At 61.0% G+C, this 114,097-nt stretch carries 104 protein-coding genes, 1 pseudogene and 1 riboswitch (2 of these 106 cut by a window edge); of the genes and pseudogenes, 43 read left to right on the forward strand and 62 right to left on the reverse strand.

Annotation, left to right across the window (positions count from 1 at the left end):
- A protein-coding gene (locus tag VFW72_RS05165; RefSeq protein WP_329673201.1) for a lysophospholipid acyltransferase family protein crosses the window boundary here: on the reverse strand, positions 1–662 show its 5' portion. 250 nt of this gene lie to the left of the window's left edge; only the first 662 of its 912 coding nucleotides appear in the window; the start codon lies at positions 660–662; the stop codon falls past the left edge of the window.
- Positions 663–915: 253 nt separating this feature from the next.
- Here VFW72_RS05165 and metK point away from each other — a divergent pair, with 253 nt between their 5' ends.
- A complete protein-coding gene (gene metK / locus VFW72_RS05170) occupies positions 916–2,100 on the forward strand; it encodes a methionine adenosyltransferase (protein WP_329673202.1) in 1,185 nt (394 codons plus the stop codon).
- A 149-nt stretch (positions 2,101–2,249) separates the two neighbouring features.
- Entirely contained in the window at positions 2,250–3,509 is a 1,260-nt protein-coding gene (locus VFW72_RS05175; RefSeq protein WP_329673203.1) for an HD-GYP domain-containing protein, read from the forward strand.
- A gap of 47 nt (positions 3,510–3,556) precedes the next feature.
- On the opposite strand, the gene VFW72_RS05180 is transcribed toward VFW72_RS05175, so the two are convergent.
- The 6 genes from VFW72_RS05180 to VFW72_RS05205 form a co-directional block, all read right to left on the reverse strand.
- Entirely contained in the window at positions 3,557–4,291 is a 735-nt protein-coding gene (locus VFW72_RS05180; RefSeq protein ID WP_329673204.1) for a YdcF family protein, read from the reverse strand.
- A gap of 111 nt (positions 4,292–4,402) precedes the next feature.
- Positions 4,403–6,463, reverse strand: coding sequence for an InlB B-repeat-containing protein (locus VFW72_RS05185; protein WP_329673205.1), 2,061 nt, complete (start codon positions 6,461–6,463; stop codon positions 4,403–4,405).
- A 428-nt stretch (positions 6,464–6,891) separates the two neighbouring features.
- Positions 6,892–8,001, reverse strand: a complete 1,110-nt coding sequence (locus VFW72_RS05190) for a glycosyltransferase family 4 protein (protein ID WP_329673206.1) — start codon at positions 7,999–8,001, stop codon at positions 6,892–6,894.
- Entirely contained in the window at positions 7,998–9,485 is a 1,488-nt protein-coding gene (locus VFW72_RS05195) for a lipopolysaccharide biosynthesis protein (protein WP_329673207.1), read from the reverse strand. Before VFW72_RS05195 ends, VFW72_RS05190 begins: the two co-directional genes overlap by 4 nt.
- Positions 9,482–10,711: a glycosyltransferase family 4 protein gene (locus VFW72_RS05200; protein WP_329673208.1), complete on the reverse strand. Its 1,230-nt coding sequence runs from the start codon at positions 10,709–10,711 to the stop codon at positions 9,482–9,484. The genes VFW72_RS05195 and VFW72_RS05200 overlap by 4 nt, the downstream gene beginning before the upstream one ends.
- Before the next feature lie 102 nt (positions 10,712–10,813).
- A complete protein-coding gene (locus VFW72_RS05205; protein WP_329673209.1) occupies positions 10,814–11,956 on the reverse strand; it encodes an acyltransferase in 1,143 nt (380 codons plus the stop codon).
- 70 nt (positions 11,957–12,026) lie between these two features.
- Here VFW72_RS05205 and VFW72_RS05210 point away from each other — a divergent pair, with 70 nt between their 5' ends.
- Entirely contained in the window at positions 12,027–12,575 is a 549-nt protein-coding gene (locus VFW72_RS05210) for a serine acetyltransferase (RefSeq protein ID WP_329673210.1), read from the forward strand.
- A 13-nt stretch (positions 12,576–12,588) separates the two neighbouring features.
- Here the strand turns inward: VFW72_RS05210 and VFW72_RS05215 are convergent, their stop codons facing one another.
- The 12 genes from VFW72_RS05215 to VFW72_RS05270 form a co-directional block, all read right to left on the reverse strand.
- On the reverse strand, positions 12,589–13,563 hold the full coding sequence (locus tag VFW72_RS05215; RefSeq protein ID WP_329673211.1) for a polysaccharide deacetylase family protein: 975 nt from the start codon (positions 13,561–13,563) through the stop codon (positions 12,589–12,591).
- Positions 13,564–13,588: 25 nt separating this feature from the next.
- Positions 13,589–14,719 carry a glycosyltransferase gene (locus tag VFW72_RS05220; protein ID WP_329673212.1) on the reverse strand — a complete coding sequence of 377 codons (1,131 nt, stop codon included), beginning with the start codon at positions 14,717–14,719 and terminating at the stop codon, positions 13,589–13,591.
- A 1-nt stretch (position 14,720) separates the two neighbouring features.
- A complete protein-coding gene (locus tag VFW72_RS05225) occupies positions 14,721–15,896 on the reverse strand; it encodes a glycosyltransferase family 2 protein (RefSeq protein ID WP_329673213.1) in 1,176 nt (391 codons plus the stop codon).
- The gene (locus VFW72_RS05230; protein WP_329673214.1) at positions 15,896–16,660 is read right to left on the reverse strand and encodes a polysaccharide deacetylase family protein; all 765 of its coding nucleotides are present in this window, start codon (positions 16,658–16,660) and stop codon (positions 15,896–15,898) included. Before VFW72_RS05230 ends, VFW72_RS05225 begins: the two co-directional genes overlap by 1 nt.
- A 27-nt stretch (positions 16,661–16,687) precedes the next feature.
- A complete protein-coding gene (locus tag VFW72_RS05235; RefSeq protein WP_329673215.1) occupies positions 16,688–18,631 on the reverse strand; it encodes an acyltransferase family protein in 1,944 nt (647 codons plus the stop codon).
- On the reverse strand, positions 18,628–19,968 hold the full coding sequence (locus VFW72_RS05240) for an O-antigen ligase family protein (RefSeq protein WP_329673216.1): 1,341 nt from the start codon (positions 19,966–19,968) through the stop codon (positions 18,628–18,630). Before VFW72_RS05240 ends, VFW72_RS05235 begins: the two co-directional genes overlap by 4 nt.
- A gap of 119 nt (positions 19,969–20,087) precedes the next feature.
- Complete coding sequence (locus tag VFW72_RS05245) at positions 20,088–21,134, reverse strand: SDR family oxidoreductase (protein WP_329673324.1); 1,047 nt, start codon at positions 21,132–21,134, stop codon at positions 20,088–20,090.
- Entirely contained in the window at positions 21,131–22,411 is a 1,281-nt protein-coding gene (locus VFW72_RS05250) for a nucleotide sugar dehydrogenase (protein WP_329673217.1), read from the reverse strand. The genes VFW72_RS05245 and VFW72_RS05250 overlap by 4 nt, the downstream gene beginning before the upstream one ends.
- 27 nt (positions 22,412–22,438) lie before the next feature.
- The gene (locus VFW72_RS05255) at positions 22,439–23,410 is read right to left on the reverse strand and encodes an XrtA-associated tyrosine autokinase (protein ID WP_329673218.1); all 972 of its coding nucleotides are present in this window, start codon (positions 23,408–23,410) and stop codon (positions 22,439–22,441) included.
- Positions 23,411–23,419: 9 nt separating this feature from the next.
- A complete protein-coding gene (locus VFW72_RS05260; protein WP_329673219.1) occupies positions 23,420–24,949 on the reverse strand; it encodes an XrtA system polysaccharide chain length determinant in 1,530 nt (509 codons plus the stop codon).
- Positions 24,950–24,991: 42 nt separating this feature from the next.
- On the reverse strand, positions 24,992–25,633 hold the full coding sequence (locus VFW72_RS05265) for an XrtA/PEP-CTERM system exopolysaccharide export protein (protein WP_329673220.1): 642 nt from the start codon (positions 25,631–25,633) through the stop codon (positions 24,992–24,994).
- Between the two features lie 215 nt (positions 25,634–25,848).
- Positions 25,849–27,474: a peptide chain release factor 3 gene (locus VFW72_RS05270; RefSeq protein ID WP_329673221.1), complete on the reverse strand. Its 1,626-nt coding sequence runs from the start codon at positions 27,472–27,474 to the stop codon at positions 25,849–25,851.
- A 144-nt stretch (positions 27,475–27,618) separates the two neighbouring features.
- On the opposite strand from VFW72_RS05270, the gene VFW72_RS05275 reads away from it, so the two are divergent.
- The 5 genes from VFW72_RS05275 to metF all read left to right on the forward strand — a co-directional run bounded on the left by VFW72_RS05275 (position 27,619) and on the right by metF (position 33,728).
- On the forward strand, positions 27,619–29,109 hold the full coding sequence (locus tag VFW72_RS05275) for a tetratricopeptide repeat-containing glycosyltransferase family protein (protein ID WP_329673222.1): 1,491 nt from the start codon (positions 27,619–27,621) through the stop codon (positions 29,107–29,109).
- Positions 29,110–29,187: 78 nt separating this feature from the next.
- Complete coding sequence (locus VFW72_RS05280) at positions 29,188–30,276, forward strand: GGDEF domain-containing protein (protein WP_329673325.1); 1,089 nt, start codon at positions 29,188–29,190, stop codon at positions 30,274–30,276.
- A gap of 57 nt (positions 30,277–30,333) precedes the next feature.
- Positions 30,334–30,419: riboswitch (S-adenosyl-L-homocysteine riboswitch) on the forward strand.
- Between the two features lie 98 nt (positions 30,420–30,517).
- Positions 30,518–31,957 carry an adenosylhomocysteinase gene (gene ahcY, locus VFW72_RS05285; RefSeq protein WP_329673223.1) on the forward strand — a complete coding sequence of 480 codons (1,440 nt, stop codon included), beginning with the start codon at positions 30,518–30,520 and terminating at the stop codon, positions 31,955–31,957.
- Between the two features lie 112 nt (positions 31,958–32,069).
- Complete coding sequence (locus VFW72_RS05290) at positions 32,070–32,843, forward strand: TlyA family RNA methyltransferase (protein ID WP_329673224.1); 774 nt, start codon at positions 32,070–32,072, stop codon at positions 32,841–32,843.
- Between the two features lie 36 nt (positions 32,844–32,879).
- Positions 32,880–33,728: a methylenetetrahydrofolate reductase [NAD(P)H] gene (gene metF / locus VFW72_RS05295; protein ID WP_329673225.1), complete on the forward strand. Its 849-nt coding sequence runs from the start codon at positions 32,880–32,882 to the stop codon at positions 33,726–33,728.
- Positions 33,729–33,818: 90 nt separating this feature from the next.
- Here the strand turns inward: metF and VFW72_RS05300 are convergent, their stop codons facing one another.
- Positions 33,819–35,162 carry a lipase family protein gene (locus VFW72_RS05300; protein ID WP_329673226.1) on the reverse strand — a complete coding sequence of 448 codons (1,344 nt, stop codon included), beginning with the start codon at positions 35,160–35,162 and terminating at the stop codon, positions 33,819–33,821.
- Between the two features lie 133 nt (positions 35,163–35,295).
- Entirely contained in the window at positions 35,296–36,063 is a 768-nt protein-coding gene (locus tag VFW72_RS05305; RefSeq protein WP_329673227.1) for a Crp/Fnr family transcriptional regulator, read from the reverse strand.
- A 367-nt stretch (positions 36,064–36,430) separates the two neighbouring features.
- Between VFW72_RS05305 and VFW72_RS05310 the strand changes: the two genes are divergently transcribed.
- Together VFW72_RS05310 and VFW72_RS05315 are read left to right on the forward strand one after the other, a co-directional pair.
- Positions 36,431–37,042: an OmpW/AlkL family protein gene (locus VFW72_RS05310; protein WP_329673228.1), complete on the forward strand. Its 612-nt coding sequence runs from the start codon at positions 36,431–36,433 to the stop codon at positions 37,040–37,042.
- 248 nt (positions 37,043–37,290) lie between these two features.
- Positions 37,291–38,220 (forward strand): hypothetical protein, encoded by a 930-nt coding sequence (locus VFW72_RS05315; protein ID WP_329673229.1) that lies wholly within the window; start codon positions 37,291–37,293, stop codon positions 38,218–38,220.
- Here VFW72_RS05315 and VFW72_RS05320 read toward each other — a convergent pair.
- Together VFW72_RS05320 and VFW72_RS05325 are read right to left on the reverse strand one after the other, a co-directional pair.
- A complete protein-coding gene (locus VFW72_RS05320; RefSeq protein WP_329673230.1) occupies positions 38,204–39,139 on the reverse strand; it encodes an SGNH/GDSL hydrolase family protein in 936 nt (311 codons plus the stop codon). The two genes, VFW72_RS05315 and VFW72_RS05320, sit on opposite strands and share 17 nt — an antisense overlap.
- Positions 39,140–39,297: 158 nt before the next feature.
- Positions 39,298–39,873 (reverse strand): 5-formyltetrahydrofolate cyclo-ligase, encoded by a 576-nt coding sequence (locus VFW72_RS05325; protein ID WP_329673231.1) that lies wholly within the window; start codon positions 39,871–39,873, stop codon positions 39,298–39,300.
- 76 nt (positions 39,874–39,949) lie between these two features.
- Here VFW72_RS05325 and VFW72_RS05330 point away from each other — a divergent pair, with 76 nt between their 5' ends.
- Entirely contained in the window at positions 39,950–42,166 is a 2,217-nt protein-coding gene (locus VFW72_RS05330) for a lytic transglycosylase domain-containing protein (protein WP_329673232.1), read from the forward strand.
- Between the two features lie 237 nt (positions 42,167–42,403).
- Here VFW72_RS05330 and VFW72_RS05335 read toward each other — a convergent pair.
- The 6 genes and pseudogenes from VFW72_RS05335 to VFW72_RS05360 form a co-directional block, all read right to left on the reverse strand.
- Positions 42,404–42,790, reverse strand: a pseudogene (locus VFW72_RS05335) (barstar family protein); the annotation flags it as partial.
- Between the two features lie 103 nt (positions 42,791–42,893).
- The gene (locus tag VFW72_RS05340) at positions 42,894–43,358 is read right to left on the reverse strand and encodes a ribonuclease domain-containing protein (protein WP_414638776.1); all 465 of its coding nucleotides are present in this window, start codon (positions 43,356–43,358) and stop codon (positions 42,894–42,896) included.
- Between the two features lie 165 nt (positions 43,359–43,523).
- Entirely contained in the window at positions 43,524–45,818 is a 2,295-nt protein-coding gene (locus VFW72_RS05345; protein WP_329673233.1) for an NADP-dependent malic enzyme, read from the reverse strand.
- Between the two features lie 125 nt (positions 45,819–45,943).
- A complete protein-coding gene (gene traF / locus VFW72_RS05350) occupies positions 45,944–47,269 on the reverse strand; it encodes a conjugal transfer protein TraF (RefSeq protein WP_329673234.1) in 1,326 nt (441 codons plus the stop codon).
- Positions 47,270–47,390: 121 nt separating this feature from the next.
- The gene (locus tag VFW72_RS05355) at positions 47,391–49,109 is read right to left on the reverse strand and encodes a hybrid sensor histidine kinase/response regulator (protein WP_329673235.1); all 1,719 of its coding nucleotides are present in this window, start codon (positions 49,107–49,109) and stop codon (positions 47,391–47,393) included.
- Between the two features lie 61 nt (positions 49,110–49,170).
- Positions 49,171–49,827 carry a response regulator transcription factor gene (locus tag VFW72_RS05360; protein ID WP_329673236.1) on the reverse strand — a complete coding sequence of 219 codons (657 nt, stop codon included), beginning with the start codon at positions 49,825–49,827 and terminating at the stop codon, positions 49,171–49,173.
- A gap of 161 nt (positions 49,828–49,988) precedes the next feature.
- On the opposite strand from VFW72_RS05360, the gene thiL reads away from it, so the two are divergent.
- The 4 genes from thiL to VFW72_RS05380 all read left to right on the forward strand — a co-directional run bounded on the left by thiL (position 49,989) and on the right by VFW72_RS05380 (position 53,123).
- Positions 49,989–50,993 carry a thiamine-phosphate kinase gene (thiL, locus tag VFW72_RS05365; RefSeq protein WP_414638777.1) on the forward strand — a complete coding sequence of 335 codons (1,005 nt, stop codon included), beginning with the start codon at positions 49,989–49,991 and terminating at the stop codon, positions 50,991–50,993.
- Entirely contained in the window at positions 50,990–51,595 is a 606-nt protein-coding gene (locus VFW72_RS05370) for a phosphatidylglycerophosphatase A (protein WP_329673238.1), read from the forward strand. Before thiL ends, VFW72_RS05370 begins: the two co-directional genes overlap by 4 nt.
- 76 nt (positions 51,596–51,671) lie before the next feature.
- A complete protein-coding gene (locus VFW72_RS05375) occupies positions 51,672–52,094 on the forward strand; it encodes a CinA family protein (protein ID WP_329673239.1) in 423 nt (140 codons plus the stop codon).
- Between the two features lie 96 nt (positions 52,095–52,190).
- Entirely contained in the window at positions 52,191–53,123 is a 933-nt protein-coding gene (locus VFW72_RS05380) for a CysB family HTH-type transcriptional regulator (protein ID WP_329673240.1), read from the forward strand.
- A 27-nt stretch (positions 53,124–53,150) separates the two neighbouring features.
- Here the strand turns inward: VFW72_RS05380 and VFW72_RS05385 are convergent, their stop codons facing one another.
- Both VFW72_RS05385 and VFW72_RS05390 read right to left on the reverse strand, forming a co-directional pair.
- Positions 53,151–53,843, reverse strand: coding sequence for a PEP-CTERM sorting domain-containing protein (locus VFW72_RS05385; protein ID WP_329673241.1), 693 nt, complete (start codon positions 53,841–53,843; stop codon positions 53,151–53,153).
- Between the two features lie 117 nt (positions 53,844–53,960).
- Positions 53,961–54,335, reverse strand: a complete 375-nt coding sequence (locus tag VFW72_RS05390; RefSeq protein WP_329673242.1) for a phage holin family protein — start codon at positions 54,333–54,335, stop codon at positions 53,961–53,963.
- A gap of 47 nt (positions 54,336–54,382) precedes the next feature.
- Between VFW72_RS05390 and VFW72_RS05395 the strand changes: the two genes are divergently transcribed.
- The 5 genes from VFW72_RS05395 (at position 54,383) to VFW72_RS05415 (ending at position 58,425) form a co-directional block, all read left to right on the forward strand.
- Positions 54,383–55,072 carry a glutathione S-transferase family protein gene (locus VFW72_RS05395; RefSeq protein WP_329673243.1) on the forward strand — a complete coding sequence of 230 codons (690 nt, stop codon included), beginning with the start codon at positions 54,383–54,385 and terminating at the stop codon, positions 55,070–55,072.
- Between the two features lie 104 nt (positions 55,073–55,176).
- Entirely contained in the window at positions 55,177–55,602 is a 426-nt protein-coding gene (locus VFW72_RS05400) for an Hsp20/alpha crystallin family protein (RefSeq protein WP_329673244.1), read from the forward strand.
- Between the two features lie 123 nt (positions 55,603–55,725).
- On the forward strand, positions 55,726–56,757 hold the full coding sequence (locus VFW72_RS05405; protein WP_329673245.1) for an ionic transporter y4hA: 1,032 nt from the start codon (positions 55,726–55,728) through the stop codon (positions 56,755–56,757).
- A gap of 142 nt (positions 56,758–56,899) precedes the next feature.
- Positions 56,900–57,121, forward strand: coding sequence for a hypothetical protein (locus VFW72_RS05410; protein ID WP_329673246.1), 222 nt, complete (start codon positions 56,900–56,902; stop codon positions 57,119–57,121).
- Between the two features lie 137 nt (positions 57,122–57,258).
- Positions 57,259–58,425, forward strand: a complete 1,167-nt coding sequence (locus VFW72_RS05415) for a hypothetical protein (RefSeq protein WP_329673247.1) — start codon at positions 57,259–57,261, stop codon at positions 58,423–58,425.
- 11 nt (positions 58,426–58,436) lie between these two features.
- Here the strand turns inward: VFW72_RS05415 and VFW72_RS05420 are convergent, their stop codons facing one another.
- The 6 genes from VFW72_RS05420 to VFW72_RS05445 form a co-directional block, all read right to left on the reverse strand.
- Positions 58,437–59,168, reverse strand: a complete 732-nt coding sequence (locus tag VFW72_RS05420) for a hypothetical protein (protein ID WP_329673248.1) — start codon at positions 59,166–59,168, stop codon at positions 58,437–58,439.
- A 1,075-nt stretch (positions 59,169–60,243) separates the two neighbouring features.
- Complete coding sequence (locus VFW72_RS05425) at positions 60,244–60,711, reverse strand: hypothetical protein (RefSeq protein WP_329673249.1); 468 nt, start codon at positions 60,709–60,711, stop codon at positions 60,244–60,246.
- Between the two features lie 84 nt (positions 60,712–60,795).
- On the reverse strand, positions 60,796–61,308 hold the full coding sequence (locus VFW72_RS05430; protein ID WP_329673250.1) for a hypothetical protein: 513 nt from the start codon (positions 61,306–61,308) through the stop codon (positions 60,796–60,798).
- Positions 61,305–62,798 (reverse strand): hypothetical protein, encoded by a 1,494-nt coding sequence (locus VFW72_RS05435; RefSeq protein WP_329673251.1) that lies wholly within the window; start codon positions 62,796–62,798, stop codon positions 61,305–61,307. Before VFW72_RS05435 ends, VFW72_RS05430 begins: the two co-directional genes overlap by 4 nt.
- Positions 62,791–63,351, reverse strand: a complete 561-nt coding sequence (locus VFW72_RS05440) for a hypothetical protein (protein WP_329673252.1) — start codon at positions 63,349–63,351, stop codon at positions 62,791–62,793. The genes VFW72_RS05435 and VFW72_RS05440 overlap by 8 nt, the downstream gene beginning before the upstream one ends.
- 5 nt (positions 63,352–63,356) lie before the next feature.
- On the reverse strand, positions 63,357–66,347 hold the full coding sequence (locus VFW72_RS05445; protein ID WP_329673253.1) for a type VI secretion system Vgr family protein: 2,991 nt from the start codon (positions 66,345–66,347) through the stop codon (positions 63,357–63,359).
- A gap of 221 nt (positions 66,348–66,568) precedes the next feature.
- Between VFW72_RS05445 and VFW72_RS05450 the strand changes: the two genes are divergently transcribed.
- The gene (locus tag VFW72_RS05450; RefSeq protein WP_329673254.1) at positions 66,569–67,384 is read left to right on the forward strand and encodes a gamma-glutamyl-gamma-aminobutyrate hydrolase family protein; all 816 of its coding nucleotides are present in this window, start codon (positions 66,569–66,571) and stop codon (positions 67,382–67,384) included.
- Here VFW72_RS05450 and VFW72_RS05455 read toward each other — a convergent pair.
- Both VFW72_RS05455 and VFW72_RS05460 read right to left on the reverse strand, forming a co-directional pair.
- Entirely contained in the window at positions 67,378–69,051 is a 1,674-nt protein-coding gene (locus VFW72_RS05455; protein WP_329673255.1) for a hypothetical protein, read from the reverse strand. The genes VFW72_RS05450 and VFW72_RS05455 overlap by 7 nt on opposite strands.
- A gap of 113 nt (positions 69,052–69,164) precedes the next feature.
- The gene (locus VFW72_RS05460) at positions 69,165–69,779 is read right to left on the reverse strand and encodes a ParA family protein (protein WP_329673256.1); all 615 of its coding nucleotides are present in this window, start codon (positions 69,777–69,779) and stop codon (positions 69,165–69,167) included.
- 194 nt (positions 69,780–69,973) lie between these two features.
- On the opposite strand from VFW72_RS05460, the gene VFW72_RS05465 reads away from it, so the two are divergent.
- Positions 69,974–70,333 (forward strand): thioredoxin family protein, encoded by a 360-nt coding sequence (locus tag VFW72_RS05465; RefSeq protein WP_329673257.1) that lies wholly within the window; start codon positions 69,974–69,976, stop codon positions 70,331–70,333.
- A gap of 3 nt (positions 70,334–70,336) precedes the next feature.
- Here VFW72_RS05465 and VFW72_RS05470 read toward each other — a convergent pair whose 3' ends face one another.
- The 12 genes from VFW72_RS05470 to VFW72_RS05525 form a co-directional block, all read right to left on the reverse strand.
- Positions 70,337–72,748 (reverse strand): putative bifunctional diguanylate cyclase/phosphodiesterase, encoded by a 2,412-nt coding sequence (locus tag VFW72_RS05470; protein ID WP_329673258.1) that lies wholly within the window; start codon positions 72,746–72,748, stop codon positions 70,337–70,339.
- Between the two features lie 34 nt (positions 72,749–72,782).
- Positions 72,783–72,986, reverse strand: a complete 204-nt coding sequence (locus VFW72_RS05475; RefSeq protein ID WP_329673259.1) for a hypothetical protein — start codon at positions 72,984–72,986, stop codon at positions 72,783–72,785.
- Positions 72,987–73,107: 121 nt separating this feature from the next.
- Positions 73,108–74,184, reverse strand: coding sequence for a DNA polymerase III subunit delta (holA, locus tag VFW72_RS05480; protein WP_329673260.1), 1,077 nt, complete (start codon positions 74,182–74,184; stop codon positions 73,108–73,110).
- Positions 74,185–74,190: 6 nt separating this feature from the next.
- Positions 74,191–74,844, reverse strand: coding sequence for an LPS assembly lipoprotein LptE (gene lptE / locus VFW72_RS05485; protein WP_329673261.1), 654 nt, complete (start codon positions 74,842–74,844; stop codon positions 74,191–74,193).
- Positions 74,844–77,534 (reverse strand): leucine--tRNA ligase, encoded by a 2,691-nt coding sequence (gene leuS, locus VFW72_RS05490; protein WP_329673262.1) that lies wholly within the window; start codon positions 77,532–77,534, stop codon positions 74,844–74,846. The genes lptE and leuS overlap by 1 nt, the downstream gene beginning before the upstream one ends.
- Positions 77,535–77,644: 110 nt before the next feature.
- Positions 77,645–77,872: a hypothetical protein gene (locus VFW72_RS05495; RefSeq protein WP_329673263.1), complete on the reverse strand. Its 228-nt coding sequence runs from the start codon at positions 77,870–77,872 to the stop codon at positions 77,645–77,647.
- A gap of 330 nt (positions 77,873–78,202) precedes the next feature.
- Positions 78,203–78,805, reverse strand: a complete 603-nt coding sequence (gene gstA / locus VFW72_RS05500) for a glutathione transferase GstA (protein ID WP_329673264.1) — start codon at positions 78,803–78,805, stop codon at positions 78,203–78,205.
- Between the two features lie 78 nt (positions 78,806–78,883).
- A complete protein-coding gene (locus tag VFW72_RS05505; protein WP_329673265.1) occupies positions 78,884–79,633 on the reverse strand; it encodes a hypothetical protein in 750 nt (249 codons plus the stop codon).
- Positions 79,634–79,754: 121 nt separating this feature from the next.
- A complete protein-coding gene (locus VFW72_RS05510) occupies positions 79,755–80,417 on the reverse strand; it encodes a hypothetical protein (RefSeq protein WP_329673266.1) in 663 nt (220 codons plus the stop codon).
- 211 nt (positions 80,418–80,628) lie between these two features.
- The gene (locus VFW72_RS05515) at positions 80,629–81,297 is read right to left on the reverse strand and encodes a hypothetical protein (protein WP_329673267.1); all 669 of its coding nucleotides are present in this window, start codon (positions 81,295–81,297) and stop codon (positions 80,629–80,631) included.
- Positions 81,298–81,530: 233 nt separating this feature from the next.
- Entirely contained in the window at positions 81,531–83,054 is a 1,524-nt protein-coding gene (gene glpK / locus VFW72_RS05520) for a glycerol kinase GlpK (RefSeq protein ID WP_329673268.1), read from the reverse strand.
- Positions 83,055–83,060: 6 nt separating this feature from the next.
- Positions 83,061–83,846: a DeoR/GlpR family DNA-binding transcription regulator gene (locus VFW72_RS05525; protein ID WP_329673269.1), complete on the reverse strand. Its 786-nt coding sequence runs from the start codon at positions 83,844–83,846 to the stop codon at positions 83,061–83,063.
- Between the two features lie 155 nt (positions 83,847–84,001).
- On the opposite strand from VFW72_RS05525, the gene glpD reads away from it, so the two are divergent.
- Entirely contained in the window at positions 84,002–85,627 is a 1,626-nt protein-coding gene (glpD, locus tag VFW72_RS05530; protein ID WP_329673270.1) for a glycerol-3-phosphate dehydrogenase, read from the forward strand.
- Here the strand turns inward: glpD and VFW72_RS05535 are convergent.
- Entirely contained in the window at positions 85,609–86,649 is a 1,041-nt protein-coding gene (locus VFW72_RS05535) for an AraC family transcriptional regulator (protein ID WP_329673271.1), read from the reverse strand. The two genes, glpD and VFW72_RS05535, sit on opposite strands and share 19 nt — an antisense overlap.
- Before the next feature lie 96 nt (positions 86,650–86,745).
- Here VFW72_RS05535 and VFW72_RS05540 point away from each other — a divergent pair, with 96 nt between their 5' ends.
- Together VFW72_RS05540 and VFW72_RS05545 are read left to right on the forward strand one after the other, a co-directional pair.
- Positions 86,746–87,555, forward strand: a complete 810-nt coding sequence (locus VFW72_RS05540; protein ID WP_329673272.1) for an SDR family oxidoreductase — start codon at positions 86,746–86,748, stop codon at positions 87,553–87,555.
- Between the two features lie 41 nt (positions 87,556–87,596).
- Complete coding sequence (locus VFW72_RS05545; protein ID WP_329673273.1) at positions 87,597–88,679, forward strand: hypothetical protein; 1,083 nt, start codon at positions 87,597–87,599, stop codon at positions 88,677–88,679.
- A gap of 11 nt (positions 88,680–88,690) precedes the next feature.
- Here the strand turns inward: VFW72_RS05545 and VFW72_RS05550 are convergent, their stop codons facing one another.
- The 5 genes from VFW72_RS05550 to VFW72_RS05570 are packed head-to-tail and all read right to left on the reverse strand — an operon-like array spanning position 88,691 to position 92,394.
- On the reverse strand, positions 88,691–89,665 hold the full coding sequence (locus VFW72_RS05550) for a PaaI family thioesterase (protein WP_329673274.1): 975 nt from the start codon (positions 89,663–89,665) through the stop codon (positions 88,691–88,693).
- Between the two features lie 19 nt (positions 89,666–89,684).
- Positions 89,685–90,254, reverse strand: a complete 570-nt coding sequence (locus tag VFW72_RS05555) for a hypothetical protein (protein WP_329673275.1) — start codon at positions 90,252–90,254, stop codon at positions 89,685–89,687.
- A gap of 24 nt (positions 90,255–90,278) precedes the next feature.
- Positions 90,279–90,707, reverse strand: coding sequence for a PIN domain-containing protein (locus VFW72_RS05560; protein WP_329673276.1), 429 nt, complete (start codon positions 90,705–90,707; stop codon positions 90,279–90,281).
- Positions 90,704–91,837 (reverse strand): tRNA 2-thiouridine(34) synthase MnmA, encoded by a 1,134-nt coding sequence (gene mnmA / locus VFW72_RS05565; protein WP_329673277.1) that lies wholly within the window; start codon positions 91,835–91,837, stop codon positions 90,704–90,706. The genes VFW72_RS05560 and mnmA overlap by 4 nt, the downstream gene beginning before the upstream one ends.
- Positions 91,837–92,394, reverse strand: a complete 558-nt coding sequence (locus VFW72_RS05570) for an NUDIX hydrolase (protein WP_329673278.1) — start codon at positions 92,392–92,394, stop codon at positions 91,837–91,839. Before VFW72_RS05570 ends, mnmA begins: the two co-directional genes overlap by 1 nt.
- Positions 92,395–92,638: 244 nt before the next feature.
- Here VFW72_RS05570 and VFW72_RS05575 point away from each other — a divergent pair, with 244 nt between their 5' ends.
- The 8 genes from VFW72_RS05575 (at position 92,639) to VFW72_RS05610 (ending at position 102,195) form a co-directional block, all read left to right on the forward strand.
- Entirely contained in the window at positions 92,639–93,754 is a 1,116-nt protein-coding gene (locus VFW72_RS05575; protein WP_329673279.1) for a Re/Si-specific NAD(P)(+) transhydrogenase subunit alpha, read from the forward strand.
- A gap of 34 nt (positions 93,755–93,788) precedes the next feature.
- On the forward strand, positions 93,789–94,154 hold the full coding sequence (panD, locus tag VFW72_RS05580; protein ID WP_329673280.1) for an aspartate 1-decarboxylase: 366 nt from the start codon (positions 93,789–93,791) through the stop codon (positions 94,152–94,154).
- A 49-nt stretch (positions 94,155–94,203) separates the two neighbouring features.
- Positions 94,204–94,512, forward strand: coding sequence for an NAD(P) transhydrogenase subunit alpha (locus VFW72_RS05585; protein ID WP_329673281.1), 309 nt, complete (start codon positions 94,204–94,206; stop codon positions 94,510–94,512).
- Positions 94,513–95,967, forward strand: a complete 1,455-nt coding sequence (locus tag VFW72_RS05590; protein WP_329673282.1) for an NAD(P)(+) transhydrogenase (Re/Si-specific) subunit beta — start codon at positions 94,513–94,515, stop codon at positions 95,965–95,967. It begins immediately after the preceding gene.
- Between the two features lie 75 nt (positions 95,968–96,042).
- Positions 96,043–98,013 (forward strand): tetratricopeptide repeat protein, encoded by a 1,971-nt coding sequence (locus tag VFW72_RS05595; RefSeq protein ID WP_329673283.1) that lies wholly within the window; start codon positions 96,043–96,045, stop codon positions 98,011–98,013.
- 185 nt (positions 98,014–98,198) lie between these two features.
- Entirely contained in the window at positions 98,199–99,113 is a 915-nt protein-coding gene (locus tag VFW72_RS05600; RefSeq protein WP_329673284.1) for an SMP-30/gluconolactonase/LRE family protein, read from the forward strand.
- 41 nt (positions 99,114–99,154) lie between these two features.
- Complete coding sequence (locus VFW72_RS05605; protein WP_329673285.1) at positions 99,155–100,438, forward strand: DEAD/DEAH box helicase; 1,284 nt, start codon at positions 99,155–99,157, stop codon at positions 100,436–100,438.
- A 137-nt stretch (positions 100,439–100,575) separates the two neighbouring features.
- On the forward strand, positions 100,576–102,195 hold the full coding sequence (locus tag VFW72_RS05610; protein WP_329673286.1) for a diguanylate cyclase: 1,620 nt from the start codon (positions 100,576–100,578) through the stop codon (positions 102,193–102,195).
- Positions 102,196–102,213: 18 nt separating this feature from the next.
- Here the strand turns inward: VFW72_RS05610 and VFW72_RS05615 are convergent, their stop codons facing one another.
- Positions 102,214–102,852 (reverse strand): TetR/AcrR family transcriptional regulator, encoded by a 639-nt coding sequence (locus tag VFW72_RS05615; RefSeq protein WP_329673287.1) that lies wholly within the window; start codon positions 102,850–102,852, stop codon positions 102,214–102,216.
- A gap of 274 nt (positions 102,853–103,126) precedes the next feature.
- Here VFW72_RS05615 and VFW72_RS05620 point away from each other — a divergent pair, with 274 nt between their 5' ends.
- The 5 genes from VFW72_RS05620 to VFW72_RS05640 are packed head-to-tail and all read left to right on the forward strand — an operon-like array spanning position 103,127 to position 109,894.
- Entirely contained in the window at positions 103,127–104,287 is a 1,161-nt protein-coding gene (locus tag VFW72_RS05620) for an acyl-CoA dehydrogenase family protein (protein WP_329673288.1), read from the forward strand.
- Between the two features lie 37 nt (positions 104,288–104,324).
- Entirely contained in the window at positions 104,325–105,530 is a 1,206-nt protein-coding gene (locus VFW72_RS05625) for an acetyl-CoA C-acetyltransferase (RefSeq protein ID WP_329673289.1), read from the forward strand.
- Positions 105,531–105,543: 13 nt separating this feature from the next.
- Positions 105,544–107,679 (forward strand): 3-hydroxyacyl-CoA dehydrogenase NAD-binding domain-containing protein, encoded by a 2,136-nt coding sequence (locus tag VFW72_RS05630; RefSeq protein WP_329673290.1) that lies wholly within the window; start codon positions 105,544–105,546, stop codon positions 107,677–107,679.
- A complete protein-coding gene (locus tag VFW72_RS05635) occupies positions 107,672–108,838 on the forward strand; it encodes an acyl-CoA dehydrogenase family protein (protein ID WP_329673291.1) in 1,167 nt (388 codons plus the stop codon). The genes VFW72_RS05630 and VFW72_RS05635 overlap by 8 nt, the downstream gene beginning before the upstream one ends.
- Positions 108,839–108,853: 15 nt before the next feature.
- Entirely contained in the window at positions 108,854–109,894 is a 1,041-nt protein-coding gene (locus VFW72_RS05640) for a CoA transferase (protein WP_329673292.1), read from the forward strand.
- 124 nt (positions 109,895–110,018) lie between these two features.
- Here the strand turns inward: VFW72_RS05640 and VFW72_RS05645 are convergent, their stop codons facing one another.
- The gene (locus VFW72_RS05645; RefSeq protein ID WP_329673293.1) at positions 110,019–110,276 is read right to left on the reverse strand and encodes a hypothetical protein; all 258 of its coding nucleotides are present in this window, start codon (positions 110,274–110,276) and stop codon (positions 110,019–110,021) included.
- 41 nt (positions 110,277–110,317) lie between these two features.
- Here VFW72_RS05645 and VFW72_RS05650 point away from each other — a divergent pair, with 41 nt between their 5' ends.
- Genes VFW72_RS05650 through VFW72_RS05670 form a run of 5 tightly spaced genes read left to right on the forward strand, consistent with a single transcriptional unit; the run spans position 110,318 to position 112,610 of the window.
- Positions 110,318–111,097 carry a DUF692 domain-containing protein gene (locus tag VFW72_RS05650; RefSeq protein ID WP_329673294.1) on the forward strand — a complete coding sequence of 260 codons (780 nt, stop codon included), beginning with the start codon at positions 110,318–110,320 and terminating at the stop codon, positions 111,095–111,097.
- The gene (locus VFW72_RS05655) at positions 111,073–111,342 is read left to right on the forward strand and encodes a putative DNA-binding domain-containing protein (protein WP_329673295.1); all 270 of its coding nucleotides are present in this window, start codon (positions 111,073–111,075) and stop codon (positions 111,340–111,342) included. Before VFW72_RS05650 ends, VFW72_RS05655 begins: the two co-directional genes overlap by 25 nt.
- On the forward strand, positions 111,305–111,802 hold the full coding sequence (locus tag VFW72_RS05660) for a DoxX family protein (RefSeq protein ID WP_329673296.1): 498 nt from the start codon (positions 111,305–111,307) through the stop codon (positions 111,800–111,802). Before VFW72_RS05655 ends, VFW72_RS05660 begins: the two co-directional genes overlap by 38 nt.
- On the forward strand, positions 111,799–112,371 hold the full coding sequence (locus VFW72_RS05665) for a sigma-70 family RNA polymerase sigma factor (RefSeq protein WP_329673297.1): 573 nt from the start codon (positions 111,799–111,801) through the stop codon (positions 112,369–112,371). Before VFW72_RS05660 ends, VFW72_RS05665 begins: the two co-directional genes overlap by 4 nt.
- The gene (locus VFW72_RS05670) at positions 112,368–112,610 is read left to right on the forward strand and encodes a hypothetical protein (protein WP_329673298.1); all 243 of its coding nucleotides are present in this window, start codon (positions 112,368–112,370) and stop codon (positions 112,608–112,610) included. Before VFW72_RS05665 ends, VFW72_RS05670 begins: the two co-directional genes overlap by 4 nt.
- On the opposite strand, the gene VFW72_RS05675 is transcribed toward VFW72_RS05670, so the two are convergent.
- The 3 genes in view from VFW72_RS05675 to VFW72_RS05685 are tightly spaced (each overlapping or abutting the next) and all read right to left on the reverse strand, a layout consistent with a single transcriptional unit that may run on beyond the window.
- Entirely contained in the window at positions 112,586–113,320 is a 735-nt protein-coding gene (locus VFW72_RS05675; RefSeq protein WP_329673299.1) for a methyltransferase, read from the reverse strand. The genes VFW72_RS05670 and VFW72_RS05675 overlap by 25 nt on opposite strands.
- Complete coding sequence (locus VFW72_RS05680; RefSeq protein ID WP_329673300.1) at positions 113,313–114,005, reverse strand: hypothetical protein; 693 nt, start codon at positions 114,003–114,005, stop codon at positions 113,313–113,315. Before VFW72_RS05680 ends, VFW72_RS05675 begins: the two co-directional genes overlap by 8 nt.
- Positions 114,002–114,097 carry the 3' end of an aminotransferase class I/II-fold pyridoxal phosphate-dependent enzyme gene (locus VFW72_RS05685; RefSeq protein ID WP_329673301.1) on the reverse strand. It continues 1,062 nt past the right edge of the window, so 96 of the gene's 1,158 nt are visible here — the last part of the coding sequence; its start codon lies beyond the right edge, outside the window — the gene reads right to left on this strand; its stop codon occupies positions 114,002–114,004. Before VFW72_RS05685 ends, VFW72_RS05680 begins: the two co-directional genes overlap by 4 nt.

The following is a 114,097-nucleotide window of genomic DNA, read 5'->3' on the forward strand; positions in this document are numbered from 1 at the left end:
TCGCCACGCAGCAGGACCACGGCGCAGCGGGTTTGCGCCACCAGTTTGGCGGCCATGGTCATGGTGTAGGCCTGGCGCCCGAAAAAGGGCGCCCACACCCCCATGCCCTCGGGCGGCACCTGGTCGGGCAGCAGGCCCACCGTCTCGCCGCCCTTCAGGGCCCGTAGCATTTGCCGCACGCCGCTCAAGGTGGCGGGGCTGGTCAGCATGCCGGGTCGGTTGCGTGAGTCGCGCATCATGTCAGCCAGCCAGGCCTGTTTGGCCGGCCGGTACAGCGCTGTGATGGGTTTGTGTTGGCCAAAACGCTCGGCGTAGGCCTGGGCCGTGACTTCGAAGCAACCCAGGTGGGGGGTGAGCAGCAGGAGGCCGCGCCCTTCGCTCAGGGCTTGTTCAACCGCTTCGGGGTGGCGCCATTGCACGCTGGAGCCCAGTGCCTGCTCGCGCGGGCGGCCCCACAGTCGCGGCAATTCGCCCACCATCTTGCCGGCGTGGGCCACGGCCTGCCAGCGCTGCCAGGTGCTCAGGCCCGCCGCTGTCGTGTGGGCGATCATGCGCCGCCGATACGAGGGCGACAGCCAGTAAGTCAGCCACCCCAGCAGGCTGCCTAGCGGGTGCAGCACAGCCAGAGGCCAGCGAGACAACAAGAAAAACAGTCGAGCCATGAACGATCAAGGTGTCGCAATTTGGCCACCGGCCTGCGTTGCGTCAAGGGATGCCACCGAATTACCCCCGATCTTCGCAGATTGCCCCGAAGGGATTTCGGTAGATTCGCTACACTGTACCCAGTCGCCGAGTTAACAGGACAACTTGCGGGGCGACTCAAAACAATGCCGCTAAAGCGTTCGCCGCTGATCGAGAGACTCCCCTCAGCCCTGGCGACGCAGCCGGTAACTGACTTGAACCAAGGAGCACTCTGTGGCGAACGATTACCTCTTCACTTCTGAATCCGTCTCTGAAGGCCATCCCGACAAGGTCGCCGACCAGATCTCGGATGCCATCCTCGACGCGATCTTCCAGCAAGACCCCAAGTCGCGCGTGGCGGCGGAAACCCTGTGCAACACGGGTCTGGTCGTGTTGGCGGGTGAAATCACCACCAACGCCCACGTCGACTACATCCAGGTCGCGCGTGACACCATCAAGCGCATTGGCTACGACAACACCGAGTACGGCATCGATTACAAGGGCTGTGCCGTGCTGGTGGCCTACGACAAGCAGTCCAACGACATCGCCCAAGGCGTGGACCACGCGTCGGACGACTACTTGAACATCGGCGCCGGTGACCAGGGCCTGATGTTCGGCTACGCCTGCGACGAAACGCCCGAGCTGATGCCCGCGCCCATCTATTACGCTCACCGTCTGGTCGAGCGCCAGGCCCAGCTGCGCAAGGATGGTCGTCTGCCCTTCCTGCGTCCCGATGCCAAGAGCCAGGTGACCATGCGCTATGTGGATGGCAAGCCCCACAGCATCGACACCGTGGTGCTGTCGACCCAGCACAGCCCCGAGTGGAGCCTGGGCGACAAGATGAAGCCCGAGTTCAACGAGGCCATCATCGAAGAGATCATCAAGCCCGTGTTGCCCAAGGAATGGCTGCAAAACACCCGCTACCTGATCAACCCCACTGGTCGCTTCGTGATCGGGGGCCCGCAAGGTGACTGTGGTCTGACCGGCCGCAAGATCATCGTCGACACCTACGGTGGCGCCTGCCCCCACGGCGGTGGTGCCTTCTCGGGTAAAGACCCATCCAAGGTCGATCGCTCGGCTGCTTATGCCGCTCGTTATGTGGCCAAGAACATCGTGGCCGCCGGTCTGGCCAAGCAGTGCCAGGTGCAAGTGGCCTATGCCATTGGCGTGGCCCAGCCCATGAACATCACGGTCTACACCGAAGGCACAGGCGTCATTCCTGACGAGAAGCTGTCGCAAATCGTGGCCGAAGCCGGCATCTTCGATCTGCGCCCGAAGGGCATCATCCAGATGCTGGACCTGTTGCGCCCGATCTACTCCAAGACCGCCGCCTATGGTCACTTCGGTCGCGAAGAGCCCGAGTTCACCTGGGAGCGCACCGACAAGGCTGCCGCCCTGCGCGCGGCTGCGGGTTTGTGACCGATTTGCCCCGGTTTTCCGGGGCCTGACGGGCTTGCGTGACTTTTGTCACTTCGCTGCCATCAGGATTTGCCGATAAGTCATTGGGGGTAAGTACTATCGTCAGATAGGCCTGCCCCCAAGGCATCATGGGTCCAATTGTTGTCGCCATGCGAAAGAAAATCTCGGTCAGTCAGTTGCGTATTGGAATGTTCCTCGACGAGCTCTGCGGCTCGTGGTTGGACCATCCCTTTTGGAAGTCGGCATTCCTGCTGACCGACCCCAAGCAACTGCAGCAGATTCAGGAAAGCCGTGTCAAAGAGGTCTGGATCGACATTCGCAAGGGGCTGGACGTGCTGGAAGCCGAACCGGCCCCCCATCACACCGAGCGATTTGATGACGTCGAGGTAGAAGAGACCGACCGGCCGCAACCTGACGTGCCCATGCCCCCCGAGGTTGTTGCCAAGCCTCAGCCCAAACCCTGTTCGGTCAACGAGGAACTGGAGCGTGCTTCCAAAGTGCTGGCCGGAGCCATGCCTGCCATGCGCAGCATGTTCCAGGATGTGCGCCTGGGCAAGGCCATCGACACCGAGCATTGCTTGCCCATGGTGCAAGACATCGCTGACTCGGTGCAGCGCAACCCAGGTGCCATTGTCAGTCTGGCGCGTCTGAAAACCAGCGACGACTACACCTACATGCACTCGGTGGCCGTGTGCGCCCTGATGGTGGCCTTGGCCAAGCAATTGGGTTTGAACGAGGTCGATACCCGCGAAGCAGGCATGGCCGGCTTGGTGCACGACCTGGGCAAGGCGCTCATGCCCCTCGATGTGCTCAACAAACCCGGTGCGTTGACGAACGAAGAGTTCGCCATCATGAAAAAGCACCCTGAGGAAGGCCATCGCCTGCTGGTCGAGGGTCGAGGGGTCGGGCCAGTGCCGCTGGACGTCTGTCTGCACCATCACGAGAAGGTCAACGGCACAGGCTACCCGCACAAGCTCAAGGGTGACGAAATCAGCCAGTTCTCCAAGATGGGTGCGGTGTGTGACGTCTATGACGCCATCACCTCGAACCGCCCCTACAAGGCGGGTTGGGATCCGGCCGAGTCCATTCAGAAAATGGCTCAATGGACCAAGGATGGCCACTTTGACGAGCGCATCTTCCAGGCTTTCGTCAAGAGCATTGGCATCTACCCCATCGGGTCGCTGGTCAAGCTCAAATCGGGCCGCCTGGCGATCGTGATGGAACCCGGCACCACCTCCTTGGTGTGCCCGATCGTCAAGGTGTTCTTCTCGACCAAGTCGAATGAGCCCATTCCGCACGCGATCGTCAACCTGGGTGATCCCAAGGCCAATGATCAGATCATTGCGCGAGAAAACCCGGCGACCTGGGGTTTTCCGAATCTGGAAACCCTGTGGTCCAAGCCCGCTTGAGTGGGACAGTCAGCCCCCCCAGCGCCGGCCCTCTCCGGCCTGAATCCTCAGCGTAAGCGATAACTCAGCCAGCCCAGCCATTCATGCAGGGCGGCTTCGCTTTTGCGCAGAGATGAGGTCTGCGGCAGTGCGTATCCCAGTCCGCCAGGGGGCACATACACAGAGTCCACCGGTGCGGCGCACACCTTGAAGCCTTGGCGCTCGAACGCCAGCACCGCGCGCGGCATGTGCATGGCCGACGTCACCAGGGTGACCGCTGATGCTTGGGCCCCCAGTAGTCGGCGAGTCTCCACCGCGTTGTCCCAGGTGGAGTCGGACCGGGTGTCCAGGATCATCTGCTCCTCGCGAACGCCGAGTCGCTGTGCCATCCGGGCAACCAACTGGCTCTCGTGAGCGCCCCCGGTGTTGCCGCCTCCGGCAATGACCAGGCGCCGTTCTGGGGTCATCAGCTGTCGGTCGTACAACTCAAACAGCCGGCGCAGGCTGGCCGGGCTCAAGGCGGCGAAATCCTGGTCGTCACGGGCGGGGCGGTCCAGGCCCCCGGTCAGCAGTACCAGCGGTTGCGAGCCATCGCTGGCGCACAGAGGGGGTTGATACGGCTGTGGCCCTTCCAGGCTTCTTACGAGCAGATTCGCACCCGCTGGCGTCATCAGCAGCACGCACAGCAACAACGGGGGCCAGGTGAGCCGCGCAGCCCGAGTTCCCCGCAGTCGTCGCAGCAGGGCATTGGCACCCAGCAGGATCAAACCCAGGCCCAGAGGCGACAGGAACACATGAAGCACGATGGAACTCGCTGATGCAAAAGTGGAGGGCCCAAAAGCGCCGCAGCGCTCCCTCGACGAGGTGAGCGCTGCGGCGGGTGGGTTTCAGTTTAGATCAGGTGCCGAAGGCTGTCACTTGATCAGGCTGAACCAGTTGGTGGGCAGTTGGATGCGGAAGGCATCACCGCGACCATCCTTGAAGCCCCAGTTGGCGGTGGCGAAGATGCGGTCACCGGAGAAGTCCAGGGCACCAGAGCCTTCGCTGCGATAGTCGTAGTAGGCGTTATAGGAGGTGCCCAGACGAACCACCTTGGAGGGGCGAGTGGCGTAGTTGTTGATCTCGATGAACAGGTTTTGGTTCTTACCCCAGTAGGCCGAGCTGGTGTCGTAGGTGTTCATGAACACCCAGCCCTTCTTGGCCTTGTTGTAGACCTTGCCGAAGTGCATGCCCAGGCCCCAGCTACCGCCGTCCAAGCTGCTGTAAGGCATGATCTTGGTGCCGCAGGTGTAGGAGTTGCCCGAGATCAAGGTGCACTTGGCCGTGGTGGCGTTGGCAATGTTGACAGCCTCGATCCAGTCGTTGCGGTTGTTCTGCGAGACATACATCTCTTCACCGTTGGGGCCCCATGCCCAGCCAGAGTGAGTGGCGTCGGCACCGATGCGGATTGGATCAGAGAAGTTGGGCAGGAAGGCCTTGGGACCATCCGCCACGGTACCGATGTTGGCGTCAAACCAGCCGGCGTAGGCACGTTCGAAGTGAACCACCACGCGGGTACCAGCTGGCGACATTTCCACCATGTTGGGGCGGGTGATGTACGGTGCAGCGGTGGCCGGCGTGTTGATCACAGTGCAAGGTACCACGGCACCAGTGCAGGAGCGCTGAATACTGCCCATCACGGCATTCGACTGCTTGTCATAGCTGAAGATGGCGTAAGGCAGATAACCTGCACCACGGGCGGTGTCCATGACTTGCCAAGCCCAGTAGCGAGAATCGTTGGACGAGTCGCCTTCGACGTCGTTCATGATTTCACCGTTGGCGGCAAACGAGGGGAAGTCCTTGCTGAAGTCACGGATGACCACGGGGGTGGACTGGGCACCGGTCGAGGGGTCGATGTCGGTGTAGTAGAAGGTCATGCCGGGCTTCTCGCCAGCCACTGCTTGGGAAGCAGGAATCGAGCGACCGACGAAGTACAGGCGGTAGGGGTTGGCACCCGAGTAGTCCCAACGCAGTTCGTTGACTTCACCCAGCGAACGCACCGAGGTCAGCGGTGTTACCTTGGGTTTGATCTTCAGCACTGTCATCAGCTTGTTGTCTGCCACACGGTAGACCCAGGCGCTGGTGCTGTTGTCGCCGTGAACCAGGACGAATTCACCGGTGGTGTTGGCGGCGGTGTAGCGCGAGTACACGATGCTCGACAGCGCGCTCTTGTAGCCGCCGTAGTCGTTGATCAGCTCAGCCTTGTCGGCGAACCGGGTCACCTTGAAGCCGGTCACAGGATCGGTCTGTGTGGCGCCCTTGGCTGGGTAGGTGCCAGCGTTGGGGATGCTGATCAGGCGGGTGTCTTGAATCAGCGAAATGTTGGCCGCAAATGTGGCGGTGACAGACGAAGCGGCCGAGAGGGTGACCGTACAGGTGTTGGTGCCGGTGCACGCGCCGCTCCAGCCGGCAAAGGTGTAGCCGGAGGCTGGGGTCGCAGTCAGGGTGACTGCGGTGTTGGCTGTGTAGTTGGTGGTGCACACCGTGTTGGCCGCGCAGTTGATGCCTGCAGGAGACGATACCACGGTGCCATTGCCGCTGGTAGTCACCGACAGCGAGTAGCTGGCAGGTGCTGGAGCGGGTGCTGGAGCAGGTGCCGGAGCAGGTGCCGGAGCAGGTGCCGGAGCAGGTGCCGGAGCAGGTGCCGGAGCAGGTGCCGGAGCAGGTGCCGGAGCAGGTGCCGGAGCAGGTGCCGGAGCAGGTGCCGGAGCAGGTGCTGGAGCAGGTGCTGGAGCAGTCATGGTGCTGCTGCTCGATGTGGTTGTTGTTTTCAGCAGGTAAGCCGATGCTTGGGCAGCGCTGCCGTCGTTGCTGGCAGAAGCTGTGGCGTCTCCAGCACCGCCACCGCCGCCACCGCATCCGGCCAGGACCGAGGCGGAAACAGACGCGGCAGCCAGTGCCAAGCGAGTTTTCAGAAGGGTTTCGATGCGAGACATATGGAATCCTTGGGCGTTCCTAAAAACGCAAACTGTCAAAAGGCACCGGCTGGTGCATGGCTCGTATGGTGCATGGGGCCGGCCAATGACATGTTTCGAGTTATTACTTCCCAGGTTGTGACGTCCTTCACGAATCCGGGCGCCGCTGATGCTGTTTTCCTAGGGGGCACTTACTGGAGCACCCCCCCTGTTTCAGGGGTGTTGCAATTGTTTGGTTACAAACTCCGGGGATCACCTCGGAATTCGTGAAATGGGCCACGACTGCTGCTGTGAATTAGTTGGCAAATACCATTTGTCGCCCCAGAAATATTCGGGCGCTAAAAATCCGTCTTCGATCAAAAGGCGTGATTTTTGCCCAGTTTTCCGGGTGCTTTTCCGGCGCAGGGCCAAAAGAGGGTGACGGTTCGTAACAGGTGGGGGAAATTCGGTCACCCCAGGCAGTCCTGATACACCTGCAGATACTGACGAGCCATCGACGTGGCTGAAAATCGTTTCTGTGCCTCTTGGCTTGCCGTTTGCCCCATCCGGTCTGCGCGATCGGGTGCGGTCAGCAGGTTGACCAGGGCCTGGCCGAGGGCCGCCGCGTCTTGCGGAGGCACGATCAGTCCGGTCACGCCAGGTTGAACAATGCGGTGTACTTCCCCCACATCGGTGGCAATGACCGGGCAGCCGCAGCTCATGGCTTCCAGCAGCACCATGGGAAAGGCTTCGATCAGTGACGGCAGCACAAAGGCATCGAGTGCCGAATAGATGAGCGGCGTGTCACGACGGTTGCCCAGGAGTTGGACACGGTCCTGCAGGCCAGCCTGTTTGATCTGGGCTTCGAGGGCGTGCTGTTCCTCTCCCGCGCCGACGATGAGAGTTTGGACGCCGCCCAGTTCGTGTGAGCGCTGTTGCAGGGCCTGGATCAGGAATCCCAGGCCCTTCTCGGGCGACAGCCTGCCCACGAAGCCGAGGACCGGGCGATTGGGGTCCAGGCCCAGTTGTGCCTTGGCTTCCTGTCTGGACATCTGGCGGGCATAGCGCTGAATGTCGATGCCGTTGTCGATTTGATGAACTCGACGGCTGGGCATATGGCGCCGAAGTTCTTCGGCTACGGGGGTGGAGACCGCCACGGCGGCATCGTTGAAGCGGGCCAGTTGCTTGTCCAGCGCAGCGTAGAACTTCAGCGCAGGGGTATGGGTCAGCCAGTTGTGATACGTGGTGACCAGCTTGAAACGCCTCAGCCAGCGGCCCGGCATGGCGTAGAAGGTGGTCTTGTATTTGTGGCTGTGCACCAAGTCGATGCGGTGCTCCCGTAGGTAGGCGTTGAGCTGCTGAAAAGCATGGCGGTCGAGTGGCCCGTTGCAGGGAATGCGGGCTACGCCTTGAGCATGCCCGTTCACGGCTTGCAGGATGTCAGTGTTGCCGCCATCGCCCGCATCGAACGCCGCAACGTGAATGTCAACGCCCAGCGCGTGCAGCTGGCGTACCAATTCGGCGGTCATGGACTCGGCGCCATGAAAGCCCGTGCTGCTGAGCAGATGCAAAACTTTCATGCAGCTCTTTTCTTGTCCAGTTTGTGCCAGAGGGTTGCCGCTGCCGATCGCATCTGTGGGTCGGTTAGCATGGCCAGGCTGAAGAACATCCCGACCAGTACGGCGGTGGCCCCCAGGCGGGCAAAGTGGTTGACCAGGCCAAACAGGGCGGTTTCATGTGCCAACAACAGACACAAGGCCGCTGCGGCACCTGCTTTTGCAATCACGCTGAGCTGAGGCCAGGCTCGCAACTCTTTGGGGCAGAACGCGAAGAAGAGCAGTTGCAAGCCCAGCAGCGAGATGCCGGTGGCATACACCGCCCCCATCATGCCGAAGTGGGGAATGAGAATCAGGTTGGCCAGGGCATTGACCAAGGCTGACACGATGGTCAGGACGAACACGGTCTTGGAGCGCTTGTGCAGAAGCAAGCCCTCCGCCGCGGCCCAGATGATGGCTTTCATCAGCATGACCACGCCGGCGAAGATGAACACCGGTGCGGCATCCGCCTTGTCTTTGCTGGCCAGCAGGGTGAGGAAGTCTGCGCCGCCGATGACCAAGCCGGTAGACAAGGCAAAGCAGATGAAGACCAAAGGGCGCAGCACCCGCTGCTTCACGGCGCGCACCGCAGCGGGGCCCTCGGTGGCAAACACGCGGGTGGCGACCGGGGTGAGGGCCTGGCTGAGGGCGGTGTTGATGAGCTGATCAATGTAGGAGGCCAGCGCAAACCCGACGCTGTAGATGCCGATGACCGCAAAGTCGTCGATCAGCCACTTCAGCATGAAGCGGTCGACGTACCACAGGGCGATGTTGGACAGTTCCATCAGGGCCAGCGGCAAGCCGTAGTGCAGGCCTTCCTGGATGTGCTTCCAGTCCCAGGCCTGGCGAGAAAACGGCAAAGAGGGCAGAACCCACACCAGCAGCCCGCCGATCACCAGGATGTGAATGAGCAATTTGCCCGCCAGGACGCCAAAGGCGGTCTGGGTGACCCAGATCAGCACCCCCAGGGTGGAGGCCAGTGTCAACCAACGCCAGACCACCGACAAGGTGGCATTGACGGCAGCCAGTTCCCGCGCCTGCAGGACGCGAAAGGCTAAGGCACCCCAAGCCAGTGGCAGCACCTGAGCCAGCGCCAGGAAGACCACGCCGGGGTGCTCAAGCCAACTCACCGCCCACAGAACCAGTGCGCTCAAGAGCGCGACGGCCCATCCGGCCAGGCCGAACAAGGCTGGCGCAAACAGGATGTTGGTGGCGTAGCGCTGCATGTCGCGCGCATCGCCTCGGTGTGGGTAAAAACGCATGGCGCCATCGCTGGCCCCCAGCTTCAAGATGGCCACCAGCACCAGCAGCCCAGATTCCCAGAAGCTCAGCAAACCGAATTCGGTGTTGCTCAGCAGGCGGGTGGTGATCGGGAAAGAAATGAACCCCGCAGCCAGGACCAGTACGTTGGACAAGGCATAGAACGCGAAGTTCTTGGCAACAGCCTGGTTGGACGATGCGGCAGTCATGCTGGTTGGGAAGAGGGGCGCGCACGGGCCGCCACGGTGTCGGCATACACCTTCATCAGGCCCTTGGCCACGGCAGCCCAGTCGTATCGCTGCTCAACCAGTTGGCGGCCACGTTGACCGATGGCGGTCGCCAGTTCAGGTGACTGCAGCAGTTGCACGATGGCTTGGGCAAACGCATCAGGGGTGTCCGCGGTGATGATGGTCTGTCCATTTTCGACCTCCAGCCCCTCGCAGCCGACCGACGTGGAGATGATGGCCTTCGACATGGACAAGGCATCCAGGATTTTCAGGCGTGTGCCGCCCCCGATGCGCAGCGGCACGATGTAGGCGGCGGCTTCGTCCACAAAGGGGCGAATGTCGTCGACCTGCCCCGCCAGATGCACATTGGGGTGCCGCGCGATCTCATGCACGACCGGGGTGTCGGGCTGCTTGCCGATCACGGTCAGATGAACATCAGGCACGACTTTGACCAATTTGGGAAGGATGTCTTCGCAAAAATAGCGGATCGCGTCGAGGTTGGGGAACCATGTGAAGCCACCGACGAACACGAGACTGGCAGGTTTGCGGGGGCGACCGGCCGTGGCGAAGTAGTCGGTATCGACCCCATTCGGAACCGAGGTGACCTGGGCGCCCGGGGCCAGTTGCCGCAACTGCTCGGCATCCAGTTCTGAAACGGCGACGACATGATCGGCCCGCCGACAGGCTTGCGCTTCGAAGGCCTTGAGCTTGGCGGCTTGATAGCGGAGGTAGGCGCGATGCAGGGGGCGCGTTTCTGTGTCGGCTCGGCGGTCGAGGATCACGTGTTCAACGTTGTGCTCGATGAGGGCCACGGGCGTGTTGCCGCACAGGTCGATGTAATCGGCCAGGTGCAACATGTCGAGGTGAACCAGATCGTAGTGATGCGTGGCCATCAGCCGCCGCATGCGTTCGCGCATGGCGGCCGTGCGGTATTTGACCACCGGCAGGGGGGCGCGGCTGAAGAGCTCGCAGATGGCGTCTTTGAGAATCTGGGTGCGCGCGCCTTCGAAGTAAAGCTTTTCGTACTCGACCACGGGGCAGATCGTGCGCATGTGCTCAATGCCGTCGAGGTCTTCCTGGGTCTGAACAAACGACAGCAGGTGGATTTCGTGCTCGCGAGCGGCTTGCTTGATCAGGTTGTAAGTTCGCAGCGCGCGTCCTTCAAACAGCGGGTAAGGGCTCTTCGTGGTGACGATCAGGATTTTCATGGGCGCGCCAAACGAGGTTTCTGCCAGGCAAACCTCGATTGTGCGGGAATCGGTGCGGCGGCACTACCGCTGAAGCGAGGGCTTTTTGCGACGAATGGCTGCTCAATCCCATTGGGATTTCAAACGCAGGAAATATTGCTCATACGCATGGTAAGTCAGGGCGCCTGCGGCCATGGAAGCGCACATCGCCATCACCAGATAGGTGCATTGCGTCGCAAAACTGGGGTGATGGGCCCATCCCCACTTCCTGGCCAAAGGCTGTAGCCACAGGCTGCCCAGGGGGCTGTGCACCATGTACATGCCATAGCTGTACTGGGCAATGGTGCGCAAAGGTTTGCCACGCAGGTGTGCCAGCCTTAGAGGCACCCAGCCAAAATCCGCCGCGACCAGATACAGAATCAATGCGGCAAATCCAGTGGCAAGCAAGCTATAACCCGCAATTTGTGGCCATGCACCAAACTGGCTGTAGCCGCGGGAGGCGAGTGCGCCAGCCCCTAGAAAGGCCCAGGGACTCATCCAGAGCAGGCGAGGGCGCTGCTTCAACCACTGCACGGCCTGAGGCCACTCCAGGAGGGCCGCGACGGCCCCACCCAGGGCCAAGGCGTCCATGCGGCATGGGGTCCACACGTAAGCGGCTTGTTCCGGCCAGCCATGAGCCAGCATGCCCCAACGCACACCCATGCTCGTCAGGGCCAATCCCAAGCAGATGTGAACGATGCGGCGCGGACTGGCCCCTCGGATCAACAGCGGCCACAGCAGATAGAACTGTTCCTCGACGGCCAGTGACCAAAGATGCGGCAGTCCGATGCCTTCGTGCGCAAACGGCTGCGTCAGGTTGATCAGAAAGGTCCAGGCGAAAATGTCTTGTGGATTGTGATGGGGGGGCAGCCACCCCAGGCTGGGTAGCACAATCAGCAGCAGAAATAGCGTGGCGTAATACAGTGGCCAGATGCGCAGACCACGGCGCCAGTAAAAGCCTCTGAGTGAATGCGGCCGGTTTTGTGCGCGTATCAGAATGCGTGTGATCAGAAAGCCGCTCAGTACAAAAAAGAGCTGGACGCCGATCCAGCCTCGATCCAGAACCTGATTGAGCAATTTCGATCCGAGGTCTTCAGGGGCTACCACCAGACGGAGGTTGTGGGGCATGACCAGCAGGATGGCCAATGCGCGCAACCCGTCCAGTGCGGCGATGTGGCCTGAATCAAGCGTGGGGGCTTCGGGAACTGCGCGACGAACTTCGTTCATCCCAAGATTGTCGGGTGTATTGGGGGGGCTATGAAATAATCTGCCGGCAAACGATCAGGTCGCCCCACTTATGTCAATGTCTCATCTGCGCGCAGATTTCCGCCGCTATTACGTGGTCAACAGCGGGTCATCCAAACCGGTTGCCGTGGTGAGGTCTTTGCTCGAGTACGGATTCCTGGCCACCGCGGTTTATCGCTATGGGCGATGGACTCGGACGATTCAACCAAAGCTGCTTTCCTACCCGTTCAAGCTGGTTTATGCGGTGTTGAACACCTTGGTCGAAATGCTCTTTGGCATCTACATCTCGACCAACATCGAAATCGGCCCCGGTCTGTACATCGGGCACTTCGGGGGTATTTTCCTGGCTGGCGACTTGGGTGCCAATTGCAGTGTGGGGCAAGGCGTCACCATCGGATTCAAGGGCGGCGGCAAGTCAACCCGCAGCCCTCGCGTTGGCAACAATGTCTACATTGGCACGTCGGCTGTGGTGATCGGCGACATCACGGTTGGCGATGGTGCGGTGATCGGCGCCAACACCACGGTGGTCAAGGACGTTCCACCGGGCTATACCGTGGTCAGTGCCGCCCCGCGCATGATTGCACCAAGGGATCAGGCCTGAGCGGGGCGTGTCGTCACCGTTCCAGCGCGTTCACCATGAACTTGTTCAGGGTGTCGTAGCGACCGACGGAAATCCGCGGGATGCGGAAGAGGCCATGTTGGGGGCGCCAGATGCCAGAGTCGGTTGACATGGCTGATGCAAAACCCATCTTGCAGATGAGTTCTTGTAAGGCTTCATTGTGATAGCCCGCGGGATAGGCAAAGTGCTTGGGTGCCGTTCCTGTCCATTTTTGCAGCTTGATCACGGACTGGCGGATGCTTTCCTCGGCAACCGAGAGGTCGACGTTGGTCAGTACTTCGTGGCCATCGGTGTGCGCGCCAATCGTGATGCCGGAGATCTTCGATAGGGCGCCGACTTCTTCTGGGGTGAGGGGCACCATGGCCTGTTTCCCCTTCTGCGGCAGCCTCTTCACGATCTGCTCCGTGACCGGGTCACAACGATCGGCCGGCAGGCGTTTGATGGCCATGAGCAACTTTTGCATACGCGCCCAGTTTGCGGCGCCACGGGTTTCGTTGAAGCGGTAGTGTTCCAAACCGACGTCGCGCAAGTCGAGGTCGATGGCCTGATTCGATTGCAGGTGGTTGACGATGCGATCGAACCAATAGGGCTTGCCGGTATCCACGTGACCGGTCGCGATGTAGAGTGTGACGGGCAACTGTTCTTGCTGCACGATGGGTAGCAGGTGTTCAATGTTGCCCCTGTGTCCATCGTCGAAGGTGAGCACGGCGTATGGCTTGTCTGATCGTGGCGAATGGATCTCCCGCAGTGCCTGTTCGAGATCGATGAGGGTGTAGTGCTTGCGCAAATAGTCGACCTGGCGCAGGAAGTCGGTGCGCCGAACGATCTGCCATACATCGATGTCCGTGCGGTCATCGCCGATGTCGTGGTACATGAACACCGTGATGCCGCTGCGCGCCAGCCGCCGCCGCAGTGGCAGGACCGGCCATGAGGCCAATACGCCGTACGCCAGGTTACTGATCAATCCCATCCCATCCCCTTTGGCATGGCCCGTCTCAACGCAGGCCTGCTGCTGATTTGTAGTGTCGCTCAAAGCGATCGAGCATGACCGGCAGGGCCATCTCGCGACGCACTTTGTTTTGTCCGGCCAGAGCGTATTGCTTCCGGATTTCCTCGTTGGACAACAAGAGATCCAGTTTTTCGGCCAGCGCCTGGTGATCTCCGACGGGGAAGACCAGCCCATCAATGCCGTCGAGAACCAGGTCCGGGTTGCCGCCGCCGTTGGACACGATGGCGGGGATGCCCGCTGCCATGTATTCAATGACGGCGTTCGACAGACCTTCGCTTTCCGAGCAATTACAACCAATGTGCATGATGGACAGATAGTCGGCAATGTCACCCTTGGCATGCCCGCGATGAACCCGGTCTTGCAGGCCCAGAGACTGGGCCAGTGCGAGTACCTCGTCCATGCATGGGTCGGCAGCATTGTTGGCGCCCACGAACAACAGGCTGATGTCGGGGTGCTTGTCGATCAGGGCGCGCGTGGCATGCAGCAGGGTGTCATGGCGCTTGATGGGGCGGTAGTTTGCAACCAGCGCAATGACTCGATGATGACGAGGGATGCCCAACTTGTCCTTCAGTGCCAGATTGGGGCCATCGCGGTGCAAGGCTTCCAGATCGACGCCGTTGTAGATCACCTCCAATCGATCGGCGGGGACGCCCTCGATTCGTTCGGTGAAGGCGCGCACTTGCGGCGAGTTGGCGACGATGCTGTCAACAAAGCGATTGGCAAAGCGCGTGGCTTTCAGATAGCCGGGCGTGATCCAGTAGCCGTAGTCCCGGCGGCTGGCCAGCACGCCTTTGACGCCTGCCAGACGGGCCATCAGCACGCCTACCACATTGGCAATGGGAAAGAATGTGTGGACCACATCGGGTTGGCGTTGCTTGAGCAGTCGCCACAACTTCCACAAGCCACGGTAGAACGCGGGTTTGGTGACGCCGCCGAGTTCAATGATGTGAACCCGACAGGGCAGCCACGCGGTGGCTTGAACCAGCCAGTCGCTGCGTTGGAACACGATCAGGTCGATTTCGTGTCGTGTGCTCAAGCCTTTGAGCAACTTCACGATCTGGCCTTCCGTGCCACCCAGATCATTGGCAATCTGGTCGATGATGATGGTGAGCTTCATGTCACTTCCCTGTGGGGTTCTGACCGTGGGGGCTGTTCGCCACGGTCGAGCTTCCCCATAAATGAGACTGCTTCTGGGTGACGAAGGAAATGAACCCCAGGACGACAAAGATATTCAAGTGAGCGAAGGTGACGGCCAGCCGCAGTATCTTGAAACGTTGCAGCGCAGGCACCAGCATGGCCAGCACCATGAGGAGGTAGCCACCGAGGTGCAGTGCCCAGGTGGCTCGAAAAAAGCCAGGTGCCTCGAAGGCCAGCACGCTGTGGCTGACGAAAGCCAGCAGCAGCGCCAGCGGGCACAGCACGCGCAGCATCTTGTGCGCCATGAAGCGTCCCCACAAGGGGTTGTGCCAGGGCGACAGCAGGGCCGGGTAAAGGCTGACCAGCTGGAAGTTGCCCGCCAGGGTGCGTACCTTGCGGATTTTTTCCTTGGCGGCGTCGGTGGAGGGCAGGTCGTACGCCAGGGCGCCGCCTTCGAACGACACGCGCCACCCCTTCATCGCCGCCTGCATCGGGATGGCGACATCGTCGAGGATGGTCTCCGCTGGAATGGGCGCAAAACACTCGCGCCGCAAGGCATACAGTGCACCGGTGACGCCAACGACCGAGCCGGTGCGAGCCTCGCTGTTGCGGATGAACTTTTCGTAAAGCCAATAGGCGCCAATGCCATCGGCAAAGGGCGAGCCATCGGCCTGCTCGAACACCAGTTCGCCACTGACAGCCCCAATGCTGGGGTCGGCAAAATTGGCCACCAGTTGAGACACGGCCTGGGGGTTGAGGCGCTGGCGCGCGTCGGTGAAGACGATGAGGGGGGCGGTGGTGTGGGCTACGCCGTCATTGAGGCAGGCCGCCTTGCCACGCCGGGCAGGGCATTCGAGTACCTCGACTCGCGGGTCATTCAGGGCACGGACCACGTCGGCCGTCCGATCGGTGGAGCCGTCGGACACGATCAGCACGCGCAGTTTGTCGGCTGGGTAATCCTGATTCAAGCAGGTCTGTACTTTGGCGATGATGCGATGGGCCTCATTGAAGCCCACCACGATCATGACCACCTCAGGAGTGTCAGATCCACGCAGCACGGGCTGAGGCCGCAAGCGCGTCATCAGCCAGAGTTGAAGCGGGTAGCCGGCGTAGGTGTAGAACACCAGGGCCAGAGAAAGCCAGAACAGCAAGCTCATCAGTAGTCCTTCGGGGCGCCCAGCAGCGCGCTTCGCAGTCGTTCATAGCCCCCGTTGCCGAGCAGTTTCTTGAAGCTGCGCAGGGCGCGATAGCGAAGCACTTGCTTGCCAATCTCAAGAGGGGCTTGGTCGATCCATTGGCACAGTTGACTCAAGGGGGTGGTGGCCAGCACCGCAAAGCGAGGCACGTCCCAGATTGGGTCTTGACCCACATGCCAGACGCCGACTCGCGAGGTGCTGACCAGGGCATAACCGGCCTGCTGTGCCAAGGCCGGTGTGTGGGGGCTGGTGCGACCACCTGGCGGGGCGTAGACCGTCACCACCTGATGCAGGTGTGCTTCGATCTCACCCTTTGAGCGGCGAAGTTCCTCGAGTTGTTCGGCTGGCGTGAGCTCATCCTGATAGCGGTGGTGGTGTGCATGCGACTGAATCGACATGCCCATGTCGAGCATGGCTTGCAGCTCCGGCCAGCTCAGGAAGTCCGGGGAGCCCACGGTGGCGGTGTTCACAAAGAAGGTGGCGCACCAGCCGCGCCGCGCCAAGGCCTGTGCCGCTTGTAGATTGGTGCGGTGGCCGTCATCAAAGGTGATGCCAACCGGGCGCTCGCCTCGGGTCAGTGAGCTTGGAATGCGTTCGACCGCACGAGCCGTGTGTCCGCGTTGGGCGATCGCGTCAAGGTGCTGTTCGAACACGTCCAGGCTCACCGCATAGTGCGGATCGGCGCCACTCAACTCGGTCGGTGACCGATGGGTGGCGTGATACATGAGGACGGTGCAGCGACTAGGCATGACTCAGTACAGAAAAAAGTAGGGGTCCAGCACATGGATGTGGTGATGCGCAAAGCTGGCCCGAATGTGCGAGTCGTCCATGAAGATGGGCGCACCATCAACGGTCGTTACCGAACAGGCGCCTTCATGGCAGAAGTCTTGGAACGGGTCCACGATTTCCGCTCCAGCTTCTTGAGCGGCTTTGGCGATGCGTGCATCGACGTCTTTGACAACTTGCTTGAGTTCGCTGTAATTTCTGACGCCAGATGCTGAGCTATCCCAGAACCACAGATGGCGATCGATGAGGTGCTTGGGTTCAACCAGAGGGCCGCGTGGGCTGCTTAGCACCACGACGACATGCTTGCCAGCCAGCACGAGGCTGCGCAGGCGATCACGCCAGGCGTCAAGCACCCACTGCGAATCGTCTGTCAATGGTGCGATGGTGCGGTGAGTGGGGTCGTCGACACGGTAGTAGTCGGGACGAACAGAGAATCCCTTCCACGACGCTGCCAGTACGACGGTGACCACTTCTGGGGCTTGCATGGCCTCGAAAGCCTCGTCGGCAAAGTGCGCGCAGTCGAGCGACAACCGATTGATCCCGGGTACCGGAGCGCAGCCCGACAAGGCCATCAAGCGAACCGTGTGAGCCTCGGATCGTCGAGTTTTCATGATCTCACTGATGCGGGGTGCATAGTGTTGCATGTGGCTGTCACCCACGAAAAGAACCGTGCCAGCTTTACCGCCCGGCCAGGTCTGGTCCCCAATGCTTTCCCAATCCGATTCGGCGGAGTCAATTTTCTGCACGACGGCAGCCTGTTGTGAATGCGATGGCAGGTGCCCCTTCCATGCGCCGAGGCCGAGTGCACCGAACGCAAGCAGGGCGAGCCAGAGATTTCGGGCATCTTTAGCCGCTCGGGTGGCTCGCGTGCTGTCGCGAAGCGGTGATTCAACATACCGGTAGGTAAGCCAAGCCAACAGCATCGCCGCCAACAGCAGCGTGGCAAGCGTGGCGGGAGACTCAGGCTTGCCGTCCGACCACAATCGATTCATGACCAGAATGGGCCAGTGCCACAGATACAGGGGGTAGCTGATCAGGCCGATGCCCACAATCCACCGCTGCGACAAAACCCATTTGTTGATGACGGCATCTTTGCCCGCGGCGATCAAGAGTGCCGAACCCACCACGGGGATGGCTGCGATGTACCCAGGAAACCCCATTCCCGAGGAAAACAAGGCGATGGATCCGATCAAAGCGGCAATCCCAGCCAGGCTCATCACGTGGCGTGATGGGGCGCGCAATGCGGTCCACATAGCCGGTTTGCGCATTTGCATGATCGCCAATGCGCTGCCGGTCAACAACTCCCAGAATCGTGTGACGGGTGCGTAGAAGGCTGCCGTGGCATTGTGTGTGGTAAGCCAGCTGCTGACTGCCAGACTGAGCGCGAGGAGTGCGATGGTGCTCCAACCCAACGCTTGAATGCTGCGTCTTCCGACTAGAAACACAAGCATTGGCCAAAGCAGATAAAACTGCTCTTCAACCGCCAGTGACCACAGGTGAAGCAGCGGCTTCAGATCAGAGCTGCTGTCAAAATAGCCAGATTCCTGCCACAGAGCCAAGTTGGAGACAAAGGCAGCCCCGGCGGCCGTGTGTTTTCCCAAGGCGCGCCATTCCCCGGGGAACATGATCAGCCACCCTGCAATGAGGGTCGCCAGCAAAACAGTCAACAAGGCGGGGAAGAGTCGGCGTGCTCGGCGAATGTAAAACTGGACGATAGAAAACCGGCCTTGCTGGGTTTCCTTGATCAAGATCGAGCTGATCAGGTAACCCGAGATCACAAAGAAAATATCGACGCCGACAAATCCGCCCGGCAGGGCATCGGGAAACGCGTGAAACAGCAGCACGGCGCCCACCGCGATGGCGCGCAGTCCATCGATGTCAGGGCGGTAATGGGCGATGTGGATGCTCATGTGCCTGCTCGCGCAACGGTCGGGTTACCGGATGGGATGGGCAATTCGGCGGTGTTGGCCGGCTGTTGGCTCATGATCCATGCCCGGTCCACCATGCCAAAGAACAGCCACAAATAGCTGCCTACAGCCAGTTGTGAGAAGCGATCGCCAAAGAGATTGGTGATCAAAGCGGCACTGAGGGCGGCTATCAGGCCCAAGCCCATACCTTGAAACAGCGGCGTGGAACCGATTCGGTAAAGGCGCCAGCCACTCCACCCTGCTTTGATGAAGAACATCGCCAACAGAATGCAACCGAAGATGCCTTGTTCCGCGGCCGTCTGCAAAAAATAGTTGTGGACATTGCGCAGCGGCAGGCCGGCGCTCGCGTAGTAGAACCCCTGGAAGCCGATGCCAAAAAATGGGTTCTCGTGGAACAGGCGATCGGCCAGTTGCCACACCACCAGACGCAAGGCGGCCGATTCCTCCATCTGCCCATCCGCCCCTTCGGTCATCTGGATCCGGTCCACCACGGATGACGGAAGCAACGAATCCCAAAACAGCAAGAACAAGCCGATCAGGGGCAACAAGGAGCGATAGCGGATCACGCCCACCACCATCAGGGCAAACAGAACGGCCACATAGGCTCCGCGCGAATACGAGAAGAACAGCGGATACAGCGAGGCGATGAATGTGACGAGATAGAGTCTGCGACGCCACTTATGCGTGTCGACGGCGAAAAGGCCAATTGCGATGGCCGAGAAGTGCGCGATGAACGCGGCGAAGTGGTTGGCGCCCAGCCCCACGATATAGAAGGAGCCGACGCAGCGGCGGTTGTAGGAAAAGGAGTCGCCTGAGGCGAAGTTGGCCAGTTCGCGCTGCGCCATGATGAGCAGCACCCAGCAGTACAGCAAGACCACGCGCCGGATGTCTGTTTCGGTACGAAACGCTGCATAGCCAACGTAATAGAGGGCCAGCATCATTGCGTAGTTGCGCCATTCGGGGAACAGGTCGTTCGATGATGTGAATGGCAGGGCCAGGTCATAGCGGATCGATGAAATCCACAATGCAAAGTAACTGCTGAGAATGAAAAAGAGTACGAACCCGTGGTTGGGGGCGCGTGGATCATTCTTGGGGCGCTGACGGTAGCCTCCAATCAATGCCGCTGCAGTCAGGATCGTCAGGGACATCGACCCGAGCGGCAGCTCGTGAGTGGGGTACCACAGTTGGGGAAACTGCACGAGCACCAGAAACATGAATGCCGCGGTCGAGGCCTTTTTGAAAAGGCCTTGACCTGCCGCCCAGAACACACCCAGATAAACCAGGTAGGGCATCACATAGAGTTTGAATGCGGCAAGCATGGGCGAGCTCGTGAAGGGGTCAGAGTTCGGAGCATGGAGGCCGCACACTGGGCGGACCGGCCTTCGTGAAGCCGGCCCACCCGACGCGCTGCCGGGTCAGTTCAACACGCAAGAAGGCCTTAGCCCTCCTGTGCCTTGCGGGCGCTGGCGACGTACCAGTCAGCGGCTTCGATCATGCCGGCTCGCACATCATGCGTGGGCTCAAAGCCCAGTTGGGTGCGCGCCTTGTCGATGTTGGCCAGTGAGTGGCGAACATCGCCCGCACGGAACGGGGCGAAATTGGGCTGCGGCGCAGCCGCAATGGCCTTCTTTTCGACCAGCATCTGGGCGATCAGGTCATGCAGCTGAACCAGCGAGGTGCGGTCACCCACGGCCACGTTGTAGACCTGGGGCACGTCTGGCGCCAGTGCGGCATAGGCTGCACGCAAATTGGCCTGAACGGCGTTGGCCACAAAGCAGAAGTCACGCGAGGTTTCGCCGTCGCCGTTGATGGTGCAGGCTTCACCGCGCAACATGGCGGCGATCCAGCGGGGGATCACCGCGGCATAGGCGCCGTTCGGGTCTTGGCGCGGGCCGAACACATTGAAGTAGCGCAGCCCCACGGTTTCGAAGCCATAGCAGCGCTGAAACACCTGCGCATACAGCTCGTTGAGGTACTTGGTGACCGCGTAGGGCGACAAGGGGTTGCCAATGACGTCTTCCACCTTGGGCAATGTGGGTGAGTCCCCATAGGTGGAGCTGGACGCGGCATACACAAAACGCTTGGCGCCGGCATCGCGTGCCGCCACCAGCATGTTCAAAAAACCCGTTGCGTTGGCTCGGTGGCTGTTGAGCGGGTCTGCAATCGAGCGCGGCACCGAGCCCAGCGCGGCTTGATGCAGAACCACGTCCACGCCTTCGCAGGCGGACTTGCAGGTGTCCACATCGGCAATGTCGCCCTGAATGAATCGGTGGTTCTGCCAGGCCGCTTCGCCGACCAGTTCGCGCACTTCATCGAGGTTGCGCTGGTGGCCGGTGGCAAAGTTGTCCAGTGTGGTGACCTTCTGGCCGTGGCGCAGCAAGGTTTCCAGCAAATGTGAGCCGATGAAACCAGCGGCGCCGGTGACCAGCCAGTGGCGGGGTTCGGTGGCCAGCTTCTGGGCCAGGTCGTTGTGCAGGGTAATCACAGGCGCCACACTCCGAAACCACGGGCCTTCAGCGCTGCGGCGTCGGCCGAGCACTTCACGTCCACATAGATGCCGCCGGCTTGCAGCTTGCTGGCGATGTCGTCCACGCTGCGTTTGACGAGGGGCTCATGGGCCACGGCCGACACAATCGCGGCTGCCTTGGGCAGGGCGTCCCAGCTGACCAGATCGACACCGTACTCGTGCTGGGCTTCGGCGGGCAAGGCCACGGGGTCGTGCACATGCACGTTCACGCCATAGCTCTTGAGTTCATTGATGACGTCAATGACCTTGGAGTTACGCAAGTCAGGGCAGTTTTCCTTGAACGTCAGGCCCAGCACGATCACGTCAGCGCCCTTGACGGCGGCGCCGCTTTGAATCATTTGCTTGACGGTTTGTTCGGCGATGTACTTGCCCATGCCGTCGTTGATGCGGCGACCCGCCAGAATGACCTGTGGGTGGTAACCCAGCATTTCGGCCTTGTGGGTGAGGTAGTAAGGGTCCACGCCAATGCAGTGACCCCCGACCAGGCCCGGACGGAAGGGCAGGAAATTCCACTTGGTGCCGGCGGCTTGCAGCACTTCCAGGGTGTCGATGCCGATGCGATGGAAGATCAGCGACAACTCGTTGACCAGCGCGATGTTCAGGTCGCGCTGGGTGTTCTCGATCACCTTGGCCGCTTCGGCCACCTTGATGCTGGAGGCCTTGTACACGCCCGCCTTGATGATGCTGCCGTAAGTTTGCGCCACGGTTTCCAGGGTCTCAGGCGTGTCACCCGAGACGACCTTGACGATGGTGGTCAGGGTGTGTTGCTTGTCGCCGGGGTTGATGCGCTCGGGCGAATAGCCCACGAAGAAGTCTTTCTTCCACTTCAGGCCGGAATGCTTTTCGATGAGGGGGATGCAGACCTCTTCGGTGGCGCCGGGGTAGACGGTGGATTCGAACACCACGATGGCGCCGGGTTTGAGGTTCTTGCCAACGGCAATGCTGGCGCCGACCAGGGGCGAGAAGTCGGGAATGTGGGCTTCATCGACCGGCGTGGGCACGGCCACCACCACGAAGTCGGCTTCTTTCAGTGCCGAGGCATCGGTGGTGGGCTTGAGGTGAACGGAGGCCTTCAGTTCTTCTGTGCTGATTTCGCCGGTGGGGTCCACAAAGCGGCAGTAAGCGGCCACCTTTTCTTCGTGCAGGTCCACGCCGATGGTCGGGTAGACCTTGCCGAATTCGACTGCCAGCGGCAGCCCCACGTATCCCAAACCGACAACACCTACTGTAGGCATAGTTCCTCCGACGATTTCAAGCAAATTTCAGACTGCGTAGTAGCCATAGGCCGAGTTGACCTTCTTGCTACTGCATTTATTGAGTACCGACATCACCACCGGGCACGTTTCCAGGGTGGCAAAGGCCTGCGCGACCGATGTCTTGGGGGTGCGGTCGGCCTCGACCACCACCACGATCTGACCCATGTGGATGGCCAGCACGCGCGACTCGGTCGAGGGCAGCAGGGGGGGCGCATCGAACACGATGATGCGGTCGGAATAGGTTTGTGCCAGCTCGTTGAGCAGCGATTCCATCGCACCGCTGGCCAGCAGTTCGGTCGTGTTGGCCACGCCGGAGGCCGAGCCCGCTGGCAGCAGGGTCAGCTTGGGCACATTGGTTTTCAGCATGACATCGGCCAGGTCGAGACCGGGCTGCGTCAGCACATCGAGCAAGCCTGGCGAGGGGGGGAGCCCGAGTCGGTCCAGTATCGCTGGGCGCACCACATCGGCATCGACCAACAGCACGGTGTGGTCCAGTTCCATGGCCAGGCTGATGGCCAGATTGATCGAGGTGTAGGTTTTGCCCTCGCCAGGCAGGGCGCTGGTCACCATGATCAGATTGGCGCGATCGACTGGTGCGGCGCCTTCGCCCGTGGCATTTTTCAGCAAGGGGCGCTTGATGATTCGGTACTCTTCCTCGAGCTGGCTGCGTTCGCGCCCGGGGACCAGAAACCCTCGCTCGCCCAGCCTGAACAGGTTGAGCTCCACCTGTTTGGAGCGGCGCTCGCTGCGATCTTCAGCAGAGGGCGCTTGCCCTGCGGAGGGCTCTGTGGCGGATGCCATCGGCGCGACGCTCAATTCGGGTTCGGGGGCTTGGGCGGCACCGGGGCTGCTGGTCGGGGTGGCCGGTGTCGTCGCGCCTGCGGGGCCATCCTCAACGCCAGCCGCACCCCAAGGCACGTCTATGCCGGAGCGGCGCAACTGCTCAATACGCTTGGCGGCCTGTTCAATGGTGTTCATCTGACGTCCTCAAAAACCGGAGTGCGTGATGATCCAAGCGACCCAGCACAGATGGGTGAACGCCATCGCACCGAAGATCGAGAAGAACTTGATGTTCTGGCTGCGTTGGGCCAGTTTGTCCGCTGGCGAGACAAACATCGACACCGAGCCCAAAACGGGGCGGCCGGATATTTCTCGCAACTCTGTGGCGGTGTGGAAGCTGGGAAAGAGTTGGCTCAACCCAAATGCCACGCCAATGCCGGCCACGATGGCTACGAACAAGGACGCCAGCGACAGAATCTGCCGGTTTGGCATGACGGCGCGCGGGTCGACGCGAGTGGGTTCCACCATCTTGAAGTCGGCCAGCTGAGCAGCCTGGTCGAGACGAACCCCGAGGAAGGCGGACTCCCGACGGGATACGAGCTGTTCGTAGTTCTTGCGCAGCACTTCGTAGTCGCGGTTCATTTGCGCCAGCTCGGCTTCGGTCTCAGGAACCTTGCCGGCCGTGGCCTTGATCTGGTCGAGGCGCGACTGCTGCACCGACAGCTGGGTGCGCAAGGAGGCCACCTGTGCTTCGGCTTCAGCCAGCGAGATGCGGATCTTCTGGTAGACGGGGCTGGTGGCGGCGCCACGTCCGCCGGTGCGCGAGGCGCTCAGTTCGGCCTGACGTTGGCGCTCCAGTTGCGCGATGGAGCGGCGCGTGGCGATCACGTCGGGGTGCTCGTCGGTGAAGCGACGCAGCAGGTCATCCAGTTGGCGCTTCTGGGCGTCCAGGCGCAAGGCCGTTTCCGAGGGGGCGGCACTGGGCGCGCCTGGGTCAGCTGGCAATTGCGGGTCTTCGTTGGACAGTTCGCGCTTGAGCGCGTCGCGGCTGTGCTCGGCGGCGCTCAGGTCCACCCGCAGTTTGGCGATCTCGTCGGACAAGGCGGAGGCGCGCGAGAAGTAGTCCTGGTTGGTGCCGCTGACCACTCCAAAGTTGCGCATCTTGAAGTCTTTGAGGCGATTCTCGGCTTCAGTCAGCTTGGTTTCGTAGGTGCGGATCTGGTCGTCGATGAAGCGACGGGCCTCCTCCGAGTCACGGCGCTTGCCGCCCACGCCAGAGTCCACAAACAGATCGACCAGGCCTTGGACGACGTGGTTGGCACGTTGGGGATTGGTGTCGCGATACGACAGGGTGTAGAGATTGTTGGTGGCCGGCGCGATCTTGATGTCCTTCATCAGGCGTTCAATTTCGCGGTCGCGCGAGTAGGCGTCTTTCTTTTTGTAGCCGATATTGGGCTGGTCTACCAGCCGCTCGATATTCGGGCGCGAAATCAGCGTTTTGGCCAGCATTTGCACTTGCTGGTCAATATCGGGCTGAAAGGCCAGGCCCGACATCAGCGGTTTCAGAACCGTCTGGGTGTCGACAAACACTTTGGCGCTGGCCTCATAGCGGTCGGACATGAGCGTGATGCCAATGGCCGCCAACACGGCCACCGGCCAGGCTACCGCCAGGGCAATCCAACGCCGCAGCCAGATTGCGAGGGCAATTTGGCTGATTTTCTGGACGATTTCGTTCATGCTTGAAAGACTACTCGGGCCAACGCAGGGGGATCTAGTATCTTAGAACCAGCTTTGCGGGATGATGACGATATCGCCAGGCATCATTTCGACGTTGGCAGAAATATCACCGCGCTTGAGCAAATCCTTCAGGCGCACGCTGTATTGCTTCCCGCCTTCGGCACCGCGAACCAGTACGGCGCCATTGCCGTCAGCAAAATCGGTCAGGCCTCCGGCTTGCAGCATCACGTCGAGAATGGTTTGCCCTTTTCGGAATGGCACCGACTGAGGTTTTCCTGCCTCACCCACAATTCGAATCTGCTCGGTCGAAACCCCTTGGAAATTGTTCACCACCACGGTGACCACGGGTTCGCGGATGAATTTGCTCAGGGCTTTTTCAATATCGCGCGACAGGTCGGCTGGATTGCGGCCAGCCGCCTGCAAATCTTCGACCAGCGGCAGAGAGATGCGGCCGTCTGGGCGCACGGTGATGTTGGCCGACAACTCGGGGTTGCGCCACACCACGATGTTGAGCACGTCCATGGCGCCGATCTTGTAGAGCTGCTCGGCGTTCTGCACCTTGGCCGGCGCTTCGGGATAGCGGCTGAGGCTGCCGCAGGCGGTCAAGGACACGGCGCCAGCCAGAGCCAGGCTCAAGGCGATGGCCGAGGGGCGAATGTATGAGGGCATGAAACGCAACGACATGGGGGGGTCTCCAGGAACACATCTGTTACCGCGATGCGATAAGTATCAGCGAAAGGCGCGGTGAAAATGGCAAAGGCTGCGCTTGCGGCCAAGAATCATTTTGCTTGGCGCAGGGGTGCTCTGAAAATCCCACGATTCAGGGCTGAATCGCCCTGTTGTCGCGTTGGTGTGTGGAATCGGTCACGGAATCGTGACCGATTTAAGGCGCACGCCAATTATTGGGTCGACAAACTCAGGCCGGCATGCTCGCGCAGCGGGTGGAAATGAATTTGTGGGTGGCGCTCGGCGGTCAGTCGCAGGTCGTAGGCCGAGGTCATCATGTAGGCCAGGGTGTCGGCCGCGTCCAGCGCCAGTTTGCTGGCGTTTTCGTCGGTGAACTTCTTCATGGCTTCAGGCGTGTCGGCTGTGATCCAGCGCGCGCCCGTGAAGCGGCACGGCATCAGGCGGATGTCGACCCCGTATTCGGCCTTCAAGCGGTGTTGCACCACTTCGAACTGCAATTGGCCCACGGCGCCCAGCAACATCGAGCCGCCCACCTCGGGTCGGAAGACCTGAATGGCGCCTTCTTCTCCCAACTGCAGCAAACCAGCTTGCAACTGCTTCGATTTCATGGGGTTGGCCAGTTCTACGGTCTGGAACAGTTCAGGCGCGAAGAAGGGCAGGCCGGTGTATTGCAGGTTGATGCCATCGGTGATGGTGTCGCCCAACTGCACGCCGCCGTGCGTGGTGAAGCCGATGATGTCGCCGGCATACGCCTCGTCCACTGCTTCACGGCGTTGCGACAGGAAGGTCACCACCGAAGTGGGGCGCAACTCCTTGCCGCTGCGTTGCACCTTCAGCTTCATGCCGGGCGTGTATTTGCCCGAGCAAACGCGCACAAAGGCGATGCGGTCGCGGTGAGAGGGGTCCATATTGGCCTGCACCTTGAACACCACGCCCGAGAAGTTTTCCATCTCGGGGGCGATTTCCTTGTGCGAGCCGTCTTTTTCGGTGCTGAAGCGGGGGCGGGGCGACGGCGCCAGGTCCACCAGCGCGTCCAGCACCTCTTGCACGCCAAAGTTGTTCACGGCGGAGCCGAAGAACACGGGGGTTTGCTTGGCAGCCAGGAATTGTTCGATGTCGAAGGCGGGCGCTGCTTCGGCCATCAGTTCCATGTTTTGCTCAGCCAGCTCCCACTCGTGGCCGAATCGAGCGGCCAGCTTGTCGCGGTCGCTCAGAGGGACCACTTCGTCGTCTTCTCCGCGCTTGTCGGCACCGGCGTCAAACAGGCGCATCGACTGTGTGCGCAGGTTGACGATGCCGCCGAATTGTTTGCCTTGGCCCACCGGCCAGGTCATGGGCACGCAGGGCATGCCCAGCTCGGCTTCGACTTCGTCAAGCAATTCCAACGGATCGCGGCCTTCGCGGTCCATCTTGTTCACAAAGGTGATGATGGGTGTGTCACGCTGGCGGCACACCTCGATCAGGCGCTTGGTCTGGGCTTCCACACCGTTGGCCGCGTCGATCACCATCAGGGCCGAGTCCACCGCGGTCAGCACGCGGTAGGTGTCTTCCGAGAAGTCCTTGTGGCCCGGGGTGTCGAGCAGGTTGACCACATGGTCGCGGTACAGCATCTGCATGACGGACGAGGCCACCGAGATGCCGCGCTGCTTTTCGATTTCCATCCAGTCCGAGGTCGCGTGGCGCGAGGCCTTGCGCGCTTTCACCGATCCGGCAATGTGAATCGCGCCGGAGAACAGCAACAGCTTTTCCGTCAGCGTGGTTTTACCCGCGTCAGGGTGGGAAATGATGGCAAAAGTGCGGCGGCGGCCGGTTTCAGGGGCGTAGGGGGACGAGGACACAGCAGGGCTCCAGCAGGCGCGGAGAGGACCAGACTGGGTCGTGCGCCCGCGCGAAGGCGCCAATGCTAGTCGATTAATGCAGGTGTGGGGCGATGAGTTGATGCCGGCCGGCTAAACTGGGCAACCCAGCGCTTAACGCACCCCATGAAATCCAGTTCATTTTCGTTTGGCCCGCCTCCGGCCCAGCTCGCCCAGGCGAAGTTCCATCAAGCGCTGACCTTCCATCAGGCCGGGCAGTTGGCTGAAGCGTTGGCAGCCTACCTTCAGGTCATCCAGGTGCAGTCCAAGCATTTCGATGCGTTGAACCTGGCGGGGGCGATTTCATTGCAGCTGGGCCAGGCTCAGCAGTCAGTGGACTTGCTGACCAGGGCGCTGAAGATCGACCGCCAGCATGCGGGTGCGCATAACAACCGGGGGGCGGCGTATCAGCAGTTGGGCGAGTGGGATCTGGCCATGCTGAACTTCAACAAAGCCCTGGCTCTCGACCCCGAGTCGGAGAAGGCCTATAACAACCGGGGCAATCTGTGGCTGCGGTTAAAACAGCCGGAACAGGCTTTGCACGACTTTGACCGAGCTCTGGCGGTCAAGCCCGACTACTTTTCTCCGCACAACAACCGGGGCACGGCTTTGGGCGATCTTCAGCGGTACGCGGAGTCGCGCGCCAGCTTCGATCAGGCCATTCAGCTCGCGCCTGGCTCCGTGGAGGCTCACTGGAATCTGGGCATGTCGTGCCTGCGTCAGGGGGAGTTTGAAACCGGTTGGCGGGAAACTGAGTGGCGTCTCCAGCGCCCGGCCCTGGTGGGGCTGCAGGAGAGCTACCCGGCGCCCATGTGGACGGGTGTCGAGCCTCTGGCCGGCAAAACCATTTTGCTTTGCCATGAGCAAGGATTGGGCGACACCATTCAGTTCTGTCGCTATGCGGGTCTGGTGCGAGAGCTGGGCGCGCGCGTTGTGCTGCTCGTTCAGCCTGCGTTGGCGGCGCTGCTCAAAGATTTGCCCGGCATCGACGTGCTGGCGCAGGGCGATGAGGTGCCCGCGTACGACTTCTACTGTCCTTTGCTGAGTTTGCCCATGTTGTTCAAAACGGATCTGAGCAACATTCCCCGGCCGCCCGATGTCATCCATCCGAGCCCGGCGCGGGTCGCGCAATGGCGTGCCCGGTTGGGTGAGTCCGGCAAGCCGCGTGTCGGGTTGGCGTGGAGTGGCAACCCTTCGCATGTGGATGACTTCAAGCGCAGCATTCCCCTGCAAGAGTTCGTTGCCTGGCTCTCGGACGACATTCAATGGGTGAGTCTGCACAAAGAGGTGCGTGACGCCGACATGGTGACGCTCAAGGCGCATCCTCAGATCTTGCACTTTGGCGATGAGTTGCATGACTTTTCCGACACCGCGGCCTTGTGCGAACTGATGGATGCGGTGGTGTCGGTCGACACCAGCCTGGCGCATCTGGCCGCCACCATGGGGTGCCCCACCTCGGTGCTGGTTGCCTGCAACCCCGACTGGCGCTGGCTGCTGGAGCGTTCTGACAGCCCCTGGTACCCGAGTGTCACGTTGTACAGGCAGCCCGAGTCGGGCGATTGGGCTGGGGTGTTGCAATCTGTCCGATCTGACCTCGGGCGACTGGTGACGCACTGATCAGGCGCCCACCAAGGCGCGGGTCCGTGTTAAAAACAGGCCTCGCACTGGATCTCGGAGACATCTGGCTTGAACGAAATGCTGTGTCGCGTGTTTGGATGGACTCCCGGACAAGCGGCGTCTCAAACAGAAATCTACATTCGCTCCATGATGGCGGTCGCCGTGATCGGGGCGGCCGTGCACGTCATTTTCCTGTGTCTCTTTGCGGCTTTGGGTGTGCACCCACTGGCCGTGCTCAACGTGTTCAGCGTCGCGGCCTATGTCGCCGTCTTTTTCCTGGTGCGCAAGCGGCCTCTCCTGATGGAGTGGGTCATGGGTGCCGAGATCTGCTTGCACGGTATCGCCGCGGTCTACCTGATCGGATGGGAGAGCGGCTTTCACTTCTACATCATGCTCATCGTTCCCATCGCGTTTGTCAGCGGGGGGGTAAGTGAGCGCGGTGCCATGTGGGCGCGTTGGGTCTGGGGTGTCGGCAGCGGTGTGCTGTACATCGCGCTGGACGCCTCCGTGCGCCATGCCATGCCAGCTTACCCATTGGCTTCGGCGGTGGTCGGTGGTTTGCGTGCCTTCAATCTGGTGTCGACCTTCGCGATCCTGGGTGGGTTGGCGGCGGTCTACCGTGTGCTGTTGCTGCAAGCTGAATCGGTGCTGCGTTTCCAGGCTTGCACCGACCCACTGACGCAATTGCAGAACCGGCGTTCGGTGCTGGATGTGGTCCAGCACGAGGCGGCTGCCCTGAGTCGAATGGGGCGGCCCTTGACCGTCATTCTGGCCGATGTCGATCACTTCAAATTGGTCAACGACCGGCATGGTCATCAGGCCGGAGATGCCGTGCTGCAAGCGGTGGCGGCCGTGTGCACGACCACCGTTCGCCAAATGGACCATGTGGCGCGCTGGGGCGGTGAAGAGTTTCTGGTGGTGCTGCCGGCGACTGATTTGCCTGAAGCCCTGCTGGTGGCCGAGCGACTGCGTGCCCAAGTGGCTGCGCAGGTGTGCCAGTCGGCCAAGGGCCCGATTCCTGTGACCTTGACCTTGGGCGTGGCGCAGATGCGCCAGGGCGAATCGGTCGACCAGCTCATTTCTCGGGCCGATCAGGCCTTGTATCAAGGCAAGCAGGCGGGGCGTAACCGGGTGGTGTCGTCCGGCGGCGAGGCGAATTCCCCTTGATTTCCTGGGCATTTCTTGTCTTGTGAGGCCAAGGGGCGCCCGCTATAATGAGTTTCCGCTTTCGAGGAGCGTTGCAAGGTCGTGCGTGTCTGCCACGGCCCCAGGCTCGAAAGTCTTGTCTTTTGCAACGGCGCTCACCCGCATGTGTCCCGCTGGGTGAGTTGTATCTGTCGCGTCCTTCCGATGCGGCGCGCGTTCCCGGTCTGCACGGCGGCTTCTACCCGTTTGAGGAGCTCAAGTCATGTCCAAATCCCTGATCACTGAACACAAGGGCGTCGAGTGCGTTGTCGCCGACATGTCGCTGGCCGCCTGGGGCCGCCGCGAAATCAAGATCGCTGAAGCCGAAATGCCTGCGCTGATGGCCATTCGTGCCGAGTACGCACCCAAGCAGATCCTGAAGGGCGCGCGCATCACCGGCTCCTTGCACATGACCATCCAGACCGCCGTGCTGGTTGAAACTCTGCAAGCCCTGGGCGCTGAAGTGCGCTGGGCTTCGTGCAACATCTTCTCGACGCAAGACCACGCCGCCGCCGCTTTGGTGGAAGCAGGCACCCCCGTGTTCGCCTACAAGGGCGAATCGCTGGAAGACTACTGGGACTACACCCACCGCATCTTCGACTTCGGCCCCAAGGGCACCGAAGGTGAAGGCCCCAACATGATCCTGGACGACGGTGGTGACGCCACCCTGCTGATGCACCTGGGCAAGCGCGCCGAGAAGGACATCACCGTTCTGGACAACCCCACCAGCGAAGAAGAGCGCATTCTCTACGCCTCGATCAAGGCCAAGCTGGCGGTGGACAACACCTGGTACACCCGCAAAGCGGCTCAGATCATCGGCGTGACCGAAGAGACCACGACCGGCGTGCACCGTCTGAACGAAATGAGCGCCAAGGGCACCCTGCTGTTCCGCGCCATCAACGTGAACGACTCGGTGACCAAGTCGAAGTTCGACAACCTGTATGGCTGCCGCGAATCGCTGGTGGACGGCATCAAGCGCGCCACCGACGTGATGATTGCCGGCAAGGTGGCCGTGGTGTGCGGTTACGGCGACGTGGGCAAGGGTTCCGCTCAAGCCTTGCGCGCCCTGTCTGCCCAAGTGTGGGTGACCGAGATCGACCCGATCAACGCCCTGCAAGCCGCCATGGAAGGCTACCGCGTGGTCACCATGGACTGGGCGGCCGACAAGGCCGACATCTTCGTGACCACCACCGGCAACCGCGACGTGATCACCTACGAGCACATGGCCGCGATGAAGAACAACGCCATCGTCTGCAACATTGGTCACTTCGACAACGAAATCCAAGTGGCCAAGTTGGAAGAGAACTGCGAGTGGGAAGAGATCAAGCCCCAGGTGGACCACGTCATCTTCAAGGATGGCAAGCGCATCATCTTGCTGGCCAAGGGTCGTCTGGTGAACCTGGGTTGCGGCACCGGCCACCCCAGCTACGTGATGTCGTCGAGCTTTGCCAACCAGACCATCGCCCAGATCGAACTGTTCGCCCACCCCGATGCTTACGACATCGGCAAGGTCTACGTGCTGCCCAAGCACCTGGACGAAAAGGTGGCTCGCTTGCAGCTGACCACGCTGAATGCACAACTGACCGAGTTGACCGACGAACAAGCGGCTTACATCGGCGTGCCCAAGCAAGGTCCTTATAAGCCCGACACGTATCGCTATTAACCCCCCCTACGGCCTTCGGCCGCCCCCCAGGGGGCACCGCCAGTGGACCAGCGAAGCTGGCTCCACGGCGGTTGCTTGGTTTGGGTGGTGAGGTCACCTTACAAGGAATTGCATGCCACGCGCAGACCAACTGATCGTTCAACAAGGGCTCGCGCCCACCCGCTCCGCCGTGAATCGCTTGGTCGATGCCAGCGCGGTGCAATGGCTCAGCCCCAAAGGCTGGGTCCCTGTGCGCAAGGCGGGTGAAGACCTGCCAGACGATGCCCAGTTCCGCGTCACCAATGACGATGAGCTGCGTTGGGTGTCGCGGGCCGGGCTCAAGCTCGAAGGGGCGCTGAGCCAGATCGAGTTGAACGTGTCCGGCATGCAATGTCTGGATGTGGGGCAGAGCACCGGCGGTTTCACCGATGTGCTCTTGACGCAAGGCGCCAGCCGCGTGGTGGGTGTCGATGTGGGCCATGGTCAGTTGCACGACAAGCTCAAAGCCGATGAGCGTGTGGTGGCCTTGGAAAACATCAACGCCCGCGAGCTTGAAGGCAGTGCCTTGGCCGATCATGCGCCAGAAGAGGGCTTTGATCTCATCGTGGCCGATCTGTCATTCATCGCCTTGTCGAAAGTCGTGCCTCATCTGGGCCCGTGGCTCAAGCCCGGTGGTCAGGTGCTGTTGTTGATCAAGCCTCAGTTCGAAGTGGGCAAGGAGCATGTCGGTAAAGGCGGGGTGGTCAAAGACCCGGCGCAACACGCGCGCGCCCGCGACATGGTCCGCCGTGCCTGTACCGATCTGGGCTGGAAGGTCCACAAAGGGTTCGCCAGCCCCATTCCCGGCGGAGATGGCAACCTCGAATTCTTTATCTGGGCGCAGTCGCCTGTTGAGCCCGCCGCTTGACGGTCGGCGTCCTGATTCGATTGAAAGTCTGAAAGCATGAGCAAGCCTGCTGCCTCCTCGTTGCCCGTGAGCTTCGAGTTTTTCCCGCCCAAGACCCCCGAAGGGGTCGACAAGCTGGCCGCTGTGCGCCAACAGTTGTACCCCTTGAAGCCGGAGTATTGCTCGGTGACCTATGGCGCCGGCGGATCGACGCAAGACGGTACGATCCAGACCGTGCGGGCCATCCTGGCTGAAGGTGTGGACGCCGCGCCGCATTTCTCTTGCATTGGGGCCACCAAGGCTTCGGTGAAGGCCCAGCTGGAAGCCTTCCAGGCCGATGGCATCAAGCGCATCGTGGCCCTCAGGGGCGACCTGCCCAGTGGCTACGGTGGCTTTGGTGAATTCCGCTACGCCAGCGAACTGGTGGCCTACATTCGCGAGGCCACGGGCGATCACTTCCACATTGAAGTGGGGGCCTACCCTGAAATGCACCCCCAGGCCAAAAGCCCTGCGGCAGACCTGCAAGCCTTTGTCACCAAGGTCAAGGCCGGAGCCGATGTGGCGCTGACTCAGTACTTCTTCAACACCGACGCGTACTTCCGTTTTGTCGATGAAGTGACCAAGGCCGGCGTGCAGATTCCGATCATTCCCGGCATCATGCCCATCATCAACTCCACTCAGTTGATGCGGTTTTCCGATGCCTGTGGCGCCGAGATCCCGCGTTGGATTCGCACGCGCCTGGAAAGCTTTGGCGATGACAAGGCCTCGATTCAGGCCTTTGGCCTGGATGTGGTGACGGAGTTGTGCGAGAAGCTGCGCGCTGGCGGTGTGCCGGGCTTGCACTTCTACACGATGAACCAGGCCGGGCCCGTCAAGGCTTTGTGTGAGCGCCTGAATCTGGCTTGACCAGGGGCGTCCAACGACGCGTCTGAAAAGACTTGGGGGCGGTTCGATCATGCCGATCGACCGCCCCCAAGTGTTTAAAGTAACCGAGATTTAGTTGCCGGTGTAAGGCACGGTCTCGAGGGCATTGCCAGGCTGGATGCTGGCGCAGTTGTTGGGCGCAGCCACAGGCCCAAACAAGCCGCCGAATCGGTCATTGACCCACAGCATGGCTTGGGGCAACCACGACACCATGGATGTGAAGTGGCTCAAGGAGTACTCGACGTGCTTGATGGTGACGCCTTTGGCGCAGTACTGGCGAGCCAGGGTGCGAACGTCGCCAGCCAGCATCACGCCGTCACCCTTGCCCCAGATGGGCGAAGCGGGCGTGCCTTCCAGTTCACCACCGGTGCCTTGGCCGATGAACATGGGGATGGTGGGCGTGCCGCCGGTGCCCATCACGATCTTGTTGACCGCATCGACATAGGGCTTCAGCTTGGTACGGTCTTCGTACTCAGGCTTGACGAGGTCTTTCCAGTACGTATTGGGGTATTGCAGCAGCACGTTGACGATGGAGGCCTTCTGCATCTTGTTGTAGATCTCCATGCCCTTGGGCGACAGGTACTGGGGCAGATCGATGCCGTATGAGCGGCTCACGCCGATCAGAGCCATGGGGGCAATGCCGCCCCACATGGGGGTGCCTTGAACGTAGTCGAGGTTGTGGTTGGGGTGAACCAGCACGCCACCGATGGCGACGCCCACCAGGTTCTTGTTCACGTCGGGGGCATAGGTGGGGGCCAGTTCAGCAGCCCATTCGGAAGCGATGGCGCCGCCCGAATAGCCAATCAGAGCCACTTTGGCGTTGCTGGACAGGCCGATGGCGGGCGAGTTCTTGGCGGCGCGAATCGAGTCCAGCGTGTTGTAGCCGTATTCGGGGCCGGCTGCGAAGTCGGCTTTCTGACCTTGCGTGTCAGAGATGATGACGGTGTGACCCTTGATCAGGAAGGGCGCGATCAACGCGGTTTCCACGCCGGGGATCAGATCACCCAGGGTCTTGCCGCCAGCGATGGCCCACGAAGGTTGGTCAGCCGGGTTCAGCGAGTCGTAGAACGACTGGTACGAGACGACCTTGTTCTTGTTCGGGCACAGCAGCGAGCAATTGGGCTTGATCACGGTGGTGACGTTCACCGCGGGGCGCAATTGCGCATCGGTGGAGCGGTACAGCAGCTGGGTGGCCTTGAAGCCCAGCGACAGGCCCAGAATTTGGTAGTTGACGACGCGGGTGTTCAGCACCGTACCAGGAGCAATGTTCGCCAGCGGGGTGGCGCCGGTGTACTGGTAGAAGGGGTCGTCTGCAGGGGAGGTGGCTGCGCTGGCCACGCTTGGCAGCATCACGGCTGCAGCAGCGGCCGCAACGAGCGATGGAAAGAAGCGTTGGGTGCTGAAACGGAAGCTCATCAATGTCTCCTGTATTTGAGGCATTGATCGTGCACCGAGAAGTGTTGTCCGTTTGTCTTGTGATGGACAAATCACGGGTTACTGATGATGGTGATTGTCTGGGGGTTATGGGTGCCAATTGGTGCCGTTTAACTCAAGGCGTTGTGGTTGCGTCTCGGTTGCCGCCGGGCGATGGCGTCCTCAGCGCCTCTTTGTACATCTCGGGCCAGTTCTCATAGCCAGCCAGCGCTTTGAGTTCGTCGAGGTTCAGGATGGTGATGCGACCATAGGCCAGCTGAATCCACTTCGCATCGCTCCACTTGCGCAGGATGGGGTTCAGCGTACTGCGCGCCATGCCCAGGGTTTGGGCCAGCTGTTCCTGCTGGATGTCGATGTGGGGGCGGTACGTGTCCCTCAGGCCCAGCCCGGCTGCCTGAATCAACAGTCGGCGCGCCACGCGCTGTTCCGCCGGCGATTTGACCATTTCATCCAGCACAAAAAATGCGATCCGGAGCTTGGCGGATAAAAGCATCGAGATGTGGTGCCAGCCCTGCGGCTCGTCCTGTAGCCATGACACCAGAGCCGGCCTGGGAAGGTGCAGCATGGTGCAGGGCGCGTCGGCTTTTACCGTATGCGTGTACGGGCCACCGTCGGCCAGACCCACTTCGCCAAACCAGGCTGGCGGCGTTAAGTGAGCTAAAACGCCCTCGTTGTCAGGGGCGAGCTCGTTCATGGCCAGCGCCACGCCGTCCAGCAGGCAGTACAGACCGTTGTTCGCTTGTCCTCGGCGGACGATGCTTTGCCCAGCCGGGATGTGTTTGACGATCCCGTAGGTCAGGATCTTTTGCTGCAGTGTGTGCGGCAGCTTGGTGAACCAGGGGTCTTCCGCGAGTAGCAGAGAAGTGTCGGGCGCCAACTTCATGTCTCCTTCGGTCGCTTGCTTCGAGGGGGAATGCGGGCGGTTATAGCTCAGGCAAAGGGGGCATGCCATGGAGAAGATGGGCATACCAGCGATGTCAGGGGTTGTCTTGTGATGGCTGAATCACATTTGCATCAAATGGGTTCCTGTGTGCTGCCTTATGCGGGCCGTACACATGACCTGCTTCAAATGCGAGGCGTTTTCTGATCTGCATCAAGGACAGGGGTAATCCCTCGGTTTGTCCCTTCTGCCTGAAGGGGCAACTTGATTCAGAACAACTTCTGAAGGGGGGGCTCTTGATGCAATGAGCACATGGATTCGCGATGTGCTGAGTCCAACGTTTTCCCGCTTCACATAAGAAGGATCGACCATGAAGAACCAAACCGCTCTGTCCCGTCTGATCGCTGCCGCTCTGGCCGTGGCCGCCATGGCTCCTGTGGCCGCTCAGGCCGAAGGCAATTTCCTGGTTCGCGCTCGCGCCGTGGGCATCGCCCCTGCCAACGACGGCCAGAACGTGCTCAACGCCGAGGTGGAACTGAACAAGAAGGTCATCGCCGAGGTCGATTTCACCTATTTCTTCTCGCCCAACTTCGCGGCTGAGCTCATCTTGACCTACCCGCAAAAGCACAAGGTCATGATCAATGGCGCTGAAGCCGGTTCGCTCAAGCACCTGCCTCCCACCCTGACGGCCCAGTATCACTTCCTGCCGACCGGCCAGATTCGTCCCTATGTGGGCGCTGGTGTGAACTACACCAACATCACTGCAGTGGATCTGCCCTTGAACCTGAACCTGGATCGCGGTTCGTTCGGCTTCGCCATCCAGGCCGGTGTGGACGTGCAGGTCGCTCCGCAGGTCTTCGTGAACTTTGACATCAAGCAGGTCAACATCGAGACCAAGCTGCGCACTGCAGCCGGCGCCGAGGCCGGTACGGTCAAGGTCAACCCGGTTCTGGTCGGCGTGGGCGTCGGCTACCGCTTCTGATCGTCTGACGTCATCCGCGTGCGCGGTCTGATGACTGCGTGCGCCCGCCTGTGCAATCGTGCAGGCGGAGATCGACCTCTGTGCTTGGCCAGCCTTGTGGTGGGGTTGGCCACACCCCATAATCAGCTGCATAGACGACCACCGTGTGGTGCGTTCGATTCGAGCAAGGGGAGTGTGTGAGCAGCAGAGGTCGGTGGGTTTGTGGTGTCCTTTTGGGCGCGTTGGGCTCGTGTGGATGGCTGCCAGGTATGGCCGGTGCAGCCACTTTGCCATCCGAGTCAGAGTCATCTGTGGTGGACGCGGGGGCTGAGGGCTCAACTACGACCGACGCCATTCTGGAATCGACCAGTCGTACTGTACGCTCCACCGTCGAGTGGCTTGCCCGCGGCATTGATGGCACCTTCGGTGACAAACCTTTTTCCGAGGGTGGCAAGGTCAGCGATGGCCGCATTGGCTTGAGTCTGCTGACTCGCGAAGACCGTTCTGCCTCGACCAATGTGCGCTTCAACGCACGCTTGAGGCTCCCCAATCTAGAGCGTTACCACTACCTGTTCATCGGGAACGATGATCGGCGGGCCATTGTCACGGACCAACCCGGCGAGATTTCTCAGCAGGAATTGATTCGGCAGAACACCCGTGCCGATGATTCCTTCTTTGCCGGCGTGGGGGTGTGGCTGGAAGAGTCGATCGACTTGCGTCTCGGCTTTCGCGGGGGCTTGAAGCCGTATGCCCAGGCTCGCTACCGTCGTCCTTGGCAACTGGGGCCCTCAGACCTGATCGAAGTCAGGGAAACCATCTTCCTGACGGTGGCTGACCGATTCGGATCGACCACGGCCTTGTCGTACGAGCATGGCTTCAGTTCAGACGTGGCCCTGCGCTGGTTGAATGCGGCGACCGTGACTCAAAAGTCGCGCAAGGTGAATTGGGCCAGCACTTTGGGTCTGTATCAGTCTTTTGGCAACGAGCGTGTGCTGGGCCTGGAGGCACTGATGAACGGCGTCGGTGGGGCCGAGGTGCCAGTGGCCGACTATGGCGTGCAGGTCAAATGGGACCAGCCCGTTTACAAGCGGGCCTTGTACGGCGAGGTGGTGGTGGGGCACTTCTGGCCCCGACCTACCCAGGCCAGCCCCCGAGAAGGGGTCTGGGCCTTGGGGGGCGTGATCACGCTGCGGTTTTGACGCGGCGACGGGCGGCCACGGCAATCACCAGACCAGCCAGCGCCAGAGCGTAGGTTTCTGGCTCAGGCACGGCTGCTGCGAACGCCTGACCCAGAACCTGGTGAGCCGCGGCGGTGGGGTGCACCCCGTCCCAGAACAGATAGTCGTCCGGGTTGGCGCACAGCGTTTTCTTGGCGGCATCGAAGCAGGGCAAGGTCGTGACCTTTCCGCCCTGAGCATTCATGATGGCGATCTGCGACATCAGGAAAGCCGAGGTGTCGAAGGTGCGAATCTGAACGCCGGCGAGATTTTGCTGCAACTGGCTCAGCCCGTTGCTCAGCAGCGAATTGAAGTACGCCGATTGCTGGCTGGCAACAAACGCAAAGCCGGGGTTGTTGACATTCACGCCCAGGGCCATGGGTGTCACGCCCAGATTGGGCATCAAGGGCACGAAAAAGTCGCGAGCCCCCATGTTGTACAGGTCGTGAATGTTATTGAGCAGGTTGTTCGATGCATTCGGCGCGGTGCTCGGGTTGAGCATGTCGGCGAAGAAGTCGTTCGGGCCGGCCCAGACCATGTACAGAGCCGAAGCGTCGGCGTGACCGCCTGTGAGCATGCCGTACTGGGCGACCTGGCCTGTCACACCTGTGCCGTTCAAGGCATCACCCAGGTAATTGGTGGTGCCGGTTTGTGCGCCGCCATAGGCATAGTCGGTCAGGCTCAGGCCCAAAGTCTGGGCCATCACTTCAACGGCCACGGGGCCGTTGGAGAAGCGCCCGTTGAAATAAGGCGCGGGCGGCTGGCCGATCAGATTGAAGAGATTGCCGTTATCAGACAGGCTGTCGCCGAAGGCGATGATCTTGGAATAGCTGGCGCTGGCAGGCGCGGCCAGGCAGGCGGCCATCAGACCGGCCAGCAATGGGGAAACGTACTTGTTCATCTCGTGTCCTGTTGTGGTGATGTGGCTCGCCTACACACAAGTAGGGCCATGTGACACGCATTGAAGCGACTTGAACAAGAGGGCGTGAGCGGGTTAGTCCTGAACCCTTCCCTGACTTGACCGAATTCCCCTTACTTGCGGGGGCTGTGTGGGATCCATCAGCCGCCGTAGGTGTGTTGCTCTGTGATCACCGCGAGCAAGGGTTGGTCGTGCGCTTGAGCTTGCCATTGGGTGCCGCTGAGCAGTCCGTTCTGCCAGGCCACGCCGATGGCGGTGATGCCAGGGTGGGCCGACAGGTAGCGGTCGAAATAGCCGCCGCCGTAGCCCAGGCGCCAGCCGTCTTCCGTGAAGCCGACGCAGGGCACCAACACCACATCAGGTTCGATGGGGCGACCCGACGGGGCGGGAATGCGGCACTCGTCCACCGTGTCGGGTTCCTGGCCATTCCACTCGCGAAAATGCATCTCGACCGGGGCGCGACGCGCAAAAGGCAGGGCCAGGCGACAACCGGTTGCGTCTTGGGCCAGCACAGCGAGGTCCCTTGGGTTAAATTCCCCCTGCATTGGCCAGTACACCCCCAGGCACATGGGTTCCAGTTGTTCCACCACCGTCAACAGGCGAGCCTGTAGCGCGGCTTGAGCCTCCAGAGCTTGAGGGGTGAGGATCCAGGCTTGGCGATCGTTGAGCAGTTGGCGGCGCAAGGCGCCACGATCCAGGGGGGAGAGGTCAGGCATGACAGAGAGACACAAGGCAAATCAATTGATCAGAACAAGCAAGTATGCAGTGCTGCGGCCCATGGCAGCAGCGGTGATGGCGGTCGCGCTCGGCCTGGGCGCGGGCTGGGTGGCACCCGTGCACGCCGCAGACGGCGATGACAGCACGTTTCAGGAGGCTCGTGAAGCCTGGCGAGTGCGCGACAAGGGCAAATTGCTGGCCGCCCGCAACGCCCTGATCGCCGCAGGCCACCCATTGGCGCCTTGGGCTGATTATTGGTGGGTGCAGGCCCGCCTGACTGAGTTGGGGCGCACGGAGGCCGACGAGTTTCTGGCCCGGTGGCCTGATGCTTATGTGGCCGATCGCTTCCGCAATGATTGGTTGCAGGAGTTGGGGCATCGCGGCGATTGGGCCACCTTCTTGCGCATTCAACCAGGCTTTCGCATGAACGACGACCGTGAGGTCGTGTGTTGGGGGGTCCTGGCCAGGCAGCAATCGGGGGCCCTGATGGAAGGGCCGGGCGATTGGCGCGAGCAGGCGCGTCAGGCCTGGTGGGCTCAGAAAGATCCGGACCGTGGCTGCGATGCCATGGCTCAGGGTTTGTGGGCGGCAGGCGTGCTGACGGCTGACGATGTCTGGCGCAAGCTGCGTCTGGCTGTTGAAATCGACCGTCCGAATGTCGTTCAGCAATCCGGCAAGTTGCTCGGCGATGTGATCGGGCAAGCCATTGCTCGCCTGATGGCGCAGCCTCAGGCGTTTCTGGCGCCGGGAGCCGCGGCCGGTGGGGGGGCGCTGCAGCGTGGCAGCGAGCGGGATCTGCGGCAGCCGCCTGGCGCCGCCATCGGTCCGACCCCTGCAGGCAAGAAAGCCAAGGGCAAGGCCAAGGGGAAGGCGGCCAAGTCTCGACCCAGCCTGGCGCCCATGCCTCTGGCGATTCCTGCTGAAGCGCAGGGGCCCTTGAATCTGCTGGCTTTCATTCGCTGGGCCAATGTCGACCCGGTGGCCGCCGCACAGGCGATGGCCGATCCGTCGGCACGCATTCGCTGGAAGTGGCGTGCCGAGGAAGCGGCCTGGGCCTGGGCGCAGCTGGGCCGGGCGTTCGCCTGGCGCCAGATGGCCGATGCACCGGTCTACTTTGAGCGGGCTTTGGCCGACAGGGCCCTGGCCAATGTCAGCAACCAGCCTGAGTTGGCCAAAGGTTTGGGCAACTGGTCTGCGGAAACGCTGGCCTGGATGGCGCGCGCCGGTGCGCGTTCGGCCACGGCGGGCGACGCATCCCGATGGACGTTGGTGGAGCAGGCGGTCGATGCGATGTCGCCCGAACAGTTGACCGATTCAGCGTGGACTTACTGGAAAGCGCGAGCCTTGTTGGCGCGGGCCGGCCAGGGCGCGAATGACCCCACGCGGCAAAAGGCGCGCGAGCTGATGGCTCGCATTGCCAGTCCGCTGCACTTTTACGGGCAACTGGCGGCAGAGGAGTTGCATGGCGCCCCCGCCAAGGCCCCGCCGCGGCCCGCCGCCCCCAACGAATTCGAGTTGGCGCAAGCACGCGCGTTGCCAGGGGTGGACCGGGCCTTGCGGCTGTTCGCCCTGGGGTGGCGCAACGAGGCGGTGCGTGAGTGGAATTTCACCGGAGGCTACGGCAAGCCCGGCGGCTTGAGTGACCGTGAGCTGATGGCGATGGCCGCGATTGCGTGCGACCAGGAAATCTGGGATCGCTGCATCAACACCAGCGACCGGACCCGCCAGGAAATCGACCTGAACCAGCGTTACCCGATGCCGTTCAAGCGCGATGTGCTCGCGGCGGCGCGCGATGTGGGGCTGGACCCGGCCTATATGTATGGGCTGATGCGGCAGGAGTCGCGCTTCATTGTCGCGGCCAAGTCCAGCGTGGGCGCGTCGGGTCTGATGCAGGTGATGCCGGGTACGGCCTCCTGGACGGCCAAAAAGCTCGGCATTCCCTACACGCCCGACCTCATCACCGATCGGGTGACGAATTTGCGCATTGGTGCGGGCTACCTGAAGCTGGTTCTCGATGACCTGGGGGGCTCGCAGGCGATGGCCGCCGCAGCCTATAACGCCGGGCCCTCGCGGCCGCGCCGCTGGCGTGAAGGGGCCAAGGTCGATGCCGCGGCTTGGGTGGAGAACATTCCCTTCAACGAAACCCGCGACTACGTGAAGAAGGTGTTGGGCAATGCGGTGGTCTATGCCCACATCATCGACGGGGTGCCGATGAGTGTTCGCAAGCGTCTGGGCGCCACCATCGGGCCGCGTGCTGCCAGCGCTCCGCCGCCTGAGGCTGATCTGCCCTGATTCGCATGGGGCCCCAAACAAAAACGGCCCCGAGGGGCCGTTTTCGTGGCTGATTCGGTGGAATCAGGCGGCTGCCAGCAGCATGGCGGTGTCGAACGCGCTGCTCATGGGGGGCAGGTTCATGATCATGGGCTGAGGGGCGTTCTTGGACACCTTCACGGGCTTGGCCGCAGGGTCGTTTTGAGCCACATCGGCCTTGTCCCAGTTGCCAGCCGACTCTTTGCCCGACACAGCAATGGAATAGAACACGCGGAACGCGATCTTGCGCTCGCCCCAGAAGTCGGCGGCGTCGCGGAAGGCGTCGAGCAATTGCTCGCGGGTCTCGCGGTCGAAACGCGAACCGTCTGGCAGCAGTTCCAGCACCACGACGAAACCAGGCTGCGGACCCGACTTGTGAACCAGATCGGTCATGCAGTCGTACAGGGCATCAAGGTTCTTGCCGAAATGGTCGGGGAACAGGAAGTCGCGGGCGATGATGTCCAGCACGTCCTGCTTGTTCTGGGCTTCGGCCAGATTCGTGTACAGGAAGTGTTGGCCAGCTGCTTGGGCTGCCTGTTGCAAGTCTTCCGGGCGGAATGCGCGGATGGATTGAACGATGTTGGGTCGAACGGATTGCAACAACATGATCGCTTGGGCCCTGGTTGCATGAAGAGAGTCTGCATGCCCTCAGGGACTGAGTTGAGGGGTCAAGGAAAGAACGAGAAAAGAGCGAAAACCGACAAGTTGCTCAGCGCCGGGGATCAATCACAAAGAAGCTGCTGTAATGATCCGCGGTGTAGAAACAAGTTTCCGGTTTTTGAACATCTTTACCTCCACACACAATGCGACGGGGACCGCGGTCCCTGACACCTGGCGTGCGAACGGTGTATTCACGATAAAAGCCGCGCGGCTGACGCGGTAGGATTCTTTCCCGATTGCCAAAAACGATGCCGTCTTTGGCATAGGCGAAAGGACCGCCTGTGTGAATGCGTCTGTGAACCTCCTGGGCCTGCCTGGGCAGGGATGACAGAGGAACGGCAGACAGTTGGGACTGTGTGACTTCGGGTTCGGGGGCGCGGCGGGCCAGCACATCGCTGACAGGCCCGAGAATCGACCACCCGATCGCGAGGGCACACAGTGCCTGCTTCACCTTTCGATGGCTCGAGACAGCAGCGCCCGATGCGGTTTCCGTGGTGTTCGGAAGGGTCACCATGATGCTGTGTTTCCAGCCTTGATCAGTCAGCAATTCGGCGATTCGTGAAAGCCGTGATGCTACCGAAAAGGGCCAAAAAGCTCAAGGCCCCGGGGCGCGAAATAGGGCGCACCCGGGGCCTTTTGGTGGGGGGTTGACAGTTTGTGATTTAATGAAAGGTTCGGTTTAACGCACCGCGTTCGCGTCGGCCACCGTCATGGCGGTCATGTTCACAATGCGTCGAACCGTGGCCGACGGGGTCAGGATGCACACCGGTTTGGCCGCTCCCAGCAGCACCGGGCCCAGTGCAATGTTGTTGCCCGCCGCGACCTTCAGCAGGTTGTACGAGATGTTGGCGGCATCGATGTTCGGGCACACCAGCAGGTTGGCTTCGCCGCTCAGGGTGCTGCGCGGCATCAGTTCCTGGCGATAGGGCTCGTCCAGGGCGGTGTCGCCATGCATTTCGCCGTCGATTTCCAGCCAGGGTGCCTGCTCCTGAATCAGTCGCAGGGCATCGCGCATCTTCACTGCCGAGGGCTGGTTGCTCGAGCCAAAGTTCGAGTGCGACAGCAGGGCGGCCTTTGGGCGCTGGCCAAAGCGCATCATTTCCTCGGCCGCCATGATGGTGATCTCGGCCAGTTGCTCGGCCGTGGGGTCGTAGTTGATGTGCGTGTCGAGGATGTTGACGGTGCGGCCCGGCAGGATCAGTCCCGTCATGGCGGCGTAGGTCTTCACCCCAGGACGCTTGCCGATGACCTGGTCGATGTAGTGCAGGTGCAGGGCCGTCGAGCCCCAGGTGCCGCAGATCAGGCCGTCGACTTCGCCCTTGTGCAGCAGCATGGAGCTGATCAGGGTCAGGCGGCGGCGCATCTCGATCTTGGCCATCTGCTCGGTCACGCCCTTGCGGTCGGCCAGGCGGTGGTAGGTTTGCCAGTAATCGCGGTAACGTGGGTCGTTTTCGGTGCTGACGATGTCGTAATCGACGCCGGACTTCAGTCGCAGGCCAAAGCGCTCGATGCGCTGCTCGATGACTTCCTTGCGGCCGACCAGGGTGGGGCGCGCCAGGTTTTCGTCGACCACGATCTGGGCGGCGCGCAGCACGCCTTCGTTTTCCCCCTCAGCGTAGGCGATGCGCTTGTTCTTGGCGCGCTTGGCCACGCTGAAGATGGGCTTCATCGTGTGACCTGAGGCGTACACGAAGCTCTGCAGCTTTTCCGTGTAGGCCGCGTAGTCGGTGATGGGGCGAATGGCCACGCCCGAGTCCGCTGCCGCCTTGGCCACGGCCGGGGCAATCTTGATCATCAGGCGCGGGTCAAAGGGCTTGGGAATCAGGTATTCCGGCCCGAAGCTCAGGGTCGCGCCCACATAGGCGGCCGCCACCACGTCGCTCTGCTCGGCCTGGGCCAGTTCGGCAATCGCGTGCACGGCCGCGATTTCCATCTCATCGGTGATGGTGGTGGCCCCGGAGTCGAGTGCCCCACGGAAGATGTAGGGGAAGCACAGGACGTTGTTGACCTGGTTGGGGTAGTCTGTGCGGCCGGTGGCCATGATGGCGTCGTCGCGCACCGCCTTGACTTCCTCGGGCAGGATCTCGGGCGTGGGGTTGGCCAGGGCGAAGATGATCGGCTTGGCGGCCATCTTGGCCACCATGTCGGCCTTGAGCACGCCGCCGGCAGACAGGCCCAGGAACACGTCGGCGCCTTCGATGACTTCGGCCAGCTTGCGCTGATCGGTCTTCTGGGCAAACATGGCCTTGTCTGGGTCCATCAGTTCGGCGCGGCCTTCGTAGACCACGCCAGCCAGGTCGGTGACCCAGATGTTTTCGCGTGGCAGCCCCAGTTTCACCAGCAGCTGCAAACAGGCCAAGGCGGCCGCGCCGGCGCCAGAGGTCACCAGTTTGACTTGCTTGATGTCCTTGCCAACCACCTTCAGGCCGTTGATCAGCGCCGCGCCGACCACGATGGCGGTGCCGTGCTGGTCGTCGTGGAAGACCGGAATCTTCATGCGCTCGCGCAGCTTGCGCTCGACGTAGAAGCAGTCTGGGGCTTTGATGTCTTCGAGGTTGATGCCGCCGAAGGTGGGCTCGAGGCTGGCAATGATCTCGACCAGCTTGTCGGGGTCTTTCTCGTTGATCTCGATGTCGAACACATCGATGTCGGAGAACTTCTTGAACAGAACGGCCTTGCCTTCCATCACAGGCTTGGCGGCCAGGGGGCCAATGTCGCCCAGGCCCAGCACGGCGGTGCCGTTGGTGATCACGGCCACCAGGTTGCCCCGGCTGGTGTACTTGAAGGCCGTGGTGGGGTTCTCTACGATTTCTTCGCAGGGTGCGGCCACGCCAGGCGAGTAGGCCAGGGCCAGGTCACGCTGGTTGGTCAGTTGTTTGGTGGCGCTGATGGCCAGCTTCCCCGGGGTGGGGAACTCGTGATACTCAAGCGCGGCCTTTTTGAGCTCGGCGCGTTTTTGTTCGGGGGTCGTCATGTAGGGGTGCCCTTTCGTGGCAGAACCCCGATTCTAGGAACTTCGGCGAGTGCTTGTGGCCCTTGCTTTTAATTCTCCAAGTAAAAAGGCCCGGCGGGAGCCGGGCCTGTCACGAATCTCTGGTCTCAGAAGGAGCCGCCGAACTGCAATAGCGCGGAAATTTCGCGGTCTTTCGCGTAGGCCGCAGACAATTGCACACCGAAGAGGCTCAGACCTGCGGTCACGGTGCCGTACTTGGCTTTGAAATCGTTGCGATAGCCGGCGCGGATCTTGGCCACACTCCATGCATTGAGCTCACCGCCAATGGCCCAGATCTGGCTGGCTTCGCTGCCTTGTCCCACGACCTTGTTGCTGGTCAGGTCGAGGTCGGATGTGACCGTGAAGAACTTGTGGGTGTAAGCCGCGCCCACGCGCAACTGGGGCGCCATCTTGACGTCCTGGGTCACGTCAAATGTCTTGTAGGTGTGTGGGATGAGGTTGCGCACCACGAGGCCCACTCGGACATTTTCCAGCTGGCCTTGCTCAAACTGCTTGGCAATACCGACGTCCAGGTTGACACTGGTGTAACTCTTCTTGTTTTTGCTCAGGCTGATGGAGTCCGCATCCACCGAGGTGTCGGTGGCGACCGTGGTGACTTGCTGAATCTTGGGGGTGATGCCGACCATGAAGGTCTGGTCCTGCAGGGTCAGTTCACGGGCCATCGAGACACCGATGTCGGTGACCGATACGCCCAGGACGTGGGCCTTGGACTGCAGGTCGCCGTTGCCCAGAATCAGGTCGCCGTTGGAGTCAATCACCTGACGCGCCTTGGGGCCGTTGGTGTTGTTGTTGGCGATGATTTCGTTGGTCGCGTCGACGATGTTGGTGATCGTGGTGTCGATCTGATTCAAATCGCTTTGAGCCACATCGGTGGTGATGCGGGCAAAGGTTTCATTGGAAACACTGAATGCGGCCTTGTATTCCCAGCGAGGGATGGCCAGAGCCAGTGTGCCGCCGGCACCCAATTGAAACGCCTTCTGATTGACTGCATTCAGGTCACGCAAGAGCTGATCGGATGCGGTCTTGAGGTTCTGGGCCGATGTTTGAAAGGCGGCTGCATTGTCGTGCGAGTTCAGGTAGCGATCGAGCTGATTGGAGAAGTTCGTCGCAGCTGAGTCAAAGCCATCGATGGAGCCGTTGTCGTTGAAATCCTGAACGCTTTTCACCGCGCCGTCGTTGCCCGTGGCACGAATGCCAACACTGGGGGCGATGAAGGAAAAGCGGGTGGTGTCGCTCTTGATGGCCAGCAGGGCCGGGTTGTACAGGCTCGCGGCTGCGTGCTCCGATGAGGCCACACCCGCGCCCCCCATGGCAAATCCGCGGGCCTCGAACGGCGTGAATGGCGCGGCCAGACTCAGCGTCGGGGCCAGCAAAGCGCCAATTGCAATGCAGATGTTCGAGCGTGACACCATGAGGAGGTTTCCTTGCGTTGAAAAGTTTTGTAAATGGATTTTTCAGTATAGGTGGCGCCTTCCCAGGCAAGCAAGCGCACGATCGCTGCAATAACAGAAGTAAGCGCGACTATTTCTGAATTCACAAACTCTCGGAAATCGCCTTCAACAGAATCGGTACGGAAACGGGCTTGTGCAGCAGCCGCAGTCCTGCCTCGTGGGCTTCCTTCAGGCGGCTGTCCGCGGTGTCGCCGCTGATCAGAAGGGCCGGCAGGTCGGGCCAGACCTGCCTTAGCTTGCGTATGGCCTTGATGCCACTTTCCTGTCCGCGCAAACGGAAATCGGCCAGAACCAGATCGGGACGATCCGAGACGGCTTGCTGCATGGCTTCGTCGGTGGCGGCCACGGCGGTTACGCGGCAGCCGTGCGCCTCCAGCAGGCTTTTCATGGCCATCAGGATCGAAGGTTCGTCATCGATCACCAGCACATGGCAATGCGGAATCGAGCAGGTAGATGGCGGGGCGGAATCGGGTTCCTCCGCCACATTCGAACTGCGTGCGAGTGTCAGGGTCACGCGGGTGCCGATGCCGGGCTCCGATGTCAACGACAGCGGGATCCCCAGCAAACTGGTCAGCCGCCGCACAATGGCCAGCCCCAGGCCCAATCCGCGTGTCCGGTCTCGCTCTGGGTTGTCCAATTGGTAAAACTCTTCGAAAACTCGCTCGGCTTCGCTGGTGGGAATGCCGCGCCCGGTGTCCTGCACGATCAGGTGAACAGTGCGGCCGGGTTCGGCTTGCGGCACCTGAATACGCAGCCAGACTGAGCCGGCATCGCAGTACTTCACGGCGTTGTCGAGCAGGTTGCGCACGATGCGTTCGAGCAGCAGCGGGTCGCTGTCAACATACACCTGCGGTTGCGATGGCAAATCCAGCGTCAGTTGAAGCTGCTTTTGCTGCGCCAATGGGGCGAACTCGTCGTGCATTCGATGTGCAAAGCGCACGATGTCGACCGGGGTGCAGCGGGCGGTGATGATCCCGGCATCGAGCTTGGAGATGTCGAGCAGGCCCGTGAGTTGATCGCGCAGCATGGCCAGTGCGTCATCCATTTGCCCGATGATGTGGCGAGCTTGCGGGGTGAGCGCATGCGTGTGCAAGGCTGCAGTGAACAGCGTCAAGGTGTGGAGCGGTTGCCGCAGGTCGTGGCTGGCGGAGGCCAGGAATCGCGTTTTGGCCGCGTTGGCTTCTTCTGCTTGCGTCAGCGCCTGACGCAAATCTCGGTTCAGGCGCCACTGTTTGATCTGCATGGCAATCGAGCGCTGCAGCGAACTGTAGGCGCCACGGGCGAGGGAAATCAGGATGCCGAGATAGGCGAGCAGAAACAGGGCCATGGCCAGCCCGATCCATCGGCTGGCTGCGGCCAGTGGCGTGACGGCCCAGGCCAGCGACAGCGACAACATGGTGGGCAGCGCGAAGGCCAGAAAGATGCGTGGCTGGCCCGCAGTGGTGCCCACGGCACCCGTGGTGATCCCGGCCATGATGAGTGTCACCACCGATCGCTGGCCTTCGGTCAGGTAGGGAAAGAAGGCTGCTGAACCCGCGTGGCACAGGCCGTTGAGTGCACTGAGCGCGATCGCCATGCGAATGCGCCGCGCCATGGGGCGACGCGACAGCGGCAGGCGAGACAGGATGCGCCAGCGCAACCCCTGTGTGAACCAGATGGAGATCGCCCAGGTCAGCAAAGCCCAGTGCGGGGCGCTGTCCCACGCCATGATGCAAACTACTGCGGCGGCGGCACCCACTGGCCAGGGTACTTTGGTGACCTGATTGGCCAGCAACAGCAGGATCTGGTGGTCAACCGACATGCGCCGGGGCACATCGGACGGGACGGGGGGGGGGGGTGTTGGCCGGCTGCATGGCCCCAGATTATTCCGGGCGCAGCGGTTGGAGATCTTGAAAAAGTTGCAGCTCGTGGGCGCGGTACATGGCCTGGGCGCGGTTGTTCACCCCCAGCAGCTGGTAAACGGTCCACAAATGCGCCTTGACTGTGCCTTCGGCAATGCCGATATCGCGCGCAATGACCTTGTTGGGCTTGCCTTGCAGCAGACCTCGCAGTACCGCCAGTTGGCGTTGACTGAGTTGGCTGGTCAGGGGGTGGCCGTTCGTTTTGCTGATCGAGCTGGTCTGCAGCGCTTGAGGCGGAAGGTAAACGCCGTGGGCCAGCACCAGTTGAATGGCCTGCTTGGTCACGGCCACGTTGGTGCTTTTGGGAATGAAGCCGCTGGCCCCGGCCTGAATGGTCTGGGCAATCAGGTTGGGGTCGTCTTCGCCGGAAATCACCACGATCGGCGTGTCCGAAAAAGTGGCTTTCATCTGGTTGAGCCCGTCGAGCCCGTGAACGTGCGGTAGGTGCAAGTCCAGCAGCACCAGATCGAAGGTGCGATCGCGCAGAGCCAATGCGTCGAACAGGCTGCCCACCTGCTCGACGGACGCCTGAGGTGCCAGCCCCACGATGAGATTGCTCAGGCCATCTCGGAACAAGGGGTGGTCATCGACCAACAAGACGGACAGATCAGGACTCATGCCAAGGGGGTGGCGCTGGGCAGGTAAGTTTGCGGTGGGCCAGAGTGTAGCGGTCGCAACCCAGGTCTGACATCCATTTCATGCATAAATACGGACGAAATCGTCCATGTTGTCCGAATCTCCGCGCTTGCTCAGGAAGTGCGATGATTGATGCCATGAGTCTGGGTGAATTTGATCTGATCGAGCGCTACTTCTGGCGCCGCGCGGGCGAGGGCCCGCATCGCGCAGTCATCGGCAATGGCGATGACTGCGCCGTCATTGCGCCAACGCCGGGTATGCAACTGGCCGTTTCTACGGACACGCTGGTGGAAGGGCGACATTTCTTGTCCACGGTCAATCCTGCACGCCTGGGGCACAAGGCTTTGGCTGTGAATCTGTCTGATCTGGCCGCGTGTGGTGCGCGGCCTCTGGCGTTCACACTCGCGCTGACCTTGCCGCGAGTAGATCAGGATTGGTTGTCAGATTTTTCTCAAGGCTTGCTCGCGCTCGCAGATGAGCACGATTGCGAGCTCATTGGCGGCGACACGACTGCAGGGCCTTTGGCCATTGGCATCACGGTCATGGGCGAAGTGCCGGCCGGACATGCCTTGCTGCGCAGTGGGGCTCAGGCGGGGGATGACATCTGGGTGAGTGGCTGGCCGGGCGAAGCGCGACTGGCGCTGGAAGCTTTTCGCGGCACCTTGCACCCGGGGCTGATGCCGCATACCTTTGACGCGGTGCGCATGGCGATGGAACTGCCTACCCCTCGTGTCACGTTAGGGCAGGGGTTGCGGGGTGTGGCCACCAGCGCCATCGACGTGTCGGATGGCCTGCTGGGAGACCTGGGGCATATCTTGCGGCGCAGTCGGGTGGGCGCGTCGCTCATCCTGGATGCCTTGCCGATCAGCGCGCATTTGCAGGAGCGTCCCTCTGCCGAGCAACTTGACTGCATTCTGGCGGGTGGCGACGACTATGAACTCGTGTTCACCAGCCCACCCAATCAGCGTGAAGCCGTGCGCGCACTGGAGCAGCAACTGGGCTTGCTGTTGACGCGCATCGGCCGCATTGAGGCCGAGCCAGGCTTGAGGCTTTGGCGAGGGGAGCTAGACCAATGGGAGGGCGATCCTGCCTTGAAGCCGGTCGACAATCGGTGGACCTCGTTTGACCATTTCAAAGGGACGCCATGAGTGTCTATCGCCACGACGTTGAAGACGCGCAAGAGGTGGGGGCGCCTCGGCGTGCCAATGCGCACCTGCTTTGGAGTCACCCCGCGCACTTCATCGCTTTCGGCGCAGGCAGTGGCCTGAGCCCCATCGCCCCGGGCACTGTGGGCACGCTTTGGGGCTGGATCACATTTGCCGCCTTGCAAGCCCGGTTTGGCTTCGGGCCTCAAGCGGACCTGGCTTGGGCAGGGCTGCTGGTGGTGAGCTGGTTCGTGGGTTGGTGGGCTTGCACCCACACCGCCCGCAGTCTGCGGGTGGCCGATCCTGGTTCGGTTGTCTGGGACGAAATCTGGGCCATCTGGCTCGTGCTTTGGGTGGTCACCCCCATGGACTGGAAGGGGCAGTTGCTGGCGGTGGTCACCTTCCGCATTTTTGACGCGCTCAAGCCGGGGCCGGTGCGCTGGGCTGATCAGTTATTCAAACAGAAGCCCGGTCAGCCCATAGGCTGGGCGCAAGGATTGGGCATCATGTTTGACGACCTGGTCGCCGCCTTGTGTACCTTGCTATTCCTGGCCTTGGCGGTCGCTTTGCGTCAGGGTGGGGTGGGTGTCACCCTGTTGCCGTGAGGAGGAGAGCTTGGCTTCGCAACCGTGTTCGCTTCCTCTGTCAGACCTCGCGCAGGCGCTCCTGGCGCGCGGTTGGATGATCGCCACCGCCGAGTCCTGTACCGGCGGACTCATCGCTGCCAGTTGCACTGACCTGGCTGGTTCCAGTGCCTGGTTTGATCGGGCCGTGGTGACATACAGCAACGAAGCCAAGGCCGAGTTGCTGGGCGTACCGCCAGATCTCATTGCTGCGCATGGCGCGGTCAGCGAGTCGGTCGCGCGTGCCATGGCAGAAGGCGTGCTCCAGCGCTCGCGCGCCCAACTGGCGGTGGCCGTGACGGGCATTGCCGGCCCCAGCGGGGGCACGGCAGACAAGCCAGTTGGCACCGTGTGGCTGGCCTGGGCTGAGCGTGGTGGAGTCACCCAAGCCGTGTGTCAGCACTTTGATGGCGACCGCGCCGCCGTGCGCTGGGCCACGGTGCGCTGTGCGCTGGAAGGGCTGTTGCAGCGTATCTGCTGAGCAATCTGTGTTTTTGGCAGATGCTTAGAAGGAAATAATTGTTTTGCGAATAAGTAATGCCTTTCAAAATGCGTTGATCGCATGAGGAGAGGCGTCATGAATTTTCAGCAATTGCGCTCGGTGCGCGAAGCCGTTCGTCAGGGCTTCAACCTGACCGAGGTGGCCCAGGTTCTGCACACGTCGCAGCCCGGGGTCAGTCGCCAGATTCGCGAACTGGAAGACGAGTTGGGCATCGAGTTGTTCATCCGGGCAGGCAAGCGCCTGACCGGGCTGACCGATCCCGGCACCCAGGTGTTGCCCATCATCGAGCGTTTGCTGGCCGATTCCGACAACCTGCGCAACGCCGCCCGTGACTTTTCTGCGCACGACGCAGGCCCCTTGTCGATTGCAGCCACCCACTCGCAGGCTCGCTACGCCCTGCCTGCCGCGGTGCGCGACTTCCGTCAGTTGTATCCCCAGGTCACCTTGAGCCTGCACCAAGGCTCGCCGAAACAGATTGCCGAAATGCTGCTGTCAGGCGAGGCCGATGTGGCCATTGCCACCGAGGCGCTCACGCAATATGAGCAGTTGGTGACCCTGCCCTGCTACCGCTGGACCCACAGCGTGGTGGTCCCTAACGGACATCCGTTGTTGGATGGGCAGCCGCTGACTTTGGAGCGCTTGGCCAAATACCCCTTGGTGACCTATGACGCGGGCTACACCGGTCGTTCGCACATTGACCAGGCGTTCGAGCGCGCCGGCATTCAGCCCAGCATTGTGCTGACCGCCATGGACGCGGACGTGATCAAAACCTATGCCGAACTGGGTTTGGGGGTGGGAATCGTGGCGTCGATTGCCTACGACGAAGAGCGCGATCGCAACTTGCAAGCCTTGGATGCGGGTCATCTGTTCGAAGTGAACATGACGCGCTTGGCATTCCGCCGCGGTGCATTCTTGCGCGGCTATGTCTATGCCTTCATTGAAACCTTCGCGCCACCTCTGACGCGTCAGGTCGTCGAGCAGGCTGCCGCCCAGGCCAGCGCGGCCTGAGCAGGGGCAACCTGCTCAGGGCCTGGATCAGGCCTTGCGGCGCTTGGCTGCTACGCCCGCCACGGCCAGACCCGCCAACACCATGGCGGTGGTGGTGGGCTCAGGCACAGCAGGAGCCGCCTGGTCAATGTAGAAATTGTCCATACCGAAGCAATAGGCGTTCTTCGAGGTGATCGTGAACGACGTGATGCCCAGGAAGCTGGGGCCCATGTACATGCGGGCAATGCCGTCGCCATCCGCACCGAAATAGTCCTTGGCGAAGCCCCAGTCAGAAGAGGGCAGCTTCAACGAGGTGCCGTTGGACGCGGTGATCCACGAATCTTCCAGACCGCTTGCTTGGCCACCGCCCGTGGTGGTGTTGGAGGTCAAGTCGAAATAGGTCAGATCGAATGCCTTGCCATCCACCTTGGTGAAGGTGATGGACGTGATGCCGTCGTCCCAGTGGGCGTGGATCACGTCGTTGCCGACAAAGCCGCCTGCACCGATGGAGTAGTAGTCGCCAATGATGCCGCTGGTTGCGCCGTTGAACGACACCAGAATGCCGTCTTCCTCATAGCTGGCCACGCCGTAGTGGACCACGCTGTTGTTGGTGGTGGCGGTGGCGCCGCCAGCCAAGGTGACCACACCACCGGTGAAGTCGATGACCACGGCATGAGCTGCCGGGGCAGACAAAGCCAAAGCGCTGGCCAGAGCCAGAGCGCTTGCGGTAAAGGTTTTCATGAAAGGCCTCTCTTTGATTGTGAACGTGCCACTGCCGCCTCGCGTGGGCGGTTGGGCCTCACATCCTACGGTGCGACCTGCTGCAGGCCTACCTGCAAACTAGGGGGGCGTCGTTTGTTATTGACCTGGGTCAGGCCAGCGCGGGCTGGGAAACAGCCGCTCCAGTGCGGCATCGATGATCAAGCCCCACAGGCTGTAGAGCACCGATCCCAACAAGGCATCCCAGAAACTGTTGACCTGGAAGCCTTCAAGCAGGCCGGAGGCCATTTGAAACGTCAAGGCATTGATGACGAACAGAAACAAGCCTAATGTCAGCACGGTCACCGGCAAGGTCAGCAAGATCAACAACGGTCGAACGAAGGCGTTGATCAAGCCCATGACCAGCGCGGCCCACATGGCTGCGCCAAAGCTCTTGACGTGAATGCCCGTGTCCCACTGAGTGATCAGCACCAGAGCAGCTGCCAACAGCAGCCATCGCAGAATCAGCTTCATGGCGCCATCATAATCAGGACCCGATCCTTCTGCCTGAGGAGTACACGATGTACACCCTGCACATTGCCAACAAGCTGTACTCGTCGTGGTCGATGCGACCCTGGGTCTTGATGCGCCAACTCGGCATTCCCTTTCGGGAGGTGATGCATCGCTTCGGCGATGTGGCCGATTGGGCTGCTTATTGCCAACTGGCGCCAAATGGCAAGGTGCCGTGCCTTGAAGATGGCTCCACTGTGGTGTGGGACTCGCTGAGCATTGTCGAATACCTGGCTGAAGCCCACCCCCAGGTGTGGCCCGACGATCCGCTGGCGCGGGCCTGGGCTCGCAGTGCTGTGGCTGAAATGCATTCGGGCTTCCAGGCCTTGCGCCAGCATTGCTCTATGCATTGCAACTGGCGCGTGCGACTGCATGAGGTGCCTGATGCGGTGCGCCGAGACGTTGATCGCATCGAGGCCCTGTGGCAGCAAGGCCTGACTCGCTTCGGCGGCCCCTATCTGGCCGGAGAACGGTTCACAGCAGTCGATGCGTTCTACGCTCCGGTTGCCATTCGGTTTCAAACCTATGGTCTGGCACCTGAGGCCAGCGTGAGTCCGTACTGGCAACGCCTGTTGAATGAGCCTGCGGTGCAGGCCTGGCAGGAGCAAGCGCATCAAGAGCCTTGGGCTGATCCAGCTCATGAGCAAGACATCCTCGCGGTGGGCGTGGTCTGGCAAGACTTGCGTGCCGGCGGCGTTTGAGTTACATCAAGCGACTGAGGACCGCCTCTTGAAGTCTGGGTGCGGGTCTCTATATTTCAGTCATCGCAGTTCTTGTTTGAACCATCACTTCAAGGAGTGTCACGATGAGCCTGCTACCTGCCCGTACCAGTCTGTTTGACGACCTGTTTCGTGATCTGGCGTCCGGCTACTACATCAAGCCGCTGCATGGCGATCCTTTGCCTGCCCAGATCAAGATCGATGTGAAGGAAGTGGGGAACGCCTATCAAGTGCAGGCGGAAATCCCCGGGGTTCCCAAAGAAGACATTCATGTGGAAGTTCATGGCGCCCTGGTTACCTTGCGTGCCGAGGTCAAGCAGCAAGACAGCCAGAATCGAGACGAGCGTGTGCTGCGCAGTGAGCGTTACTACGGCAGCGTCAGTCGCAGTTTCGAGTTGCCAACCGAAATCGATGCGGCGGAAACCACCGCCAAGTTTGCCGATGGCATCCTGACGCTGCAATTGCCGAAAAAGCAGAAGTCACCGAACGGCAACCGCATTCGCATCGACTGAGCGAAGACGGAGCGTGGAGGGGCCGCCCCTCCCGTGCGTGGGGCGTAGGGGGTGTGCCATCATCGGCCCATGCACAGACATCCTTCTCTTCCCCTTTGGTCCATGGTCGCGCCGCTCGCGGCCATGGCAGTTTTGGCCGGCGCAAGGCTTGGGTTCGGTCAATGGTATGCCTTGCTTTCGGCGGGTGCCTTGTTCGCGGCTGTGACGGCCGCGGTTCACCATGCCGAAGTGGTGGCGCATCGTGTGGGCGAGCCCTTCGGAACCTTTCTGCTCGCGATCGCGATCACCGTCATTGAGGTGGCGCTCATCGTGTCACTGATGATTGCCGGTGGCCCCCAAGCAACCGCGCTGGCGCGTGACACCGTGTTTGCGGCGGTCATGCTGATCCTGAATGTCATGGTTGGGATCTGCCTGCTGGTGGGTGGATCGCGCTTCCATGAACAGCAGTTTGGCCGGCATGGTGTACATGCCAGTCTGGCAACCCTGTCTGCCATTTCCGTGTTGACCATGGTGTTGCCCAACTACACGACCACCACGCCCGGGCCCTCATACAGCCCGAGCCAGCTGGCCTTCATTGCTGTGGTGTCGTTGGTGCTGTACGGCACGTTCGTGCTGGTCCAGACCGTTCGCCATCGCGACTACTTTTTGCCGGCCGATGGGCGTGGTCTGACAGAAGAGGCGCATGCCGAGCCGCCCTCGGGCCGGGTGGCCTTGGTCAGCTTGGCGCTTTTGCTGGTCAGCCTGGTGGCGGTGGTGCTCTTGGCCAAAGGATTGGCGCCCCTCATCGAAAAAGGGGTCATGGCACTGGGGGCTCCGCCAGCCCTGGTTGGCATCATTGTGGCCATCGTCGTCTTGCTGCCTGAAGGGGTGGCCGCTTTTCGAGCTGCGCGGTCGAATCGGCTGCAAACCAGTTTGAATCTGGCTCTGGGCTCGGCGCTGGCCAGCATCGGGCTGACCATTCCTGCAGTGGCCATCGTGTCGTTGGTGACGGGGTGGACCTTGACGCTGGGCTTGGACCTGAAGTCCACCGTCTTGCTCATGTTGTCACTTTTGGTCGCCACCCAATCGTTGGGTACGGGCCGCACCACGGTGCTGCAAGGGGCGGTGCACTTGGTCATTGGCGCGGTGTATCTCTTTACGACCATCGTGCCTTGATGCCGCCTGGCAGAACCCATTTCCGCATTGCGAAGCTTTTTGTAAAAGCCAGGGTTTTCACCTAAATTTCACACACATTTCCGGCTGAATCGTGCAAACTGCACAGCATAAAAAGGCGAAAACGCCTATCGGGAGTGTCGTTTTGAAAACCCTGACTGTGAATCCGTCACCCAACACACATGCGCGCCGGTTCGTGGCGCATGGCGCTGCCAAGGTCGCCGGCAACGCGCAAAGCCATGGATCTTTGCCCTTGCCTGAGGTGACCTACGTCGATTGGTCCGAATGGGAGCGCGTGGCGGCCAAATCGCTGCCCCCAACTCATCAGGATCTGCTGGCTCCCGCCTTGCGCAAACCGACCCGTTGAATCAGCCCGTCTGAGGGGCTTCCCCTCCTTGTCCAGCCCCTTCGATTGGTGGGCTGTGATGCGTTTGTGCCCGGGCTACACTGCCGCCGAACAGACAAGCGGGGGAGTGAGCCGTGTGGAAGTTTTCAGGCCATCGAATGCTGGTAAAGGCCTCGGTGTGGGCTGTGCTTGGTGGGGTGAGCGCGCTCGTGCACGCCCAGAATGCGGCGAAGCCGGCAGCCGTTGAAGCTGAGCCAGTCGATCTCTATCAGCTTGGGTTTGCCGCCTACCAGAAGGGCAGCTTCGATCTGGCCGTCAAAAAGCTGGAAGCGCCAGCAGCCGAAGGCAATCAAGACGCCTTGTTCTACCTGGCCGAATCGGTGTACTTTCATACTGGCCGTGACGGGCATCTGACGCAAGCCTTCAACCTTCACAAACTGGGTGCCAAGGCCCGTGATCCACGGTCGATGTTTCGCTTGTCAGAAATGATGGCGGTCGGGGTACCTGAGCCGGCAGACATCAATCAAGCCCTGGCCGTGTTGGGCCAAGCCGCAGAAGCTGGTTACCAACCCGCGCAGTTGGCCTACGCATCGTTTTACAAGGCGAGGGCTTTGGTCAACGAAGAGGCTGCCTTGTTGAAGCACTTTGAGGCGGTCATTGAGACCGACCCAGCGGCGGCAGGTACACCTGGGCACGCCTTTGGCGTCGCCCCGCAAGCCACCTGTGGCGACCTGCAGCAAGCCGCGATGCTCTCGAAAGTGGCCAACCAACTGTACGTAGGCTATTTGCATGAACTGCTCAGGGGCTACTACGGCAGCGAGCCTGATGGCGTGATGGTGCGCCCCCATCTGGCTACCTTCTATGCGCACGTGATCGATGCCGGCCGAGCCTGGTTTGATACCTGCCGAATTGCCGCAGGGGTGGGGCGAGAGGCCCGCACGACCGGGCGCCGCGTTCAGCAACACGGCTTGACCGAGTTGGCTGATGCTGCGGGAGCAGTCAACGCGACACGCTGGCTCCTGCCCTTTGAGCCCGACGCCTCTGCTTACCGCCTCGGTGCCGAAGTGGGGCCAGCGGCCTTTGCCAAACACTCACAAGCATGGAAGGCTTGCCCGCGTGGTGTCTTGCTGCAGGCTGTTCAAACAGCCAATCAGCCTGATCTGAATAAGCAATGTTTGCCAGTCGAGTACGGCATGGTGGCCGCAACTGGCCGCAGTCTGAAGGCTTCGCTGCCAGAGACCAACGGGTTCGTTCCCTCACGCTTCTATCCCGAGGTGCAGGTGATTGGGCAGTTTGGGAAGGTGTTTTATTTGTGGCAGGAGTGAGGGTGTATGACTTACTCGGGAGTTTGACTCGGTACCTTTGCGGTAAGTCGTTGGCCGATCTGTTTTTCTATTTTTGCAAGTAGTGACTGTTGGACGAGGGCTTGTGTCAGTACAGGCAGAAGAAATGCCGGTACAAGAAGTGTGGGGACGCCCCATGCAACAACAGAAAAAACCGGATATACCTTGTATAGGCTGAGGCCCAATACCATACAGACGAGCCCAGAAATGGCTATAGGCACGCCAATTTTGGGACTCAATTTTGTAACGACAGTAGGTGGGTAGTCTAAGAAAAATCTACTGAACTCTTCCAAGTCTATTCTGTTGCCCTTAATTGTATTTAGTATCTCTTTTCTGGAGTCGATGGATATCGATTTGTAATATCTGTAAGACTTGACTGAATTTAGTATTGCTGTCGTTGTGATTGCCGCTATGGTGCAGGCCCCAAGCCAGCTTGTAGGTGGAATTACAAAAAATATTGGGGATCCGATTCCTATCATAAATGCTGATGCAGTGAAGAGGAAAGATCCCTTCGCCAGGAGAATGTATCGAGCCCCCATATTTTGGGCAATCCATATTGCAGCTAGCGTGACCGCTAGTGCTGTGGTGATGGCGGTCGCGATTAGTATTGCTGGAGTGCTGCTTGCTGATCCAGATATTTTTTGAGATATGGCGACATAACCTGTGGCGCCACCAGCAATGAGAAAAATGCTGCAGAAATATAGATTCCAATTAACTTTCATCATCGCGCCAAACTTGCCGCTCGTTCTTTGAGTGAGAAGCTAGAGTCAATCATGTCCACGATAGTGGCGGCAGCTATATAGCCGGCAACGGCAACCAGCCCTACAGTTGCGGCGGATTATGGCTGAAATGGAAGGTTGGAGCGGTGGGTGGGGGCGTCGGAAGTAGAGAACGCCAGGCCAGATATCCCAAGAATGCAGACCTGCCGGCTATGTCTGCCTTGATGGGCGCCGAATAGTCGCTGGCGGCACAAACGTTTGCCAAACAATCCCAGGTTCGGAAGGCGCTGTCCTTGCATGTATTGCTGTATTCGGCTTAACCCGCGAGTCAGCCTGCAGTTCCATCGCGATGTTGAATCAACTGTAAATTTACTTAGGTGATTGTGAGCTATGGATTAAATCGATGGCCCATTGGCTTGGCTGCCTTGCGAAGTGCTAAATCAAAGTTTGATTAGGGCTCAATTGGTGCATTCTTTTTCCGCTCAATTTCTATCTTCTCAGATAGCGTCATGGCGGGAGATGCACTTTGTGCACCGAATCATTGAATGCTAATGTGTGAGCCTTGAATTCGCACAATGAACATGCCGTCATGGCCATTTGGGCCAGTGTGTTCGTCGCTCATTTGAAGAGTCTTCTCGGCAGTGGTAATAGCTTGTGTATCACCGCTCCAAATGCGTAGGCCTAGACTCTAGGTAAGACTATTCGGTAGTTTTTCTCGTAGTGTGGCGAATGCTTTCTCCCCCCAGTGGCGCGGTGGTTCCAGCAGTTTTGGGCGGAAGGTAGTCGTGGTGCTTCAACATCTCGAAAAGAGATTTAAGACAGAGACTCAAAAAAGGGCGGTCTCGGCAAGGTTAACTATGACAAAGCGTAGGCCTCGCGTCCCCGCTATGGCATGGCTGACCAGTAGCATGATTAACAAGTCCGAATGGAAGTTTGGTCATAGATGCGCTGTTGGCTCTTTATGACTGCCCTGCGTGGTGCTGTCGCCGGGGGAGCCTTGGTGATTAAGCAAGGCAAGTAGGCCTTCTTTGGCTCAGTCACGTCGGATTGGCTGAGCCCACGTCACCAATCTCTGTTGCGCTTATTGATCTGGTTGGTAGACTGCCTTGCATTGGTAGACAGGGCCGTCATCCAGCCGAAAGGTAAAGAAAAACTGGCTGTCTTTCTTTGACTTAAAGGGCCAGTCTGGCGTGGGGCCAAAGCGCTCAAAGAAAGCCGTTTTGTTGTTGAGCTTGACGGACATTTTCTTGTCACCGTCGGAGAAGGTAGCCGGTCCCCAGAGGCGATCGATGTGATTGGTTTTTGGGGTGGGATATGTCTCCAACTCCACGCCAATCAGTGCAGTCACAACGTCTTGCGTTAGATCAGGTGGGAGCTTTGCGCCATAGGGCCCCCCGACTCCGACGCCAATTTTTTTGGTTCCAGCAAGGCAGCGAAATATCTCGCTTCCACTGAACTGATTTGCAAAACGGTTCCCCGTTGTATCCGCATTACATTGAATTTGAATGGCCGAAAGGCCTATCAAAAAGACGAATTTGTGGAGCTGCATGTTTAATCGTTCTTAAACCAAAAGGCCTCCTTCGGCGCACTGACCTAGGATCGGGTGAGCCTGCGTCATCAATCTTTGTTGCGCTTATTGATCCGGTTGGTAGACCGCCTTGCATTGGTAGACAGGGCCGTCATCCAGCCGAAAGGTAAAGAAAAACTGGCTGTCTTTCTTTGATTTAAAGGGCCAGTCAGGGGTGGGGCCAAAACGCTCAAAGAAAGCCGTTTTGTTGTTGTTGAGCTTGACGGACATTTTCTTGTCACCGTCGGAGAAGGTGGCCGGGCCCCAGAGCGATTCGATGTGATTGGACGTTTTTGAAGGGTAGCTTTCTATTTCAATCCCAAACTGATCCCTCCGCAACTCATTGGGCATATCGGTAGGCAATTTGGCGCCATAGGGAAGGAGCCCCAAACTTAAACCTAGTTTGGCCTTTCCAAGGTTGCAATCAAAAGTCCCACTTCCGCTGAACTGCGATTCAAATCGAGCAATAGCATTTGGGTGTGTTTGATTTGGTGCCGCCGACGCAACGGTCGCGGCAGCGAGAACAGCATAGAGGATCAATCCGCAGAGGCGTGTTGAGCAGATACTCGATGATTTCATAGCCTTTTGACCCAAATTCCAATAACCTTGCGATGACGCCCTTCCATTTGCTTGGGCCCGTTCGGGCGTTCTGTGCGTGGCGTTCTTGAGATAAAGTCGCTGGCGACAGCCGGTGTTCCCTCATCATCGATACGAACTTCAATGTGTCCGTCAGGCGACCCGTCAGTAGGGCGGTAGACAATCACGGCTCCAACCGGCGCATCCATCGGACCTTCGATGCCGTTGTGTGGGCCGTCAAGCAAGTTCTCATAACCCTGTCTTGCCAACTCCGGTCCTGCGTCCTTCGCGTGTTCTCCCGCCAAATAGCAACTGACCAGTCCACTGGCCTGCAGCGCGATCTTCACATACTTGTAGCAGCGTCCGATGGAAGTGGTTCTGCCCTTCCTGTACTCCGTTATCGCTTCCCCATTGCGTGACTTGATCACGGCAGCTGGTCCATTCAGTGGGACACTCTTTTTCCCATACCCCGCATTTCGGAGCAAGATATCTTGTAGGGCCTTGAGTCGGTCTTCAATGGGCGGCAAAGGTTTTGGGGGCTGGGCGATTTGTACGGGGTTCCCCTGCGAGTTGCGATGGGAACCGCTGGGCCGTGAGTTGGGCTTGCCGGCCAATTGATCGTTACGCTTGTCCTTGACCGTTGCCTTCTTGTGTGAACCCGCAGCGCCCGCATGCGGCTGCAACGGTAGTTCTAGCAATGTACGCGGACTCACCAAGGCCACAGTCATGGGTGTGTGGGCCGCAGTAAAGCGCACGATCTCCTTGAATCCGCCCTCAATCCGCTCAACCAGCACGGTGAGTTCGTGCCCCGCCGAGAAGCCTCCCACGAACGGGCTGCTGCCAAATGCATCGGTCACGCCTCGGTACACTTCCTTGCCCTTGGCCAGTAGCTTAATGCCAAGCCCAGCGATGGGGTTCTTATCCTTGTCCACGACTTGCACGGCGCACTTTGCGCAGCAGCCGAGGTTGTACCCCGCAAACCGTTTCATATAACTGGAGACTTTGGTTCCGTTGGCATCGGCTGCGTTGATCGTTCCGCCACTCTTGAGGAAGGCGATGACGCCGGGATGCTTGGCGTTGCCAAAGCCCTTGAGGTGCGCTGCTGCTATTAAGCCAGACTCTGTAACCTCGACACCACCCACTGTTTTGCCAATGTAGCCATCCAGCTTGTAGCGATGCATGCGTTTGCACAGCAGGGCAACCCAGTCACGTGCAGCGTGGTCTTGAATCTCGGGGGAGGACAAGAACACCTCTTTGGACGTCGCGCCATGCTTGCCCGTCCATGCTCCCGCCCAGTCGTACTTGAACTTGCCGTTTGCGCCGACGTTCTTGCTTCCATCGGCTTTGTAATAGCCAAGATCCACCAGCGCATCTTCGCCAAATTGGTATTTCCCTAGATAACCGTATTGGTTGACGATGTGCGCATTGCCGCCCCCTTCGCTTTCAAACAGAGCGTCAAGGAACTCGCTCAGGCCGCCTGTGGCGTCATTCATAGGCTGCACTCACTTTCTTGCAGCGAGCAATATCTTGTGCTGTTCGTTCTGGCAATTTTGCGACTCGCCTCAGGGTTGCCAAAGCTGTGGCGGATGGACTGCCCAGAATGGTTTCTTCGCAGTGGCTCCAAAGGAGTGCCCCCATTTGGTTGGATGCAGGGCTGTAGTACAGGCCCATGCGCTCAATGTCACATCGATGTGATTGGCAGGTCACATGGACAACGCTGCTTTGCCCGTCGATGTCAAGGACCTCGCCTTGCGTGCTGGGACCCGAGGTGATCCGGGAAACAAAGGTTCGTTCCAGTTTGACCTGCCCAGCAAGAAGCGCATTGAACGTGCTGCTGTAACGTTTGACCTCTTGCGGATGGGCCTTCCCGAAGTCACTACGCGGATCACGAACATCGAACAGGTAAGTGCCTGCAAATACGTTGGCGGTTGCAGCAGATTCATTCGCGACGGGAGTGCCTGCCTTGGCTGAACATCCAGAAATGGCGAATGCCAAAGTGGTGGGCACCAATGCTGACTTCAGCCAATGAATAGGGGTGGTTGACATGGATATCAGTTGTTGATGGATTCATCTGCATCGAGATGCACTGACCAATCGCCTTCGCCCATCAAAACTTTGACGGTGCCAGAGGCTACGGAATTGAAGCGGGCCGTGATGCCGTGGCTGTCAGTTTTGCCCCTGATGGTTGAGCCATCCGGCATCAGGGCTTTATAGCCAAGAGAGTCTTGCGAGTCGATTCCAGCGATGAGATCAGCTGCGTCTAGCTGAGTACTGAATCGGTCTGGCAGATTGCTAGGAATAGGCATGGGTATGCCGGAACGGGATGCACTCCCACCCCCCGCCAACTCCTTCATAGAAGCCTTAAAGCTCGCCGCGCCGCTGGTCCCAATCTCAATATCCCCGCCATTGATCTTGATGTAGCCACCGCTGCCGTTGAGCATGAGGCTGCTGGGGGCGCTGATGGTGATGTTGGCGGTGGTGCTTTGGATGTCGATGGCTTTGGCGGCAGTGACGGTGATGCCGCCGCTCTGAGCTTGGGTGTTCACGTTGCCGCTGGCTGCATGCAGCTTCATGCCCGTGTCTTGCACAGGGTGCTTGCTGTCTTTGGCTTCGCCACGAGTGAAGAGGCTGATGCCGTCTTTCACGGCCCAGGCGGTGTGGCGTTGGCTCAGCAGGTTGGCATCTTGAGTCGTGCTGATGGCGGCTTGGCCGCCTGCACTGACCACGGTGTGTGCCGGTGTGTGGCTGGTGATGGCGCCTGGCGCACTGGCGATCAGGTCGGGTCTTTCCAGCGTGGGAATGTGGTGCTCACCTTGCTGCGCGGTGCCTTTCAGGCTGCTGATGGTCTCGCCCAGCGCGCCGATCACGGGCAATTTCTCTGGGGCGGCCTCGTTGGGCAGCTTGGCCAGGTGTGTTTGGGCGTTGGCGGCCAAGGTTTGCACCAGCTCGGCGTGGCTCTGCAGTTGACTTTGCGCTTCGCGGGTGTCGGTGGGTTTGCCTTGGCTGCCTTGGGTGCCACCTCGACGGGCGTGGCCGCTGATGTGCAAGCCTGATGCGGCACGCACGGCGCCATAGGCTTGGGTGTGCAACTCCAACCCTAGGCCACGCGGGGCGAGGCGTTGGTTGTCATGCTGTTGCAGCAGATGGCCCATTTGCAGCCAGGTCTGGTGCTGGGTGGTGTGTGCCAGCACACGGCCTTGGGATGGGGTGTTGTCCATCACCAATTGGTTGAAGCCACCGCTGCCGCTCTGGCTGGCGTCCAAAGATTGGGTTTTGATGCCGGCCAAGGTGGCGTTGTGGGCATGCCCTTCGTGTGAGCCGGCTTGCGCATCACCTGGGAACCAGGCTGGGGCATTGGCTTGCGCCACTTGGTTACCTTGCGCGTTGGCGGTACCTTGACCGTTGTAGGTGGCGCCGACCACGATGGGGCGGTCGATGTCTCCCTCCACAAAGGCCACGACCACTTCCTGCCCCACCCGAGGGATGAATACGCCCCCCCAGTTGGCGCCAGCCCAGGCCTGGGCCACGCGTACCCAGGTGCCGGCAGTCGCATCGCCCGGGGCGTTGTTGGCGTCGGCGCTGGGGTGTGTCAAGCGATGGCTGCTTTGAGCGCCGCGTTGCCAGTGGAACTGCACTTTGATGCGGCCGTCGCGGTCGGTGTGGATGGGCTCACCGCTGTGGCCCACGACGATGGCAGTTTGGGTGCCGTGAACGGTGGGTTTGCCGCGCGCCAGCATGCGCACGGGCACGTTGGCGCGCTGGGCGGTGAGGCGGCATTCGTAGACGGGATCGTTGCTGTCGTTGGACAAGCGGCGGCTGTCATCGCTCAACAGTTTGCCGGGGCCCAGCAAGTGCATCAGACCGGCTTGCGCATCGGCGCTGAGGTTGTTGCGCACGCGGTGGGTAGCCGACAGCACCACGAATTGACCGTCGTTGCCGAGGCTCAGAAATTCGTCGTGGTCAGACAACTCGAACTTGGTGCCCGGCGCGATCGTGCGCACGGTGCCTCTGCCCATGAACTGCTTGCGTTGGTTCGACAGGGCTTGCAGTTGTACCTCGGCGCGGCGGGCCACTTGCTCTGCGGTCTCGTACGCATAGGCGCCGGGCTGATCCATGTGGTTCAGCGCCATGGGCTGGTCGTGCGCTGCATCGGCCTCCAGGCTGGCGCGTTGGCTGTCGACCATGCGGTAGTCCCAGCTGGCGGTGTGCAGTGCAGTGGGGGCCACGCGACGCAGGCTGTGCCATTGGGTCAGGCTGTCTTCCTTCAAGGCCATGCCGCTTTGCGTGTAGCGGATGTGGGCTTGCGCGTTGGGCTGGAAGGCGCCGTTGTGGTCGGCCAGGACCAGGGTGTGGGCGCCCAGGGTTTGGGTGTCGCCGGGGTTACCTTGGTGGTCAAACCAGGCAAACAGACCTTCTTCGGCCCATAGGCGCTGCAGGAAGTCCCAATCGCTTTCGTTGAACTGCACGCACTGTGAGCGCTTGGCGTAAACCGCTTTGTCGGCCAGCTCCCAACGCCATTGCGGCACCAAGGCACCTTGGGCGGCGTAATCGGCAAACACCGATTCGGTGATGTCGATGACGCTCATGTCCTGGAAGACATAGGCGTCGTGGCGGTGGCGCAGGAAGTGCGTCCACGGTTCGATGGTGAGCCGGTAGCGGGCATAGCCGCCGTCGCTGCCCAGCAGTTGCATGGCGGTGACGTGGCCGTGGAAGGGGCGTAGGTTGGCTCGGCTGTGGGCGGTGAGCAGCTCCAGCAACACGGGCTGCCCGATGAGGTCGAGCGGGGCGATGTCGGCGCGGGTACTCAGGGCCAGCAGGTCAATGGCGAAGCCGGTGTTCGCAGGTTCTGCCGCATTGGGGCCGATTTGCTCGGTGATTTCAGCTTTCTCGGCTAGCAGCACGTCCAGTCCCAAGGGAGTGTGCAGGCGCAGCAGGCGGGTGTGCTGGTTGGGGCCGAGCGAGCTGAGTTCGGCCAGCAAGCCGTCAAGCAGTTGGCGGGCAGCGCTATGCAGCGCAGCCGTGATGCTGGAAAGGTCGGTCATCCGAGGTCCCTGAATTCTTTGTGGCCAGACATCATTGGCGGTCTGGCGGTGAATGTGGGAAGGTATCGCAATTCAGGCTTGGTGCCACGGCCGGTCCCCCCGCATGGGGGCACTGAAAACGCACCAAGTTGCAAGGAAATGTTATGGCGTGGTTGCCACGGTTCGATTGACCTTGGCTGGGGCTTTGGCACACTGGTTGCATCATCTTCGGCATGCATTCCATGAAGAACGATTCAGCAGTTCGCCCACCCGTGGTGCTGGTGCCAGCCTGTCAGCGGGTGCTGGGGCGTCACCCCTTCCATGTGGCTGGCAAGAAGTATGTGGAGGCCATCCGGTTGGCCGGGGCGGTCCCTTTGGTGATTCCCGGGGCTTTGCCAGAGGAAATTCCCACGCTGCTCTCTCTGGCCGATGGGGTGCTGCTGACCGGTTCGCCGTCCAATGTGCACCCCAGCCACTTTGGCGAGGATGTGTTGGACCCCAGCTTGCCGCTGGACCCTGATCGGGATAATTTCACCTTGCCGATGATTCGTCAGGCCTTGGAAAAGGGCATGCCCTTGCTGGGCATATGCCGAGGCTTCCAGGAGGTGAACGTGGCCTTGGGCGGGACCTTGCACCAGGCTGTGCACAGGCAGCCCGGCTTGATGGACCACCGTGGCGATGGCAGCAAGCCCGTTGAGGAAGAATACGGCTTGGCGCACCCGGTGCAGATGGTGCCGGGCGGCTTGCTGGATCAGATTCTGGCGGGGCTGGACGACTCGGTGCTCAAGGGGCACCAGTTCATGGTCAACAGCTTGCATGGCCAGGGTGTGAACCGCTTGGCTTCGGGTTTGAGGGTGGAAGCCTTGGCCCCCGATGGCGTGGTCGAAGCGTTCACCTTTGACGGGCCTGGCTTCAACTTGTGCTTGCAGTGGCACCCGGAATGGTTGGCAGCCAGCAACCCCGTGTCGCGCCGCATATTCGCGGCGTTCGGGCAAGCGTGTGAGGCGTATGGGCGGTACCGCAACGCGGTCCGCCCGTCAGTCTCTTCGACTTACTGAGGAAGGGTGAGTTTCAGCAAGGAGTTCGACTGCTTGGGATCGAAGGTCCAGACTTCGGCACCCATGGTCTGCTCGGTGGGATAGTTCCACACTTCCATCACGATACGGCTGGACGCGCTGAACGGCTCACTGATTGCGGCCATCGACCAAGCCCCCGCTGGATCGGTTGCGTAGGTCCCGACTTCGATCTCCGTGTTGGATTTGAGGTTGCGGAAACGAACAGGCGTGCCCACGCAGTCCGAGCGAGTGGCCAGGGGTTGGCAGTAGACGAAGTTATCCCAGGCAACCTCGTACTTGTTGACGGATGCCACCACGCCAATGGTCATTATCTGGGTCAACTGGGTCTGCAGCGTGTTGCTGGTCAGCGAATACTTGAGCAGGCTCTGGGTTTGCGTGTCAGTGCCTGGACCATCTCCGCGCAGAATCAACAGGTCTTCGCCGCGCAACACCATGCTTTGGTCTTCCTGGTGACGGGTGTAGCTGCCGAGTTTGTTGAGATTGCCGCCAACGGGGTTGACCTTGTAATAGGTCAGGTTCTGTGTGGACGGGTTTTGGGTGACGATGACCAGATCGTTGCCTTGGCGAAGCCAGTCATCAATGGGGTCCATGACTGAGGGCAGGGTGGCGATGTACTGAGTGGTTGCCTTGTTGGCGTCAACCAGTTGCTCCAGGCGGCCATCGTTGAAGAGAACCAGCGTTTTGTCCAGGTAGCCAAGGACGTCGCGCACATAGGCCTGCCCAGTCGATGACGTCACCCGTTCACCAAACTGCAGCTTGCCTGCGACGATTTTGGTGGTGTAGAGCGCGTTGCCGATATGAAGCAGCTGAACGCCAAGCTTGGCATTCACGAAAGTCTTGACCTTGTCGTTGATCGACAGGACGCCCGCAGGAGCGGTAATGTCGTACAGAGGGTATTGCAAGTCTTTGGTGTAGGCCAGCAGGGCGTTTTTGCCCAAGTCGTATACCAGGGTGGCTGTCGCGGTGAGCGTGCCATCGGCGGCGTAAACGCCCCCCGTGGCGTAGCGCATGACAGACAAAGGTGGGGTAGCCGAATACGACATGCTCGATGTCACCTGCACGGTGTCGCCGGGCTCACTGGTGTTGCAGTCCAGGTCTGGGCCAGGCGTTTGAACACGCAGCAGCTCGCCGTCGATCTCATGAACATCGGTGTCCTTGATGCTGCAGGCTTGCGTCAGGTTCGAGATCTGGACGGGCTCAGGCAGTTCGGCGAGGTGAAGGTCGATGCGAAAGACCTTGCCTCCTTCGATGTAATAAACCGCGCGCTGGCCCTTGAGCGAAAAGTCATCCGCTGCGAAGTCGATTTTGTAGTTGTGGATGATTTCGAATTGGCTGCCCCGGTAGCTCGGCCCCAGCTTGACTTGCTTGGCAACCGTGTTCGATTGGGTGTCGATGATCAGCAAGCGTGCGCGCTCGTCGGGTTTGGAGAAGTCGCGCTCGACCACGTAAGTGGCCACGAAGCGGTTGCTGTTCAGGCCCACGGGTGGCAACGGTGCGGGGTCCTTGTCTACGACAGGGACGGGGTCTTTGACGTTGCTGGGCGAGGCGGGACTGTCACTGCCGCCGCCGCCGCACGCGGTCAGCGCAAGGATCAGGCTGCTGAGCAGCATTGCGCTGCCAGCGCGTTGAAATTGGAATGGTGTAGACATCGGGGCTCCCTGAACTGCTGCGCTCTCAGGCGCGGGGCAGATTGTGGCGGGTGTGCCTGTTTGTGCCTATCACCCAAGTGGATGAACCGGGTATCGGGCCTGACCGAAATTCCCTACTTGAGCCAATTCAAGATGGGTGCCCATTCCTCCAGGTCTTTGGAGACCTGATGCGGCATGACGTCCCACAGGGTCAGCCCATGGGCCGAGAGGTGCACGTAGTTTTGCGTATCGCGCAAGATGGTCAAGGCCGGTACGCTGAGCGTGTCGAGGAACTCTTTGAGGCGGTCGGCCGCGGTGGTGTTGTCGCGCACTCGGTTGCCTACCACCGCCAGTTCAAGGCGGCCCTCGTTGTGCAGGCCTGCGACTTCGTTGATGAATTCCAGCGTGGGGTTGATGTCGAACATGCTGGCTTGCAGCGGCACCAGCACTTTGTCGGCCTGAGCCAGCACCCGGGCCAGTTTGCGGCCGTGCAGTCCGGCTGGGGTGTCGAGCACGATGTGAGACGCCCCCCTGGGCGGGCGCGAGACGTTGTCGCCATCGATTTCCCAGGTCAGGATACGCGGCATGTCGGCCGGGCGTTGGCGCAACCAGTTGCGAGAGCTTTGCTGGCGGTCGATGTCGCCGAGCATGACGGTGCGCCCCTTGCGGGCGAGATAGCCTGCAATGTTGCTCGACAGCGTGGACTTGCCCACGCCGCCCTTGGGGTTGGCGACCACGATCACCGGCATGACTGCTGCCCTTGTCCTTGGCTGGGGTAATGAAGCCCGTTATTCTGGGCCATGCCGCCTGCCACTATTTGTAAGTTTCGTGAGGATCCGGGTAATCCCCACGGGAGTATTCGGACGCGATCGCCGCGGGTGTCCGGTTTTAGGTTGTTGACATGGCTCAGCAGGGGGCTATGCGCTTGAGCGAAAATACCGCCATGCCAATCCTTGAGCTTGATGTTGTTTGCCTGTGCGCGCAGTGGTGCGGAACGTGCCGCGAGTACGCGCAGACTTTTGAGCAGCTCAAAGCGGCTTTACCAGGACACCGCTATCGCTGGATCGACATCGAAGACGAAGCCGATGTGATTGGCGATGTGGATGTCGAAACCTTTCCGACCTTGATGGTGGCTCACAAGGGCGTGGTGCTGTTTGCCGGGCCGGTTTTGCCGCGCTTGGCCGATGCTCAGCGTCTGCTTGAGGCACAGGTCGACCGATGGGAGTCGGGCAACCATCGCCCGGTCAGTGGCTTGCCGGATGACCAGTTTCTGGCCTACACGGAGCTGGCACGTTCGCTGTGATGCTCAGAGCATCATGGCGAAGTCAGAGTCCGCGTCTTCGGTTTGGGTGCCTGGCATACGCCAGCCTTCAACCCACCCAATGAATTCATCGGCGGGCATCGGCTTGGCGATGAAATAGCCCTGGGCTTCGTCGCAACGTTGGTCGGCCAACAGTTTCAGGGTCTGGGCGTTTTCAATGCCTTCGGCCACCACGGTCAGACCCAGGTTGTGCGCCAGGTCAATGGTCGAGTGCACGATCTTGGCGTCTTGCACATCGCTTTCCATGTTCATGACGAACGAGCGGTCGATCTTCAGCTCGTCAACGGGCAGTCGCTTCAGGTAGGCCAGCGAAGAGTAGCCGGTGCCAAAGTCGTCGATGGACAGCTTCAGACCCATTTCGTGCAAGCGGTTCAAGGTCTGGAGGGCGCGCTGTGGGTCGTCCATGATCGCGCTTTCGGTGATTTCGAGCACGAGGCTGCGACAGGCGGTGCTGTGCTGCTGCAAGATGCGTTCGATCTTGCTGGGCAGGTCCTGGTCCATCAGATCGCGGGTCGACAAGTTCACCGCAATCTTCAGATCGAGCCCGGCCACTTGCATTTGTGCGCATTGGCGAGCCACCTGTTCGATCATCCACATTGTGATCAGGCGAATGAAACCCGTTTGCTCGGCAAACGGAATGAACTTCATCGGTGGAACCATGCCACGCGTGGGATGCTGCCAGCGCACCAGTGCTTCGGCGCCCACAATCTGGCGGGTCTGCAGGTTGACTTTGGGTTGCAGGTACACGCGCAACTGATCGCGGTCGATGGCCGCGCGAAGTTCGCTGATCAAGGTCAGTGACTCTTCGCTCGACGAGTCGAGACCTGGGTGATACGTGACACAGCCTGACTGGTTCTGCTTGGCCGCATACATGGCCATTTCGGCGCGGCTCATCAGCACGTCGACATCCAGACCATGGTCGGGACTGCAGGCAATGCCGATACCGGCGCTGAGGTCGACTGTATGGTCATCGAGCGAGAAGGGGCGCTCGAATGCCTGCAAGATGCGGCGCGCCAGCAGTGATGCCGCGTGCGGGCTGGTGCCCGGCAGCAAGATTGCGAATTCGTCACCACTGAGGCGAGCCAGGCCGTCTTCGGGAGCCAAGGCTTCGCTGCGCAGGCGCTCGGCCACTGCTCGCAGCAAGCGATCGCCAAAGCGATGTCCCAGCACATCATTCACATGCTTGAAGCGGTCCAGGTCCATTAGCAAGATGGTGCAAGGCGAGTTGTCCTGGCGCGCACTCACAATGGCCTGACGCAAGTCGGTGCGGAACTGCTCGCGGTTGGGCAGGTCTGTCAGCGAGTCCTGGTAGGCCAGACGGCGGATCTCACCCTCGCGGGCTTGAATGGCCTGGCGCATGGTTTCGAACGACTGGGCCAACTCGCCAATCTCGTCTTGCGAGGACACATGGACCCGTGCGCCGTAGTCGCCATGTTCAAGGCGACGCGCCGAGGTCGACAGCACACGCAGCGGGGTGGTGATGCGGCGGGCCGTGATGAAGCTGCCAATCGCAAACACCAGCGCACCCACGCCGCTGAGGATCAGCAGGTTGAGCTTGAGTTGCTTGTACGGTGCGGTGGCCTGCGGAACCGATTCCATCAGCAGGGCCACAACGGCAGAAGACCCATGGCTGTCGGGCAAAGCCATGGGCATGACGCTGAACTCTTCCTGGTCCACCAGAATGGCCAGATCCTGGGTGGGGTCTGCTTTCGGGCGAGACCAGTCTCTGATCAGGCTGGCCGATGCGGCGGCGGGCAGCGTGGAAGCGGTGACCGCGGTGCCCCCATCACGACGCTGCAAGACCAGGGCGACCTCGAGTTCCGACAGGTCTTTCAAGTCTTTGAGCAGCTGGTCGGTGACCTTGAAGCCCATGCCAACCCAGCCAATGATCTGAGGTGCTCGCACCGGTACGGCCACGATCTGATAGGGCTGGCCGTCGATCACCTCGATCTGGTGCGCGCTGTGGGCGTTGTTGCCTTGTTGCGCATACGCCTTCACGGCGTTGACCATGGACTGCGTATTGGCCTGGCTGGCCGTGGCTTTCAGGTTGAACTGGGCGTCGGTGAAGATGGCCACATGTGCGTGGATGCGCTCACCATGGTTGACCAGAGCCGATTCGATGGTGGCCTGATCGGCGCTGGCAATGGCCGAGCGAAAGCCATAGTCCGAAGCGAGTACCCGCGTGGCTTGCTCCAGGTTTTCCGTCTTTTGCGCCAACAGGCGCTTGAGCACTTTTTCGCCATTGACCAGGGCCGTGTGAATCGAGGCGCGAGCGTTGCGGTTCAGGCTGTCCTGGATGAACCAGAAGCTCAGGGCCTGCACGATCAGCAGCATGCCCAGATAGACCACCACGATGCGGGCTTGCAGCCGACGGGGGTTGAATTGGGGGAAGGGCATGCCAGCAGCCGCTCGGGTCGTGGGGAAGCGGGGGTCAGCTGTTGAGGGGAACCGGGTTTGCGCGCGGCGCGTCGGGGCGGTCGTTGCCGCCGCTGGCGCACCAGATGCTCATGGCTGGCTGGAGCCAATCGATGCGCGAGCTGGCGGGCAAAGGCTGTGCCTCGTCCTTCAACAGGGACGGGTTGCACCACTCGGGAATGACGTGGGTCGCGATAACTGCTTTTTCGACGGCGTCCATAACCTTGCCTTTGAATCCAAGCGCTCTTACAGGTCTTTGGGATATCGGCAAAGGTACCGAACCCTTGATGCCAGCACTTGGGCTATGAAGGCGGGGAATGGGCCTTATTTCGTGCGCTTGTTCACGCGCGTGTCGATTCTTGTCCTTGAGCGACGTCAGCGAGCTGCAGGGCCAGGCGGCGCAGGGCTTCCCAAGGGTCTTGTGGCCATTGGGGATGACGCAGGCCTTTGACGATGCCGTCCACCGTACTGGCGGCAGTGACCAGACGCACCAGGGAAGCCGCTTTCGTGCGCGGCAGGATGCGTTCGTAAAGCCGCTCACGCGGGCCCCAGACGCGCTGCTCTCTCAGCACCATCGGAAGGGGCTTGCCGCTGTCGAGGGCCTGGCGGGCGCGGTGCAGACCCAGGATGTCGTCGGCCAGGGCCCAGTGCACCAGCACTGCGGCTTCGCCTTCGGCCTGCAGGCCGTCAATCATGCGCAGGGTGCGGTCAATCTGGCCAGACAGCACCGCTTCGCTGAGCTTGAACACGTTGAAGCGGGCGACGTCGACCACGGCCTCTTCGATCTGTTCGATCGTCAGGGTGCCAGGGGGGTGCAGCAATCCCAGTTTGACGATTTCCTGATGCGCTGCCAGCAAGTTGCCCTCGACCCGGTCAGCAAAGAAGGCCAGGGTGCGTTGCCCGGCTTCGCCTGACTCGACCTGTTGCCCTTGCGCGGCCAGGCGCTGGGCGATCCACAGCGGCAGGGCTTGGCGTTCAATGGGGTCGCAGCGCAGGGTCACGCCACAGCCGTCGAGCGCGGTGAACCAGGCGCTGCTTTGCTGGGTCTTGTCCAGGCGAGGCAGCGTGACCAGGGTGAGCACGCCGTCGTTGCCGGCTGCGGCTTCACAATAGCGCTGCAGGGCCGCAGAGCCGTCCTTGCCCGGCTTGCCTGAAGGAATCCGGATTTCGATCAGTTGGCGATCGCCGAACAGCGACATCTCGCTGGCAGCGCCCAACAGGCTGGCCCAATCGAAATGGGCGCCGCTGACGGTGTGAACTTGTCGTTCAGTAAAGCCCGCCGCTCGCGCAGCAGCCCGGATCTGATCGGCCCCCTCCTGGCTGAGCAAGGCTTCGTCCCCGTACAGCGTATAAATGGGTTTGAGGGCCGATCCCGCTTTTTGCAGGTGGGTACTGAGCTGATCAAGGCGCAGTTGCATGGGGGCTCAGCGGGTGGTGGCCGAGGCAGCCGATGCTGCCGTAGCAGCACTGGCTGCGGCCATCGGGGCAGAGGCCGAAGACGCTGCCGACTCAGGAGAGGCAGCCGGCGCCACCAGCTGGGTTGGCTTGATCGCCACCAGGCGACGGATCACCTGGTTGACGATGTCGGTTTGCATGGCGCGGTGCAGGGCCTCGAACTCGTTGGATTTGGCCAGGGCGTCCTTTTCGTTATAGGTCAGGGCGTTGGCCAGTTCGAGTTTGGTCGGGGGGATCAGTTCCGAACCGTCGCTGCGCAAGATTCGGTAGAAAAACCGGGTGCGGGCCACCATGTCGCGCACTTGACCGTAGGCCGTGGTGGTCGGTACCACTTCCTCGCGGGTGTCTCGCAACACCTCGAGCACGATGTGGGTGGTGGGCACGGTGGCACTGGAGGCAGACTGCGTGGCCTCCAAGGTGCTATCGACCACGGAAACCCCGGTCGATTCGATGGCGCGCGCGAGTTCGGCTGCCAGCTGCGAGTTGCTGGCAAAGCCGGTGAGCTGGATGGTCTTGAAGCTCATCTGCGGTGCGGTGCGTAGCTGGAAGCCGCACGCCGCCACCCCGGCGAGCAACAGCGCCGATGCACAGAAAAGAGTCAGTCGGCGCAGGGCTTGACGCATCAGATCACCACGTTGACCAAGCGGCCTGGCACCACGATGACCTTCTTGGCAGGCTTGCCTTCGGCAAACTTGGCAAAGTCCTCGCTGGCCAGTGCAGCTGCTTCAATGGCGGCCTTGTCGGCTTTGGGGCTGACCTTGATCGAGCCACGCAGTTTGCCGTTGACTTGCAGCATCAACTCGATTTCGTCTTGCACCAAGGCTTCTTCCACCACGGTGGGCCAGGGGGCGTCGAGCAGGTCGCCGCCTTCCTTGGCTGCGAAGCCAAGGTCTTCCCACAGCACGTGGGTCAGGTGCGGGCAGGCGGGGTACAGGCAGCGTAGCAAGATGCCAAAGCCTTCGCGCAGCACGGCCAGGTCAGCGGGCGTGGTGCCCTTGTGGGCTTCCAGCGCATTGAGCAACTTCATGCAGCCCGAGGCCACGGTGTTGTATTGCATGCGCTCGTAGTCGTACGACACTTGCTTGAGCACCACATACACCTCGCGGCGCAGCGCTTTGGCTTCGGCGCTCAACTCGGCTTGCACCACGGCACCGGCGTCCTTCAGGGCGCTCAGGTTGCGTGCACCAAAGTTCCACACGCGCTTCACGAAGCGGTGCGCGCCTTCCACGCCCGCGTCGTTCCACTCCAGCGTTTGCTCAGGGGGCGAGGCAAACATGGTGAACAGGCGGGCTGTGTCGGCACCCATGGTGTCGATCAGCTCTTGCGGGTCCACGCCGTTGTTCTTGGACTTGGACATGGTGCCCACGCCGCCGTAGTCCACCGCGCTGCCGTCGCTCTTGAGCTTGGCGCCGTTGATCTTGCCGTTGGCGTCGAAGGTGTTCTCGACTTCGTGCGGCCAGAAGTACTCGATGCCGCCTTGTGCGGTGCGACGCGAGTAGATGTGATTGAGCACCATGCCTTGGGTCAGCAGCTTCTTGAAGGGCTCGTCCACCTTGACCAGGCCCAGGTCACGCATGACCTTGGTCCAGAAACGGGCGTACAGCAAGTGCAGGATGGCATGCTCAATGCCGCCAATGTACTGGTCCATGCCGCGGTTGCCTTCGGCATTGGCCGCGCCCATCCAGTAGTTGGTGCGCTCGTCGACCATGGCGTTGGCGTTGTCCGCGCAGGTGTAGCGCAGGAAGTACCAGCTCGAGTCCACGAAGGTGTCCATCGTGTCGGTTTCGCGCTGGGCGGGCTTGCCGCACTTGGGGCAGCCCACGTTCAGGAAGTCAGGGCGCGACTTCAGTGGGTTGCCGCTGCCATCGGGCACCACATCTTCGGGCAGGCGCACGGGCAGGTCTTTTTCCGGCACGGGCACGGGGCCACAGCTGTCGCAATGGATGATGGGGATGGGGGTGCCCCAGTAGCGCTGGCGGCTGATGCCCCAGTCGCGCAGGCGCCAGGTGGTCTTCTTCTCGCCAATGCCTTTGGCGATCAGGATCTCGGCGACCTTGTTGACGGCGTCTTTGTAGCCCAGGCCGTTGAGCGCATCCGAGTTGACGCACACGCCCTTTTGCTTGTCCCCGTACCACTCGGCCCAAGCGTCGGCGCTGAAGGTTTCGCCTTCCACGGCGATGACCTGCTTGATCTCAATGCCGTACTTCTTGGCAAAGGCGAAATCACGCTCGTCGTGCGCAGGCACGCCCATCACGGCGCCGTCGCCATAGGACATCAGCACATAGTTGCCGACCCAGACCTCGACCTGTTGGCCGGTGATAGGGTGGGTCACGAACAGGCCTGTGGGAACGCCCTTCTTTTCTTGCGTGGCCAGCTCAGCCTCGGTGGTGCCGCCCTTCTTGCATTCTTCAATGAAGGCTTGCACCTCGGGCTTGCTGGCTGCTGCGTGAACAGCCAGAGGGTGCTCGGCGGCCACGGCGCAGAAGGTCACGCCCATGATGGTGTCGGCGCGGGTGGTGAAGACCCACAGCTGACCGTTGTTGATCAGGTTGCCTGTTGCATCCTTGATGTCATGCGCAAACGCAAAGCGCACGCCTTCAGACTTGCCGATCCAGTTTTCCTGCATCAGGCGCACGCGCTCGGGCCAGCCGCTCAGGTAGTTCTTGTCTTCGGGGTTGGCCACTGCGCTCAGCAGCTCGTCGGCGTACTTGGTGATATTCAGGTAGTAGCCAGGGATCTCGCGCTTTTCCACCAGCGCACCCGAGCGCCAGCCGCGGCCGTCGATCACCTGCTCGTTGGCCAGCACGGTCTGGTCGACCGGGTCCCAGTTGACGGTCTGGGTGCGGCGTTCGCAGATGCCGGCTTCCAGCATCTTGATGAACAGCCACTGGTTCCACTTGTAGTACTCGGGCTGGCAGGTGGCGATTTCACGCGACCAGTCGATCGCCAAGCCCATCGCCTTCATCTGCTTCTTCATGTAGGCGATGTTGTCGTAGGTCCAAGCGGCAGGTGGCACCTTGTTCTTCAAGGCCGCGTTTTCAGCCGGCAGGCCGAACGCATCCCAACCCATGGGCATCAGCACGTTGTGACCGTTCATGCGCAGGTAGCGCGTGAGCATGTCGTTGATCGTGTAGTTGCGCACGTGGCCCATGTGCAGCTTGCCCGAGGGGTAGGGCAGCATGGAGCAGGCGTAGAAGGCCTTCTTGTCTTTGTTTTCGGTGACGCGGTAGGCGTCCTTGTCGTTCCAGTGCTGCTGGGCACGGGCCTCCACGGCACGTGGGTCGTAGGTCTGGTTTTCTTGAGTAGCGCTCATGAAGGGGTCACCGCAAAGACAAAGGCAGGCTTGCAACCCACCTCTGTTCAAAGGAGTGGGCCTCGGCCTGAAGGAATCAGACCGCCATTATAGGAAGCCCCCTTTGTTTGCTATTGAACGGCTTGGCACTTGCTTGCACTGCAAGTCAGCTCTGGGCTGGCGGGCAATCCTTGTGGGCAAGCAAGATTCTTGTCTTGAGCTGGGTCTGCCGACTTGGCCTCCAAGGCCAGTTCGCGTTGCTTGGCTGCCGCGCTGCTGGCTGCGGCGGCTGTGGGAGACACCAGCAAATAGGGGTGATAAGACACCGAAGTGCATTGCGCTGTAGGGCTGATAAACATCAGGGTTCCACATTGCGAAGTGCTTTGGCAGGGAGTATCGGTTGCCAAAGCTTTGGCTTCGGCCTCTTTGGCGTTGGCCTGCGCGGCCTTGGACTGAAAATCCTCTCCCTCTGAGCCACCCCCACATCCCGCTAAACAGCCGAGGATCAAGGTGGCAAGCATGACAGGCACGGACGAGAACGCGCTTTTGGGGCTCATAGGGTTTCCTGAATTGATGTGTTGTGGTGTGAGTGACGGGATTCCTCAAAGAATCAGCACACAGACTTGGACCATCTGTGTGCCGCAGGGTCTGATCGACGGGTTTGAAATTGGTTCAAAGCTGTGTGAAGTTCAGGCCAGACCTTCGGCCTTCAGTGCTGCTTGTACCGCGGGGCGGGCGGCCATGCGAGCCATGAAGGCGGTCAGATTGGGCCAGCCGCTCAGGTCGAGCTTGACGAAGCCCGACCAGTTCACCACGACGAACAAATAGGCGTCCGCCACGCTGAATTGGCCAAGCAGGTAGTCCTTGCCGGCCAGTTGCTCGTTCACGTAGCCCAGGCGGCGCTGCAGGTTGGCGCGAGCGATGTCCTTCATCTCGGCGGGCGCAGCCGGGTTGAAGAAGGGGCTGTAGTTCTTGTGGATTTCGGTGCCAATGAAGGTCAGCCAGCTCTGCAGGTGATAGCGAGCCAGAGTGCCGTTGGCTGGGGCCAGGTTCTTCTGTGGGACCTGATCGGCCAGATATTGGACAATGGCCGGCCCTTCAGTCAGCACCTCTCCGGAGTCGAGTTGCAGGGCGGGCACATAGCCCTTGGGGTTGATGGCCAGGTAGTCCGCACCGCTGGCGGTGACCTTCTTGGCCAGATCCACCACTTCTGTTTCGTAGGGCAGGCCTGCCTCTTCCAGAATGATGTGGGGAGACAGCGAGCAGGCGCCAGGCTTGATAAACAGCTTCATGACAAGGACCTCGGTTCATCGGTTTGAACAAGAGGTCGATTGTCGCTCGGGCCGGTATGTCCCGACCCTAGTCAGGGCTTACTGCTGCGTGCCCGAGTTGAACGCGCGTTGCGCATCGGCCAGCGCTGCTTCCAGAGCCGCTTGGGTGCGCTGCCCTTCAGGGCGAGCTTGCCATTCGGCAAACGTGGTGGCCACGAGGCGCTTCTGCTCGGTGGCGCGTTCGGCTTCGGCCAGCAGCTTGGGGTTGTCTTGTGGCGGACCCAGTTTCAGCAGTTTGGCCTGCATTTCGGTGATGCGCTGCTGGCGGGCGGCTTCGTTGGGCTCACTTTCCGTGATCAAGACGGTGTTCATCAGCATGGCCTCGCCAACGGTGAATTCGCCTTTGGCGAGACGGGAGGGAATTTCTTGCAGCAAGGCTTCGGCGAGCGACGCGCGTTCTTTGGCCGATTTGCTGCCTTCGGTGGTTTGCCAGTACTCGAAGCGTTTCTGGTACTGCAGGTAGTCGGCCACGCGTGCGGCTTCCGCTTCGGCTTGGGGCATGGTCTTGCTCAGCGCGCCTTTGAGCGCGTTCCAGTCGGCCTCAGGGAGGTCGGCGGGGCGAGTGGCGGTGAGAACCGATCCTTGGGTGTTCCCGCTCGCGGCGTTGCCATGGTTGCTCTCTGAGCCTGGGGTGAACCAGCCGCCGTTGGAGGTGTTGCTGGCCTGTTGGCCACTGGCGCTGTCTTTGCTGCCCATCCACCACCAGGCAGCGGCGGCCACGGCAGTGCCGCCGATGACAGCGAGGAACCAGGGGCGTTGCCAGAACTTGTTGTTTTGGTAGGTGATCATGGTGCGTCAGGAAACCGATGAGCCTCGGTTATACAAACAAAATGAGCCATCACAATGAAAAAGGTCCGGCGCATGCCGGACCTGTGTTCGCCCGTGCGCAGGCGACCAGACTGAAGTCAGATCAGTTGGCGGGCACGTAGGGCTTGGTCGACACGGGGGTACGCAGGCCAGCCTTGACGATGATGTTGATCTTGCCGAAGTCGGTGTCCTTCATCAGTTCAGGAGCGAAAGCAGGCAGCTTCAGGGCATTGGCCAGAGGAGCGATGGCTTCGGGGATCAGGTACAGCTTGTCCAGGATTTGAGTGCCGGTGACGCTCAGTGGGAACTTGTACTTCAGGGTCAAAGCTTGGGCTTCGTTGAACGAGTACACAGCCATTTGAGGAATGGTGGTGCCACCGATGGGTGTGAAGTCAGCCAGGACCTTGTGGTTGATGAAGTCGATCTTGAAGTTGGCAATGGTCACGCCAACCTTGGCGCCGCGATAGATGCGAGCGATTTCCAGAGCCGAGCCGGAAGCAGCGCCCGAAGCGATCTTCAGGCTGGAGTTGATGGTGATGCTGGTCACGGGCAGGTTGTAAGAACCGACTGTGGCCGTGGGGGTGGCGTTGCCCAGAGGGGTGACCGTGATCGAGAACAGGTCGTACTGAGTCAGGGCGTCGTCAGAGAAATTCTGGAACGAGTCAGCTTGAACGAAATCGGTGGGGATGGTCAGGGCGCTGGCGGAAGCAGCGGCAGTGGCCATGACAGCGGCGACAGTAAACGAACGGAAGGACAGCAGGCTCATTTCGAACTCCTCATGAAGGCCTGTCGTCAGGCCACGTTGATATGGACTCTATGCTCGCGGCACGTGCCCCGTTATGCGACCCTCGAATGAGGGGCGCTTAAAGTGGGCGGGGAATATGTCCTGCCAGATTCGGTGCATTGGTGGCGCGTTCGTGCGAAAGGGATTAAGGGGAATCCAGTGGTCTACGTAGATTCCCCAATCACTTCACCGATCAGTTGGCGGGCACGTAGGGGGTGGTCGACACGGGGGTGCGCAGACCGACCTTCACCTCGATGTTGATCTTGCCGAAGTCGGTTTCCTTGGCCAGAGGCTCGGCAAAGGCGGGCAGCGACAGCGATTTGACGATCACGGGCAGGGCTTCGGGGGTCAGGAACAGCTTGTCGAGGACCTGGGTGCCGTAGACGGTCAGGGGGAACTTGTACTTCAAGGTCAGCGCCTGGGCTTCATTGAAGGTGTAGACAGCCATCTGGTTGACGGTGGTGCCGCCAATGGGGGTCACGTCAGCCAGAACCTTGTGGTTTTCAAAGTCGATCTTGAAGTTGGCGATGGTCACGCCAACCTTCTTGCCGCGGTAGATGCGGGCGATTTCCAGTGCCGAGCCGACAGCCGCGCCCGATGCCACTTTGAGGCTGGAGTTCACGGTGATGCTGGTCACAGGCAGATTGAACGAGCCAGCCGTCGCGGTGGGGGTGGCGTTACCCAGAGGGGTCACGGAGATGTCAAACAGGGCGTACTGGTCCAGCGCGTCTTGCGAGAAGGTCTGGGTCGAGTTCGCTTGCAGCGATTCGGTGGGAAGGGTCAGGGCCGAGGCGGATGCAGCGGCTGTGGCCAAGGCGGCGGCCACGGTGAACGAACGCAGCGAGAAGGCGTGCATGGTCATGAATAACTCCTGTGTGACACCCGAAGAGCGGGCTTTGTTGAAAGGCGTTAAATGCTCGTCTTGGTTGAGCCAGATGTCACAGAGGGAATTCAGGTTGATTGATTGACGCAGGGTGAAGTCGCGTCAATCGGTGCAGAGATGCCGTTTGGGCGCGATCCGTCAAGATGCGGATTGCCATGGTTCGGCAGGCATTCGCCCCCCGTTGCGCTTGGTTGCAAATCGGGGGTGTTGAATCAGCGTGCGCTGGCCTGACGAACGGCGTGTTCCCACTGCGCCATGCGCTCTTGGGCGCGATCGGGCGACAGAGTCGGGTAGAAGGTCTGGTCGGCTTGCCAGAGGCTGGCAATGGCCTGCGTGTTGGCATAGACGCCGGTGGCCAGACCTGCCAGGTAGGCGGCGCCCAGCGCGGTGGTTTCGACCACCTTGGGGCGCACCACCGGAATGCCCAGCAGGTCCGCCTGGAATTGCATGAGCAGGTTGTTCACGCAGGCGCCACCGTCGACGCGCAATTCACTGACAGGGCGTGCGCCTGCTGCAACCGCGTCGCGACTCATGGCTTGCAGCAGAGCCGCGCTTTGGAAGGCAATGGACTCGAGTGCTGCGCGGGCAATGTGGGCCACGGTGCTGCCTCGCGTCAGGCCCACGATGGCGCCGCGGGCGTCGCTGTTCCAGTAAGGGGCGCCCAGGCCGGTGAAGGCGGGTACGAACATCACCCCCCCCGAATCGGGCACGCTTTCTGCCAGGGCCTGAACCTCGCTGGCGGCCTTGATGGCTTGCAGACCATCGCGAAGCCACTGCACCACCGCGCCGCCTATGAAGACGCTGCCTTCCAGGGCGTAGGCGGGTTGCGTGTTGATCTGCGCGGCGGACGTCGTCAGCAAGCCGTTGGCCGAGGTGTGGGCGGCTGCGCCAGTGTGCAGCAGCATGAAGCAGCCGGTGCCGTAAGTGTTCTTGGCCAGCCCCGCTTCGAACCCCGCTTGGCCGAACAAGGCCGCTTGCTGGTCGCCCGCGATCCCGCCCACGGGCAGGCTGGTGGGGGTCGACAGGCCCATGTCCTGCCAGACCTGGGCATCGATCTCGCCGTACACATGGCTCGACGGATGAACCTGGGGCAGTACGCTGCGGGGAATGTTCATCAGCGCCAGCAGTTCGTCATCCCAGTCGTTGGTGTGGATGTTGAACAGCATGGTGCGCGAGGCGTTGCTGACGTCGGTGGCGTGTACCCGGCCGCCAGTCAGATTCCACAGCAGCCAGCAATCGACCGTGCCGAAAGCCAGTTCACCTCTTTCTGCTGCGGCGCGGGCGCCTTCGACATGGTCCAGGAGCCACTGCAGTTTGCTGCCAGAGAAGTACGGATCGATGATCAGCCCGGTTTTCTGGCGGATCGTGTCCGCCAGACCTTGCTCGCGCCATTTGGCGCATTGTGGCTCAGTGCGACGGTCTTGCCAGACGATGGCGCGCGCCACAGGCTGGCCCGTGTCGCGGCGCCACAGGACGGTGGTCTCGCGCTGATTGGTGATGCCCACGCCGCGCAGCGCGCTCAGGTCATGACCTTGTTCGGTCAGCTGGCGCAGGGCTTGGGCAGCGGTGTCGCGCTGGGTGCGCCACAACTCCAGCGGGTCGTGTTCAACCCAGCCAGGTTGGGGGTAGTGCTGGCGAATTTCTTGTTGCGCTGAGGCAAGGATCTGGCCTCGTTCGTCGAAGACGATGCTGCGGGAGCTGGAGGTGCCTTGGTCGAGCGCAAGAAGAAGTGCCATGGTGTGTCAGGGGGCAATGGTCAAGGCCACCTGGGCCTCGTGCAACAGTTGGGTGATGAGCTGCGGTGGCAGCGCTTCGGTGAACACGCGGTCCATCTGGTCCAGGCTGGTGACCTTGGCCAGGGCCTGCTGAGAAAACTTGCTCGAGTCAGCCACCAGCCAGGTTTCGCGTGCCTGTTCATGAACGGCTTCGATGACGGGGCGGTCACGCTGGTCGCGATCGCGAATGGTGCCGTCGGGGTCAATGCCCAGTGCGCTGATGATGCCGATGTCGACCTTGTATTGCTTGAGGAACTGCACGGCGCTTTCGCCTTCCAGGGCGTTGTCGCGACCGCGCAGCATGCCGCCTGCCACATGGACCTTGCAGTCCGTGTGTTCGCTCAGTAAGGTGGCGACATGCAGGTTGTAGGTGATCACGGTCAAGCCTGGCTTGTTGAGCAGTTCGCGGGCGACGGCCTCAACCGTGGTGCCTACGCCCATCATGAGCGTGGCGCCATCGGGAATGGCTGCTGCCACCGAGCGGGCAATCCGCGCTTTGGCGTCGGCTTTGAGGGCCTGTCGTTCCCGCCAGGCCGACACGGCCGGAGCCTGACGCGGCAAGCTCACCCCACCGTGGAAACGCAGCAGCATGCCGGCCTCGGCCAGGCGCTGGACATCGCGGCGCACGGTTTGCATCGTCACGTTCAGCCGTGAGGCCAGTCGTTCGACCGAGACAGCGCCTCGAGCGCGAACTTCTTCCAGCAAGGCGACCTGACGAGGGTTGGGCGACCAGGATGTGGGTGCGTTTGACAAAGCGGGGCTCCGAATCCAGCATTTTTCACTTGATCCGGTGAGCCTATCGCAAATTGTATGCGCAAATGGCAACAAAAACGAATAAGATCGCGCTCATCTGATTGTTTGTTTGTGTTCGTATTTGTTGGCGAACAACCATATTGATGGAGTCTGCTGTGTCGGCATCAACCGCTTCTTCTGCTTCAGTCGCCGGGGGTTCCCTGCCCGATCTGGCTTGTGATGTGCTGGTGATCGGCGGCGGCATCAATGGCGTGGGCACGGCCCGTGATCTGGCCGGTCGTGGCTGGAGTGTGTTGCTTTGCGAACAAGACGACCTGGCCAGTCACACCTCCTCGGCTTCGACCAAACTGATTCACGGCGGCTTGCGCTACCTGGAATATGGGGAATTCGGACTGGTGCGAAAGGCTTTGGCCGAGCGTGAGCGACTCCTGCGGTCGGCGCCTCACATCATGTGGCCGCTTCGTTTTGTGTTGCCACATGATGCATCGATGCGGCCGGCCTGGATGATTCGTTTGGGTTTGTGGTTGTATGACCACCTGGCCAAGCGCGAATTTTTGCCCGGCTGCAAATCGGTTCGATTCAAAGGACATGCTTTGGGGGCGCCGCTGGCGTCTCGCTGGACCAAGGGCTTCATCTATTCCGATGGCTGGGTTGACGATGCCCGCCTGGTGGCTTTGTGTGCACAAGATGCGGCCGAGCGTGGCGCACGCATCCTGACGCGGACCCGTTGCGAGGCGGTGACGCCGCATGACGGGGGCTGGCTGGCGACCTTGGTTCAGCTTGACCCGCATTCGGGTCAGGAAGTCTCGCGTCAGACTGTACGGGCGCGTTCCGTGGTCAACGCCGCAGGCCCCTGGGCAGAGCGCGTGCTGCACCAGCACATGGGCGTCAGCGGTCAGGAGGCGGGGCGTGGCAAAGACGAAAAGCTGCGCCTGGTCAAAGGCAGCCACATCGTGGTGCCGCGCAAGTTTTCCCACGACCATGCCTATATTTTTCAGGGACAAGACCGTCGCATCATCTTCGCGATTCCCTATCAGCAAGACTTCACCTTGATTGGCACCACCGATGTCGAGCACAAGGGGGAGCCAGGCAAGGCGGTCATTGACCAGGACGAAATTCAATACCTGTGCGAGCAAGCCAGCCGCTATCTGAGAGATCCCGTCAAACCGAGCGACGTGGTGTGGACCTTCTCGGGGGTTCGTCCTTTGCTGGACGACGAAAGTGGCAATGCCGCTGCGGTGACCCGTGACTACAAGGTGCAGGCTCAGAGCCTGCCCGCGCCCTGGCTGACCGTTTGGGGCGGCAAGCTCACCACCTTCCGTTTGCTATCGCAAGAGGCCGCCGACAAGGTGGGGCAGTTGTTAGGTGACGTCCGCGCACCTTGGACAGACACGGCCATCTTGCCAGGGGGCGATTTGCGCAGTGTGGTTGGGAACCCTGTTCATCCGGTGCAAGACATCAACGAGTTTGCGGCTGCTTTGCGCCAGCGCTGTCCCTGGGTGGACCCGGCCGTGCTCAAGCGCTGGGCGCACACCTATGGCAGCCGCACCCTGGTGTGGCTGGACGGCGCCAGGCGCAAGCTGGATCTGGGCGCCGAGGTCGCGCCGGGGCTATTCGAGCGAGAGCTGAATTACCTGCGGCAACACGAGTGGGCTCTGACGGCCGAAGACGTGCTGTGGCGCCGAACGAAGCTCGGTCTGCACTACACCGCCGAGCAGCGTGCCGCGGTGGCCGACTGGATGGCTGCGGTGCAACCGCGGGCTCAGCGCAGTGCCGCCTGAGTTTGCTGGTTCTTGCGCCACTGCAGGGGCGATTGCCCTGTCCATCGCTTGAATGCACGTGTGAACGCACTTTGTTCGGAGTAGCCCAGCAGCTGGGCAATGTCCGATATCGGCAGTCGCCCCTCCTGTACATGGGCCAAGGCACTTTGCCGCAGGGTGGTCTCCCGCAAGTTGCGGAACTGATGGCCGCGCGCCGCCAGTTGACGGTACAACATGCGAGGGGAAAGCTTCAACTCATTGGCCACGCTGGCCAATTCAGGAACCCCGTGTTGGGCCAGAAGTGCCATGGCCTTGCGAGCTTGTTCCACGATATCGCCTTGGGCGGGTAGCGATGCCAGCGCCGCTTGCACCTGATCGTCCATCAGCTTGAGCAGATGCGGGTCGTGCTGCTTCAATGGCCATTGCAGGCAGGCCAGAGGCAGGCACAGCCGGGTCAGGGGTTGGCCAAAGCGAACCCGGCACCCGAAAAAGGCCTCGTAGGGTCTGACATCGTGAGGTGGCGGGTTGACAAAGTCCACCTCGGTCAAGGGTAGGGCTCGACCACACAGGTCGCGGGCAAACTGAACGATGGCCGTTACGCCGGTCTCGTCGAACAGGGCGCCCGGGCGCCCCATGGTCACGCCCCAACGCAACTCCAGTTGGGTGTCGGTGGGGTGCAGGTCAATGGGGTTGATGTCGTGCAGCAGGCGGTGGTAGCGCTGAATGCGGGCCAGGGCGCCCCCCAGGTTATCGCAGGCCCGCAGTGAATAGCCCAGTGCCCCCAGATGCAAAGGCCGCAAGGTTTGGCCCAGGTGAAGGCCCAGCAGCGGGTCTTGCAGCGCCGTGGCCGAGCGGATCAGAAACTGGCAGTAGTCCTCTGCGCTGACGCGTGCCAGGTGATCGGTGCTGGACTCTTCCAAACCATGGGGGCGCAACGAGGTGGGGTCTACACCTTGGGCGCGCAAGTACACGCACAAAGCCTGAACCAGGGTGTGCGGCACTACACCGTGAACGGCGCTGCGGACATGGATGCGATCGAGCATGGACGAAATTGTCAAAAATCAAGAATCGCCGGTCAAGACGGGTTAGACCTGCCTTGCCTATGCTTCGGGCTGGATTTTTTTGGATTAGGGGCAGGCATGTCTGGATCGCATCCGCGCAGCATTTTCATCACCGGAGCCGCCGCCGGCATTGGCCGAGCGGTGGCCGAGCGCTTTGCGCGCGAGGGGTGGTTGGTTGGCTTGTACGACGTGGACGAGGCTGCTGTTCAGGCGCTGAGTCAGCAGTTGGGTCAACAGTATGGGGCGGGCCGGGTGGTCGCTGGCCGGCTGGATGTGGCCGATGCCGAGGGCTGGGCTCAGTCGCTTGCGGCCTTTGCGCAGGTCACTGGTGGGTGCCTGGACGTGCTCTTCAACAATGCCGGTGTGGCCGTGACGGCCCCGTTTGGCGAAGCCCCGCTGGCGCGGCACCACCGCCTCATCGACATCAACCTCAAAGGCGTGGTCAACGGTTGTCATGCCGCACTGCCCTATTTGAAGCGCACGCCGCAATCGCGGGCCATCAACATGTGTTCCGCGTCGGCCTTGTATGGTCAGCCCATGCTCAGCACCTACTCGGCCACCAAGGCCGCTGTGCGCAGCCTGACTGAAGCGCTGGACATCGAGTGGCAAGCGCATGGCGTACGGGTGCTGGACGTGTTGCCCCTCTTTGTGAACACCGCCATGGTGCGCGACGAGGTCAGCAAGATGAAAACCGTCAAGACGCTGGGCGTACGGCTCACTGCGGAAGACGTGGCGGGCACGGTGTGGCAACTGGCACGTCCCCTGTCTGCCAGGGGGCTGCCGGTGCACTCGCCCGTTGGGCTGCAGACCAAGTTGTTTTACATCGCGGCCAAGCTCACGCCAGATGGTTTGAACCGCTGGATCACGGCCAAGCTCGGTGGACATTGAAGCGAGTTCACCTGACACAAAATCGATGCAACAAACCACCCATGACCGCTCCTGATTCCACCCTGGCTTTGGCCGGCATGAAGCCCCTCACCGACTTCGATGGCGCACGTGCCGCCAACGCGCCAACCGAGCGCCTCAAGGAGGTTCGGCGCCGCGCGCTGGCTTTGCGTGAGCGCATGATGGCTGAGCCCGAGGTGCTCTTCTACCGCAGTTTCAACTTGATCCGAGCGCCATACCCGACCTACTACGCGTTCTCTGGCGTCTTTGCCGACAAGGGATTCAAGTTTCCTTTGGTCCATTTGCTGAACCGCCTGTTTGTGGTTCAGTACCGTGACCACAGTGGCCAGGTCAAAACCTTGGTCATGTCGCCTACCGATCACGATGCCAATCGGGAAACGCCGTTCTTCAAGCGCCTGGCCAGCCGCGTGCCCGAGGTGTTCGCTCCCTTGCTTGCGCCCGTGTTCAACACGGTCGAAGGGGCGCTGGCAGCCTGTGGCATTCGACCGGATCAGGTCGACTACATCAGCTACGACCATTTGCACACGCAGGATGTGCGGCGCTGGCTCGGATCAGCGAATCGGCCGGCCTACTTTCCCAAGGCCAAGCTGTTGGTGCACAGACAGGAATGGGCTTCCACCCGGGCCTTGTTGCCCATTCAGGCCGATTGGTATTGCCCGGGTGGCATCGATGGCATTGCGCCAGATCGAGTTCTGCCGTTTGACGGTAGCCTTAGCCTGGGGCCGGGGGTGGCTTTGATTCACACCCCAGGGCATACCGAGGGCAATCATTCCCTGGCGGTTCGGGTGCCTGACGGCATTCGTGTGACCAGTGAAAACGGGGTGGGGGCCGATGCCTACGAGCCCAAGCACTCGCGCATCAATGCCGTGCGGCGCCATGCCTTGAGTACGGGGGTGGAGGTGATCCTCAACGGCAACACCTTGGAGGGCAGCAACGATCAGTACATCTCCATGGTGCTGGAGAAGACGTTGGCGGGCCCGTCGGCCCATCCCGATTACCCGAACTGCGCCACGTCCAGCGAGCGCACGCCCTTCTGGCTTTTCCCGGGGGATGTGGCCAGCCATCTGTTTGGTGAGGCGAACTTTGGTTCGCCCCTTAAAGGCTGACCGGGTCCGTCTTATTGCGGCATCAAGATGTGGCCTCGTGTGGACGCCACCGGCTTGGTCGGATCGTCTTGCCACACGTTGACCTGCACCAGGGACACACGGTTGCCTTGGCGCACCGTGATGCCTTGGGCATAGGTGTCGATGGGCTTGGCTGAGCGCAGGTAATCGATCGAGAAATCGATGGCCTTGGGGATCGCTTTTTCGATCTGTGGGTTGGTGGCCACCATGTGCATGATCATGGCCGTTTCCGCAAACCCGGCCAGCACGCCACCGTGCAGTGCCGGCAGCATCGGGTTGCCAATCAGGTCGTGCTTGAAGGGCAAGCGGAAAATGGGGCCCGCGTTGACTTGCGGGTGCTGCATCACCCCCAGGAAGTCGACATAAGGCGAGCGCCCCTCGGGGATGGCGGGTTGGCTTGATTTGGCCGCTTCCGCAATCGCCTCCATCGACACGACGTGAATGGGCGGGGGTGCCACCGCAGGCTTGTTTGTGCTTGGGGTGGGGGCGCTGCCATCCAGGTCTTTGCGACGCGAGTTGGCGGTGGCCCGCATGAAGGTGGCGTTGGCCACAGCGATGATTTCGTCGTTGCCGGGCTGGCGCAGTTCGCCGCGCACAAAGGCCACGCTGCGCGACAGTCGGTAGCAATGGGCGTCGCAGATCAGGTTCTTGCTGGCATCGGCCGAGCGCAGGTAGTCCATGCGCAAGTCCAGCGTGGCAAACGGCTCGAGCTTGTCCAGCGCGGTGCCCACGGCGATGCCACAGGCCGTGTCAGCCAGCACGCTCAGGCACCCGGTGTGAATGCGGTTGCGTTCGATGTCGCCGCTCCAGGTCGGGCGCGCGGGCACCATCAGGCTGGCGCGCCCCTTTTCCAGGTGCGTGACCAGCATGCCCGAAGCTTGAGCGTAGGGAATGGTTTTGATGAAGTGGTCAACCCACTGGAAAGTATCTGAAGAGTTGGGGTCAGATGCGAACAGGCTCTTGCTCATGCGAACTCTCGAAAAAGAATCAGGACTTCTTGGGGTTCAGTCGTACTTCCAGGCCCTTGTCGGTGACCTGAATGTGCCCCACCTCGTAGCCCATGCGGTCTGCGGTGCGCAGGTCTTCGGGTTTGAATTGGTGAACCGGGAAGTCTTGCAGCCGGTCTTCGGCGATCCACGCGCCCAACTTGGTCAGATAGCGCTGCATGCCTGAGGGCAGGCCGGCCAGGTTGATCTGATCGACCGTGACCCGTGTCAGACGCAGTGTCAGGTCTTTGGGCTCGAACCGCAAGCCAAAGCTCACGCCGATGGTGCCCTGGTAGGTCTTGCGGAACAGGTTGTCGGTGGCGCTGAGGTCGAACTCGGTGCCCACGCGGTTGTCTTGCGGCTTGAATTGCAGACGAGGCGCCTGGGCCTTCACGTCGAGCAGGTCCAGGATGCGATTGGTGACCGGAAAGGGCTTGGCGATTTTCTCGCTGAGCTCTTCCTTGGTGATCACCACCGTGCGGGGGCCCAGGATGGAGGCGCAGGCCGCCAGCGACGACAGCGCAGCAAAGCCGCCCCAGCGCAGGGCAGCACGACGAGACATCTCAAACATGGACAAGGTTCAACCAGCCGGCCATTAAGGAACAGGTGTCCATTGTGGCAGGGTCAGCACCTCTGTGCCGCGCAGCCGTGCGCGTTTGGCCAGTTTGAGCAATGCGGCGTCCTTCGAAAACAGCCATTTTGCTCCCACGTGCAGGGCCAGGTCGATGAAAACCTGGTCGTCCGGATCTTTGCAGCGCAAGGGTCCGCGCGGGGGCTCGTCCACGAACTCGGCATGCTGGAACACGGTCAGGGTCAGCATGGGGTCGGGCTGCCAGGCCTTCAGGTAGCTGCGTGGCCACACCTGGTGCCATTCTTGTTCCATCGAGGGGCATGCCACCCAGCGCCACTCGCCACGCAGAATGGCTGTCACGATGGGATCGGCCGCGGGGTCCTTGAACACGCGCCAGTCCAGCAAGGCGTTCGTGTCGAGGATGACGATGGGACGCGGGTCGGTGGGGCTCATTCGGCGCGGCTGATCACGCCGCCGCCCAGGCAGACCTCGCCCTGGTACAGCACAGCCGACTGGCCGGGCGTGACCGCCCACTGGGCTTGCGGAAAGCGCAAGGCGATCTCGCTGCCGCTGGCCAACAAGATGTCGCAAGGGGCGTCGGCCTGGCGGTAGCGTGTCTTGGCGCCCATGGGCTGGGTGCCCACCGCAGGGCCGCGGCCATCCACCCAGCTCAGGTCATCGGCCAGCAGGGTGTGTTGCAGCAGCCAGGGGTGGTCATGGCCTTGCACCACGTACAGGGTGTTGGTGGCCATGTCTTTGCGGGCCACGAACCAGGGCTCGTGCTCGCCGCCGCCGCGCGGGGCGCCTTTTTCTTTCACGCCGCCAATGCCTATGCCCTTGCGTTGGCCCAGGGTGTAAAAACTCAAGCCCACGTGTTCGCCCAGCTTGCGGCCCCGGTCATCCTTGATGGGGCCGGGGGTGTTGGACAGATAGCGGTTCAGAAACTCGCGGAACGGGCGCTCGCCAATGAAGCAGATGCCGGTGGAGTCCTTCTTCTTTGCGTTGGGCAGGCCGATTTCGGCGGCGATGCGGCGCACCTCGGTCTTGGGCAGCTCGCCCACCGGGAACAGGGTTTTGCTCAACTGCGCCTGGTTCAGCCGGTGCAGGAAGTAGCTCTGGTCTTTCAGCGGGTCCAGCCCTTTGAGCAATTCGAAGCGCTGGCCGCCCTCGTAAGACGCGTCGGCCACGCTGCGCACCCGGGCGTAGTGGCCGGTGGCGATCTTTTCAGCGCCCAGGCGCATGGCGTGGTCCAGAAACGCCTTGAACTTGATCTCGGCGTTGCACAGCACATCGGGGTTGGGGGTTCGACCGGCTTGGTACTCACGCAAGAACTCGGCAAACACGCGGTCTTTGTAGTCGGCGGCGAAGTTCACGTGCTCGATCTCAATGCCGATCACGTCGGCCACCGAGGCTGCATCCAGGAAGTCTTGGCGTGACGAGCAGTACTCGCTGTCGTCATCGTCTTCCCAGTTCTTCATGAAGATGCCGATGACTTCGTGGCCCTGTTGCTTCAGCAACCAGGCGCTCACTGCCGAATCGACCCCACCACTGAGGCCCACCACCACGCGTTGCTTGGAAGACATCAGGAACGAGATACCTGGGCTGGAGCCGAGAACACGCTGTCGTGCACGTTCAGAATCGACAAGGGATAGCGCTCGCCAGCCAGATAAGCCTCGATGCATTCGATGACCAGGGGGCTGCGCATGCGGTGCGGCTGAGCACGGATCTCGTCGGCCGTCATCCAGACCGTGCGCAAAATGCCTTCGTCCAGATCGAGCAAGGGATCGGCTTCCGACACCGTGCCGTGGAAGGCCAGGCGCAGGTAGGTCGTGTCTTCGCCGTTGCGCGTGCGACGGAAGCGCGACATGAACATGCCCACGAAACCATGCGGCGTGAAGGCGCGGGCGGTTTCTTCCAGCGTTTCGCGGATTACCGCCTGCACGGGCGACTCGCCAGGGTCCAGGTGGCCTGCGGGGTTGTTGAGCAAGATGCCGTCGGAGGTGTCTTCTTCCACCAATAGGAACTTGCCGTCGCGCTCGATCAGGGCTGCGACGGTGACATTGGGCTTCCAGCGCACCTTGTTCGGCGTGGCCGACACGGCGGGCTGGGGAGCGGTGGCCAAGAGTTCCGCGGTCTTCATGAGGCCAGCATTATCCGCCATTGGCATGACAAATGCATCGGCGTTTTCCTGCCTGCTTGTGATGCCATGGTGCTACGCCTGGGTGACAAACGCTCAGAATTTGACAATCTTCGACCTCAGATTGAGGGGGTGTCGATGCCGACAGCCGTTTGACGGCAGGCATACGGCGGAAAACCCTGGAATGTTGTGTATGCTGGCGCGTTTGCTAACGTCGACACAACTCAGTCATACATAGGAGACCCGTATGCTCATTGGCATACCCATGGAGACCTTCGCGGGTGAAACCCGCGTGGCCGTGACACCGGAGACTGTCAAGAAATTGAAGGCTCAAGGCCACACCCTGCGTGTGCAATCTGGCGCCGGTGTCGCTGCCAGCGTGACCGACGAAGCCTATGTGGCCGCAGGCGCTGAAATCACCGACGCCGCCGGTGCGCTGGGCGCTGACATGGTGCTGAAGGTGCGCTCGCCCAACGCCGACGAGCGAGCCCTGATGAAGCCGGGCGCCGTGCTGGTGGGCATGCTCAACCCTTTCGACAAGGAAGGCTTGCAGGCCCTGACCGATGCCAAGCTGACCGCTTTTGCGCTGGAAGCCGCACCCCGTACCACCCGTGCGCAGAGCATGGACGTGCTGTCGTCGCAGGCCAACCTGGCCGGCTACAAGGCCGTGATGATCGCCGCGGACAAGTATCAGCGCATCTTCCCCATGCTGATGACTGCCGCAGGCACCGTCAAGGCTGCCCGCGTCGTCATCCTGGGGGTGGGCGTGGCTGGTTTGCAAGCCATCGCGACGGCCAAGCGTCTGGGTGCCGTGATTGAGGCGTCTGACGTGCGCCCCTCGGTGAAAGAACAAGTCGAATCGCTGGGTGCCAAGTTCATTGACGTGCCCTACGAAACGGCCGAAGAAAAAGAAGCCGCTGAAGGTGTGGGGGGCTATGCACGCCCCATGCCCCAGTCGTGGCTGGACCGCCAGAAGGTGGAAGTCGCCAAGCGCGTGGCGCAGGCAGACATCGTCATCACCACCGCTCTGATTCCCGGCCGTGCCGCGCCGGTGCTGGTGTCCGAAGACATGGTCAAGGCCATGAAGCCTGGCTCCGTCATCGTTGACTTGGCCGCGCCCGCTGGCGGCAACTGTCCGCTGACCGAAGCCGGCAAGACCGTGGTCAAGCATGGCGTGACCCTGGTGGGCGAAACCAACTTGCCAGCGCTGGTGGCGGCTGACGCCTCCTCGCTGTACGCACGCAACGTGATCGACTTCCTGAAGTTGGTCATCAACAAGGAAGGTCAATTCCACGTTGACCTGGAAGACGACATCGTCAAGGCGTGCTTGATGTGTCGTGACGGCCAATTGCTGCGTGCCTGATTGGCGCAGCCGGCCCTGTAAGGAGTATTGAACTATGCAACGCGTCATGCTGCGTGCCAAGCTGCACCGCGCCACCGTCACCGAAGCCGATCTGAACTATGAAGGTTCTTGCGGCATCGATGAAGACCTGCTCGACGCAGCCGACATGAAGGAGTTCGAGTACATCGAGCTCTACAACATCAACAACGGCGAGCGTTTCTCGACTTATGTCATCAAGGCACCGCGTGGCTCTGGCGTGATCTCGCTCAACGGCGCGGCGGCTCGCAAGGCCCATGTGGGTGACCTGTTGATCATCTGCACCTATGCGCCCATGACCGATGCCGAAGTGTCGACCTACAAGCCCAAAGTGGTTCTGCTCGACGAACGCAATGCGATCAAAGAAATTCGCAAGTTCGATTGATTTCAGCTGACTGATCCCAACTGATACCAACCTACCAGGAGACAACGCGATGGAAGCCATTTCCCACGTCGTCATCAACCTGACCATTTTCGTGCTGGCCATCTATGTGGGCTATCACGTGGTCTGGAACGTGACCCCTGCACTGCACACGCCTTTGATGGCCGTGACCAATGCCGTTTCGGCCATTGTGATCGTTGGCGCCATGCTGGCCGCAGCCCTGACCGTGACGCCCTTGGGCAAGATCATGGGCGTGCTGGCTGTGGCGTTGGCGGCGGTCAACGTGTTCGGGGGCTTCCTCGTGACACGCCGCATGCTGGAAATGTTCAAGAAGAAGGACAAGAAGGCGGGGGCCAAGTAAATGAGCATGAACCTGATTGCACTGCTGTACTTGGTGGCCTCGGTGTTCTTCATTCAGGCCTTGAAGGGCCTGAGCCACCCCACCACCTCCATTCGCGGCAACGTGTTCGGCATGACCGGCATGACCATTGCCGTGTTGACCACCATTGGCCTGATCCACGGCCAGGTGCAGGCCCTGCAACTCAACTTCGTTGAAGGCATTGGCTATGTGCTGGCGGGTCTGGTGATTGGCGGCGGCGCCGGTGCCGTGATGGCCAAGCGCGTCGAAATGACCAAGATGCCTGAACTGGTCGCCTTCATGCACAGCATGATTGGTCTGGCTGCGGTGTTCATTGCCGTGGCCGTGGTGGCTGAGCCTTATGCCTTCCAGATCGTGGCCAAGCCCATTGGTGACGCCATCGCCGAAATTCCGGTGGGCAACCGCCTGGAGTTGTCGCTGGGGGCGGCCATTGGTGCCATCACCTTCTCGGGTTCGGTCATTGCCTTCGGCAAGCTGAGCGGCAAGTACAAGTTCCGCTTGTTCCAAGGCGCGCCCGTGATCTTCAAAGGTCAGCATATGCTGAACCTGGTGCTGGGTCTGTTGGCGATCGGTCTGATCGGCACCTTCATGGCCACGCAGCGCATGGACCTCTTCGTGGCCCTGATTGCGCTGAGCTTCATCCTGGGTGTGCTGATCATCATCCCCATCGGCGGTGCTGACATGCCCGTGGTGGTGTCGATGCTCAACAGCTACTCCGGTTGGGCGGCTGCGGGCATTGGCTTCTCGCTGAACAATCCGATGCTGATCATTGCGGGTTCGCTGGTGGGCTCGTCCGGTGCCATCCTGTCTTACATCATGTGTAAGGCCATGAACCGCTCGTTCTTCAACGTGATCCTGGGCGGCTTTGGTGGTGACGCGGGTGCGGCCGCTGCCGGTGGTGCGCAACAGCAGCGCTCAGTCAAGAGCGGTTCCGCTGACGATGCCGCCTTCATCCTGGGCAATGCCGAGTCCGTGATCATCGTGCCTGGCTACGGTCTGGCTGTGGCGCGCGCACAGCACGCCGTGAAGGAGCTGGCTGCCAAGCTGACCGAAAAGGGTGTGAACGTGAAGTACGCGATTCACCCTGTGGCCGGTCGCATGCCCGGTCACATGAACGTGTTGCTGGCCGAAGCCGAAGTGCCCTACGACCAGGTGCACGAGATGGAAGACATCAACGCCGAGTTCGGTCAGGCGGATGTGGCCATCATTCTGGGTGCCAACGACGTGGTGAACCCCGCTGCGCACGTAAAGGGCAGCCCGATTTACGGCATGCCGATCCTGGAAGCCTACAAGGCCAAGACCGTGATCGTGAACAAGCGTTCGATGGCCTCTGGCTACGCTGGTCTGGACAATGAGCTGTTCTACATGGACAAGACCATGATGGTGTTCGGTGACGCCAAGAAGGTGGTTGAGGACATGGTCAAGGCGGTTGAATAATCCAGCCGTTTTGGGATGATTGAAAGCCGGGCTCAGCGCCCGGCTTTTTTATTCGTGCGTGCCCATAATGGCGGCATGTCGAAGATCGCTCGAAATGACCCTTGCCCTTGCGGCAGTGGCAAGAAATACAAGCAGTGCTGCATTGACAAGCCTCAGGGGGCTCAAATGGGCGCCACCCGTGCGCCTGTTTTGTCCTTGGCGCAGCAATACCAGGCTGGTGTGCAGGCGTTCCAGCGCGGGCGATTCGCCGAGGCAGAGGCTGTCTTGAAGGCGGCCGCGAAAATGGCGCCCAAGAATGCCGATGTGCAGCACTTGTTGGCCGCGGTGTACCAGGCGACCCAGCAATGGTCCGCTTGTGAGGGCGCGATTGCGTTGGCCTGCAAGCTGGAGCCGAAGAACCCGCGTATTCAATTCACTGCAGCCGACGTGGCCCATCGTCAAGGGCATGTCGACACTGCGATTGCGCATTACAGAGCGGCCCTCAGTGTGCAACCCGATCTGGTTGAGGCCTGGTTCAACCTTGGGAATGCGCTGCGGGATGCGGGGCGATTGGCGGATGCATGTGAGGCCTACGAGCGAGCAATCAAATTGCGGCCTCAGTTTGTCGAGGCCCTTTGCAATCTGGGCGATGTGAGGCGACAGCAGTCTCGCTATGCAGAGGCATTGGCCGTGTATGAGCGAGCGTTGGAGGCGCAGCCCCATCTGGGGGTGATTCACTCCAAAAAGGGTTTGGCTTTGCAGCGCCTGAGTCGTCTGCCTGAGGCCTTGGAGGCCTTTGAGCAGGCCTCGGCATTGGCGCCGCAAGATGCGCAGGCATTCAGCAACTGGTTGCTGGCGTCTCAATATGACCCGAGTTTGTCGGCCGCCGCTTTGTTCGATCGGCATCGGCAATTCGCGGAGCACTTTGAGCAGCCGATGGCGCCCCGACGTTACACACACACCGGTTGGCAGTTCGCAGGGCGACGCATCCGCCTGGGCTATGTGTCACCCGATTTGCGTAAGCACTCGGTGGCCAGTTTCATCGAGCCGATCATGTTGGGTCACGATCGCACCCGTTTCGAGGTGCATGCCTATTACTCGAATGCATTTCAGGATGAGGTGACGGCCCGCATTCGGGCCGGGGTGGAGCATTGGCATGACGTGGCTGCCTTGAGTGATGAGGCTTTGGCTCAACGCATACATGCAGACGGCATCGATGTCTTGGTCGATCTGTCGGGGCACACGGCGGGCAACCGTCTTCGTGCCTTTGCGCTCAAGCCCGCGCCCGTTCAGGTGACCTGGATTGGCTATCCAGGGACCACCGGCCTGCAGGCCATGGACTACCGTCTGACCGATGCGTGCCTGGATCCCGATGGGGCGGATGGGTTGTGCTACACCGAGTCCCTGGTGCGTTTGTCGACCTATTCCTATTTCTCGCCACCGGCAGGCGCGCCCGATGTGGGGGACTTGCCCTGTGGCCGTCGGGGTCACATGACCTTTGCCTGCTTGAACAACACAGCCAAGATCAACGCCCAGGTGCTGGCGTTGTGGGCGCAAGTGCTGCATGCGGTGCCCTCGTCCGAGTTGATCATCGGCAATGCCGACGAGCCGGCCTGGCGCGATTGGGTGCTGACGGTGATGGGCTCGCATGGCATCGAGGCCCAGCGCATCGTGTTGAAGCCGCGCCTGTCCTCGCAGGACTATCTGGCGCTGCATCAGGACATCGATCTGAATCTGGACCCCTTCCCGTGGAATGGCGGGACCACCACCATGCTGGGCTTGTGGATGGGGGTGCCTGTGATCACGTTCGCGGGCGACCGGCCTGCGTCCCGGCTGGGCGTCAGTTCTCTGGCTTACGCGGGGCTGGAGGGGTTTGTCGCCACGTCTCCGGCTGACTATGTGCGATTGGCGCAAGCCTGGGCAGAGAACCCGCGCGACTTGGCGAGTGTTCGCGCTGGTTTACGAGATCGAATGAGGGCGGCCCTCGACAAGCCTGCACATGATCTGGTGGCGGAAGTGGAGCGCGCCTACGAAAGCATGTGTCAACGATTCGCCGCGCCATCTTGATGTGCCCCGATGGGGTAGCGACTTCAATCCAACCGGGCCGAGGCCCGGTTTTTTCATGCCTCCGCCGTGTGGGGTTCTGAGTGATAACCCCTCTCCCCATCTGGAAAGCGGACATCTAAGATGGTGTGATGTGAATATCACATGCCCTGGTGTGTGAACCAATATCAAACCGACGGAGACAACACATGACATCAAAAATGGCTCAGGGAGGAGCTTGGTTGGCCGCGTGTCTGGCGAGCGGGGCGGGCATGGCCTTCGCTTCTGATGCGGGCATGCCCGATTGCGCGGGTGTCGCGGGTGCGCGCGTGGTGCACGAAGGCTTGGGCGCCATGGAGTCGGCTGCGTTCTTGCCTTCAGGCAAGCTGGTTTTCAGTCAGCCATTCAGAAGCAAGCTGATGCGAAAAGACAGCTTGACGGCTCAGCCGGTCGAAGTGGCCTCGGGCATCAGCATGCCGGGTGGCATCGTGGTCAACAGCGAAACCGAGGTGGTCATCGGTACGGGCAACGGCGCGGGCGGTGTGGTGCCCTCTCTGGGCTTGGCTGGGTTGGCGCGCGTGAATCTGGTTCAGGGGCAGGTCACGCCTGTGGTCAAGGGCTTATCGATGGCCAATGGCGTGGTCAGGGCGCCGGATGGCAGCTACTACGCCTCGGACAACCTCGCGCTCAGTCTGGATCGTGTCAGTCCGAGTGGGGTGGTTCAGCGCAAGTGGCTCAACCTCAATAGCAACGGGCTGGCGTTGAGCCAGGACGGTCGTACCCTGTTCGTCAACCAGTTCATGCCGGCAGCCATCAAGGCGGTCAACCTGGCAGACGGGGCGGTGACTTTGCATGCCGCGGTGCCCCTGCAACGCGCGTTGGCGGGGTTGGACGGCTTGGACATTGATGTCCAAGGCAATCTCTATGTAGCAGCCTACCTCAGTGGAGAAATCTGGCGTGCGTCGCCTGGTGGTCAACTGTGTCGTTTGGCGCAAGGCCTGAGCTTGCCCAGTGCCGTGGTGGTGGGCAAGCCTGGGCAAGGCTTTGCGCCTGACAGCGTGTATGTGCTGTCGTATTCCGGGCGCATGTATGAAATTGCGGGAGCCGTTCCAGTCGCCCCCTGAATATTCCCGGGGGCGTTTGCGCCAGCCTGCGACAATGCGACATGTCATTTGCTGCCCTAGGTTTGTCGTCCCCCCTGGTTCGTGCTGCGGCCGAACAAGGGTTTGAAGTTCCCACCCCGGTTCAGGCGCAAGCCATTCCAGAGGTGTTGCGCGGGCACGATGTCTGGGCTCTGGCGCAAACCGGCTCCGGCAAGACCGGGGCTTTTGCCCTGCCTTTGCTGGATCAGATTGCGCATGCGCGCCGCACAGGTGCGAAGCGCTTGCATGCACTGGTTCTGGTGCCCACACGAGAGTTGGCCCAGCAGGTGGGGGACGTGTTTCGATCGCTGGCGCAAGGCCTGCCCGGGGCCTGCAAGGTCGTGGTGGCTCACGGTGGGGTGTCCATCAACCCCCAGATGATGGCGCTGCGCGGAGGAGCCGACGTGGTGGTCGCCACCCCGGGGCGATTGCTGGATCTGGTGGAGCACAACGCCCTGAGTGTGTCGCAACTCCAGGTCTTGGTGCTTGACGAGGCGGACCGTTTGCTGGACTTGGGTTTTGCCGACGAGTTGGGCCACATCCTGGATCTGCTGCCCGCACGGCGCCAGAGCCTGTTTTTCTCTGCCACCTACGACGATGAGGTGCAGTCCTTGGCGCAAGCGCTGCTGCATGAGCCGGTGTGCCTGGACGTTGAGGCCGAGTCAACCTCGGCGCCCGACATCACCCAGCGGGCTGTCGAGGTGGCAGCCCCGCGGCGAACGCCTTTGCTGCGACATTTGATTGAATCGCAGGGCTGGGAGCGCGTGCTGGTGTTCGTGGCCACCAAGTACGCCACAGAGTTGGTGGCGCACAAGCTCCACCGTGCAGGCATCGCTGCAGCCGCCTTGCATGGCGACCTGAGTCAAGGTGGGCGCCGCGCCGTACTCGATGCGTTCAAGGCCCGAACCCTGCGTGTGGTGGTGGCTACCGATGTGGCGGCACGCGGCATCGACATCGTCGGGTTGCCGGCGGTGGTGAATTACGACCTGCCGCGCTCGCCGGCTGAATACGTTCACCGCATTGGTCGTACCGGGCGCGCGGGCGAGTCCGGTGTGGCGGTCAGCTTTATCGTGCCCGACCAAGAAGCGCATTTCCGTTTGATTGAAAAGCGGCAAGGCATGCGGGTGCAGCGTGAGCAACTGCCGGGCTTCGAGCTGACCCCCGAGGAGCGTGAGGCCCAATCCGCCACGGGCGTGGACGCCGATGCCCCCAAGGGGCTGGATCCTCATGGCGGCATCAAGGGCCGCCGCAAGAGCAAGAAGGACAAGTTGCGCGAAGCCGCTGCAAGGACACAACAAGGGCGTTAAAGCATTGTGCCGACCGGATCAATCCGTGCGGAATTGTTCACATTCGGGTGCGGCAGGGTTTCGTTGGGCTAAGTGGCGAGCGCGCGGTGCCGACAACTTTGCTAATGTCCGATACCTGCCTGTGTATTCGCCCCTAGATGACCGGATTGCCGCTGAATTCGATTGACGACCGCTTGTACGTCCTGCGCACGCGCTGGGACCTGTACGTCGTCGACGGCCGCTTCGATCAGTTCATCGAGTTTGCGGTGGCGATCAACAGCCTGGCGGAGCACTTCAATCGCATGCGCCTGCCTGGCTTGATGCGCCTGTGCGAGGGGCTGGAGAATGCGGCGCTGCTTCACCTGGGCACGCCGGCAGATCATCCGATTCCTGATCAGGCCCGAATGGCCTTGCAGCGGCAGGTCGACGCTTTGCTAGGGGCGGTGGCCACCGCGCGGCCTCAAACCGCCGAGCGCAGGGCGGCTGAGGCTGCCGTGGCGGCGCCAGCGCATGACGTTGACTGGATCAAGCCCCGTTCGGTCTGGTTGGTGGGTTCGCCCGAGCGGGCTGAAATGGTCGAGGCCTTGTGTGGCCAGTTGCGCTATTTCGGTTTTCTGGTCTCTATGCTGCCTTGGGGCGGCGAGTTGCCGACCGATGACATGCCTCTGGCGGTGTTGTTCGTGCCGGGGCAAGGGCCCATTGGCGAGGCCGAGTTCGAGCACGTGGCCGCTTTGCGCGCCCGCTGTCCGGCCAGCCAACTGTTCTACCTGGGGGTAGAGTCGGCCATTGAACCCATCGTCAAATTGATGCGGGCTGGGGTGGATGTGGCCATTCCGTCCGACGAGCAGGCCTCGCGCGTGCTCGATCGCATTCTCGACCTGGTGCTGCACGTCGAGCAGGAGAAGCACCGGGTTCTTGTGGTGGAAGACTCTCGCGTGGCGGTGGCGTTGATTCAGCGCACTTTGGCCCAGCATGGCATCGACAGCCATGCGATTCGTGACCCAAGCACCTTGCTGGATGCGCTGGAGTCGTACCGGCCTGATCTGATCCTGATGGACATGCAGATGCCCCGCTTCAATGGCGTGGAGGCTACCCGTGTGCTGAGGCAGATGTCGGCTTACAGCACCGTGCCCATCGTGTATCTCTCGGGGGCCACTGATGTGGGCATGCAAGTTGAAGCCCTGCGTCTGGGGGGCGACCAGTTCCTGACCAAGCCCTTCAACCCGGTGTTGTTGGCCGCGGTGGTGAAAACCAAGATCGAACGTTTTCGGGAAACGCTGCGTTCGACGCGCCTGGATGGTCTCACCGGTTTGTTCAATCACACGGCGGCCAAGTCTCGCTTGAGCGCCCTGGTGAATCAGGCGGGAGATGGCTCGGCGCTGACCGTTGTCATGATCGACATCGACCATTTCAAGGGCATCAATGACACCTACGGGCATCCTGTGGGAGACCAGGTGATCCGTGCGTTGGCGTGGTTGCTCAAGGGCCGATTGCGGGCGGGGGATCTGATTGGTCGCTATGGTGGTGAGGAGTTCCTGGTGGCGCTACCGGGCGTCACAGCGGACCAGGCCAAGGTGGTGATTGATCGCATTCGCGCCGATTTTGCGGCCTTGCCGCACGCACATGCTGGCGGCGCCTTGCATGCCACCTTCAGCGCGGGCATTGCTTCCCTGCCTATGCTGGACACCGCAGCCGGCTTGACCGAAGCCGCCGATGCTGCTTTGCTGCAGGCCAAGCGCCTGGGCCGCAACCGGGTCGAGCACGCGCAGCCCATGTGAGTGTCGGGCCCGAGCGGGTCACTCGGCCGACATCGCGCGCCACAGGATGTTGAACAGGTCGTCGAACTGCTCAATCAACGGCCGCTTTTCACGGCGCACAATGTGCATCAGCACAATGCGGCCGATCATGCCCATGAAGATGTCGAGCAGGATCTTGGAAGACACGCGGTTGTTCAGCACGCCCCGAGCCTGACCATCTTTGAATACGCCCAGGAAGGCGCCCATCAGTTCGGGGCTTTCGTAGATGCTGATGTTGCGGTGCCGTGAAACAGGTACCGCCGTGAACAGCAGCAGCATGACGGCAGGATGCTTGTCCATGTAGTCCAGCGTGACCCAGCAGGTTTTGCGCAGTCGCTCGCGCGCGTCGTCAATGCCCTGCAGGTGATCGATCATGCGCTCGGCCAGACGCCCCAAGGTCACATCCAGCACCGCGTAGACCAGCACCTCTTTGCTGCCGAAGTACTTGTAAATGGTCTGCAGCGACACGTTGGCTTTGCGCGCCACGTCGATCAAGCTGACCTCGTGGAAATCCTTGTCTGAAAACAGATCAAGAACGGCCTTTTCGATGCGGTTGAGGGTGTCGCCGCGCATCCGCGCCAGGATCGCGCGGCGGTCGGTGGGGTTATGGGGCGGGGTGGGGGATGCCTCTGTGCTCATGAGAAAGGCGTGTTTCCAGACTGGAAATCCATCTTACCAAATGAACGATCGTTCGCAAAAATGGGCGCAATCCTCTTGCCCGATGGCCATTGGGTGTTCAAGATAAGACCCATGCCAATGACGCGATGCCTACGGGCATAAGCTGCGACAAGCGTCACACATGACGCCATCGACAGGCTGCCGATACGGGTTTTTACTGACGGTAATTGTAATTACCGTTTGAGCTTATTCGGTGCATTGGCGATCCGGATAGACCGATACCGAGGAGACATTTGTGGCGATTCAATGCTTTACCCCCACCTGGATGACCGATGAACACAAGATGCTGTACGAGTCGGCATCGCGCTTTTTCAAAGAGCAGTGGGGCCCCAAGGATGAAGCCTGGCGTGCGCAAGGCATGATGGATCGCCAAGCCTGGCAAGAGGCGGGTGCGAATGGGTTCCTGTGCGCTTCCATGCCGGAGGAATATGGTGGCGCGGGCGGCGACTTCGGTCATGAAGCGGCGCTGATCCTGGCGCAAGGTGAGGCGGCCATTGGTGGCTTCGGTGGCTCGCTGCATTCCGGCATCGTGGCGCCTTACATCCTGCACTATGGCACTGAAGAGCAAAAGAAGCGCTGGCTGCCCAAGTTGGCCACCGGCGAGTTGATCGGCGCCATTGCCATGACCGAACCGGGCACAGGCTCTGACTTGCAGGGCGTGCGCACCCTGGCCCTGAAGTCGGCTGATGGGGAAACCTACAAGATCAACGGCAGCAAGACCTTCATCACCAACGGCCAGTTGGCCAACCTCGTCATCGTGGTCTGTAAGACAGACAAGGATCAAGGCGCGCAGGGCATGTCCTTGTTCGTGGTTGAAACCGAAGAGGCCCCTGGCTTCCGCCGTGGTCGCAACCTTGACAAGATTGGCATGGAGGCGCAAGACACCTCTGAGCTGTTCTTCGACGACGTGGTCGTGTCCAAGCACAACCTGTTGGGCGAGCAAGAAGGCATGGGCTTCTTCCAGCTGATGCAAGAGTTGCCTCAAGAGCGCTTGATCGTGGCCGTGGCTGGCATCGCCGCCATGGAATTGGCCATGAAAGAAACCCTGGCTTATGTGAAAGAGCGCACCGCCTTTGGTAAGCCCATCTTCTCGTTCCAGAACACGCGCTTCAAGCTGGCCGAGTGCCAGGCATTGTTGATGGCTTCGCGCGCCTTGGTCGACGCGGCCATGGTCTCGCACCTGAAGGGCGAGTTGGGTGTGGATCGTGCCGCCTTGATCAAGTACTGGATCACCGACAACCAGTGCAAGCTGATCGACGAGTGCCTGCAGTTGTTTGGCGGCTATGGCTACATGAAGGAGTACCCGATTGCTCGCTTGTATGCCGATGCCCGCGTGCAGCGCATTTATGGCGGCACCAACGAAATCATGAAAGAGCTGGCGTCACGTTTCCTGTGAGCCGGCCATTCAACTTACCTCATTCCAAGGAGCTTCCATGATCGAAGCCTATATCTACGACGCCGTCCGCACGCCACGCGGCAAGGGCAAGAAAGACGGCAGCCTGCACCAGGCTACGCCGGTGTGGTTGTTGCGCACGCTGTTGCAGGCCATGCAGCAGCGCAATCACCTCGACACCTCATTGGTCGACGATGTGGTGCTGGGCTGTGTGACCCCTGTGGGGGAGCAGGGCGCTGACATCGCTCGCACCGCCGTGCTCGACGCCGGTTGGTCTGAAACGGTGGCGGGCGTGACCTTGTCGCGTTTCTGCGCATCGGGCCTGGAGGCCATCAACCTGGCCACGGCCAAGATCATGTCGGGCATGGAAGACATGGTGGTGGCGGGTGGCGTCGAGTCCATGAGCCGCTGGGCCATGGGCAGCGACGGCGGGGCCTGGGTGATGGACCCCCGCGTGAACAATGATCTGGCTTTCATCCCACAAGGGGTGAGTGCGGACCTGATTGCTACCTTGGAAGGCTTCAGCCGACAAGATCTGGACGCCTATGCCGCCGAGTCGCACCGCCGTGCGGCCGTCGCGCAAGCCGAAGGCCGTTTCAGCAAGTCTGTCATTCCTGTCAAGGACATCGCTGGCTTGATGCTGCTGGATCGTGATGAGACCGTGCGACAAGGCACGTCGGTGGAGTCCCTGTCTAAGCTGAACCCGTCATTCGAGATGATGGGCACCATGGGCTTTGACGCCACCGCTTTGGACAAGTACACCACCATCGAAAAGGTGAACCACGTGCACCACGCGGGCAACTCGTCGGGCATTGTCGACGGCGCTGCCTTGTTGCTGTTGGGTAGCAAGGAAGCCGGCATCAAGGCGGGCTTGAAGCCCCGCGCCAAGGTGCGCATGGCTTCGGTGATTGGCTCCGAGCCCACCATCATGCTGACGGGCCCCACACCGGCTTGCCAGAAGGCGCTGAACAAGCTGGGCATGACCCCGGGTGACATCGACCTGTGGGAAGTGAATGAGGCTTTTGCCACCGTGCCGATGAAGACGGCACGTGACTTGGGCGTGTCTCTGGACCGCGTGAACGTGAACGGCGGCGCCATTGCCTTGGGTCACCCCCTGGGGGCCACGGGCGCCATCATTCTGGGCACCGCCCTGGATGAGTTGGAGCGCACCGGCAAGGCCACCGCTTTGGCCTCGCTGTGCATCGGTGCCGGCATGGGCATCGCCACCATCATCGAACGTGTTTGAGGAGACCCAAGACATGTCCATCACATTTGACATCGACGACAACGGCCTGGGTCTGGTCACCATCGACATGCCCGGCCGGGCCATGAATGTGCTCAACCCGGACCTGACCGAGCCCTTCGAGGCCATCGTGTCGCGTCTGGAAAAAGAGCCTGAGATCAAAGGCCTGATCATCACCTCAGCCAAGCCCACCTTCATTGTGGGGGCTGACATCGATCAGTTGGCCAAGTTGACCACGGCAGAAGAAACCTTCCGCCTGTGTGAGGACCTCAAGGCCATGATGCGCCGTATGGAAAAGAGCGGCAAGCCTGTGGTCGCCGCCATCAACGGTACGGCCCTGGGCGGCGGTTTGGAGCTGGCCTTGGCTTGCCATGCCCGCATCGCTTTGAACGACCCCAAGCTCAAGCTGGGTCTGCCCGAAGTGAAGCTGGGCTTGCTGCCCGGTGGCGGCGGCACGCAGCGTTTGCCCCGCATGATCGGCATTCAGAAGGCGTTTGAGTTGATCACCCAAGGCAAGGAGCTGACCGCCGCCAAGGCCAAGGAAATGGGCATCGTCAACGACATCGCTGAAACGCGCGATGAGCTGCTGGCCAAGGCCCGCCAATGGTGTCTGGACAACCCCAAGGCCGAGCAGCCCTGGGACAAGAAGGGCTTCCGCTTCCCCGGTGGCGACAGCAAGAGCCCGGGCGTGGTGCAGATGCTGGCCATTGCGCCTTCGATGGCCAATGCCAAGGCGCACGGCAACTACCCTGCGCTGACCCACATCATGTCTTCCATCTTCGAAGGGGGCTTGCTGGACTTCGATGCGGCCTGCCAGGTGGAGTCGCGCTTCTTTGCCGCTTGCGTCACCTCGCAGGTGTCGAAGAACCTGATCGGTACGCTGTGGTACCAGCTCAACGCCATCAAGAAGGGCCAATCGCGTCCCAAAGATCAGCCGCAAAGCAAGGTCAAGAAGGTCGGTATCTTGGGTGCCGGCATGATGGGCGCAGGCATTGCCTATGTGTCGGCCAAGGTCGGCATCGATGTGGTCTTGCTCGACACCACGCAAGAGAATGCCGACAAGGGCAAGGCCTATTCGCAAGGCTTGCTGGACAAGGCGGTGGCCCGGGGTCGCAGCACGGTAGAGAAGCGCGACCAATTGCTGGCCCGCATCCAGACCACGACTTCCTACGAAGACCTGGCTGGCTGCGATTTGGTGATCGAAGCGGTGTTTGAAGACCGTGCCATCAAGGCCCAATGCACCCAGAAGACTGAAGCCGTCATCGCGGCAGACGCAGTGTTTGCGTCGAACACATCCACCTTGCCCATCACCGGCTTGGCCACCGCCAGCGAGCGTCCTGCCAACTTCATCGGCCTGCACTTCTTCTCACCCGTGGACAAGATGCCACTGGTCGAGATCATTGTGGGTGAGAAGACCTCGGACGAAACACTGGCCCGTGGCTTTGACTACGTGCTTCAAATTGGCAAGACCCCTATCGTGGTCAACGACAAGCGCGGCTTCTACACCTCACGCGTGTTTGCCACTTATGTGATGGAAGGTCTGGCCATGTTGAGCGAGGGCGTGCACCCCCGTTCGATCGAGGTGGCTGGCTTGAAGGCGGGCATGCCCATGCCGCCGCTGGCCCTGCAAGACGAAGTGTCTTTGAGCCTGTCGCTGCACATTGGTGCGCAAACCAAGCGTGATCTGGAAGCTGAAGGCAAGACCATGCCTGAGCATCCCGGTAACGCCGTGCTGACCGTGGTGGGTGAGCAGCAAGGCCGCATCGGCAAGAAGGCGGGCAAGGGCTTTTATGACTACAACGGCAAAGAGAAGTCGCTGTGGCCTGAACTGACCAAGCTGTTCCCCACGAAGGCCGAGCAACCTTCTCAGCATGAGTTGGTGGACCGTTTGATGTTCATCCAGGCCAATGAAGCCGCCCGCTGCTATGAAGAGAAGGTGGTGCGCTCGGTGGCTGACACGAACATCGGTTCGATCTTTGGTTGGGGCTTTGCACCTCACCAAGGCGGCGCTTTGCAGTTCATCAACGCCATGGGTGCCCAGCGCTTTGTGGAACGTTCGCGTGAATTGGCGCAGCGCTATGGCGACCGTTTTGCGCCGGCTGCCATCGTCGTGAAGCAAGCACAAGAAGGCGGGTCGTTCAAAGATGAGTGAGACCACTGTGGCCACGGGTTTCGTTGACTACTTCAATGAAACCCACCAGATGGCGCGCCAAACCGCGCGCCGGTTCATTGAGCAAGAGGTCAAGCCTCACATCGATGAATGGGAAGAGGCAGGCACGTTTCCGCGCGAGTTGTACCAACGTGCTGGAGACTTGGGTCTGCTGAGCATTGGCCACCCCACCGCCTTTGGCGGCACGGGCGAGGCCGATGTGTTCCTGAAGGTGGCGGTCAGCGAAGAGCTGATGCGCAGTGGCTCCGGTGGTTTCGTGGCCAGCATCGGGTCTTTGGACATCGGCTTGCCACCCGTGTGGCGGATGGGATCCGATGCGCTCAAAGACCGCGTGGTGCCACAAGTCTTGTCTGGCGAAAAGATCGCTGCCTTGGCCATCACCGAGCCCAGCGGCGGCTCGGACGTGGCCAACCTGAAAACCCGTGCGGTGCGGGATGGTGACCACTACGTGGTCAATGGGTCCAAGACCTTCATCACCTCGGGTACGCGGGCTGATTACTACACCGTGGCCGTTCGCACCGGCGAGCCCGGTTTTGCAGGCGTGTCTCTGCTCCTGATCGAGCGCGGCACACCCGGCTTCACCCAAGGCAAGCCGCTCAAGAAAATGGGTTGGTGGGCCTCTGACACGGCTGAGCTGTTTTTTGAAGACTGCCGTGTGCCGGTGGGCAACCTGCTGGGGCCTGAGAACTCGGGCTTCTTCACCATCATGGCGAACTTTCAGGCTGAACGCCTGAGCCTGGCCATCATGGCCTACATGACCGCACAACTGGCGCTGGAGCAGTGCCTGGCCTATGTGAAAGAACGCACCACCTTTGGCAAGCCCTTGTCCAAGCATCAGGTCATCCGCCACAAGTTGGCCGAGATGGCCACCAAGGTGGATGTGGCACGTGAGTACGCGTATCGGTGCGCGGCCCGGATGGCTGCAGGCAAGCAGGCCATCACCGAGGTGTCGATGGCCAAGAACTTTGCCACCACGGTGGCTGATGAGGTCACCCACGAGGCGGTGCAGATCTTCGGGGGCATGGGCTTCATGCGCGAGTCCCTGGTCGAGCGTCTGTATCGCGACAACCGCATTCTCTCGATTGGCGGCGGCACGCACGAAATCATGAACGAGATCATCGCCAAGCAGATGAATCTCTGATTTGAGACCCACACCATGACCCAAGCTGTTTTGCCCGCGATGTTGTCGGGCCTGCGCGTGCTCGATCTGTCGCGCAACCTGCCAGGCCCCTTCGCCACGCGGATGCTGACCGATTTGGGCGCCACCATCATCAAGGTGGAACCACCTGAGGGCGACCCCACGAGGCCGCTTCAGGCCTTGTTTGACGCCTTGAATCACGGCAAGGAATGCCGGCGCATCGACTTCAAAAATGCCGGTGAGTTGCAGCGTCTGCGCGATTGGACGCAAGACGTGGATGTGGTGATCGACAGCTTCCGACCAGGCGTGATGCAGGCCATGGGTCTGGACCATGCGCGCCTGGCTGAGCGCAACCCCAAGTTGGTCATGGTGTCGATCACGGGCTATGGGCAACAGGGGCCTTGGGCAAGCAAAGCCGGGCACGACTTGAACTTCATGGCCATGTCTGGGGTGCTGGATCAAATGCGCAGCCCCAGCGGCGAGTTGGCCTTGTCCAATGTGCAATGGGGTGACATGGCCGGGGGCAGTTCCATGGCCTGCATGGCTGTGCTGGCGGCCGTGTTCGAGGCCCAGCGCACAGGGCGAGGGCGCGCTTTGGATGTGAGCATGGTGCATGGGCTCTATGCGCATCTGCTCATGCCCTTGGCGACCGGGCAGTTCATGCAAACCTTCACGGGCCGCTGGCCCGGGGCGGGGGAAGACCTGCTCAATGGGGCCTTGCCTTGCTACAACCTGTACGCCACCGCGGATGGGCGCACCTTGGCGGTGGGAGCGTTGGAGCACAAGTTCTGGCGCGAGGCCTGCGCGGTCTTGGGTCGGGAAGACTGGGCCCAGTTGCATTGGCAGCGGGGTGTGCTGCCGCATTCGCCAGAGTCGAATCACCTCAAGGACGAGGTCGCGCGCCTGATCGCGAGTCGCCCGTTGGCGGTGTGGGTGGAGCGCTTCGATGCGGCCGACTGCTGCGTGACGCCAGTGTTGACCTTGGCCGAGGCGCAGAGACACCCATTGTTCGAAGGCGACACGAGGTTGCCGTGGCAAGAACAGGCTCAGCGAGGCTGATCTCGCGCGGAGCGCCAGCCTCGGGATGAGGCTGTTACATCTTTTTTGAAAGATGTTGTCAGGAATGCGGGGGTGTCCACGACTAAGAGGGTGTGTGCCGAGGTCGGCGCACTTTCAAACACTCTCAAAGGACTGACATGAACCTCAAGACCATCGCCGCATTGGCGGCCTCCATCGTGGCTTCGACTGCATTTGCTACTGCTCCTGCGGACAAGAAGTGCGGTGCCGGTACCTGTGGCAAAAAGGAAGCCTCGGCCAAGATGCCCAAAGAGGCAGCATCTGAAGCCTCTTGCAGCAAAAAGGAATCAGGCTGCTCAAAAAAGGAGGCCTCTTGCAGCAAGAAAGAAGCTTCTTGCAGTAAGAAGGAGGCATCTTGCTCCAAGAAAGACGCCAGCTGCAGCAAGAAGTGAGCGAGGCGTCACCATGTTGGGATTGGGCTACCGGCGCGAAATGGCAGGCTGGGACATGGCGGCCGTGCTGGCTGACTTCTTTGAGGTCGTGCCAGAGAACTGGGTTCACCGGGATCGTGCGCCCCTGAAGGCCTTGATCGAGTCCGGCCGGCCCGTTCACCTCCATGGCGTCTCTCTGAACCTGGGTGGACACGGTGCTTTGCGCACCGACTTCCTGGCGGACTTGCGTGAGCTGATCGATGACCTCGGGGTCATGCACTACTCGGATCACCTCGCCGCCAGTGGCGATGCGCATCAGCTCTACGACCTCTTTCCTATTCCCTTCACGGAAGACGAGGTGGTGCGCGTGGCCGATCGCATTTCACGTGTGCAGGACCAGTTGGGCCGACGCATGGCGGTGGAAAACAGCACCTGGTACACCAACGTGGGAGAGATGAGTGAGGCGGATTTTCTGATGGCCGTGGTGCGTCGGGCCGACTGCCACATCTTGCTCGACTTGAACAACATCGTGGTGAACCACAAAAACCACGGTGGTCTGGATTTGGCTGAGTTCGTATCGCAGGTCGATCTGGATCGTGTGACCTACCTGCATGTGGCCGGTCACGAGTTTGATGCCCGCTTCGGCCTGTTCATCGACACCCACAGCCAAGGCGTCGAACGCCAGACTGCACAAGTCGCCCGGCATTTGCGCGAGGTTCGCGATCTGCCCATTTTGCTGGAGTGGGACAACGACGTGCCTGATCCTGACACCATCAACCGGGAGCTGGCATGTCTGCGTTCTACGACTACGTAAGGGGGCGGACCGATGCGGTGCCTCAGGGGTACACCGAGGCGGGCATGCGGGTCTATCGCTACCTGGTGTACTTAGGGGCGGCGCAAATGATTGAGGCCCACTTTCCGGCCCTGCGATCTGAGTTGGCTGACGAGGCGTGGCGCACCTTGATCGAGGGGTTTGTCCGACAGTCGAACTGGACCTCTCACTACTACGGAGATTTGAAAGATGAATTTCTTGCTTTCCTGGCGCGAGAAAGCGCTTGAGATCGGCGCTGACCTCGGCCTGTTGGGGCTGCGCATCTGGATTGCGCAAGAGTTCCTTCAGTCGGGCCTGGTCAAGGTGTCGGGTGGATGGATGGCGCCGGAATGGTTTGCGCATCTGGACTTTCCAGGCTTGGTGGCTTGGTTGGGGCCTGATCTGAACTGGGTGGTGGCCGGGTGGGGTGAGTTGGCGCTCGGTGCGGCCTTGATGCTGGGCCTGTTCAGCCGTGCTTCTGCCGTGGGCTTGCTGTTCATCACATGGGTGGCGGTCTACACCGTGCACTTTGATCTGGGGTGGGCTGGCTGGAATCAGATCGAGACCGATCAAGGCCAAGGCTTCAAGGTGCCTCTGATGTTGGGTTTGATGTTGCTGGCGATCGTGACGCAAGGCCCGGGGCGTTATGCTGTGGATGCTTGTCCCGCACTGGTTCGGCGCTTTCAAACCGCCTCTGTGACTCAATGACCGAAACTGAAGCTTTGGCGCAATGGACGCGTGACTGGCGCGTGTCCATGCTGCGCTTTGCCCGACTTCACATCCAACCCGATGAAGAGGCCGAAGATGCCGTTCAGGACGCGTTGTTGGCCGCTTGCACCTGCGATGCGCAGGCCTTGCGGTTGCGCGACCCTCGCCCCTATTTGTTTGGCATTCTGAAGAACAAGGTCACTGACCGCTTGCGGGCCAAGTACCGCCACACGGCCGTGATGGCCGATGGGCCGCATGATGAGCTCGATGAGGAACTGTTTGACGAGCGAGGGCACTGGCACAGTGGTGTGGCCCCGGCCACTTGGTCGTCACCTGAAACGCATCTGGTCTCCCACCAGTTTTTTGCGGTGGTGGACATCTGTGTGAACAAGTTGCCGGACAAGGTGGCGCGTGTGTTCAGCATGAAGGAGTTGTTGGAGCTGGAGGCCGATGAGGTGTGCCAGACCCTGGGCCTGAGCCGGAGCGATTACTGGCAATGCATGAGCCGTGCGCGCAAGCAGATCCAGTTGTGCCTGAACCAGAGCTGGTTTGAAGGAGCTCAGCCATGATGACCTGCCGCCAGTACGTTTTCTCACTCACGTCGGGCTTATTGGATGAGGCTTCCACCCGAGTACGGCTGGAAGCCAAGGTGCATCGCTGGATGTGTCCTTATTGCCGGGCCTTTACCAAGAACGATCAGGCCTTGGGGCAGATTCTGGCTCAGTATCGAGAACAGGGGCAGGCGTTGAATTCCATTCCTGATTCGCGCGACCAGGCATCAGATCAAACGGATTCGACCAAGAGGTAAGCCACGCGATACGACACCGTGATCCCATGCGGGAACTGCCGCAAGACCTTGGCCAGTGGGGCTGGGCGATGGCCTTCGCGCGGCGTGTGGGCCCCGATGTGTTTGATCGCGCGAACGAAGTCGAGGGCCTGAGGATAGGACTCGGTCAGGGTTTCGATGTGGAGGGTCGCGCCATGTTTGTGCGCCCACCGCTGAAGGCAGCCTTCGCCCAGAAATGGCAGGACACCGTCTGACAAGCCCAAGGCTTGATGTGCGGCCTTCCATTCAGCAAAGGTGCCGTCTATCAGGGTGGCAATGGCCAGCCTTGCGCCTTGGCTGTGCAAGCGGCTGCACACGGCCAGGGGCTTGTCCAGCCATTGAAAGGCCAGGCTGGAGGTGACCAGGTCGTAGCCGTGTGCGTTGGCGGTTTCGGCATCCAGCGTGCTGAACTGTGTGCGTGCCAGTTGGTCTGCCGAGCAGGCGGCCTGGCAGGCTTGCAGCATGTCGGGCGCCAAGTCGGTGGCATGCAGTTGCGCGCCGGGGTAGGCCCGCAACAAGCGGTGCGTGAGGTTGCCGGTGCCGCAACCCAGTTCCAGTACGCGCTGCAGTTCTGGCCAGCGCGCATGAATGCGTTCAGCCAGATGCTGTGCCGCCGTCTTCTGAATGTGGGCGTAGTCGTCGTACTCGTGGGCCGCTTGGCCAAAGCGGGCCTGGATGCGTTGCTTATCCATGGCCAGGCCTGTTCACGGTAGTCACGAAACGGCGAATGGCCTGGGCGCACCAGTCGGCGTGTGCATGGCCCAGCGCGTGGCCGCCTGTGGGGTGCCAGATCAGTTCGGTGTGCGGTGTGCTAGACCACGTGGTGGCGGACAAGGCCGGCGACACGATCACATCGTCTTGGGCCGCCAAAGCAAGGTGCGGCAAGGCCAGCGACTCGAACAGTTGGCTGACATCCATGTCAATCAAGGCGGTCAGATCATGCTGGAGTGCCAGCAAGGTCAGGGCCTGGTCTGAGGTGGGCAGGCAATCGGTCAATTCGCAGCGCGACAGGAAATCGTTCAGCACCTCATGGGGGGCTTTGCCAAACACTTTGACCATGCGCTCGACCACGCGGCGTGCCTGGCCTGCATCGTCGGCATGGCGGGCGCAAAAGTGCGTGAAGCCGCACAGGCTGACGGTCGCGGCCCATTCCGGCGCGCCTTGGTGCTGGCGGGTGTAGTGCAGGGCATCGGCCCAGCCTTTGGAATGGCCGATGGCCACCCATTGATCCGCCAGATGCCAGGGCGTATTGCACGTGCCACCGAAGTAACCCCGATCGATCACGGCATGGGGGTAGTCAGGCAAAGCCGCACGCAGCTTGTTCCAGAAGGCGCTGCTCAAGCCCCAGCCATGGAAGAAGGCCAGCCCGATGCTCATACGCCGGCCAGCGCGTCAACCAGCGCATCAATCTGTTGCGGGGTGTGGTGGCTGGCCAGAGCCATGCGCAAGCGAGCGGTGTTGGGCGGCAC

This window comes from Aquabacterium sp. (genome assembly GCF_036273115.1).
Classification (GTDB): domain Bacteria; phylum Pseudomonadota; class Gammaproteobacteria; order Burkholderiales; family Burkholderiaceae_C; genus Aquabacterium.

Coding starts and splice junctions, on each gene's coding strand:
- VFW72_RS05175 (WP_329673203.1), top strand. CDS start 2,250: ATGCGAAAGAAAATCTCGGTCAGTCAGTTGCGTATTGGAATGTTCCTC.
- VFW72_RS05185 (WP_329673205.1), bottom strand. CDS start 6,463: ATGTCTCGCATCGAAACCCTTCTGAAAACTCGCTTGGCACTGGCTGCC.
- VFW72_RS05190 (WP_329673206.1), bottom strand. CDS start 8,001: ATGAAAGTTTTGCATCTGCTCAGCAGCACGGGCTTTCATGGCGCCGAG.
- VFW72_RS05195 (WP_329673207.1), bottom strand. CDS start 9,485: ATGACTGCCGCATCGTCCAACCAGGCTGTTGCCAAGAACTTCGCGTTC.
- VFW72_RS05200 (WP_329673208.1), bottom strand. CDS start 10,711: ATGAAAATCCTGATCGTCACCACGAAGAGCCCTTACCCGCTGTTTGAA.
- VFW72_RS05205 (WP_329673209.1), bottom strand. CDS start 11,956: ATGAACGAAGTTCGTCGCGCAGTTCCCGAAGCCCCCACGCTTGATTCA.
- VFW72_RS05210 (WP_329673210.1), top strand. CDS start 12,027: ATGTCAATGTCTCATCTGCGCGCAGATTTCCGCCGCTATTACGTGGTC.
- VFW72_RS05215 (WP_329673211.1), bottom strand. CDS start 13,563: ATGGGATTGATCAGTAACCTGGCGTACGGCGTATTGGCCTCATGGCCG.
- VFW72_RS05220 (WP_329673212.1), bottom strand. CDS start 14,719: ATGAAGCTCACCATCATCATCGACCAGATTGCCAATGATCTGGGTGGC.
- VFW72_RS05225 (WP_329673213.1), bottom strand. CDS start 15,896: ATGAGCTTGCTGTTCTGGCTTTCTCTGGCCCTGGTGTTCTACACCTAC.
- VFW72_RS05230 (WP_329673214.1), bottom strand. CDS start 16,660: ATGTATCACGCCACCCATCGGTCACCGACCGAGTTGAGTGGCGCCGAT.
- VFW72_RS05235 (WP_329673215.1), bottom strand. CDS start 18,631: ATGAGCATCCACATCGCCCATTACCGCCCTGACATCGATGGACTGCGC.
- VFW72_RS05240 (WP_329673216.1), bottom strand. CDS start 19,968: ATGCTTGCCGCATTCAAACTCTATGTGATGCCCTACCTGGTTTATCTG.
- VFW72_RS05250 (WP_329673217.1), bottom strand. CDS start 22,411: ATGCCTACAGTAGGTGTTGTCGGTTTGGGATACGTGGGGCTGCCGCTG.
- VFW72_RS05255 (WP_329673218.1), bottom strand. CDS start 23,410: ATGAACACCATTGAACAGGCCGCCAAGCGTATTGAGCAGTTGCGCCGC.
- VFW72_RS05260 (WP_329673219.1), bottom strand. CDS start 24,949: ATGAACGAAATCGTCCAGAAAATCAGCCAAATTGCCCTCGCAATCTGG.
- VFW72_RS05265 (WP_329673220.1), bottom strand. CDS start 25,633: ATGTCGTTGCGTTTCATGCCCTCATACATTCGCCCCTCGGCCATCGCC.
- VFW72_RS05275 (WP_329673222.1), top strand. CDS start 27,619: ATGAAATCCAGTTCATTTTCGTTTGGCCCGCCTCCGGCCCAGCTCGCC.
- VFW72_RS05280 (WP_329673325.1), top strand. CDS start 29,188: ATGCTGTGTCGCGTGTTTGGATGGACTCCCGGACAAGCGGCGTCTCAA.
- ahcY (WP_329673223.1), top strand. CDS start 30,518: ATGTCCAAATCCCTGATCACTGAACACAAGGGCGTCGAGTGCGTTGTC.
- VFW72_RS05290 (WP_329673224.1), top strand. CDS start 32,070: ATGCCACGCGCAGACCAACTGATCGTTCAACAAGGGCTCGCGCCCACC.
- metF (WP_329673225.1), top strand. CDS start 32,880: ATGAGCAAGCCTGCTGCCTCCTCGTTGCCCGTGAGCTTCGAGTTTTTC.
- VFW72_RS05300 (WP_329673226.1), bottom strand. CDS start 35,162: ATGAGCTTCCGTTTCAGCACCCAACGCTTCTTTCCATCGCTCGTTGCG.
- VFW72_RS05305 (WP_329673227.1), bottom strand. CDS start 36,063: ATGAAGTTGGCGCCCGACACTTCTCTGCTACTCGCGGAAGACCCCTGG.
- VFW72_RS05310 (WP_329673228.1), top strand. CDS start 36,431: ATGAAGAACCAAACCGCTCTGTCCCGTCTGATCGCTGCCGCTCTGGCC.
- VFW72_RS05315 (WP_329673229.1), top strand. CDS start 37,291: ATGGCCGGTGCAGCCACTTTGCCATCCGAGTCAGAGTCATCTGTGGTG.
- VFW72_RS05320 (WP_329673230.1), bottom strand. CDS start 39,139: ATGAACAAGTACGTTTCCCCATTGCTGGCCGGTCTGATGGCCGCCTGC.
- VFW72_RS05325 (WP_329673231.1), bottom strand. CDS start 39,873: ATGCCTGACCTCTCCCCCCTGGATCGTGGCGCCTTGCGCCGCCAACTG.
- VFW72_RS05330 (WP_329673232.1), top strand. CDS start 39,950: ATGGCGGTCGCGCTCGGCCTGGGCGCGGGCTGGGTGGCACCCGTGCAC.
- VFW72_RS05340 (WP_414638776.1), bottom strand. CDS start 43,358: ATGGTGACCCTTCCGAACACCACGGAAACCGCATCGGGCGCTGCTGTC.
- VFW72_RS05345 (WP_329673233.1), bottom strand. CDS start 45,818: ATGACGACCCCCGAACAAAAACGCGCCGAGCTCAAAAAGGCCGCGCTT.
- traF (WP_329673234.1), bottom strand. CDS start 47,269: ATGGTGTCACGCTCGAACATCTGCATTGCAATTGGCGCTTTGCTGGCC.
- VFW72_RS05355 (WP_329673235.1), bottom strand. CDS start 49,109: ATGTCGGTTGACCACCAGATCCTGCTGTTGCTGGCCAATCAGGTCACC.
- VFW72_RS05360 (WP_329673236.1), bottom strand. CDS start 49,827: ATGAGTCCTGATCTGTCCGTCTTGTTGGTCGATGACCACCCCTTGTTC.
- VFW72_RS05370 (WP_329673238.1), top strand. CDS start 50,990: ATGAGTGTCTATCGCCACGACGTTGAAGACGCGCAAGAGGTGGGGGCG.
- VFW72_RS05375 (WP_329673239.1), top strand. CDS start 51,672: ATGATCGCCACCGCCGAGTCCTGTACCGGCGGACTCATCGCTGCCAGT.
- VFW72_RS05380 (WP_329673240.1), top strand. CDS start 52,191: ATGAATTTTCAGCAATTGCGCTCGGTGCGCGAAGCCGTTCGTCAGGGC.
- VFW72_RS05385 (WP_329673241.1), bottom strand. CDS start 53,843: ATGAAAACCTTTACCGCAAGCGCTCTGGCTCTGGCCAGCGCTTTGGCT.
- VFW72_RS05390 (WP_329673242.1), bottom strand. CDS start 54,335: ATGAAGCTGATTCTGCGATGGCTGCTGTTGGCAGCTGCTCTGGTGCTG.
- VFW72_RS05395 (WP_329673243.1), top strand. CDS start 54,383: ATGTACACCCTGCACATTGCCAACAAGCTGTACTCGTCGTGGTCGATG.
- VFW72_RS05400 (WP_329673244.1), top strand. CDS start 55,177: ATGAGCCTGCTACCTGCCCGTACCAGTCTGTTTGACGACCTGTTTCGT.
- VFW72_RS05405 (WP_329673245.1), top strand. CDS start 55,726: ATGGCAGTTTTGGCCGGCGCAAGGCTTGGGTTCGGTCAATGGTATGCC.
- VFW72_RS05415 (WP_329673247.1), top strand. CDS start 57,259: ATGCTGGTAAAGGCCTCGGTGTGGGCTGTGCTTGGTGGGGTGAGCGCG.
- VFW72_RS05420 (WP_329673248.1), bottom strand. CDS start 59,168: ATGATGAAAGTTAATTGGAATCTATATTTCTGCAGCATTTTTCTCATT.
- VFW72_RS05425 (WP_329673249.1), bottom strand. CDS start 60,711: ATGCAGCTCCACAAATTCGTCTTTTTGATAGGCCTTTCGGCCATTCAA.
- VFW72_RS05430 (WP_329673250.1), bottom strand. CDS start 61,308: ATGAAATCATCGAGTATCTGCTCAACACGCCTCTGCGGATTGATCCTC.
- VFW72_RS05435 (WP_329673251.1), bottom strand. CDS start 62,798: ATGAATGACGCCACAGGCGGCCTGAGCGAGTTCCTTGACGCTCTGTTT.
- VFW72_RS05440 (WP_329673252.1), bottom strand. CDS start 63,351: ATGTCAACCACCCCTATTCATTGGCTGAAGTCAGCATTGGTGCCCACC.
- VFW72_RS05445 (WP_329673253.1), bottom strand. CDS start 66,347: ATGACCGACCTTTCCAGCATCACGGCTGCGCTGCATAGCGCTGCCCGC.
- VFW72_RS05450 (WP_329673254.1), top strand. CDS start 66,569: ATGAAGAACGATTCAGCAGTTCGCCCACCCGTGGTGCTGGTGCCAGCC.
- VFW72_RS05455 (WP_329673255.1), bottom strand. CDS start 69,051: ATGTCTACACCATTCCAATTTCAACGCGCTGGCAGCGCAATGCTGCTC.
- VFW72_RS05460 (WP_329673256.1), bottom strand. CDS start 69,779: ATGCCGGTGATCGTGGTCGCCAACCCCAAGGGCGGCGTGGGCAAGTCC.
- VFW72_RS05465 (WP_329673257.1), top strand. CDS start 69,974: ATGCCAATCCTTGAGCTTGATGTTGTTTGCCTGTGCGCGCAGTGGTGC.
- VFW72_RS05470 (WP_329673258.1), bottom strand. CDS start 72,748: ATGCCCTTCCCCCAATTCAACCCCCGTCGGCTGCAAGCCCGCATCGTG.
- VFW72_RS05475 (WP_329673259.1), bottom strand. CDS start 72,986: ATGGACGCCGTCGAAAAAGCAGTTATCGCGACCCACGTCATTCCCGAG.
- holA (WP_329673260.1), bottom strand. CDS start 74,184: ATGCAACTGCGCCTTGATCAGCTCAGTACCCACCTGCAAAAAGCGGGA.
- lptE (WP_329673261.1), bottom strand. CDS start 74,844: ATGCGTCAAGCCCTGCGCCGACTGACTCTTTTCTGTGCATCGGCGCTG.
- leuS (WP_329673262.1), bottom strand. CDS start 77,534: ATGAGCGCTACTCAAGAAAACCAGACCTACGACCCACGTGCCGTGGAG.
- VFW72_RS05495 (WP_329673263.1), bottom strand. CDS start 77,872: ATGTTTATCAGCCCTACAGCGCAATGCACTTCGGTGTCTTATCACCCC.
- gstA (WP_329673264.1), bottom strand. CDS start 78,805: ATGAAGCTGTTTATCAAGCCTGGCGCCTGCTCGCTGTCTCCCCACATC.
- VFW72_RS05505 (WP_329673265.1), bottom strand. CDS start 79,633: ATGATCACCTACCAAAACAACAAGTTCTGGCAACGCCCCTGGTTCCTC.
- VFW72_RS05510 (WP_329673266.1), bottom strand. CDS start 80,417: ATGAGCCTGCTGTCCTTCCGTTCGTTTACTGTCGCCGCTGTCATGGCC.
- VFW72_RS05515 (WP_329673267.1), bottom strand. CDS start 81,297: ATGACCATGCACGCCTTCTCGCTGCGTTCGTTCACCGTGGCCGCCGCC.
- glpK (WP_329673268.1), bottom strand. CDS start 83,054: ATGGCACTTCTTCTTGCGCTCGACCAAGGCACCTCCAGCTCCCGCAGC.
- VFW72_RS05535 (WP_329673271.1), bottom strand. CDS start 86,649: ATGCTCGATCGCATCCATGTCCGCAGCGCCGTTCACGGTGTAGTGCCG.
- VFW72_RS05540 (WP_329673272.1), top strand. CDS start 86,746: ATGTCTGGATCGCATCCGCGCAGCATTTTCATCACCGGAGCCGCCGCC.
- VFW72_RS05545 (WP_329673273.1), top strand. CDS start 87,597: ATGACCGCTCCTGATTCCACCCTGGCTTTGGCCGGCATGAAGCCCCTC.
- VFW72_RS05550 (WP_329673274.1), bottom strand. CDS start 89,665: ATGAGCAAGAGCCTGTTCGCATCTGACCCCAACTCTTCAGATACTTTC.
- VFW72_RS05555 (WP_329673275.1), bottom strand. CDS start 90,254: ATGTTTGAGATGTCTCGTCGTGCTGCCCTGCGCTGGGGCGGCTTTGCT.
- VFW72_RS05560 (WP_329673276.1), bottom strand. CDS start 90,707: ATGAGCCCCACCGACCCGCGTCCCATCGTCATCCTCGACACGAACGCC.
- mnmA (WP_329673277.1), bottom strand. CDS start 91,837: ATGTCTTCCAAGCAACGCGTGGTGGTGGGCCTCAGTGGTGGGGTCGAT.
- VFW72_RS05570 (WP_329673278.1), bottom strand. CDS start 92,394: ATGAAGACCGCGGAACTCTTGGCCACCGCTCCCCAGCCCGCCGTGTCG.
- VFW72_RS05575 (WP_329673279.1), top strand. CDS start 92,639: ATGCTCATTGGCATACCCATGGAGACCTTCGCGGGTGAAACCCGCGTG.
- panD (WP_329673280.1), top strand. CDS start 93,789: ATGCAACGCGTCATGCTGCGTGCCAAGCTGCACCGCGCCACCGTCACC.
- VFW72_RS05585 (WP_329673281.1), top strand. CDS start 94,204: ATGGAAGCCATTTCCCACGTCGTCATCAACCTGACCATTTTCGTGCTG.
- VFW72_RS05590 (WP_329673282.1), top strand. CDS start 94,513: ATGAGCATGAACCTGATTGCACTGCTGTACTTGGTGGCCTCGGTGTTC.
- VFW72_RS05595 (WP_329673283.1), top strand. CDS start 96,043: ATGTCGAAGATCGCTCGAAATGACCCTTGCCCTTGCGGCAGTGGCAAG.
- VFW72_RS05600 (WP_329673284.1), top strand. CDS start 98,199: ATGACATCAAAAATGGCTCAGGGAGGAGCTTGGTTGGCCGCGTGTCTG.
- VFW72_RS05605 (WP_329673285.1), top strand. CDS start 99,155: ATGTCATTTGCTGCCCTAGGTTTGTCGTCCCCCCTGGTTCGTGCTGCG.
- VFW72_RS05610 (WP_329673286.1), top strand. CDS start 100,576: ATGACCGGATTGCCGCTGAATTCGATTGACGACCGCTTGTACGTCCTG.
- VFW72_RS05615 (WP_329673287.1), bottom strand. CDS start 102,852: ATGAGCACAGAGGCATCCCCCACCCCGCCCCATAACCCCACCGACCGC.
- VFW72_RS05625 (WP_329673289.1), top strand. CDS start 104,325: ATGATCGAAGCCTATATCTACGACGCCGTCCGCACGCCACGCGGCAAG.
- VFW72_RS05630 (WP_329673290.1), top strand. CDS start 105,544: ATGTCCATCACATTTGACATCGACGACAACGGCCTGGGTCTGGTCACC.
- VFW72_RS05635 (WP_329673291.1), top strand. CDS start 107,672: ATGAGTGAGACCACTGTGGCCACGGGTTTCGTTGACTACTTCAATGAA.
- VFW72_RS05640 (WP_329673292.1), top strand. CDS start 108,854: ATGACCCAAGCTGTTTTGCCCGCGATGTTGTCGGGCCTGCGCGTGCTC.
- VFW72_RS05650 (WP_329673294.1), top strand. CDS start 110,318: ATGTTGGGATTGGGCTACCGGCGCGAAATGGCAGGCTGGGACATGGCG.
- VFW72_RS05655 (WP_329673295.1), top strand. CDS start 111,073: ATGTCTGCGTTCTACGACTACGTAAGGGGGCGGACCGATGCGGTGCCT.
- VFW72_RS05660 (WP_329673296.1), top strand. CDS start 111,305: ATGAATTTCTTGCTTTCCTGGCGCGAGAAAGCGCTTGAGATCGGCGCT.
- VFW72_RS05665 (WP_329673297.1), top strand. CDS start 111,799: ATGACCGAAACTGAAGCTTTGGCGCAATGGACGCGTGACTGGCGCGTG.
- VFW72_RS05670 (WP_329673298.1), top strand. CDS start 112,368: ATGATGACCTGCCGCCAGTACGTTTTCTCACTCACGTCGGGCTTATTG.
- VFW72_RS05675 (WP_329673299.1), bottom strand. CDS start 113,320: ATGGATAAGCAACGCATCCAGGCCCGCTTTGGCCAAGCGGCCCACGAG.
- VFW72_RS05680 (WP_329673300.1), bottom strand. CDS start 114,005: ATGAGCATCGGGCTGGCCTTCTTCCATGGCTGGGGCTTGAGCAGCGCC.